This is a genomic window from Kitasatospora sp. NPDC032150 (assembly GCF_055579945.1).
The window spans coordinates 211358-309706 of the sequence record NZ_JBVIMH010000005.1 but is presented as its reverse complement, the minus strand read 5'-3'; the positions used below and the strand labels follow the sequence as shown (position 1 = coordinate 309706).

The 98349-nt window shown below is 71.5% G+C and carries 60 protein-coding genes and 3 pseudogenes; 29 read left to right on the top strand and 34 right to left on the bottom strand.

From position 1 onward, the window contains the following. Window positions 1-84: pseudogene (locus ACZ5ON_RS09335) on the top strand (transposase); the annotation flags it as partial. An 86-nt stretch (window positions 85-170) separates the two neighbouring features. Here the strand turns inward: ACZ5ON_RS09335 and ACZ5ON_RS09330 are convergent. Continuing rightward, the gene (locus ACZ5ON_RS09330; RefSeq protein ID WP_465587927.1) at window positions 171-545 is read right to left on the bottom strand and encodes a hypothetical protein; all 375 of its coding nucleotides are present in this window, start codon (window positions 543-545) and stop codon (window positions 171-173) included. 680 nt (window positions 546-1225) lie between these two features. Beyond that, window positions 1226-1414, bottom strand: coding sequence for a hypothetical protein (locus ACZ5ON_RS09325; protein ID WP_465587924.1), 189 nt, complete (start codon window positions 1412-1414; stop codon window positions 1226-1228). Window positions 1415-1760: 346 nt separating this feature from the next. Between ACZ5ON_RS09325 and ACZ5ON_RS09320 the strand changes: the two genes are divergently transcribed. After that, complete coding sequence (locus ACZ5ON_RS09320; RefSeq protein WP_465587921.1) at window positions 1761-1925, top strand: hypothetical protein; 165 nt, start codon at window positions 1761-1763, stop codon at window positions 1923-1925. Window positions 1926-2026: 101 nt separating this feature from the next. Here ACZ5ON_RS09320 and msrA read toward each other — a convergent pair whose 3' ends face one another. Both msrA and ACZ5ON_RS09310 read right to left on the bottom strand, forming a co-directional pair. Next, a complete protein-coding gene (gene msrA / locus ACZ5ON_RS09315) occupies window positions 2027-2533 on the bottom strand; it encodes a peptide-methionine (S)-S-oxide reductase MsrA (protein ID WP_465587918.1) in 507 nt (168 codons plus the stop codon). A 260-nt stretch (window positions 2534-2793) separates the two neighbouring features. Beyond that, window positions 2794-3129, bottom strand: a pseudogene (locus ACZ5ON_RS09310) (P-loop nucleotide/nucleoside kinase family protein); the annotation flags it as partial. Window positions 3130-3370: 241 nt separating this feature from the next. Between ACZ5ON_RS09310 and ACZ5ON_RS09305 the strand changes: the two are divergent. Then, on the top strand, window positions 3371-3748 hold the full coding sequence (locus ACZ5ON_RS09305; RefSeq protein WP_465587915.1) for a YrdB family protein: 378 nt from the start codon (window positions 3371-3373) through the stop codon (window positions 3746-3748). Window positions 3749-4083: 335 nt separating this feature from the next. Here ACZ5ON_RS09305 and ACZ5ON_RS09300 read toward each other — a convergent pair whose 3' ends face one another. From ACZ5ON_RS09300 to ACZ5ON_RS09280, 5 genes are read right to left on the bottom strand one after another with little or no spacing between them, the layout of a single operon-like run. Next, the gene (locus ACZ5ON_RS09300; RefSeq protein WP_465587912.1) at window positions 4084-5085 is read right to left on the bottom strand and encodes an ABC transporter ATP-binding protein; all 1002 of its coding nucleotides are present in this window, start codon (window positions 5083-5085) and stop codon (window positions 4084-4086) included. Beyond that, window positions 5082-6080 carry an ABC transporter ATP-binding protein gene (locus tag ACZ5ON_RS09295; protein WP_465587910.1) on the bottom strand — a complete coding sequence of 333 codons (999 nt, stop codon included), beginning with the start codon at window positions 6078-6080 and terminating at the stop codon, window positions 5082-5084. The genes ACZ5ON_RS09300 and ACZ5ON_RS09295 overlap by 4 nt, the downstream gene beginning before the upstream one ends. Further along, complete coding sequence (locus ACZ5ON_RS09290; RefSeq protein ID WP_465587907.1) at window positions 6080-7066, bottom strand: ABC transporter permease; 987 nt, start codon at window positions 7064-7066, stop codon at window positions 6080-6082. Before ACZ5ON_RS09290 ends, ACZ5ON_RS09295 begins: the two co-directional genes overlap by 1 nt. Next, on the bottom strand, window positions 7063-8205 hold the full coding sequence (locus tag ACZ5ON_RS09285; protein WP_465587904.1) for an ABC transporter permease: 1143 nt from the start codon (window positions 8203-8205) through the stop codon (window positions 7063-7065). Before ACZ5ON_RS09285 ends, ACZ5ON_RS09290 begins: the two co-directional genes overlap by 4 nt. Before the next feature lie 13 nt (window positions 8206-8218). Beyond that, window positions 8219-9973 (bottom strand): ABC transporter substrate-binding protein, encoded by a 1755-nt coding sequence (locus tag ACZ5ON_RS09280; RefSeq protein ID WP_465587901.1) that lies wholly within the window; start codon window positions 9971-9973, stop codon window positions 8219-8221. 499 nt (window positions 9974-10472) lie between these two features. Here ACZ5ON_RS09280 and ACZ5ON_RS09275 point away from each other — a divergent pair, with 499 nt between their 5' ends. After that, entirely contained in the window at window positions 10473-11633 is a 1161-nt protein-coding gene (locus tag ACZ5ON_RS09275; protein ID WP_465587898.1) for an alpha/beta fold hydrolase, read from the top strand. 84 nt (window positions 11634-11717) lie between these two features. Here ACZ5ON_RS09275 and ACZ5ON_RS09270 read toward each other — a convergent pair whose 3' ends face one another. The 5 genes from ACZ5ON_RS09270 to ACZ5ON_RS09250 form a co-directional block, all read right to left on the bottom strand. Then, complete coding sequence (locus tag ACZ5ON_RS09270) at window positions 11718-13049, bottom strand: NAD(P)/FAD-dependent oxidoreductase (protein ID WP_465587895.1); 1332 nt, start codon at window positions 13047-13049, stop codon at window positions 11718-11720. Next, window positions 13046-13840, bottom strand: coding sequence for an ABC transporter ATP-binding protein (locus ACZ5ON_RS09265; RefSeq protein WP_465587892.1), 795 nt, complete (start codon window positions 13838-13840; stop codon window positions 13046-13048). The genes ACZ5ON_RS09270 and ACZ5ON_RS09265 overlap by 4 nt, the downstream gene beginning before the upstream one ends. Then, the gene (locus ACZ5ON_RS09260; protein WP_465587888.1) at window positions 13837-15687 is read right to left on the bottom strand and encodes a dipeptide/oligopeptide/nickel ABC transporter permease/ATP-binding protein; all 1851 of its coding nucleotides are present in this window, start codon (window positions 15685-15687) and stop codon (window positions 13837-13839) included. The genes ACZ5ON_RS09265 and ACZ5ON_RS09260 overlap by 4 nt, the downstream gene beginning before the upstream one ends. Before the next feature lie 65 nt (window positions 15688-15752). Next, complete coding sequence (locus ACZ5ON_RS09255) at window positions 15753-16730, bottom strand: ABC transporter permease (protein ID WP_465587885.1); 978 nt, start codon at window positions 16728-16730, stop codon at window positions 15753-15755. Between the two features lie 14 nt (window positions 16731-16744). Next, window positions 16745-18328, bottom strand: coding sequence for an ABC transporter substrate-binding protein (locus ACZ5ON_RS09250; RefSeq protein ID WP_465587882.1), 1584 nt, complete (start codon window positions 18326-18328; stop codon window positions 16745-16747). A 132-nt stretch (window positions 18329-18460) separates the two neighbouring features. Between ACZ5ON_RS09250 and ACZ5ON_RS09245 the strand changes: the two genes are divergently transcribed. From ACZ5ON_RS09245 to ACZ5ON_RS09195, 11 genes are all read left to right on the top strand, one after another. Continuing rightward, complete coding sequence (locus ACZ5ON_RS09245; protein WP_465587878.1) at window positions 18461-20200, top strand: DUF885 domain-containing protein; 1740 nt, start codon at window positions 18461-18463, stop codon at window positions 20198-20200. A 149-nt stretch (window positions 20201-20349) separates the two neighbouring features. Continuing rightward, the gene (locus ACZ5ON_RS09240) at window positions 20350-20550 is read left to right on the top strand and encodes a DUF5132 domain-containing protein (protein ID WP_465587874.1); all 201 of its coding nucleotides are present in this window, start codon (window positions 20350-20352) and stop codon (window positions 20548-20550) included. A 531-nt stretch (window positions 20551-21081) separates the two neighbouring features. Beyond that, a complete protein-coding gene (locus ACZ5ON_RS09235) occupies window positions 21082-21444 on the top strand; it encodes a DUF5132 domain-containing protein (protein WP_465587871.1) in 363 nt (120 codons plus the stop codon). A 246-nt stretch (window positions 21445-21690) separates the two neighbouring features. Continuing rightward, window positions 21691-24009, top strand: a complete 2319-nt coding sequence (locus ACZ5ON_RS09230) for an ATP-binding cassette domain-containing protein (protein ID WP_465587868.1) — start codon at window positions 21691-21693, stop codon at window positions 24007-24009. Between the two features lie 107 nt (window positions 24010-24116). Beyond that, complete coding sequence (locus ACZ5ON_RS09225) at window positions 24117-48176, top strand: non-ribosomal peptide synthase/polyketide synthase (RefSeq protein WP_465587865.1); 24060 nt, start codon at window positions 24117-24119, stop codon at window positions 48174-48176. Window positions 48177-48179: 3 nt separating this feature from the next. Further along, window positions 48180-48395, top strand: coding sequence for an MbtH family protein (locus ACZ5ON_RS09220; RefSeq protein WP_465587862.1), 216 nt, complete (start codon window positions 48180-48182; stop codon window positions 48393-48395). 10 nt (window positions 48396-48405) lie between these two features. Next, window positions 48406-49731, top strand: a complete 1326-nt coding sequence (locus tag ACZ5ON_RS09215) for a cytochrome P450 (protein WP_465587859.1) — start codon at window positions 48406-48408, stop codon at window positions 49729-49731. Window positions 49732-49763: 32 nt separating this feature from the next. Further along, entirely contained in the window at window positions 49764-50507 is a 744-nt protein-coding gene (locus ACZ5ON_RS09210) for an SRPBCC family protein (protein WP_465587856.1), read from the top strand. 234 nt (window positions 50508-50741) lie between these two features. Next, entirely contained in the window at window positions 50742-50930 is a 189-nt protein-coding gene (locus tag ACZ5ON_RS09205; RefSeq protein WP_344637595.1) for a hypothetical protein, read from the top strand. A gap of 418 nt (window positions 50931-51348) precedes the next feature. Further along, entirely contained in the window at window positions 51349-51603 is a 255-nt protein-coding gene (locus ACZ5ON_RS09200) for a hypothetical protein (protein ID WP_465587853.1), read from the top strand. A 10-nt stretch (window positions 51604-51613) separates the two neighbouring features. After that, the gene (locus tag ACZ5ON_RS09195; RefSeq protein ID WP_465587850.1) at window positions 51614-51940 is read left to right on the top strand and encodes a hypothetical protein; all 327 of its coding nucleotides are present in this window, start codon (window positions 51614-51616) and stop codon (window positions 51938-51940) included. 169 nt (window positions 51941-52109) lie between these two features. On the opposite strand, the gene ACZ5ON_RS09190 is transcribed toward ACZ5ON_RS09195, so the two are convergent. The 7 genes from ACZ5ON_RS09190 to ACZ5ON_RS09160 form a co-directional block, all read right to left on the bottom strand. Beyond that, a complete protein-coding gene (locus ACZ5ON_RS09190) occupies window positions 52110-53240 on the bottom strand; it encodes a M24 family metallopeptidase (RefSeq protein WP_465587847.1) in 1131 nt (376 codons plus the stop codon). A gap of 318 nt (window positions 53241-53558) precedes the next feature. Next, entirely contained in the window at window positions 53559-54656 is a 1098-nt protein-coding gene (locus ACZ5ON_RS09185; protein WP_465587844.1) for a class I SAM-dependent methyltransferase, read from the bottom strand. After that, window positions 54653-56035, bottom strand: coding sequence for a glycosyltransferase (locus tag ACZ5ON_RS09180; protein WP_465587841.1), 1383 nt, complete (start codon window positions 56033-56035; stop codon window positions 54653-54655). The genes ACZ5ON_RS09185 and ACZ5ON_RS09180 overlap by 4 nt, the downstream gene beginning before the upstream one ends. Next, window positions 56032-56883, bottom strand: a complete 852-nt coding sequence (locus ACZ5ON_RS09175) for an alpha/beta fold hydrolase (RefSeq protein ID WP_465587838.1) — start codon at window positions 56881-56883, stop codon at window positions 56032-56034. The genes ACZ5ON_RS09180 and ACZ5ON_RS09175 overlap by 4 nt, the downstream gene beginning before the upstream one ends. A gap of 3 nt (window positions 56884-56886) precedes the next feature. After that, complete coding sequence (locus ACZ5ON_RS09170) at window positions 56887-57141, bottom strand: acyl carrier protein (protein WP_465587966.1); 255 nt, start codon at window positions 57139-57141, stop codon at window positions 56887-56889. A 68-nt stretch (window positions 57142-57209) separates the two neighbouring features. Further along, complete coding sequence (locus tag ACZ5ON_RS09165) at window positions 57210-61880, bottom strand: beta-ketoacyl synthase N-terminal-like domain-containing protein (RefSeq protein ID WP_465587835.1); 4671 nt, start codon at window positions 61878-61880, stop codon at window positions 57210-57212. Next, a complete protein-coding gene (locus tag ACZ5ON_RS09160; RefSeq protein ID WP_465587832.1) occupies window positions 61877-68749 on the bottom strand; it encodes an SDR family NAD(P)-dependent oxidoreductase in 6873 nt (2290 codons plus the stop codon). The genes ACZ5ON_RS09165 and ACZ5ON_RS09160 overlap by 4 nt, the downstream gene beginning before the upstream one ends. 565 nt (window positions 68750-69314) lie before the next feature. Between ACZ5ON_RS09160 and ACZ5ON_RS09155 the strand changes: the two genes are divergently transcribed. After that, on the top strand, window positions 69315-69710 hold the full coding sequence (locus tag ACZ5ON_RS09155) for a hypothetical protein (RefSeq protein ID WP_465587829.1): 396 nt from the start codon (window positions 69315-69317) through the stop codon (window positions 69708-69710). 128 nt (window positions 69711-69838) lie between these two features. Continuing rightward, complete coding sequence (locus tag ACZ5ON_RS09150; RefSeq protein WP_465587826.1) at window positions 69839-70510, top strand: FadR/GntR family transcriptional regulator; 672 nt, start codon at window positions 69839-69841, stop codon at window positions 70508-70510. A gap of 66 nt (window positions 70511-70576) precedes the next feature. Here ACZ5ON_RS09150 and ACZ5ON_RS09145 read toward each other — a convergent pair whose 3' ends face one another. The 9 genes from ACZ5ON_RS09145 to ACZ5ON_RS09105 are packed head-to-tail and all read right to left on the bottom strand — an operon-like array spanning window position 70577 to window position 78578. Next, window positions 70577-71434: an amidohydrolase family protein gene (locus ACZ5ON_RS09145; RefSeq protein WP_465587823.1), complete on the bottom strand. Its 858-nt coding sequence runs from the start codon at window positions 71432-71434 to the stop codon at window positions 70577-70579. After that, window positions 71431-71742, bottom strand: a complete 312-nt coding sequence (locus ACZ5ON_RS09140) for an L-rhamnose mutarotase (protein ID WP_465587820.1) — start codon at window positions 71740-71742, stop codon at window positions 71431-71433. The genes ACZ5ON_RS09145 and ACZ5ON_RS09140 overlap by 4 nt, the downstream gene beginning before the upstream one ends. Beyond that, entirely contained in the window at window positions 71739-72386 is a 648-nt protein-coding gene (locus tag ACZ5ON_RS09135) for a LutC/YkgG family protein (protein ID WP_465587817.1), read from the bottom strand. Before ACZ5ON_RS09135 ends, ACZ5ON_RS09140 begins: the two co-directional genes overlap by 4 nt. Continuing rightward, on the bottom strand, window positions 72383-73849 hold the full coding sequence (locus tag ACZ5ON_RS09130; protein ID WP_465587814.1) for a LutB/LldF family L-lactate oxidation iron-sulfur protein: 1467 nt from the start codon (window positions 73847-73849) through the stop codon (window positions 72383-72385). Before ACZ5ON_RS09130 ends, ACZ5ON_RS09135 begins: the two co-directional genes overlap by 4 nt. Further along, entirely contained in the window at window positions 73846-74610 is a 765-nt protein-coding gene (locus tag ACZ5ON_RS09125; protein ID WP_465587811.1) for a (Fe-S)-binding protein, read from the bottom strand. The genes ACZ5ON_RS09130 and ACZ5ON_RS09125 overlap by 4 nt, the downstream gene beginning before the upstream one ends. After that, window positions 74601-75605 (bottom strand): aldo/keto reductase, encoded by a 1005-nt coding sequence (locus tag ACZ5ON_RS09120; protein ID WP_465587808.1) that lies wholly within the window; start codon window positions 75603-75605, stop codon window positions 74601-74603. Before ACZ5ON_RS09120 ends, ACZ5ON_RS09125 begins: the two co-directional genes overlap by 10 nt. Window positions 75606-75616: 11 nt before the next feature. Further along, window positions 75617-76375 (bottom strand): SDR family NAD(P)-dependent oxidoreductase, encoded by a 759-nt coding sequence (locus tag ACZ5ON_RS09115; RefSeq protein ID WP_465587805.1) that lies wholly within the window; start codon window positions 76373-76375, stop codon window positions 75617-75619. Beyond that, complete coding sequence (locus tag ACZ5ON_RS09110) at window positions 76372-77715, bottom strand: L-fuconate dehydratase (protein WP_465587802.1); 1344 nt, start codon at window positions 77713-77715, stop codon at window positions 76372-76374. Before ACZ5ON_RS09110 ends, ACZ5ON_RS09115 begins: the two co-directional genes overlap by 4 nt. Before the next feature lie 11 nt (window positions 77716-77726). Further along, the gene (locus ACZ5ON_RS09105; RefSeq protein ID WP_465587798.1) at window positions 77727-78578 is read right to left on the bottom strand and encodes a fumarylacetoacetate hydrolase family protein; all 852 of its coding nucleotides are present in this window, start codon (window positions 78576-78578) and stop codon (window positions 77727-77729) included. A 508-nt stretch (window positions 78579-79086) separates the two neighbouring features. Between ACZ5ON_RS09105 and ACZ5ON_RS09100 the strand changes: the two genes are divergently transcribed. From ACZ5ON_RS09100 to ACZ5ON_RS09075, 6 genes are all read left to right on the top strand, one after another. Then, window positions 79087-80133 carry a sugar ABC transporter substrate-binding protein gene (locus ACZ5ON_RS09100; RefSeq protein WP_465587794.1) on the top strand — a complete coding sequence of 349 codons (1047 nt, stop codon included), beginning with the start codon at window positions 79087-79089 and terminating at the stop codon, window positions 80131-80133. Window positions 80134-80227: 94 nt separating this feature from the next. Next, window positions 80228-81781: a sugar ABC transporter ATP-binding protein gene (locus ACZ5ON_RS09095; protein WP_465587791.1), complete on the top strand. Its 1554-nt coding sequence runs from the start codon at window positions 80228-80230 to the stop codon at window positions 81779-81781. Beyond that, the gene (locus tag ACZ5ON_RS09090) at window positions 81768-82793 is read left to right on the top strand and encodes an ABC transporter permease (RefSeq protein WP_465587787.1); all 1026 of its coding nucleotides are present in this window, start codon (window positions 81768-81770) and stop codon (window positions 82791-82793) included. Before ACZ5ON_RS09095 ends, ACZ5ON_RS09090 begins: the two co-directional genes overlap by 14 nt. A 137-nt stretch (window positions 82794-82930) precedes the next feature. Further along, a complete protein-coding gene (locus tag ACZ5ON_RS09085; protein ID WP_465587784.1) occupies window positions 82931-83677 on the top strand; it encodes a FadR/GntR family transcriptional regulator in 747 nt (248 codons plus the stop codon). 15 nt (window positions 83678-83692) lie between these two features. Then, window positions 83693-84745, top strand: a complete 1053-nt coding sequence (locus ACZ5ON_RS09080) for a sugar ABC transporter substrate-binding protein (protein WP_465587781.1) — start codon at window positions 83693-83695, stop codon at window positions 84743-84745. 103 nt (window positions 84746-84848) lie between these two features. After that, window positions 84849-86153 carry an aminotransferase class I/II-fold pyridoxal phosphate-dependent enzyme gene (locus ACZ5ON_RS09075; RefSeq protein ID WP_465587778.1) on the top strand — a complete coding sequence of 435 codons (1305 nt, stop codon included), beginning with the start codon at window positions 84849-84851 and terminating at the stop codon, window positions 86151-86153. A 211-nt stretch (window positions 86154-86364) separates the two neighbouring features. Here ACZ5ON_RS09075 and ACZ5ON_RS09070 read toward each other — a convergent pair whose 3' ends face one another. The 4 genes from ACZ5ON_RS09070 to ACZ5ON_RS09055 form a co-directional block, all read right to left on the bottom strand. Further along, window positions 86365-87060, bottom strand: coding sequence for a maleylpyruvate isomerase family mycothiol-dependent enzyme (locus tag ACZ5ON_RS09070; protein ID WP_465587775.1), 696 nt, complete (start codon window positions 87058-87060; stop codon window positions 86365-86367). Window positions 87061-87229: 169 nt separating this feature from the next. Next, entirely contained in the window at window positions 87230-88996 is a 1767-nt protein-coding gene (locus tag ACZ5ON_RS09065) for a glycosyl hydrolase family 18 protein (protein ID WP_465587772.1), read from the bottom strand. Between the two features lie 344 nt (window positions 88997-89340). Beyond that, entirely contained in the window at window positions 89341-90237 is an 897-nt protein-coding gene (locus ACZ5ON_RS09060) for a diacylglycerol kinase (protein ID WP_465587768.1), read from the bottom strand. A gap of 102 nt (window positions 90238-90339) precedes the next feature. Beyond that, window positions 90340-91968, bottom strand: a complete 1629-nt coding sequence (locus ACZ5ON_RS09055; RefSeq protein WP_465587764.1) for an FAD-binding oxidoreductase — start codon at window positions 91966-91968, stop codon at window positions 90340-90342. A gap of 20 nt (window positions 91969-91988) precedes the next feature. Here ACZ5ON_RS09055 and ACZ5ON_RS09050 point away from each other — a divergent pair, with 20 nt between their 5' ends. The 6 genes and pseudogenes from ACZ5ON_RS09050 to ACZ5ON_RS09025 all read left to right on the top strand — a co-directional run. Then, window positions 91989-92567 (top strand): TetR/AcrR family transcriptional regulator, encoded by a 579-nt coding sequence (locus ACZ5ON_RS09050; RefSeq protein ID WP_465587761.1) that lies wholly within the window; start codon window positions 91989-91991, stop codon window positions 92565-92567. After that, window positions 92564-94102, top strand: coding sequence for a glycerol-3-phosphate dehydrogenase/oxidase (locus ACZ5ON_RS09045; protein WP_465587758.1), 1539 nt, complete (start codon window positions 92564-92566; stop codon window positions 94100-94102). The genes ACZ5ON_RS09050 and ACZ5ON_RS09045 overlap by 4 nt, the downstream gene beginning before the upstream one ends. Before the next feature lie 111 nt (window positions 94103-94213). Further along, window positions 94214-94426 (top strand): annotated as a pseudogene (locus ACZ5ON_RS09040) (transposase); the annotation flags it as partial. Between the two features lie 958 nt (window positions 94427-95384). After that, on the top strand, window positions 95385-96176 hold the full coding sequence (locus ACZ5ON_RS09035) for an IPT/TIG domain-containing protein (RefSeq protein WP_465587755.1): 792 nt from the start codon (window positions 95385-95387) through the stop codon (window positions 96174-96176). A gap of 138 nt (window positions 96177-96314) precedes the next feature. Further along, a complete protein-coding gene (locus ACZ5ON_RS09030; RefSeq protein WP_465587752.1) occupies window positions 96315-97313 on the top strand; it encodes an IPT/TIG domain-containing protein in 999 nt (332 codons plus the stop codon). Window positions 97314-98023: 710 nt separating this feature from the next. Then, window positions 98024-98349, top strand: a 326-nt coding sequence (locus tag ACZ5ON_RS09025) for a beta-propeller fold lactonase family protein (protein WP_465587749.1), incomplete at its 3' end; no start/stop codon positions are given.

Below are 98349 nucleotides of genomic sequence, written 5' to 3'. Positions count from 1 at the left end.
ATCCGCCGCTACATCATCTGGCGAAACAAGCACGCCCAGGACGAACGCCTACGCGAGGTCGTGAACAGGGCGAACGTTGCCTGATGCGGCACTAGATAGAAGGTCTACAGGACTGTAGACGATGAACGAGGGGGAGCCAACTCGCGAACACCGAGGATACGACGGGCGGCTCAGACATCGATGGCCTGCGGCAGGCGGCGGTCCTCGATGCGGTGCTGGCGTCCCGTCAGTGGCCGGGCAGAGCGCCGATCGAGGCGATGGCAGAGATCGCGCGCGGGACGCTTCAGATCGTCGGCCGGTGAGCGGACCGGAAGGGCGACCGCCACGCGAGCGGCCCAGACCCTCGCCTGCAGCACCACCTCCTCCAGGTGGGCTGCCAGCCCTGCCCACGCCGGATCAATCTGATATTCCGCCACCACCGCCCCCTTTGAGAACATGGGAGGTGGCGGAGCCTTGCGGGCTCCGGCGTGCTGGTCGGCGCGCACCACCGTGGAGTCCACCGAGACGTCCCAGTCGTTGGCGCCATCGGCATCCGAGGCGGCCATCACGTGGCTGAACGCGTACGGGTCCGTGAGACCGATTCGGGTTCGCCACCACACTGTCGCCGGCACAGCGGGGCCTGCCGGTGAGCACTCGCCCCGGGACTCGCAAGGTCTCGGAGGCCGTCGGCTTCTCCGTGCGTGACCGCTGTCGCTACCGTCGCCGCCCCCTGCCGCGCCAGGGCGCCCACGAGATCCGCACGTGTCCGATCACGGACGTGTGCGTCCGTGATCACCCTCCGGAGAGGTGCCTCCACCTGCGGGAGCCGGACGGAACGCCGATCGGCGAAGCTGCCGTCGGCGATCCGATCGACGGAGCCGGTTGGCTGGAGTGGGTCGGCATTGCCGTGGCGCACCGTGGCCGTGGTCTGGGCACCAGCCTGTCGAGCAGGGCTGCACCATCAGTCCATCACCGGCCTTTTGCGGGAGGCAGACGAGCTCCTCGGTCTGCCGGGATCACCACCGTGGTCAGCTCCTTCGTGGGTGCGCGGCGCGCGGCGGCCGGCGGCGCACTCCGACCTTGGAGTGCGCAGCCGGCCCGGTCGAGCGTCGCCGGAGGCAACCGATCCGGTCGGGCGACCGTTGGGACGTCACGGCCACTCGGCCCAACGGCCGTGGCCTGGTCGCCGACGGCGCTCAGGCGGTCCTCCGGCGAGGGTGCTCGGTGTCTGCGGTTTCGACGACTGTCATGCCTTCTCTATGTCGTCTTCCCCGAAGAAGAAGACGGGCCCAGAAGGATCCGCGTCGCGCTGAACCTCATAGTGGGTTCGCCCCTTGCGATCCTGTGTGACGTCGACGATGGTGCCCTCCGCGGTTCTCTCCTCTATGTCGGGCCGGGGTGCGAAACGCACGTGGTCTCCCTTGTTGAAAGGCATGGAGAATCCTTCCTCTGTCGTAGGCCGGCACGGCCGGTGTGCCCCTCGGAGCTCGATGCCATCGAATCCGAACGTGCGTTCTGCGGCGATCGGTGCGGCGCGAACGGGTGACATCAACTGTCAACCGTCTCCGCGCGAGCAGGCCGCATCAGGTTCGAGCCGCGCCAGGCTCCGCGAGGCCCTCGGCCTGGCCCAGCAGATCGAGCAGCCCGAATAGTCCAAGTGGCCGGACCGGGAAAGCGCGGTGTCCCGCAACGCATCTTCGTGGTGCGGCCATTGTGGTGACTGCGGGTCAGCGGACGACGTTGACGTAGCTCATCATGCCGGACGGTCCCTGACCTGGACCGTGATCAACAGGCACAGCCTGACCGCCAAACGGCCCACAGTCACCGATCACGCTCTCGCCGCTCGCCGTCGCGTGGACGAGCTGCGGAAGGAGGCCGACCGCGTCCAGGCGGAGCTGGCCGTGGCCGAACGCGCCTGCCGCCGCTCAGTGATCGTCTTCGGGTAGTCACGCATCGTTGCTCCCTCGGTGGGTCCGCGGCCGGCCTGCCGAACGTCGGCCGGTGGAGCGAGTCGGCGCGCGGATGTGCCGTCCGCGCGCCGCTGTGCTCAGCCCGCCGCCCGCTTGGGCAGCTTCCAGCCGGGCCGCGGGAAGTGGCAGGTGTAGCCATTGGGGAACTTCTGCAGGTAGTCCTGGTGCTCGGGCTCGGCCTCCCAGAAGTCGCCGGCGGGGCTGACCTCGGTGACAACCTTGCCCGGCCACAGCCCCGAGGCGTCCACGTCGGCGATGGTGTCCTCGGCAGTCTTCTTCTGCTCGTCGCTGGTGTAGAAGATGGCGGAGCGGTAGCTGGTGCCGATGTCGTTGCCCTGGCGGTCCTTCGTGCTGGGGTCGTGGATCTGGAAGAAGAACTCCAGCAGCGCCCGGTAGTCGGTTCGAGCAGGGTCGTACAGCACCTCGATGGCCTCGGCGTGGCTGCCGTGGTTGCGGTAGGTGGCACGGGGGACATCACCCCCGGTGTAGCCCACACGGGTGGACACGACACCGGGCTGACGGCGGAAGAGCTCCTCCATCCCCCAGAAACAGCCACCGGCGAGGACGGCCTTCTCGGTTGCCATCATTTCCCCCTCACGGGTACAGCGCCGCCTTCACGGTTCTTCGGCGCGGGTTTCGACATCAGGTGACAGCCATCGGCACCTGCTGGTACTGACAACCTACGAGGCTTCCCTATTCCGTCGCACAGCCCGGTGCGACCCGTCCGAATTCCGTAATGCCCGGCGCGCTCGTCTCGAACAGACATGGCCGGTGTTCCTGGTCAGCGCGCCACGACAGCTCGTCGACCACTTGAGCGGCCAGGACCTCACCCAACTCACGGCCCGCTCCAGCGTGTCGCGACCTTTGCTACCGGCAGGTAGACCATGCGGAAGCACGCGTGCTCGGCCTCCACCAGCCGGCGGATCGCGGACCGTTCGTCCCGGGCCCAACAGCCTTAGTGCACCACGACGTTGGTGCCCGGCTTGACCGCTTCCAAGGCGAGCCAGAGCATGCGCCCCTCCAGCAGGTCGCGCTTCCCGTCCGCCTTCGCCTCGCCGAACAGGGGAATCATCCAGTCGTCGGGCGTCAGGCGCAGTGCGCCGTGCTCCTCGGCGAGCTGCCGAGCCCCCGTGGTCTTCCCTGCCCCCGGCAGGCCGACCATCAGGAACAACGTGGTCACAGCCAGATCGTGTCAGGGAAGCAGGGCGGACGACCACCGTTTTATCTGCCTGGTCACGGCCTGAGCCAGAGGCGGATCGAGGCCACGGTGACGGTGTCGTGGAAACGAGGTCATGCAGGCCGAACTCGCCTTCCTCTGCTCCGATTTGGGGTGATCCATTGAGTTCTCCGGGCCGGGCTGCGACACTCCGCGTGGTCGCCGCCCGTCCCGGGCGGCGCGGCGAGACGGGGAGAGCGCACGGATGAGGATCGACGGACCCGGCCCGGTCGGGCAGCGGCAGTGGACGCCGCTGACCGTGGTCAACGCCGGACTCGCCTTCGGGCTGGAGCTGGCCATGCTGGCGGCGCTCTGCTACTGGGGGTTCAGGACCGGCTCCAACCTGGCGCTTCGGCTGCTGCTGGGGCTCGGCGCACCGGCCCTGGCGGCCACGCTCTGGGGCCTGTTCCTCGCCGCGGGCGGGCCGAGGTTCCGGCAGCCGCTCGCCGTGGAGATCGTACTCAAGCTGCTCGTTCTCGGCTCGGCCGCGCTCGCCCTGTACGGCACCGGGCGGACCACCCTCGCGGCGGTGTACGCGCTGCTGGTGGCGGTCAGCGTGGCGGTGGAGTACAGCACCCGCTGACGGGCCGTCGGACAGGGGCATCGCACCGGTGGTGCGGCGCCCTGTCGCTTGCGCCGGGCCCCTTCCAAGTGGCCTGTGACATACGAGATATCGCCTCGCGCTTCATTGAAGGCGTGCCCCGAAGGCGAGCACGGCCGATGCGCGAGCACGGCCGATGCGCGAGCACGGCCGGTGGGCGAGCACGGTCCGCAGGTGGGAACGGCTGGAACCCGGTCGGACGCGGCCCTCGTAGGGTTCCCCGCTGCGCCGACCGGGCGAGTGCGGCGAGGGGCGCGCCCCCCGCCCGCTGGGTGACGTACCGCCCGGCGTGGGGGAAGCGGGACAGTCCGGCGGCTCTACAGGCCCGGTCCTCGGGCCTCCGGGAAGTGGCAGGCCGCCTGCCGGCCCCCCGGGCCGACGATCTGCAGCAGTGGACGCTCCGTCCGGCAGCTCGCCTGCGCCTTCGGGCAACGCGGATGGAAGGTGCACCCTGCCGGCGGGTTCGCCGGGCTCGGCGGGTCGCCGAGCAGCACGATCCGCTCCCTCGCCCGCTCCGCCGCCGGGTCCGGCAGTGGCACGGCGGACAGCAGCGCCTTCGTGTACGGGTGTGCGGGATTGCCGTACACCTCGACCTTGTCGCCGATCTCGACGATCCGGCCCAGGTACATCACCGCGACCCGGTCGCAGACCCGCTTGACCACCGAGAGGTCGTGTGCGATGAACACGTACGCCAGGCCGAGCTCCTGCTGGAGGCGTTCCATCAGGTTGACCACCTGGGCCTGGACGGAGACGTCGAGCGCGGAGACCGGCTCGTCGGCGATGACCAGCTTCGGCGAGGTGGCCAGCGAGCGGGCGATGCCGATGCGCTGCGCCTGGCCGCCGGAGAACTCGTGCGGGTAGCGGTCGAGGTGCTCGGGGATCAGTCCGACCAGTTCCATCAGCTCGCCGGCCCGCTTGCGCGCGTCCGCCGCGCTCGCCCCCTGGATCAACAGCGGCTCGGAGACGATCCGGGCCACCGTCTGCCGGGGGTTGAGCGAGGAGTACGGGTCCTGGAAGACCATCTGCAGGTTCCGCCGGTGCGGCCGCAGCCGGGCCTGGGAGAGCCCGCCGATCTCGGTGCCCTCGAAGGTGACGGTGCCCGAGGTCGGGTCGAGCAGCCGGACGATCATCCGCCCCGTGGTGGACTTGCCGCAGCCGGACTCGCCGACCAGACCGAGCGTCTCGCCCTTGCCGACGTCGAAGCTGACCCCGTCCACGGCTCGGATCGGGGCACCGGGCCGGCCGGTGCGCCCGCGCCGGCCGGGGAAGGTCTTCACCAGGTCCCGTACGGACAGCAGGGTGTCGGTCGTGACCGTCATGGCCGCGCTCCTTCCGGCACCAGCGGCAGGTGGCAGGCGGCCTGGTGGCCGGGGGCGAGCGGGCCGAGCACGGGGCGTTCGGCCAGGCAGCGGGCGTGCTCCTCGGCGGACGCGGCGGTGGTGCGGGCGCAGCGCGGGGCGAAGGAGCAGCCGGGGGCGGGGGAGAGCAGCGACGGCGGGCTGCCGGGAATGACCCGCAGCGGGGCGTCGTCGGTGTCGTCCAGGCGGGGCAGCGAGTCCAGCAGGCCACGGGTGTACGGGTGCGCCGGGGCGGCGAACAGCTGGTCCACCGGGGACTGTTCGGCCGCCCGGCCGCCGTACATGACCAGCACCTCGTGGGCGACCCGGGCGATCACGCCCAGGTCGTGGGTGATCATGACGACGCCGAGGCCGCGCTCCTGCTGGAGGCGGGCGATCAGGTCGAGGATCTGCGCCTGGACGGTGACGTCGAGGGCCGTGGTGGGCTCGTCGGCGATCAGCAGGTCGGGTTCGCAGGCGAGCGCCATGGCGATCATCACGCGCTGGCGCATGCCGCCGGAGAACTGGTGCGGGTACTCGTCGACCCGGCGGGCCGGCTCCGGGATGCCGACCTCGGCCAGCATTTCGACCGCCCGTGCCCGGCCGGCCTTGCGGGAGGCCTTGAAGTGCACCCGATAGTGCTCGGCGATCTGCTCCCCGACGGTGTAGAAGGGGTGCAGGCTGGACAGCGGATCCTGGAAGATCATCGCGATCCGGCGGCCCCGGACGGTGCCCAGCTCCCGCTCCCCGAGCCCGTTGAGCTCCTGCCCGCTCAGCCGGATCGAACCGGTGACGGCGGCGCCTCGGTGCAGGCCCATGACGGCGAGTGAGGTGACCGACTTGCCGCTGCCTGACTCGCCGACCAGGCCGAGCGTGCGCCCGGCCTCGACGGCGAAGGAGATGCCGTCCACCGCCCGGACGGTGCCGCGCGGGGTGCCGAAGGAGACCTTGAGGTCCTCCACCTCCAAGAGGGACATCAGTACCTCACTCTCGGGTCGACGTACGCGTAGAGCAGATCGACCAGCAGGTTCGCGACGACGATGAAGGAGGCCGCGAGCAGGGTGACACCGAGGATGACGGGCTGGTCGGAGCGGACCAGCGCGTCGTAGAACAGCCGTCCGACACCGGGCAGGCCGAAGATCGACTCGGTGATGACGGCGCCGGCCAGCAGCCCGCCGAGGTCCATGCCGAAAATGGTGAGGATCGGCGTCATCCCCGAGCGCAGCCCGTGTTTGACGGCGACGGTGCCGGCCGGCAGGCCCTTGGCCCGGGCGGTGCGGATGTACGGCTCGGCCATCGCCTCGATCATCGAGTTGCGGCTCTGCCGGGCGTACATGGCCGCGTACAGCAGGGCCAGCGCGATCCACGGCAGCAGCAGGTTGGAGGCCCACTTGACCGGGTTCTCGGTGAACGGGTGGTACGCCGGGTACGGCAGCAGCCCGGCCGTCCGGACGATCCCCCAGATCAGCATGATCGAGGTGAAGTAGACCGGCAGCGACGCGGCGCCGACCGAGAGCACCATCAGCGTCTTGTCGGTGACCCCGCCTTTGCGCAGCGCCGAGGTGACGCCTGCGCCGAGGCCGAGGACCAGCCAGAGCACGGCCGCGCCGATGGCGAGCGAGACGGAGACCGGCAGGCGGTCGGTGAGCAGGTTCCAGACCGGCAGCGAGTACTCGTAGGAGTAGCCGAGGCAGGGGAAGCCGCAGTGGGTGGCGCTGGGCCCGCTGCCGTAGTCACGACCGGCGAAGATGCCGGTGATGTAGGTGGCGAACTGCTCCCGGACCGGCTTGTCCAGGCCCATCGCCGTCTTGACCTCGGCGACCCGCTCGGGGCTGCAGGTCTTGCCGCAGGCGGCCACCGCCGGGTCGGAGGGCAGCAGGTAGAAGATGGTGAAGGTGATCGCGCAGACGGCCAACAGGATGCCGGCCGCGGCGAGCAGTCGACGGCCGAGGTAGAGGATCACGACCGGCCTCCCCGGGGGTCGAGGATGTCACGCAGCGCGTCGCCGAGCAGGGTGAAGGCGAGCACGGCGAGGAACAGGAAGACCGTCGGGATCAGGAAGTACGTCGGGTCGGTGTCGTAGAAGCTGATGCTCTCGGCGATCATCTGGCCCCAGGACGGTGTCGGCGGTCGCACGCCCACGCCGAGGTAGCTGAGCGCAGCCTCGGTGGCGATCATGCCGGGGACGAGCAGCGTGGTGTAGGCGATGATCGGGCCGGAGACGTTCGGCAGGATCTCCCGGGTGAGGATCCGCCAGGAGCGTGCGCCGCCGACCTTGGCGGCCTCGACGTACTCGCGGTGCTTGAGCGAGAGGGTCTGGCCGCGCACCACGCGGGCGATGCCGGGCCAGCCGAACATGCCGATCACCAAGGTCATCAGCAGGACCCGGTTGACGTCCTCGGCCACCGACATCATCGAGATCATGAAGATCAGGGACGGGAAGGACAACGTGAGGTCCATCAGCCGGGAGAGGATGGTGTCGGTCCGGCCGCCGAAGTAGCCGGCCGTGATCCCGACCAGGGTGCCGGTGACCACGACCACGGCGGTGGCGGCGAACGCGATCAGCAGCGAGACCTGGCCACCGTGCAGGACCCGGGCGAACAGGTCGCGCCCGGTCCCGGGTTCGACGCCCAGCCAGTGCCGGGTCCCGATCCCGCCGAAGTCGCCGACCGGCAGGCCACCGAGGTACGGGTCGATCGCGCGTTTGTCGAACTCCTCGGGGGACCAGCCGCCGAGCGCGCTCAGCGGTCCGGCCAGTGCGGTCAGCAGGACCAGGAGGGCGACCGTGACCAGGCCGAACCGGGCTGAGCTCTTGACCCAGAGCTGGTCCCAGACCAGCCGCCACGGCCCACGGGCGGCGGCCTGCGCGGGTCGCGCCGCCGCGACCGGCGCGGCGACGGTCGCTGTGACTCCTCGTTCGCCTCCGGCCGCTCGTGATCCGGTGTCGACGCTCTCCCCCAGCCTGGGGGGTACCTCCCGGCCGGAGGCTGGGGGAGGGGCACCCCCTCCGCTCGCTTCTCGCTCGTCCCCGCGGCGGAGCCGCTGATGGGCACTGTAGACACCGGCGCGGTCTTCGGCTTCCGAAGGGGTGGTGTTACTCATCGCGGACGGCCCCTCAGCCCTTGCTCTTGGAGGGGTCCTTGAGACCGATGGTGGCGAAGTCCCACTGGCCGGTCCAGACCGGGTGGCCGAAGGCGCCTGCCACGTTGGTGCCGGCCAGCAGCGGGCGGCGCTGCCAGAGCAGCGGTACGGTGGGCGCCTTCTTCAGCAGGTCCTCGCTGAGCTGCATCCACGCCTTGTTGGCCTCGGTGACGTCGCTCATCGCGTTGATCTGGTCGATCCGGTCCGAGGTGGCCCGGTCGCGGAACTGCTCGACGTTGCCCTGGTTGCCCTTCTCCTTGATGTTGCGGCCGTCGAAGACCATGGGCAGGAAGGTGGCGCCCGACGGGTAGTCCGGGCACCAGCCGAGGATGGCGAGGTCGGGCGCGCTCTTGGTGTCACCGATGGTGTCGTAGTAGACCGATGGGTCGGCGGTGGTGATGGTGACCTGGATGCCGGCCTTGCCCAGTGACTGCTGGAGCGCCTCGGCCCGGGTCTTGTCACCGGAGGAGACGGTCAGCGAGACCTTGAGGCCGGTCTTGCCGGCCTCCTTGAGCAGCTGCTTGGCCTTCTCCGGGTCGCCGGTCGGGGCGATCTTCAGGGTGTCCTGTTTGGTGCCGCCGCTCAGTGCGGGCGGCAGGTAGGAGGTGGCCACGTCAGCCATCGCCGGGCCGCCGTACGCGGTGACCTGGGCGTCCCGGTCCACCGCGTACATCAGTGCCTCGCGCACCTTGGGGTCGTCGAACGGCGCCTTGGAGGTGTTGGGGTAGAGCATGTCGGTGCAGCCCTGCTGCTCGGCGATCAGCCGGGACTTCACGTCCGGCTTGGGTAACACCTTGGCGATCGACTCCGGGCGCAGGTTCATCCACTCGACGGCGGAGGCGTCCGCGCCCTCGCTCGCGATGATCCGGTCGTCGACCTGGCCGCCCTTGAGGCCCTGGACGACGACGATCTTGTCCGGGTATGCCTTGCGGACCGGGTCGGTGGACTGGTCCCAGTTGCTGTTGCGGACCAGGACCAACTGCTTGCCGCGGTCGTAGGTCTCGATCTTGTACGGGCCGGAGGAGAACGGTCGCAGGTCGTACTGGGTGCCCTTGTCCCGGGACTGCGGCACGGGCGCGAAGGTCGGCAGGGTCGCGGTGTAGGAGAACTCGGCGACCGGGCGCTTGAGGTGGAAGACGACGGTCTTGTCGTCCGGGGTGTCGATGCTGGCCAGGTGCTCGCCGTTCAGCGGGCCCTTGTAGTTCTCGCCGCCGGCCAGGTACTGCTGGGCGTAGTCGGGGCCGCCGGTGAGGTCCGGGGCGAAGGAGCGTTCGACGTTGTACTTGATGTCGGCGGACTTGATCGGCGTGCCGTCCTCGTACGTGACGCCGTCCTTGAGGGTGAAGGACCAGGTCTTCCCACCGTCCGAGGATCTGCCGAGGTCGGTGGCGAGGTCGGGGACGATCTCACTGCCGGCGGCGCCCGGCTCGGCCTTGAAGGTGACCAGGGTGCGGTAGAGCAGCCGGATGCCGAAGTCCATGTTCGGCATGGTCCAGTTGCGGGCCGGGTCGAGGTGGGCGAAGTCCTGGTTGGAGAGGACGGTCAGGGTGCCGCCCTTGACCGGGGTGCCGCCGACGATCGTCCCGGAGGCGGCGCCGGGGGCCTTGGTACTGCCGGCCGCCGAATCGTCGCCGCCGTTGTCGCTCTTGTCGTTCTTGCAGGCCCCGAGGCCGAGGGTGAGGGTCGCCGCGAGGGCTGCCGCGAGGGCGGCGTGGGTGCGCCTGGTCATGTAGCAACTCCGCTGTGGGGGGCCTGCCGTGAAGCCCGTGATCCGCCCCGGCGGGTGGTCCGAGGCCCGACCGGGAGGGCGACCGTCGAGGTCCGGCCGCTCCGCCGTGTGACCAGTAACATAATAATGTGAAATTGCACTGCACAAGAGGTGGCGCCGCCCGTTATCGAGCTGTGTCCGTGCCGCGCACCTCCCCGGCCCCGCGATGCGCCCGACGGCCCAGGAGCATTGAGCCCTGCCGGCAGAGTGGGAGCGCACCGACTCGCTCCGCCCGTTCGAACTGTCCGTCCTCGCCCGTGCGAGCGGCCGTCCTCGCAGCCGAGCGGCACGGCCTGCCGCGCGTGGCCGGAGGGGCACCGGGTGTGGCGGGCCCCTCCCCCGTATGCGCGTTCGCCTGGGTCAGCCCGCTTAGAAGTGTGTAAACCAGGAAAAGAGGTGATGGGCGGCAGCTGGGTCCGGCGGCTGAGACGGAGCGCGGATGAGGCAGGACGGGCGTGCCATGAACGGGCTGTTCACGGTGATCAGCCGGGACTGGGCCGGGTTGCCGATCGCCCTGCTGGTCGGCGGATCGGGTGCGTGGTGTCTCGGTCTGAGCGGGACCTGGGCCCGTGTGATCGGCGGGATCGTGGTCGCCGTCGCCGTACTGATGGTGCTGGGATCCGTCCGTCATCTGGTGTGCCTCGCCCGGGTGCGGGCGAAGTGCCCGCCGCCCGGTCAGCTGGTGGACGTCGGCGGATACCGGATGCACGTGCTGGTCGAGGGCGAGTCCGGGACGAAGCCGACTGTCGTCTGGGTGCCCGGCGGGCACGCGGCCGGCCACGAGTTCCACCGGCTGCACGCGGTGCTGCGGCAGACGACCCGGTCGGTCCTGGTCGACCGGCCCGGATCGGGGTGGAGTGATGTCGGCCCGTTCCCGCGGACGACGGCGACCGAAGCCGTGGAACTGTTCACGGCTCTGGAACGAGCCGGCCTGGACGGGCCGTTCGTCCTGGTGGGGCACTCCTTCGGCGGGCTGCTGGCCGCCAACGCCGCCCGGCGCCGGCCGGAGCTCGTGGCAGGGCTGGTCCTGCTCGACCCGACGCCTCCCGACGTCATCGTCTACGCGCTGCCGAACCGGTCCTTGACGCGGTCCCTGGCGACTCACCTGCGGGCCGCACTGTGCCATCTGTTCGGCATTCACCGTGGCCGTGGCCGTGGTACGGACGGGCCGCAGGGTGTCGTCGAGCCGGCCCGGACGCCGCCGGCCTGTACGACGCGCATCGATGCCTTCAGGACGGGGTCGGACTGCGCCGCGGCGTCCATCTACAGCGAGCTGTCGCCGATCGGGATGGCCCGGCGGGGGTGGCAGACCGTGGTCTATGACGGCGATCTGGGGGATCTGCGCCTCCTGCTGGTGACTCCTCGGGACCTCACCGGCGGCGAGGAGATACTTGATGCCGTCGGTGATCCCGTCCAGGCCGAGCGGCTGCGCCGCTTCTACCTCAACACCAGAAGCCGGTTCCTGGCCACCTCGACCAGGGCGCGGCGGATCTACACCCCGGAGGGCACCGGGCACAACTTCCCGCACGAGGTGCCGGAGTTCGTGACCGAGGTGGTGCGGAATCTGGTCGACGAGATCGCGGAGGAGCGGCGACCGCCGTCCAGCGAGCCAGCCGGCTGACCGACACCTGGCGGCCGGTGTACCGCGCGCCGCTCGCGTGTGACAACTCCCAGAGCACGCAGGTGATTTCCCTCCCCCGTTCCGTCAACCCATGACGGAGCGGGGGGAGTCCTTGTCGACGCGGCGCTTGCGGGAGAAGGCTCCCAGGTTGACGACGTTGCCGGTGTGTTCGCAGGTGTAGTGCACGGGGTCGCGGTCGTGGTCGTGCCCGGCCTCGACACGCTCGACCAGGGCGGCGAGGAACCGGCCGGCCAGCGGTGCGTTCTTGAACTGGTTGCCGCTGGTGCCCATGGCGACGTAGTAACCGCCGAGGTCGGTGCGGTCGTAGATCGGTGTCCAGTCGTCGGTGACGTCGTAGACACCGGCGGTGCCGCTGGGCCGGTTCGGAACGGCGAGTCCGGGGAAGCGGCGCGCCACCCGGGTCACCTGGGTCTGGAACCGGCCCACGGTCGGATACGGCTTCGCGGTGTCGGGGTCGTCGATCCACTCCCGGGTGTCGCAGTCCGGGTCGGTTCCGCCGATCAGCAGGTGTCCGCCGGCGGCCGGACGCAGATAGCTGCCGAGGTCTAGGTCTGCGATCACCGGCCCGAGGGTCTCCTCCGTGCCGTACCCGTGCGGCGCTGTGACCTGGTGGACCTCTTCGCGCAGCGGCCGTACCCTGACGGTGAACTCGGCTCCGACGCCCACCAGTTGGTTGAGTTCGCCGGACCACGGGCCGGCCGCATTGATCACCACGGGAGCCGCCACGGCGGTGCCGTCGGCGAGCCGGACGCCCGACACCCGGTCCGCCCGCCGGTCGATGCCGACCACGGTGCGGTGGAACAGGAATCGCACGCCCAGCTCGGCCGCGGCGTCCGCGAGGTTCTGCGCCGCGAGCTGCGGGTCGTCGACGAAGCCGGCGTCGGGCATGAACAGGGCACCGAGTTCACCGGTCGGTCCGGCGAAGAAGGCGTCGTCGCGGAGGGACTTCGGGGGCCAGTACCGTCCCGGGTCGATGCCGGGGATCCGGCTGCGCAGCGTCGCGGCGTCCCACAGTTCGTACGGGACGCCGAGCTCGTCGAAGAGTGGGACGAAGGCCGAGGTCGGGGGGAACGGCGCGTCGAGCGCCACGGCCCCGGTGCGGTGGAACCTGGCGAGGGGACGCCGGTCGGAGCGGTTCAGGTACGTCGCCCAGTCGGACCAGTGGTGCTGTGACTCCCAGGCAGTGGCGACGCCGTCCCGGGTGGAGTAGCTGAACCGGATGATCGCACTGGAAGAGCTGGTCGACCCGTGCCCGGCTCCGCCCGACTTGTCGAGGACGAGGACGCGCCGACCGGTGCGCGCCAGCTCGTAGGCGACGGCGGCGCCGATCACCCCGGCGCCGACCACCACCGCGTCCGCGCCGGTCGGCACGGTGTCGGACCGTTCAGGAGTCATCGTGAGGTGTCCGTCCTGCGAGGCGGTGTGTGCAGACGCGGGGCGTCGGCGAGCAGCGAGCGGGTGTACGGGTGCTGCGGGTCGGACAGCAGTTCCTCGGTCGGGGCGGTCTCGACGATCCGGCCGAGGTACATGACCGCGATGACGTCGGAGACGTACCGGACCGCGGCCAGGTCGTGCCCGATGAACAGCATGGACAGGCCCAGCCGGCGCTGCAGTTCACGGATCAGGTTGAGGACCGAAGCCTGGACCGAAACGTCGAGCGCCGAGGTGATCTCGTCGGCGATCAGGACACCGGGATCGACGGCGATGGCACGGGCGATGGCGACGCGCTGGCGCTGGCCGCCGGAGAGCTGACGTGGCAGCCGGTCCGCGACTCTCGGGTCGAGGCCGACCAGGTCGAGCAGTTCGGTGAGGCGCGGCTCGCGGGCACCGCGGTCGAGCCCGCGGAAAGCGGTCGCCGCCTCGATCAGGGTCTGCCGTACGGTCATCCGCGGGTCCAACGCGGTGTCCGGGTCCTGGAAGACGATCTGGACCTGCCGGCCCAGCCGACGCCGGTCGCGGACCGTGCGGGTGTGAGCCGGACGGCCGCCGACCAGGACCTCACCGCCGCTGGTGGGCGCGAGGCCGACGATCGCCCGGGCCAGGCTCGACTTCCCCGAGCCGGACTCGCCCACCAGTCCGACCGTTCTGCCCTCGGCGACCTCCAACCGGACGCGGTCCACGGCCGTGACCATGCCGGTCGGCCCGTGGTACCGGACGGTGACATCACGGAGCGTCAGACCGGTCATGTGAGCGCCGCCTTGATGTGCGGTACCGGCGGCGGCATCGGGTGCCAGCAGGCCACCCGATGGCCGACGCCGAGGTCGGACAGGGGCGGGTTCTCCTCCGCACACCGGGCCTGGCGGTTGGCGCAGCGCGGCTGGAACGGGCAACCGGGGCCCGGGGAGAGGGGATCCGGCGGCAAGCCGTCGATGGTCCGCAGTGGACGGTCGCGGTCGGCGGCCAGGTCGGGCGCCGATTCGACCAGTGCCCGGGTGTAGGGGTGCCGCGCGTCGGTGGCGAGGTGGGCGGCCGGGAGGCTCTCGACGATCAACCCGCCGTACATGACGAGGACTCGATCGCACAGGTCAGCGACGAGGGCGACGTCGTGGCTGATGAACAGGACCGCGGTGGCCGCTTCGCGCCTGATGCCGCGGAGCAGTTCCACGATCTGCCGCTGCACCCTGACGTCGAGCGCCGTCGTCGGTTCGTCGGCGATGATCAGCCGGGGTCGTGTCATCAGGCCCGTCGCGATCATCACCCGCTGGCGCTGGCCGCCCGAGAGCTGGTGGGGGCGGGAGCGCAGCAGCCGGTCCGGCGACGCCAGTGCCACCCGGGTGAGGGCGGTCCGGGCCTGTGCGAGGGCATCCGACCGGCTGAGGCCGAGGTGGGTGCGCGCTGCCTCGGTGAGTTGTGTCCGGATCCGGAGCGACGGGTTGAGGGCCGAGGCCGGGTTCTGGAACACCATCGCCAGTCCGGTCGCGAGCTGCCTGTCGCGCGCCCCGGGGGGCATGGTGTCGACGTCGGTGCCCAGCAAGCGGTTGGTCCGCCAGGCCGCCCGCGCCTGCTCGGGCAGCAGGTCGGCGAGGGCGAGCGCGGTCAGTGACTTGCCGGAGCCGGATTCGCCGACCAGGCCGACGATCTCCCCGGGGCGCAGGGCGAGGCTGATGCCGCGGACCGGGTGGCTCACCCCGTCGGGGGTGGGGATGCGAACCGTGAGGTCCTCGACCTCCAGGACGTGGTCGTCGGTGGCCGGGGCCGCCGGGGAGGCGGGGCGCGCTGCCTGCCCGGGCATGCGTGGCAGGCCGCCGTGGCGTCGGGCGGCAGCCCGGGCCAGCACCTCGCCGAGCAGTTGGAAGGTCAAGGCGGTGTAGACGATGGCCAGGCCCGGCGCGATCGCCGGCAGCGGTTCGGCGTAGATGCGGTCCAGTCCCTGGCTGAGCAACTGCCCCCAGTCGTAACCGGGTGCCTGTACGCCCAGCCCGAGGAAGCTCAGCCCGGAGAGCGCGACGAGTGCGGAGCCCGCCGAGATCGTGGTGTTGAGCAGCAACGGCTCGGCGATGTTCGGCAGGACGTGACGCCACAGGAGGCGGTGGCGACGCAGGCCCAGGACACGTGCCGCCGCCATGAAGTCGGTGTCCGCCACGCGGGCGGCGAGGGTCTGGGTGAGGCGCGCGAAGCCCGGGGTGGAGCCGATGGCGAGCGCCAGCACCGCACCGGCCGCTCCGGCACCGAAGAGCACCGCGAAGAACATCGCGACCAGCAGGCCGGGGAAGGCCAGCAGGAGGTTGATCAACGAGCCCAACAGCCGGCGGCTGCGGCCTCCCACGACGGCGGTGAGCGAACCGAACGCCACCCCCGCCACCGCACCCAGTAGCGTCGCCGCGAGCGCGAGCACCAGCGAGAGCCGGGTGGCCGTCAGCACCCGGGCGAACAGGTCGCGTCCGAGATTGTCCGTCCCGACCGGGTGCGCTGCGGACGGCCCCTGCAACACCGCGGACAGATCCAGGCGTTCGGCCGCAGGCCCCCAGATGACCGGCCCGGCGACGGCCAGGAAGAGCAGCGAGCCGGCCATGGCCACGGCCACGACGGCCATCGGCGGGAGCACGGAGGGACGTGAGCCGACCCGTGGCGCCCGGGGAAGCAGCGAGGCAGTCAAGGTCACATCTCCCGGATCGTCGAGCGGGGGTCGAGCAGCCCGAGGAGCAGATCGACCAGGAAGTTCGCGACGAGGACCGCCGTTCCCAGCACCAGTGCCATCGCCTGCACCACCGGGTAGTCGTGCGCGACCACGGACTGCGCGAGAGCCGAGCCGACACCCGGCCAGGCGAAGACCTTCTCGACGAGCACCGTCCCCGCGATCAGCGCGGGCAACAGGTTGCCCGCGATCGTCAGCGACCCGACCAGCATGTTCGGTGCCACGTGCCGCAGGTAGAGGACGACGGCCGGCAGCCGCTTCGCCCGGGCGGTGCGGACGTAGTCCTCGGCGAGCACCTTGAGTGCCTCCACCCGAACGATCCGGGCCAGTACGGCAGTTGGCGCGAGTGCGAGCGCGAGCACGGGGAGCCCGAGTGAGCTCACACCCGCCCCACCCGCGATCGGGAACAGCTCGAGACCGACCGCCAGCCCCGCCGTCAGGCCCGCGGCGAGCACGAAGTCCGGCAGACCCGTCAGCGCGGCCGTCGCGGCAGTGAACACCAGCTCGCTGCGCGGGTGCCGTCCGCCGCGGGTGCGGATCGCGGCGAGCAGTCCCGCCGGGAAGGCGACGAGGACCGTGCAGAGGAAGGCCAGTGTCGCGATCTCCAGGGTGGCCGGCAGTCGCGTCCTGAGCAGCTCCGCTACGGGGAGGCCGGTCACCAGCGACACGCCCAGGTCCCCGTGGGCGAGACCGGACAGGTAGTGCCGGAACTGCGCCATGAGCGGTTGGTCGAGGCCGAGTTGGTGCCTCCTCGCGGCGACGAGTCCAGGTGCGGCATCGATGCCCAGCGCGGCGCGGACCGGGTCGCCGGGGATCAGGTGGATCATCGCGAACGACCCGGTGAGTACGGCGCCCAGCGACACGGTCAGCCGTACCGCGCGCCGGCAGCAGAAGGCCGACCACGGGTGACGCCGGGCCAGGACGGCGAGGCGGGCGGTCATGCCGCCCATCCCGGTCATCCGTGCAGCCGGATGCTGGTCGGGACGACCGCGCCGCCGAAGCCGACGGCGAAGGTCGTGCGGTACCCGTAGACCGTGCTCGCACCGTCCGCGATGGGCAGGGCGTCGGCCGAGCGGAACAGCGCGGTGGCCGCTCCGTTCCAGGTCGCGCACCCGGCCGTGTCGGGCTCCTGGAGGGCGCGGGCGACCAGCCGGGAGTACTCCGGGTTGTCGATGCCGGCGAAGTTCAGCCCCTCGGCGGGGGACGGGCCGGAGAAGAACGGGACGAAGGCGGCGGGAAGCAGGAATCCCGGGGTGCTGCCGACCACGACGTCGAAGTTCGCCTCCTGGTACATGGCGTTCACCAGCGCGTTGAGGTTCTCGCTGACGAGTTGGACCTGCGCGCCGAGCGCGGTCCAGCTGCGCGCCATCAGCTCCGCGACCGACGGCAGCGTGGAGCCGACGTCGGGACTGGTGATCAGGCGCAGGTGGAGGACGCGGCCGTCCTTGGCCAGTCGGCCGTCCGTAGTCCTCGTCCAACCCGCGGACCGCAGCGCCTGTTCGGCGTCGCCGGCGGGCAGGTTCGCCGCAGCCAGGTCCGCGTGGCAGACGGCGTCGGTCGCCGTGAAGTGGGTGGCCGGTGTCCCGGTGCCCCCGGCCGCGACGTTGGCGAGCCCCGCGCGGTCCAGGGCGGCGACCAGGGCGCGGCGCAGGGCCCGGTCGCCCAGCGGCCGGCCGCGGCGCTCGTTGAAGAAGGTCAGACCGACGACGGTCGGTACCTCGACCGCGCCCAGGCCGCGCCCGGTGAGCCGGGAGCGGTCCGGTCCGTTCACCGTCCCGATGTTCACACCGCCCGTGAGCAGGAGGTTCGCCACCGTGGAGGCCTGCGGTACCACCGAGACGACGATCCTCGCGGGCTGGCCCGGCGCCGCGTTGGTCGCTCCGCCCGGACCCCACGCGTAACCCTCGCGCACGGTGAAGACGTAGGGCCCCCCGGGGGTGTAACCGCTCAGTACGTACGGGCCGGTGCCCGAACTGGCTCGCGCCAGCGACTTCGGGTCCCTCAGACCGGCCGGGCAGACGATGGGGAGCAGGCCGAGAGTCCGGGTGAGGAAGCTGTACGGAGCCGCCGTCGTCACCGACACCGTGCCGGCCGGGTCGTCGGCCGTCGCGGTGAACGGGACGCTGGGCAGCGTCGTCTGGGCACCGGCCAACTGGTGCTCCGGATCGCTCGCATACGTCAGGGCGTCGGCCACGTCGGACGCCTTGAGCACCGTCCCGTCCGAGCAGGTCACGCCCGGACGGAGGGTGAAGGTGGCCGAGGTGGCACTGGCCTGCCAGCTCGTCGCGAGGCCGGACACCACGGCCCCGTCTGCAGCCACGTTGATCAGTGAGTCGTAGGCGTAGCGGGCCGTCCCGGTACCGAACGTGGAGTAGGGGTCGAAGCTGGCGATCTCGGAAGCCGTCGCCACCCTGACCGTCCCGCCGATCACCACCGGGGAACTCGCGGACGGCGAGGGGAGGTTACCGCTGCACCCGGCCGAAGCGGCGATGGCGGCGGCCAAGACCGCGATCCGGCCCGGGAGGGTTCGACGGTGCATGGCGGCTATCGTGCCACCGAGCGGCCGTCGGGCCGGAGTCGGAACGACTCGTTTCGTCCTTTCGGAGGACTTCGCTCAACGACGATGCCGCGGTGGCGGGTTGCCGGACCGCCGCGCGACGACACTTGCTCCGTGACGACGCACCAGTCAGTTCAGAGCGCCCGGGAAGGCAGCCGAGAGATTGCCGAACTCGTGGTCAGATACTGGGACTTCCTGCTCGCGCGGGACCCCTTGTTGCGGGTCCGACGCGGGCTGCCCGTCGAGTCGTTGCCCGGCGGGTCCGCCGAGGAGGCCGAGGAGCGAGCCCGATTCGCACTCGACGTCCTGGAACGGGTCGGCGCGCTGGAGGCGGCCGGCCTGTCCGGGCCCGACGCCGACTCCGCCGGTTTCCTCGCGGCGCTGGCCGAACAGGACGTGGAGACGGGCCGGTTCCATTGGCTGACCCCGACCGCCACGCCGTACCAGTTGTTCAACCTCTCGCTGTACGGCGATGCGGTGTTCCGCCCCTTCGCCTTCGGCGATCACAACGATGTCGACCGGTACTTGGCGGTCCTGCACGATCTCGCGGCATCCGTCGGCACCGTCGGTGACAAGGTGGCGGGACAGGCGGCGCGGGGCTTCCGGATCCCCGCCCCCGCCCTGCCCGGTGCCCAGGCCACGATCACCGCGCTGCGCTCCTCGACCGCGCGCTTCGTCGAGGTGGAGGACGGGCGGCTCGCCGTACTCGACCGGGCGAGCCGTGGCCGGCTGCGCGACGGGGTGGCGCGGTCGGTGGCCGCGGAGCTGGAGCCGGCGTTCGACCGGTTGCTCGCCGTCATCGGGGACCCGGCCTACCTGGAGCGCGCCCCCGAGAGAGTCGGGTGGGCCCAGTACGAGGGCGGCGAGGAGGCGTACCGGTCCTTCGTCCGGACCGGTACCACGAGCGACACCCCGCCCGAGCGTCTTCACGAACTCGGTCTGGAACACTGCCGTGAGCTCGCCGAGCGGATGCGTTCGGTCCGCTCCGCGCTCGGTTACTTCGGGACCGAGTCCGAGTTCCACCAGCGGCTCGCCGGGCAGTCCCGCCTCCACGCGCGGACCCCCGAGGACGTCGAAGCCTGCTACCGGAGCCACCTCGACCGGCTTGCGCCCCAGCTGCCGCGCTGGTTCGCGACCCTGCCCAGCGCTCCGTACGGCCTGGCACGCCTCGATCCGGCACTGGAGGCGGGCATGACGTACGGCTACTACGAGCAGCCCACCGCCGGCCAGCCCGTCGGGCGGTACCGGTACAACGGGTCGGACCTGTCGAACCGTTCACTGCTCGGCGCAGCCTCGCTGATCTACCATGAGCTCGCGCCCGGACACCACTTCCACCTGGCCCGTCAGGCCGAGAACGGGACCCTGCCCGACCTGCGGCGGGAAGTGGCCGCGTTCAACGCTTTCAACGAGGGCTGGGCCGAGTACGCGGCCGGACTCGGCTGGGAGATGGGCCTATACGACGACCCGTGGGAGGCGTACGGGCGGCTCACCCAGGAACGGTTCACCGCCGCGCGTCTGGTCGTCGACACCGGGCTCAACCTCGGGATGATGACGCTCGACCAGGCGCGGGCGTTGATGCGGGAGCATTCGACGCAGTCCGATGTCCAGACCGCGACGGACCTGCTGCGCTACTCGAGCGACCTGCCGGGACAGGCACTGGCCTACCGCGCCGGGTACGTGGAGTTCCGCGCATTGCGTGCGGATGCCGAGGCGCGTGCGGGCGCCGGATTCGACGTTCGGGTCTTCCATGACGCGGTACTGGACGGCGGTGCGCTTCCGTGGCCTGCCCTGCGTCGCCGGGTGGCACGTGAGCTGGGGACGGACGGGAGGGACCGAACGGGTGAACTAATGTGAACCGATTGGAACGCTCCGTAAGGCGCCGGCTTCGTTGCGTGAACGAATAAGTACGATCCCTCGGTCGAACGTTGCAGGTTCCAGTCCAGTCTCCTTCTGTGAGGTAACCGATGGTCGTGCCACCTGTTCTCCCTCCCTTTCTGGTCGGGATGATCGCGTCTCCGCTGGCGAAGAGGGTCGTCAAGCCACTGGCGCGAGGAGTAGTCAAGGCGTCCGTGTGGGTGGTCATGGATGTGAAGAAGTGCGCCCAGGAGGCGCGCCACGGCATCCATGACCTTGCCGCCGAGGTGAGTGCCGACATGAGGGGCGGCGGGCAGTCGGTGGGCGAGGTCGTGCCCGAGAAGGCGTAGGCGGGCGACGGCGAGCGGATGGTGGACGACGGCTTCCCCGGCCGCGACTTACGCTTCCCGCAGCCCTGCCATGGTGGGGCTGCGGGAAGCAAAGACGTCGCAGCCATGGCAATGGCTAATGGTCTCGGAAAATACCATGAGATGGTTGTGGCGGGATGAGTGTCACTGTTGGTGAGGTCCGTTCCTCCTGGCGGGTCGAAGAGCACTCGCATGGGTGAAACGGGCGGATGCGGTTTGGTCCCGACCGACATGAATCGACTACCGTGTCGATCAGCGGGCGCTGGGTCTCGCAATGCGGGAGCATCGGATGTGTGGACCCTCCGGATATGTGAACCGTCCGTCGAGTGGTTCGGGAATATTTCCCGGGGAGCGAAATTCTCGGCTCTTCACGGGAAGTGCCCCGGTCTGTTCGGCGTGACGCGGATCGTGAATTCCGGAGTGGGTACTTCCGTCCGCCTAGCTGTGCGCTGTTCCGGTGTCCCCAGTGGCCGGAGCGCCTGTCGTACGTATGTGTTGAGAGGATGGAGAACCATGCCGCCCGTCGTACCGCCCTTCCTGGTCGGCCTGATCGTCGCACCACTGGCCAAACGTCTCCTCAAGCCGCTGATGCGAGGCGTCGTCAAGACGTCCGTGGGGCTCGCCCTTGAGGTGAAGAAGGCGGCCCACGAGGCCGGAGAGAACATTCACGACCTCGCGGCCGAGGTGGCCGCCGAGATGGTGGCGGCTCAGATCGCCGCAGGAGACATGGCGCCCCATGGGGCCGACAGTGCGAGGAGCGCTACCGGCGTCGCCTCCGACAGCGGGAAGGATGAGTCCGCCGCCGGCCGGTCCGAGAGCGATGTCCGGGCGGCTGCAAAGATCCGCGCGACCGCGGGTTCCGGAAAGACGCTCTGAGGCAGGCCGGGGCGACAGTCCGGACCGTCTCCGTGCCGGCTGTTGTGCGAATTTCCCGGATCCTGTCGACCGGTTGAGGGTTCTCCGTGTGGGTGCGCATTCCTTTCATGGGAAATGCGCCCACGCGGTGGCCGGCAGTGCGCTAGAAAAACAAGTAGTCCCGACCTTGAGAATTTCCGATCTGTCGCAGCGCTCCGTCGTGCCCGTGGCGGGATTTGCGACCTCCGCAAACAGGTGATCGTACACATGCCATCTCTGCTGGGTGCCGCAGCCGGGTATCGCGCCGTGGATGTGGAAGTGCGTCCGCGCTCGGTCATTCCGGGCCGGCAGCGCTGGGACGTCAAGCTGGTACTCGGACGGCCGCAGGTCGCCGAGGTCCTCGCCGCGGCCCTGCGGCGCATCCCCGGCATCACGGAGGCACAGGCCAGCCCGATCACCGGAGGGGTTCTCGTCCGCCACGACGCGAGGGTGAGGGCCAACGACGTCGGCCGGATCGTCCGTAGCGCGGTCGCACTGCTCGCGGAGAACGCCGCCCGAATTGCCCGTCCGGCACCGGCACAGCCCACCAAGGCGCCTGCTCCACGCTCGGAGCGCAGCGGTACCGGCTCCGTCCTCGCCGTCGCGGGCGGGGTGGCGGCCGGTATCGCCCTCGTCCGCCGGTCGGCGTTCAGCAAGCACCTGGCGGCACTGGGCGCCGTAGCGGCGGGGACCACGGTCGTCGTCCGGCGGGCATGGCGCAGGACCGTCGACGAATCCGGAGCCTCGTCCGCCGAGATCCGGGAGGCGTCCGGGGTCGGGGTGAGCCGGCATCCCCTGCTGGAGATCGTCGGACCGCATCGCCGACAGCTCTACCGTGCCTCCGGGCTGTCGGTCGCCTGCCAGGTCATGGAGATGGCGCTCGGTACGTTCCTCGGCTGGACCGGGCTGGTGCTCATCAAGGGTGAGGCCGCGCCGCTGGTCCGGCTCGGGCTGTCGACCGCGTCCGCTCAGCTCTGGGCCCTGGCCGGGTCGGTGGTCGGTGCCTGTGTCGCGGTGGCGGGCCTCGCCTACGCCTCGGGCGTGCAGTGGCGCAAGTTGGGCCAGGACGTCCAGCACGATTGGCGGAGCCGGACGTATGCGCAGGTGCAGCACCTGGAGCTGCGGCACCTGGAGGGTGAGCGGACGACGAGGATCGCTGGCGTGCTGACCGAGGACGTCGGCCAGTTGGGTGACTTCTTCGCGACTTCGGCGAATGATGCGCTGCAGTTGGGCACCAGTCTGCTCGTTCTGGTGCCGCTCTTCCTGCTGCTGGCGCCGGAGATCGCCTGGATCGCCTTCCTGCCGGTTCCGGTCATCGCCTGGTTGTCGCTGCGCTATCAGGACCGGGCCGCTGCTGACTATGCCGCCTCGAGCGAGCAGCGGGCCAGGCTGCACAGCCAGTTGGTGAACAATCTGGAGGCGAGTGCCACGGTCAAGAGTTTCTGTACCGAGGACTACGAGGCGGGGCGCATCGATCGTCTCGATCAGGTGGCGCAGGAGAGCAGTCGGCAGACCGACCGCAGCACGATTCGGCATTCGGAGACCGTTCGGATCTGCACGACCGCCTCGATGGCCGGCACGCTGTTGATCGGGGGCCGTTCGGTGTTGCAGGGCACTTTGCCGTTTGAGGTGTTCAGCCCGCTGATCGGCCTGCCCCAGATGGTGCTGCTGCGGATGAGCCGGCTCGGCGGCATCGTTGACCAGTACCAGCGGACGCTGGCCGCGTACGACCGTGTGCGGCGGCTGCGCGAGCTGCCCCTCGAGAGCAATGGCACCGGTGGTTCGCTCGCCGTTGCGCATGTGCAGGGGGAGATCGTCCTCGATGAGGTGACTTTCGCCTACCCCGGCCGGCCGCCGGTGCTGGAGGACGTTTCGTTGAAGATCTCCTCCGGGCAGACCACCGCGATCGTCGGTGCCACCGGGTCCGGGAAGACGACGATTGCGAAGTTGCTGATGCGTTTCCAGGACGCGGAGTCGGGCAGTGTGCTGCTCGATGGGCAGGACCTGCGCGATCTGCCGCGGCGGGACGTGCGCAACGCGATCGGTTTCGTCGCCCAGGACCCGTTCCTGTTCGACGGCACCATCGTCGAGAACATCCGGTACGGCACTTTCGGGGCTTCGGATGACGCGGTGGAGGAGGCTGCTCGGATGGCCGAGGCGCACGGCTTCATCTCGAAGCTGCCGGACGGCTACCACACGGTGGTCGGCGAGCGCGGTGCCGCACTGTCGGGGGGCCAGCGGCAGCGGATCGCTCTGGCGAGAGCTGTCCTGAAGAACTCGCCGGTCGTGATCCTCGACGAGGCCACCTCCGCGGTGGACAACGAGACCGAGGCTGCCATCCAGCGGGCGCTCAGGGGCTTCGCTGCGGACCGAACCATGATCATCATCGCCCATCGGCTGTCCACGGTCCGCCACGCCGACCGGATCTACGTCATGGACAAGGGCGGTGTCGTGGCGGAGCAGGGCACCCACGACGAACTGCTCGCGCAGCACGGGCTCTACGCATCCCTCTGGCAGCTCCAGGCCGGCGACCTCGTCGCCTCCTGACCGCAGTACAGCGCGCCACCAGCCCGCCGACCGCGTGACGTCACCGCGGTCGGCGCGCTCCCGTGCGCCCTGCCACCAAGCCTGCCCACATCTCTGGAGGAACCCCCATGTCTCGTCGCGACGGCGACGCCCTTCCCCTGACAGCGGCTCAGCGTGAGATCTGGCTCGCCGAACAGCGGTCACGGATGGTCATTCCGGGCTATCGGATCGGCGAGTGTCTGGAGATCCACGGTCCGGTCGATGCAGAGCTGTTCGACACCGCGCTGCGCCGGGTGGTCGGTGAGGTCGACGCGCTGCACGTGAGCTTCGTCGACGACGACGGGGATCCGCGCCAGCTCGTCCACGAGACAGTGACCTGGGCGCCGACGCACCTCGATCTCAGTGGCGAGCCGGCGCCGCGCGCGGCGGCTCTGGAGTGGATGGCCCGGGACCAGACGCGCCCGCTGGACCTCGCTCGGGATCCGCTGTTCAGCTACGCGCTGATCAAGCTGTCGCCGAGTCACTTCCTCTGGTACCAGAGCTACCACCACCTCGTGATGGACGGATTCGGCTACACCCTGGTCAGGCAGCGGCTCGCGGAGACGTACACGGCGCTGGCCGAGGGCCACCCGGTGCCGCCGTCGGCCTTCGGCTCACTGCACGACCTGGTGGAGCGGGACGCCGCCTACCAGTCCTCCGCGCAGTACACCGCCGACCGTTCGTACTGGATGGAGCGGTTCGCCGACCGGCCGGCGCCGACGCGGGTCACCCACCGGGCTCCGGGCGACCCGGCCAGTGCCCTCCGCATGACCGGGGAGTCGGCGCTGCTCCGCCCGGAGGTGCTTCGGGCGGCGGCCGAGCGGGCCGGCGTCCGGTGGTCCCGCCTGCTGATCGCCGCCACGGCTCTCTACGCTCACCGGCTGACCGGGGACCGGGACGTGGTGATCGGCCTTCCCGTCACCGGACGCGGGCCGGCCGAACCCGTCCTGATGTCCGTGCCCGGCGCGGTGTCGAACGTGGTACTGCTGCGGCTGTCGGTGCGGCCGGACATGCGGTGGCACGACCTCGTCGCTCAGGCGGCACGGGAGGTCGACGCCGCCCTCGTACACCAGCGCTATCGCAGCGAGGACCTGCTCCGGGACCTCGGCCTGCCCGGGATCATCGGGTCGGCGTTCCCCCTGGTCGTCAACATCATGGTCTTCGACTCCCGGCCGAGTTTCGCGGGGCATCCCGCCACGGTGCGCCACCTGGCCGCCGGAGCCACCACCGACCTGGCGATCTGGGTGCTGGGACACCGGGACGGCAGCTCTCTGCAGCTCAAACTCCACGGTTCGCCTCAGACCCACGGCGACGACGAACTCACCGCCCACCTGCAGCGCCTGCTCGCACTGCTGGACACCGTGGCGGACTGCGCCCCGCAGGAGCCGGTCGGCCGGATCGGCCTGCTCGCGGCGGGCGAGGAGCGCGAACTGCTGGCCGTTGGCGCGGGTGCGGTGGCGGAGGTCCCGGCCGAGACTTTGCCGGAGCTGTTCGCTGCGCAGGCCCAGGCGATGCCGGACGCGGTCGCGGTGGTGGGGCCGGACGCGTCGTTCACGTATGCGGAGCTGGACGTGCGGGCGAACCGGTTGGCGCATGCCCTTATCGGCCGGGGTGTGGGGCCGGAGCGGCTGGTGGCGGTGGCTTTGCCGCGGTCGGCGGAACTGGTGGTGGCGATCCTGGCGGTGCTGAAGGCGGGGGCGGCGTATGTTCCGGTCGATCCGGAGTACCCGGCCGCGCGGATCGCGTACATGTTCGGCGACGCGCGGCCGGCGGTGCTGGTGACCGATGCCCGTACCCGGGAGCGGCTGGGCGATGTCGGTCCGGCTGGGTGTTTGGTGCTGGATGACCCGGACACGGCGGCACTGTTGGCGGGTTGCCCGCAGGTGGATCCGGTGGTGGCCGTCGAGCCGGAGCATCCGGCGCAGGTCATCTACACCTCCGGGTCCACCGGGCGGCCGAAGGGCGTGGTGACGACGTACGGCGGTTTGCGGAACCTGTTCGCGAACCAGCGGCAGGTGCTGTTCCCGTCGCAGAAGCGTCTTCGGGTGGGACTGACCACGTCGGTGTCGTTCGACGCTGCCTGGGACCAGTTGTTCGGCTTGTTCGCGGGTCATGAGCTGCATGTGCTGGACAATGCGACCTGGACGGACCCGGATGCCTTTGTCGAGTATGCCGCGCGCTGCGGGCTCGAGTACATCGGTGCGACCCCGTCGTATCTCCAAGTTCTGGTTTCGCGAGGGTTGTTGAGCGATCCGCGGTGGCGTCCGGCGATGGTCGCGGCGGGTGGTGAGGCTGTCCCGGAGCAGTTGTGGGAGCAGTTGCGGTCGGCCGACGGGGTGTCCTGCCTCAACCTGTACGGGCCGTCCGAGTGCACGGTCAACTCGGTGATCGCACCGCTGGATTCGAGTCCGCGTCCGGTGATCGGCCGGCCGGTCGCCAACACCCGGTTGTATGTGCTCGACGGCGCGCTGCAGCCACTGCCGGCCGGTGCGCGGGGTGAGCTGTACGTCGCGGGGGCGGGGCTGGCGCGGGGCTACCTGAACCGGCCGGGTTTGACGGCCGGGCGGTTCGTGGCGGATCCGTTCGGGCCGGCGGGTGGGCCCCTCCTGCCCGATGGCGGGCAAGGAGGGCGGATGTACCGCACCGGTGACCTGGTGCGGTGGGGCGCGGATGGGAATCTGGAGTTCCTCGGCCGTACCGACGACCAGGTCAAGGTCCGCGGTTTCCGGGTGGAGCTCGGCGAGATCGAGGCCGTGCTGCTTGAGCATCCGCAGGTCACGCAGGCCGTGGTAGCGGTCCGTACCGGGGAGGATGCCCGGCTGGTCGGCTATGTCGTGCCGACGCCCGGTGCCACGGTGGCGGTTGGCGAGCTTCGCGAGCATCTGCGGGAGCGGCTGCCGGAGTACATGGTGCCGGCCGTGTTCGTGACGTTGGACGAACTGCCGCTGACTCCGAGCGGGAAGCTCGACCGACGGGCCCTTCCCGAGCCCGAGCTGACGCCGTCTTCTGCCCCGGGCCGGGCCCCGCGCACCGCAACCGAGCACCTGCTCGCCGGCTTGTTCGCCGAGGTGCTCGGCGTCCTGGAGGTCGGGCTGGACGACAGCTTCTTCGACCTCGGCGGACACTCGCTGTTGGCCACCCGGCTGGTCGCCCGGGCACGGTCGGTCCTGGGCGTGGAGCTGAGGCTGGCCGACCTGTTCGACGCGCCGACGGTGGCCGGCCTGGCAGCAGCGGTGGCAGCGGTCGACGGTGCAGACCGGACGCGGCCGGCGCTTGGACGGTGCGAGCGGCCCGAGACGGTACCGCTGTCCTTCGCGCAGCGCCGGCTGTGGTTCCTGCACCGCATGGAGGGCCCGAGCGCCACCTACAACATCCCGCTGACACTGCGGCTTTCGGGGCACCTGGACCAGCGGGCGCTGGAAGCAGCGCTGGCGGACGTGGTCGAGCGGCACGAGAGCCTGCGCACCGTCTTCCCGACGGTGGACGGTGTGCCGTACCAGCGAGTGCTGGACCTCGACGAGGCACGCCCCCGGGTGCGGGTGACCGAAGTCGGCGAGACGGAGCTGGTGGAGCGGCTGGCGGAGGCAGCCCGATACGGCATCGACCTGGCGGTGGAGCCGCCGCTGCGGGCCGAGTTGTTCGAGCTGGGAGCCGAGGAGCATGTGCTGCTGCTGGTGGTGCATCACATCGCCGGTGATGGCTGGTCGATGGGGCCGCTCTCGCGGGACCTGACCACCGCATACGCGGCCCGGGCCGAAGGAGCCAAGCCCGAATGGACGCCGCTGCCGGTCCAGTACGTCCACTACACCCTCTGGCAACGAGAGCTGCTCGGCGACGGCTCGGATCCGGACAGTCTACAGAACAGCCAACTCGCCTACTGGAAAGAGCAGTTGGCCGACCTGCCTGAGCAGGTCGAGCTGCCGTTCGACCGGCCCCGACCAACCGCAATGTCCTACCAGGGCGCCCACCTACCGATGCGGATCGACGCCGAGCTCCACCAAGGCCTGCGCAAGCTCGCCCGCAACGGTGGAGCCAGCCTCTTCATGGTGCTGCAAGCCAGCCTGGCCACCCTGCTGAGCAAACTCGGCGCCGGCACCGACATCCCCATCGGCACCCCGATCGCCGGACGCACCGACGAGGCCGTGGACGAGTTGGTCGGCTTCTTCGTCAACACCCTGGTGCTGCGCACAGACCTCTCCGGCGATCCGTCGTTCGCTGAACTGCTGGGCCGGGTGCGTGCCAGCGCGCTGGCTGCGTATGCGCACCAGGACGTGCCGTTCGAGCACCTGGTGGAGGCATTGAACCCGACCCGGTCGCTGGCGCACCACCCGCTGTTCCAGACCATGCTCGCGTTGCAGAACGCGCCGTTCGCCACGTTCGACCTGCCGCGGCTGCGCGTGGCGACCGACCTGGTCCACACCGGGACGGCCAAGTGCGACCTGACCTTCATCCTGGCCGATCAGCCTGGCGAGGACGGCCTGTCGGGTGTGGTGGAGTACAGCACCGACCTGTTCGACGAGGCCACCGTGGCGGGGATCGTCGAGCGGTGGCTGCGGCTGCTGCGGGCTGTGGTCGCCGACCCCGGCCGGCGGATCGGCCAGGTGGACGTGCTGTCCGCCGAGGAGCTCCGCGCGCTGCTCCCGGCTCGTACCGACCAGGGTGAGGAGCTGCGGGAGAGCGGCCTGACCGCGCTGTTCGAGCGGCAGGTGCGGGCGAACCCGGCCGCTGCCGCCCTTACGGACGGCGAAGTCACCTTGACCTACGGCGAGTTGAACGCCCGGGCGAACCGGCTGGCGCACGCCCTGATCGCCCGGGGCATGGGTCCGGAACAGTTGGTGGCGCTGGCCTTGCCGCGCTCGGCCGAACTGGTGGTCGCGGTCCTCGCGGTGCTCAAGGCGGGTGCCGCCTATGTTCCGGTGGACCCGCAGTACCCGGCCGCCCGGATCGCCTACCTGCTCCAGGACTCCCGACCCGCTCTTCTTCTGACGACCAGTCAAATCGGTGAACTGCCGGGTGCGGACCCGGTGGACCGTCTGCTGCTGGACGACCCGGCGACCGCCGCGCTGGTGGCAGCCTGCCCGGACGGCGACCCCGGCATCGCCGTCGATCCGCGGCACCCGGCATATGTCATCTACACCTCCGGCTCCACCGGGAAGCCCAAGGGTGTCGTGGTGCCGCACCGGAACGTGGTGCGGCTGTTCGACGCCACCCGGGAGCTGTTCGGGTTCTCCGCGGACGACGTGTGGACGCTGTTCCACTCCTACGCCTTCGACTTCTCGGTGTGGGAGCTGTGGGGCCCGCTGCTGTACGGCGGCCGTTTGGTGGTCGTGGACCACGAGACCAGCCGCTCGCCCGGCCGGTTCCTGGAGCTCCTCGCCCGTGAGCGGGTTACGGTGCTCAACCAGACGCCGTCCGCCTTCTACCAGCTGATGCAGGCGGACGCGGAGGAACCGGAGACCGGCCGTGAACTCGCCCTGCGCACGGTGGTGTTCGGCGGCGAAGCGCTGGAGCCCGGTCGGCTCGCCGACTGGTACGAGCGGCACCCGGACGACGCGCCGCGGCTGGTCAACATGTACGGCATCACCGAGACCACGGTGCACGTCACCCACGCGGCGCTCGACCGGGCCGGTACCCCGGTCGGCCAGATCGGCACAGCCATCCCGGACCTGCGGACGTACGTGCTGGACAACGGCCTGCGCCCGGTCGCCCCGGGCGTCGCGGGCGAGCTGTACGTCGCGGGGCCGGGCCTCGCGCGCGGCTACCTGAATCGGCCGGGCCTGACCGCCGGGCGGTTCGTGGCGGACCCGTTCGGTCCGGCCGGTGCGCGCATGTACCGTAGCGGCGACGTGGCGCGCCGGGGTGCGGACGGCAGCCTGCGGTTCGTCGGCCGGGCCGACCAGCAGGTGAAGGTACGCGGTTTTCGGATCGAACTCGGTGAGATCGAGGCGGTGATCGCTGAGTACCCGGGCGTCGCCCAGGTTGCCGTCCTGGCGCGGCAGGACCGGGTGGACGACACCCGACTGGTCGCCTACCTGGTGCCGGCCCCGGGCGCCGCACCGCGCTCGGCCGAACTGCGCGAGCACCTGCGGGAGCGGCTGCCGGAGTACATGGTGCCGGCCGCGTTCGTGGAGTTGGACGCGCTGCCGCTGACCGTCAACGGCAAGCTGGACCAACGGGCGCTGCCCGTACCCGAGTTCGCCCTGACGAGCACTTGCCGGGCGCCGCGCACGCCGCAGGAGCAGATCCTGTGCGAGCTGTTCGCCGAGGTCCTCGGGGTGGCCGAGGCCGGTGTCGAGGACAGCTTCTTCGACCTGGGCGGGCACTCGCTGCTGGCGACCCGCCTAGCCGCCCGAGTCCGCGCGACCCTCGGGGTGGAACTGGAGCTGCGCACCCTGTTCGAGGCGCCGACCCCGGCTGGCGTGGCCTCCGCCCTGGTGGGGGCCCGCCAGGCGCAGCTGGCACTGATGCCCCACCCGCGGCCGGGGAGGATCCCGCTGTCGTTCGCGCAGCGGCGGTTGTGGTTCTTGCACCAGCTGGAGGGTGCTGGCGCGAACTACCACATCTCCCTGGCGTGGCGACTGTCCGGCCCGCTCGACCGGCCGGCGATGCAGGCCGCCCTGGCGGACGTGGTGGCCCGGCACGAAAGCCTGCGCACGGTCTTCCCGGCGGTGGACGGTGTGCCGTACCAGAAGGTGCTGGACGTCGCCCTGGCCCGCCCGCGGTTGAACGTGAGCCGGACCACCGAGGCCGAGCTCGCCGGTGTGCTGGCGGCGGCGAAGGCCGGTCCGTTCGACCTGGCGGTAGACCTGCCGTTGCGCGTTGAGCTGTTCGAGCTGGCGCCGGACGAGCACGTGCTGCAGGTGGTGCTCCACCACATCGCGGCTGACGGCTGGTCGCTGGGCCCGTTCGCGCAGGACCTGACCGCCGCGTACGCGGCGCGTTGTCGCGGTGAGGAGCCGCAGTGGGTGGCGCTGCCGGTCCAGTATGCCGACTACACCCTGTGGCAGCACGAGCTGCTCGGCGATGCCACCGACCGGGACAGCTCGTTCGCCCGCCAAGCTGACTATTGGACCCGGCAGCTGGCCGATCTGCCGGAGCAGCTACAGCTGCCCACCGACCGGCCCCGCCCGGCGGTCGCCTCGCACCGGGGCGGACTCGTGCGCGCCGGACTGGACGCCGAGCTGCACCGCGGCCTGCGCGAGCTCGCCCGCGCCAACGGGACCAGTCTGTTCATGGTGCTGCAGGCTGGACTGGCGGCGCTGCTGAGCAAGCTCGGCGCGGGCGAGGACATTCCGATCGGCAGCCCGGTCGCCGGGCGGACCGACCAGGCGCTGGACGAACTGGTCGGCTACTTCGTCAACACCCTGGTGTTCCGTACCGACACCTCGGGCGACCCGACGTTCGCCGAACTGCTGGGCCGGGTCCGGGACACCGCGCTGGCCGGTTACGCGCACCAGGACCTGCCGTTCGAGTACCTGGTCGAGGCCCTCAATCCGGTGCGGTCGCTGGCGCACCACCCGCTGTTCCAGGTCATGCTGGTGCTGCAGAACAACTCCCGGGCCGACTTCGTCCCGCCCGGCCTGCGGGTTGGCGGCGTGCCGCTGGCCACCAGCACGTCCAAGCTCGACCTGGTCTTCTCGATGTCCGAGCGACACGCGGAGGACGGCGCCCTGGAGGGGATCGAAGCCTTCGTCGAGTACACCAGCGACCTGTACGACCCGGCCACCGTCGAAACGATGATCGCGCGGTGGGAGCGGCTGCTCGGCGCGGCGGTCGCCGACCCACAGCGGCGGCTCAGCCGATTCGACTTGCTCTCCGCCGAGGAACGCCGCCAACTGCTGTCCGAGCAGAGCGCGGTGACCGCCCCGGCCGCGCCCGCGGGTCTGCCCGCCTTGTTCGAGGCCCGGGTGACGGCAGGGCCGGACGAGGCGGCCCTGGTGTCCGGCAAGACCGTGCTGACGTACGGGGAGCTGAACGCGTGGGCCAACCGGCTGGCCCACACGCTGATCCGGCGCGGCGTGGGCCCGGAGCGGCTGGTGGCGCTGGTCCTGCCGCGCTCGGTCGAGCAGGTGGTCGCCCTCCTGGCGGTGCTCAAGACCGGGGCCGCGTACCTGCCGATCGACCCGGACTACCCGGCCGCCCGCATCGAATTCATGCTCACGGACGCCCGTCCCGCACTGCTGGTCACCACCGGCGCGCTCGACGCAGGTCTGCCCGGCGTGCCCGGGCTCGACCGGCTGGTGCTCGATGCACCGGACATTGCCGCCGAGTTGGGGCTGCGGCCGGAGACCGACCCCGATGTCGTCGTCGAGCCCGAGAACGCCGCGTACGTGATCTACACCTCCGGTTCCACCGGCCGGCCCAAGGGTGTGGTGGTCAGCCACGTGGGTGTGCCGAGTCTGGTGGCCGCCCAGGTCGAGCGGTTCGCGATCGAGCCGGGCAGCCGGGTGCTCCAGTTCTCCTCGCCGAGCTTCGACGCCTCGGTGTCGGAGGTTCACACGGCCCTGTTGAGCGGCGCGGCGCTGGTGCTGCCGTCGGCGGCTGATCCGGTTTCGGCACTGAGCGACCGGAGCCTCGCGGTCACCCATGCGACGGTTCCGCCGTCCGTGCTGGCGGCACTGGTGGAGGACGCGGTGACCGTGTCGACACTGGTGGTGGGGGGTGAAGCGTGTTCGCCGGAGCTGGTGGCGCGGTGGGCGCCGGGGCGGCGGATGATCAACGCGTACGGTCCGACGGAGACCACGGTGTGCGCGACGATGAGCGATCCGTTGTCGCCGTCCTCCGGTGTGCCGCCGATCGGTCGTGCGATCGCCGGACTGCGGGTGTACGTGCTGGACGAGTGGCTGTGCCCGGTGCCGCCGGGTGTGCCGGGTGAGCTGTATGTGGCGGGTGTGGGGCTGGCCCGGGGGTATCTGAACCGGCCGGGTTTGACGGCCGGGCGGTTCGTGGCGGATCCGTTCGGGTCGGCGGGTGGGCCCCTCCTGCCCGATGGCGGGCCGGGAGGGCGGATGTACCGTACCGGTGACCTGGTGCGGTGGGGTGCGGATGGGAATCTGGAGTTCCTCGGCCGGGCCGATGACCAGGTGAAGGTGCGTGGTTTCCGGATCGAGCTCGGTGAGATCGAGGCGGTGCTGGCGGGGCACTCGCAGGTCGCGCAGGTCGCGGTGATCGTCCGGCAGGATCGGGTGGATGACAGGCGGCTGGTCGCCTATCTGGTGCCTGTTGGCGGGGCGGAGCTCCAGCCGGATGTGTTGCGGACGTACTTGCGCGAGCGGCTGCCGGAATTCATGGTGCCGGCCGCGTTCGTGTCCATGGATGCGTTGCCGCTGATGGTCAATGGCAAGCTGGATCGGCGTGCCTTGCCCGAGCCCGAGTTCACCGGGTCACGGGTGGGCCGGGCGCCGCGTACTCCCCAGGAGCACGTCCTTGCCGAGTTGTTCGCTGAGGTGCTTGGCGTGGCCGGGGTCGGGGTCGATGACGACTTCTTCGAGCTGGGCGGGCACTCGCTGCTGGCGACTCGGCTGGTGGCCCGGGTGCGTGCGACGCTGGGTGTGGAGCTGGAGTTGCGCAGCTTGTTCGAGACGCCGACGGTGGCGGGTGTGGCCGCCGTGCTGGGTGGGGCCGGCCGGGCGCGGCTCGCGCTGAGCTGCGTGGAGCGGCCCGGTCGGGTCCCGCTGTCGTCGGCGCAGCGCCGGCTGTGGTTCCTGCACCAGTTGGAGGGTGCCGGTTCGGTCTACAACATGCCGCTGGCGTGGCGGCTGTCGGGGCTGCTGGACCGGGTGGCCCTGGAGGCAGCGCTCGGGGATGTGATCGACCGGCACGAGAGCCTGCGCACGGTCTACCCTGCGGTGGATGGTGTGCCGTACCAGCAGGTGTTGGATGCCGGGACGGTCCGGCCGCGGCTGCTGGTCACCCGGGTCGGTGAGAGGGACCTGGCACAGCTGCTGGTCTGTGCCGCCGGGCGCGGTTTCGACCTCGCGGCCGAACCTCCGTTGCGTGCCGAGGTGTTGGAGCTTTCGGCAGACGAGCATGTGCTGTTGGTGGTGGTGCACCACATTGCTGGTGACGGCTGGTCGCTGGGCCCGTTGGCCGCCGATCTGGCTGGCGCGTATGCGGCGCGCTGCCAGGGTGAGGAGCCGCGGTGGGCGCCGCTGCCGGTGCAGTACGCCGACTACACCCTGTGGCAGGACCGGCTGCTCGGCGAGGTCACCGATCCGGGCAGCCTGTTCTCCCGTCAGCTGTCCTACTGGACCGAGCAGTTGGCTGGGCTGCCGGAGCAGATCCGGTTGCCTGCCGACCGGCATCGTCCCGCGGTCCCCTCCTACCGTGGCGGCCACTTGGTGGTCGAGCTGGATGCCGAGCTGCATGCCGGGCTGGTGCGCCTGGGTCGGGAGCATGGGGCGAGCGTCTACATGGTGTTGCAGGCTGCTTTGGCGACGCTGCTGAGCAAGCTGGGTGCGGGGGAGGACATTCCGGTCGGCAGTCTGATCGCCGGCCGGACCGATGAGGCGCTGGATGACCTCGTCGGGTTCTTCGTCAACACTCTGGTGCTCCGCACCGACACCTCGGGTGATCCGTCCTTCGCTGAACTGTTGGGCCGGGTTCGGGAGGGTGCGTTGGCTGCGTACGCGCACCAGGACCTGCCGTTCGAGCACGTGGTCGAGGCCCTCAATCCGGCCCGTTCGCTCGCCCGTCAGCCGCTGTTCCAGGTGTTGTTGGCGTTGCAGAACGTGCCCCGTACCGAGTTTGTGTTGAGCGGTCTGCGCGCCGAGATCGTGCCGGTGTGGACGCCTACGGCGATGTTTGACCTCTCCTTCCACTTGCTGGAGCAAGGTGGCGGCGGGGGGCCGGCCGAGGGCATCGTCGGGCGGGTCGAGTACGCCACCGACCTGTTCGACCACGCCACGGTGGAGGCCCTGGTCGCCCGGTGGCTGCGGGTGTTGGCGGCGGTGGTCGCTGAGCCGGACCGGCCGCTGAGCCGGATCGACGTCCTCACCGTCGAGGAGCGGCACGAGCTGCTGGTCGGGCGCAACGACACCGCCCGCCCGGCCCCCGCCGTCATCGGTCTGGCGGCGCTGTTCGAGGCGCAGGTCCGGGCGATCCCGCAGGCCGCAGCGGTGGTGTTCGAGGACACCGTGCTGACGTACGGGGAGCTGAACCGCCGGGCCAACCGGCTGGCGCACGCGCTGATCGGGCGGGGGGTGGGGCCGGAGCAGGTCGTCGCCGTGCAGTTGCCGCGGTCGGTGGAGCTGGTGGTCGCCGTCCTCGCGGTGCTCAAGACGGGTGCGGCGTACCTGCCGGTCGACCCGGAGTACCCGGCCGCCCGTATCGCGTACATGCTGGAGGATGCGCGGCCCCTCGTGGTGCTCGACGACCTGGCGGCCGTCACGCCGGCCGAGGAGCAGTTGGAGAGCGACCCGTCCGTCGCCGTGGATGTGCGGCATTTGGCCTACGTCATCTACACCTCCGGCTCCACCGGCCGGCCCAAGGCCGTGGTGATGCCCGTGGCCGGGCTGGTGAACCTGTTGCAGTGGCACCACCGGGCCGTTGGTGGTGAACCGGGTACCAGGACCGCGCAGTTCACCGCGATCAGCTTCGACGTCTCGGTGCAGGAGATGCTCTCCGCCCTGCTGTTCGGCAAGACCTTGGTGGTGCCGACCGATGAGCAGCGCCGCAGCGCCGAGTTGTTCGCGCACTGGCTGGACCGGCACCAGGTCGAGGAGTTGTTCGCGCCCAACCTGGTGATCGAGGCGCTGGCGGAGGCCGCCGAGGAGGCCGGGCTGGAGCTGCCGAGCCTGCGGGTGATCGCGCAGGCCGGTGAGGCGATGCGGCTGGGCGGTGCGCTGCGCGGCTTCCACTCCCGCCGGTCGGGTCGGGAGTTGCACAACCACTACGGGCCCGCCGAGACCCATGTGGTCACTGCCTACCCGCTGCCGGCCGACCCCGCCGACTGCCCGCTGCCGGTGCCGATCGGCCGTCCGATCGCCAACTGCCAGGTGTACGTGCTGGATTCCTCCCTGCGACCGGTCGCTCCCGGCGTGACGGGCGAGCTGTACCTGGCTGGGACGGCGCTGGCCCGCGGCTACCTGAACCGACCCGGACCGAGTGCGCAGCGGTTCGTGGCGTGCCCGTTCGGCCCGGCAGGTGCGCGGATGTACCGCACGGGTGACCTGGTTCGCTGGCGCGCCGACAGCGAGTTGGAGTTCGCAGGCCGGGTGGATGACCAGGTCAAGGTCCGCGGCTTCCGGATCGAACCCGGCGAGATCGAGGCCGAGCTGGCCGCGCACCCCGGCGTGGCGCAGGTCGCCGTGCTCGCCCGTGAGGACCGGCCGGGTGAGATTCGGATCGTCGCGTACGTGGTGCCGTCGGCCGAGAACGGCGCAACGACGGCGGCGCTGGCGGCACACCTACGCGACCGGGTGCCGGACTACCTGGTGCCGTCAGCGTTCGTACTACTGGACGTGCTCCCGCTGACCCCGAACGGGAAGCTGGACCGCGCGGCACTGCCCGCGCCCGAGCCGGGCACCCCCGGGAGCCGCCGCGCACCGCGCACACCGCAAGAGCAGATCCTGTGCGAACTATTCGCCGAGGTGCTCGGCGTGTCCGGGGTCGGGGTCGACGACAACTTCTTCGACCTGGGCGGACACTCCCTACTGGCAACCCGGCTGCTCTCGCGGGTCCGGGCAACCCTCAGCGTCGAGCTGGAACTGCGCAGCCTGTTCCAAACACCCACGCCCGCCGGACTCGCAGCCAAGCTACACGACGCCGACACCGCACGACAGGCCCTGATGCCAAGGCCCCGCCGCGAGCCCATGCCCCTGTCGTTCGCCCAGCGCCGCCTGTGGTTCCTCCAGCAGTTCGGAACGCCCAGCGCCACCTACCACATGCCACTCGCCCTACGACTGTCCGGCAACCTCGACCAGACCGCGCTGAGCGCCGCCCTCGCCGACGTAGTGGCCCGACACGAAACCCTACGCACAGTCTTCCCGCACACCGCCGGCGTCCCACACCAGCGGGTACTGGACGCCACCGAAGCCGCCATCGAGCTGACGGTACGCCACGCCAATGAAGCGCAGCTACCAGCAGCACTGCGAGAGGCAGCAGTGCGCGGCTTCGACCTGGAGACCGAACTGCCGCTGCGCGCCGAGCTGTTCACACTCACCCCGAACGAGCACGTGCTGCTGGTCGTCCTACACCACATCGCCGGTGACGGCTGGTCCATGGGCCCACTGGCCCGCGACCTCGCCACCGCCTACGCCACCCGGCACAGCGGCGAAGCACCCAAATGGCCACCGCTACCGGTGACCTACAGCGACTACACACTCTGGCAGCACGAGATCCTCGGCGACGAGCACGACGCCAACAGCGCATTCGCCCACCAACTCGCCTACTGGACCCAGACACTGGCCGGACTACCCGACCAACTCCAACTCCCAACCGACCGGCCCCGCCCAGCCGCCGCGTCCTACCACGGCGACCTACTGGACATCCAAATCAACGCCGAACTACACACAGCACTGCTGAAGCTGGCACGTCACACCGGCACCAGTCTCTTCATGGTCCTCCAGGCCGGCCTCGCCGCACTGTACACACGACTGGGCGCGGGAACAGACATCCCAATCGGAAGCCCAATCGCAGGCCGCACCGACGAAGCACTGGACGACCTGGTCGGATTCTTCGTCAACACACTGGTGCTGCGCACGGACACGAGCGGTGATCCGAGTTTCGCCGAGCTGTTGGGGCGGGTGCGGGAGACGGCGCTGTCCGCCTTCGCGCACCAGGACGTGCCGTTCGAACACCTGGTGGAGGTGCTGAACCCGTCCCGGTCGCTGTCGTACCACCCGCTGTTCCAGACCGGGTTGGTCGTGCAGAACGCGCCGGGCGGCGAGTTCGACCTCCCCGGCCTCCGGGTCTCCGGGGTGACCGTGCCCACCGGGACCTCACGGCTCGACCTGACCTTCGGCCTCGCGGAGAACCACGGGCCCGACGGCGTGCCGGCCGGCCTGAGCGGTGCGGTCGAGTACAACACCGACCTGTTCGACCGCCGAACCGTCGAGACCCTCGTCGCCCGCTGGACCAGGCTGCTGGCCGTAGTCGCGGCCGAGCCCGACCGACCGATCGGCCTGGTCGGCGTGCTGGCGGAGGAAGAGCGCCGCGACCTGGTGGACGGGTTCAACGACACCTCGGTGGCGGTGGGCGAATACCACCTCCCCGCCGTGTTCGCCGCCCGGGTGGCGGCGACTCCGGACGCTGTTGCTCTGGTCGGTCCTGGTGGGGAGTTGACGTACAGTCAGCTCAATGCTCGGGCGAACCGGCTCGCGCATGCGCTGATCGCTCGGGGTGCGGGTCCTGAGCAGGTCGTGGCGGTGGCGTTGCCGCGGTCGGTGGAGTCGGTAGTGGCGATCCTGGGTGTGTTGAAGGCCGGGGCCGCGTACCTTCCGGTGGATCCGGCGTACCCGGAGTCGCGGATCGCGTACATGCTTCAGGATGCTCGTCCTGCGGTGGTGGTCGACGATCCGGCCATGGTTTCCGATGTGGCGGAGTGGCCGGAGACGGATCCGGTGGTGGCGTTGGATGTCCGGCATCCGGCGTACGTGATCTACACCTCGGGTTCGACCGGGCGGCCCAAGGGCGTAGTGGTCAGCCACGCGGGCGTGCCGAGTCTGGTGGCGGCGCAGGTCGAGCGGCTCGGCATCGAGGCCGGCAGCCGGGTGCTCCAGTTCGCCTCGCCCAGCTTCGACGCGTCCTTCTGGGACCTGTGCAGCGCCCTCCTGACCGGCGCCGCCCTCGTCCTGGCCCCGGCCGAGGCGCCGTTGGAGGCGCTGACGGACCACGGGCTCGGCGTCACCCACGTGACGCTGCCACCCTCGGCCCTGGCCGCGCTGGACTGCGCCGAACTCACGGCCACCACGCTGGTGGTGGCGGGTGAGGCGTGTTCGCCGGAGCTGGTGGCGCGGTGGGCGCCCGGGCGGCGGATGATCAATGCGTACGGCCCGACGGAGACGACGGTGTGCGCGACGATGAGCGAGCCGCTGTCGCCGGGCCTGGGTGTGCCGCCGATCGGTCGTCCGATCGCCAATGCGCGGGTGTACGTGCTGGACGAGCGGTTGTGTCCGGTGCCGCCGGGTGTGGCCGGGGAGTTGTACGTCGCCGGCCCCGGTCTGGCGCGCGGGTACCTGAATCGGCCGGGGCTGAGTGCGCAGCGGTTCGTGGCGTGCCCGTTCGGCCCGGCGGGTGGGCCCCTCCTGCCCGATGGCGGGCAAGGAGGGCGGATGTACCGCACGGGCGATCTGGTCCGGATGCGGGCCGACGGCGAGTTGGAGTTCGCAGGCCGGGCCGACGACCAGGTGAAGGTGCGCGGCTTCCGGATCGAGCCCGGCGAGGTCGAGACCGCCCTCGTCGCGCACCCGGCCGTCGCTCAGGCCGCCGCCCTCGCCCAGGACGACCGGCTCATCGGCTATGTGGTGCCGCACCCGGGCGCCTCGGTCAGGCCGGCGGAGCTGCGCGCACACCTGCTCGGCCGCCTGCCGGACTACCTCGTCCCGGCCGTCTTCGTGGTGCTGGACGCGTTGCCGCTGACCCCGAACGGGAAGCTGGACCGGGCGGCGCTGCCCGCGCCTGAGCCTGCGACCAGGGGGAGCGGCCGGGCTCCGCGCACGCCGCAGGAGCAGATCCTGTGCGAGCTGTTCGCCGAGGTGCTCGGCCGGTCGCAGGTCGGGGTCGACGACGGCTTCTTCGACCTGGGCGGGCACTCCCTGCTCGCCACCCGCCTGGTCGCACGGGTGCGTTCGGCACTCGGCGTCGAGGTCGGGCTGCGCACGCTCTTCGAGGCGCCGACGGTGGCCGGGCTGGCGGCGAAGCTCGCCGAGGCCGGCCGGGCCCGGCCCGCGCTGGTCGCCTGCGAGCGGCCGGAGGTGGTACCGCTGTCGTTCGCGCAGCGGCGGCTGTGGTTCCTGCACCGGATGGATGAGGCTGCCGCGACTTACCACATCCCGCTGGCACTCCAGTTGACCGGAACACTGGACGAGAAGGCGCTGTCCGAGGCGCTGGCCGATGTGGTGGTCCGGCACGAGAGCCTGCGGACGGTGTTCCCGGAGGTCGACGGCGTGCCGTGCCAGCGGGTCCTCGACCCGGAGGCGGCACGCCCGCAGGTGCGGGTGACCGAGGTCGCCGAGGCCGAGCTGCCGCAGCAGCTCGCCGAAGTGGCACGGCACCCGTTCGACCTGGCGGCGGAACCGCCGCTGCGGGCGGAGCTGTTCGCGCTCGCGCCGGACGAGCACGTGCTGCTGCTGGTCATGCACCACATCGCGGGCGACGGTTGGTCCACGGGCCCACTGGCCCGCGACCTGGCCGAGGCGTACGCCGCCAGGTGCGAGGGTCGCGCATCGGACCTGGCTGCTCTGCCCGTGCAGTACGCCGACTACACGCTGTGGCAGCGCGAGCTGCTCGGCGAGGTGGCCGATGAGGACAGTCTGTTCGCCGAGCAACTTGGCTACTGGGCTCGGAAGTTGGCCGATCTCCCGGAGCTGCTGCAACTGCCGGCCGACCGGCCTCGCCCGGCTGTCGCCAGCTACCGGGGGGACCACTTCGGCCTTGAGTTGACCCCCGAACTGCACGCTGCCCTGGCGGAGTTGGCGCGTCGTTCCGGTACCAGTCTGTTCATGGTGCTCCAGGCCGGCCTGGCGGCGTTGTACACCCGGTTGGGTGCGGGGACGGACATTCCGATCGGCAGCCCGATCGCGGGGCGTACCGACGAGGCGCTGGACGATCTGGTCGGGTTCTTCGTCAACACGTTGGTGCTGCGCACGGACACGAGCGGTGATCCGAGTTTCGCCGAGCTGTTGGGGCGGGTGCGGGAGACGGCGCTGTCGGCGTACGCGCACCAGGACGTGCCGTTCGAGCACCTGGTGGAGGTACTGAACCCGAACCGGTCACTGTCCCACCACCCGCTGTTCCAGACGGTCCTGGCCCTGCAGAACGCGCCGATGGGCGAGTTCGGGCTGCCCGGCCTCCGGGCCTCCTTGTCCGCCGTGCCGACCGGGACCGCCAAGTTCGACCTGGGCTTCAACCTGATCGAGCGGCACGGCCCGGACGGCAACCCGGCCGGAATCGTCGGCGCGGTCGACTACGCCACCGACCTGTTCGACCGTTCGACGGTCGCCGCCCTCGCCAGGCGCTGGACGCTCCTGCTGGAGGCTGTCGTCGCCGAGCCGGACCAGCCGATCGGCCGGATCGACCTCCTCGACGCCGACGAGCGCCGCCGGCTGCTGGAGGAGAACAACGCCACCGCCCTGCCCGTCAGCGCCGGCACTCTGCCGGAAGCCTTCGCCGCTCAGGTGCGGGCGACTCCGGGTGCTATTGCTCTGGTCGGTTCTGGCGAGGAGCTGACGTACCGTCAGTTGAATGCTCGCGCGAACCGGTTCGCGCATGCGCTGATCGCTCGGGGTGTGGCTCCGGAGCAGGTCGTGGCGGTGGCGTTGCCGCGGTCGGTGGAGTCGGTGGTGGCCGTCCTGGGTGTGTTGAAGGCCGGGGCCGCGTACCTTCCGGTGGATCCGGCGTATCCGCAGGCGCGGATCGCGTTCATGCTGGAGGACGCCCGGCCGTCGGTGGTGGTCGACGATCCGGCGCTGGTAGGCGAGGGTGACTGGCCGGACGCCGATCCGGAGATCGCGCTCGATGTCCGGCATCCGGCGTATGTGATCTACACCTCGGGTTCGACCGGGCGGCCCAAGGGCGTGGTGGTCGGCCATGGTGGCGTGGCGAGTCTGGTCGCCGCCCAGATCGAGCGGTTCGCGATCGAGGCCGGCAGCCGGGTGCTCCAGTTCGCTTCGCCGAGCTTCGACGCCTCGGTGTCGGAGATCTTCACGGCCCTGTTGTGCGGCGCGACGTTGGTACTGCCGCCGGCGGCGGAGCCGGTGGCCGCGTTGACCGACCCGGACCTTGCGGTCACCCATGTGACGGCGCCGCCGTCGGTGTTGGCGGCACTGCCGGAGGATGCGGTGAGCGTGTCGACGCTGGTGGTGGCGGGTGAGGCGTGCTCGCCGGAGCTGGTGGAACGCTGGGCGCCGGGCCGACGGATGATCAACGCGTACGGTCCGACGGAGACCACGGTGTGCGCGACGATGAGTGACCCGCTGTCCCCGGGGGCGGGCGTGCCGCCCATCGGCCGGCCGATCGCCAATGCCCGGGTGTACGTGCTGGACGAGCGGCTGCGACCGGTGCCCTCGGGCGTGCCGGGTGAGCTCTACGTCGCGGGCGTCGGTCTGGCGCGCGGGTACCTGAACCGGCCTGGTCTGACGGCCGGGCGGTTCGTCGCCTGCCCGTTCGGTGACGGCGGTGACCGCATGTACCGCACCGGCGACCTGGTGCGCTTCCGTACCGACGGCCGGCTGGAGTACGTCGGTCGCGCCGACGACCAGGTGAAGGTGCGCGGCTTCCGGATCGAACTCGGCGAGGTCGAGGCGGCCCTGGCCGAGCACCCCTCCGTCGCCCAGACCGCCGCCCTCGCCCAGGAGGACCGGCTCATCGGCTACGTCGTCCCGCGCCAGGACACCGCTCGGGACGACAGGCTCGAGGCGGACCACGTGGGTGAGTGGCGGGACATCTACGACTCGCTGCCCATTACCCCCCGCGAGGCCGCTTTCGGGCAGAACTTCGTCGGTTGGAACAGCAGTTACGACGCGAGCCCGATCCCGGTCGAGCAGATGCGCGAGTGGCGCGACGCCACCGTGGAACGCATCCTCGCCCTGCGCCCCCGCCGGGTGCTGGAGGTCGGCGTCGGCACCGGTCTGCTGCTCTCGCAGATCGCGCCGCACTGCGAGAGCTACTGGGCGACCGACTTCTCCGCCACCGCGATCGACGCGCTCACCGCCCAGGTCGCTCAGCAGGACGACCTGGCCGAACGCGTGGTGCTGCAGACCCGCCCGGCGCACGACACCGACGGGCTGCCCACCGGGCAGTTCGACACCATCGTGATCAACTCGGTGATCCAGTACTTCCCGTCCGCCGACTACCTGGCGGAGGTGATCGACCATCTGATGAGCCTGCTCGCCCCCGGCGGCGCGCTCTTCGTCGGCGACGTACGCAACCTGCGGCTGCTGCGCCCGCTGGCCACCGCCGTCCAGCTGCACCGGGCCACCGGCGGCACCGACCTGCCGGCGGTGCGCCGCGCGGTGGAGCAGGCCCTCCTGGTGGAGAAGGAGTTCCTGGTCGACCCGGACTTCTTCACCGTCCTGCGCGAGCGCGGCACCGACATCGGCGCGGTGGCCGTGGAGGTCAAGCGAGGCCGACACCACAACGAGCTGACCCGCTACCGCTACGACGTCACCCTGCACAAGCAGCCCGCCGTCCCGACGGCATCAACCGCGCCGCAGGAATTGACGTGGGGCCAAGAGGTCGCCGACCTCGCGGAACTGCGCGAGCTGCTCGCGCGGCGCGGCGCGGACCGGGTGCGGATCACCGAGGTGCCGAACCGGCGCCTCGCCCGCGAGGCCGCGCTGGCCCACGCGGTGCAGACCGGGGAGGGCTCGCTCGCGGAGCTGTTGGACCGGCTGCACGGCCCGGACGACGACGGCCTGCCCGACCCGGAGGACTTCCACGCCCTCGGCGACGAATTCGGACGCCGGGTGTACGTCACCTGGTCGCCCACCGCGTCCGACGCCCTGGACGTGCTCTTCGCCGGCGCGTCGGCACCGCAGGACGCCCCCGTCGAGGCCTACCGGCCGCTGCGGCCGCTGCGGCCGCTCCGCTCGTCCGGCACGGCGCTGTCGTCGCTGACCAACCGCCCGACCGGGAGCCGGGGCACCACTGCCCTCATCGGTGAACTCCGGGACTGGCTGCGCGACCGCCTGCCCGAATACCTCGTGCCGTCGGCCTTCGTGGTCCTGGACGCGCTGCCACTGACGGCCAGCGGCAAGCTCGACCGCCGCGCCCTGCCCGCCCCCGACCTCGGCTCGGCCGGAGCCGGGCGGGCACCGCGCACCCCGCAGGAACAGCTACTCGCCGAGCTGTTCGCCGATGTGCTCGGGCTGGCCCAGGTCGGCGTCGAGGACAGCTTCTTCGACCTCGGCGGGCACTCGCTGCTGGCGACCCGCCTGGCCTCCCGGGTCCGGGCGACCCTCGGCGCCGAGCTGGAGGTCCGTACGCTGTTCGAGCACCCGACCGTGTCCGCGCTGGCGGCCCGCCTCGACGGCTCCGGAGCACAGCGGCCCGCGCTGACCGCCCGCCCGCGCCCCGACCGGATCCCGCTGTCCTTCGCCCAGCGTCGCCTGTGGTTCCTGCACCAGATGGACGGGCCGAGCGCCACGTACAACATGCCGCTGGCGCTGCGCCTGGACGGCGAGCTCGACCGCGCGGCGCTGCGAGCCGCGCTCGGCGACGTGATCGCCCGGCACGAGAGCCTGCGGACGGTACTCCGCGAGACGGACGGCATCCCGTACCAGCTCGTGCTGAGCGCGGCCCAGGCCCCGTCCCCGGCGCTGAAGGTGGTCGGGCTCGACGAGAGCCGGCTGGCCGAGCGGCTGGCGGAGGCGGCCCGGCGCGGGTTCGACCTGGCCACCGAGCCGCCGATCCGGGCGGAGCTCTTCGCGCTCGCCCCCGACCGGCACGTACTGCTGGTCGTGGTGCACCACATCGCGGGCGACGGCTGGTCGATGGGCCCGCTCTCCCGCGACCTCGCAGCGGCCTACACGGCCCGCTGCCGGGGCGAGGAACCACAGTGGTCCCCGCTGCCGGTGCAATACGCCGACTACACCCTGTGGCAACGCGACCTGCTCGGCGACAACGCCGACCGGGACAGCCTGTTCGCCCGGCAACTCACCTACTGGGAAGATGAGTTGGCGGGACTTCCGGAGCTGGTCCAGGTGCCCGCCGACCGCCCCCGGCCAGCCGAAGCCTCCCAACGGGGCGGCCAGGTCGCGGTCCGGCTGGACGCCGAACTGCACCAGGACCTGCGGACCCTGGCCACCACACACGGTGCCAGCATGTTCATGGTGCTCCAGGCCGGCCTCGCCACCCTCCTCACCCGGCTCGGCGCCGGTACGGACATCCCGATCGGCAGCCCGATCGCCGGCCGCACCGACCAGGCGCTGGACGAACTCGTCGGCTTCTTCGTCAACACCCTGGTGCTGCGCACCGACACCAGCGGCGACCCCGGCTTCGCCGAACTGCTCGGCCGGGTACGGCAGAAGGCGCTCACCGCCTACGCCCACCAGGACGTGCCGTTCGAGTACCTGGTCGAGGTGGTCAACCCCGCCCGATCGCTGGCCCACCACCCGCTGTTCCAGATCATGCTGGCCCTGCAGAACGCGCCGGCGGGCGAGTTCACCCTGCCGGGACTGGAGACCAGCTACCTGGCGGCGCCCACCGGGACCGCACGGGTCGACCTAACCTTCAGCCTGGCCGAGCAGTACCGCCCGGACGGCAGCCTCGACGGCCTGGTCGGTGCGGTGGAGTTCGCCACCGACCTGTTCGACCCGGACACCGTGGAGCTGCTGTTCGCCCGCTGGGTGCGGCTGCTGCGTGCGGTGGTTGCCGACCCCGACCGGCCGATCAGCCGGATCGACATCCTGTCGGGCGAGGAACGCCACCGGCTGCTCGGCGAGTTCAACGACACCGCCGCCGAGCTGCCCGAGACCGCGCTGCCGGAGCTGTTCGCCCGCCAGGTCCGGGCCACCCCGGGCGCGGTGGCCGTCGTGGCGGCTGGCACCGAACTCACCTACCGGGAGCTCGACCTGCGGGCCAACCGCCTCGCGCGGGCACTGATCGGCCAAGGCGTGCGACCGGAGACCCCGGTGGCGGTGCTACTGGAGCGCTCGGCGGAGCTGGTCGTGGCGATCCTGGCGATCATCAAGGCGGGCGGCGCCTACGTCCCGCTCGACTCGCGCTTCCCCTCCTCCCGCATCGACCTGATCCTCCGGGAAACCGGTGCCGCGCTGGTACTCACCGAGGACGTGCTAACCGCACTGATCCAGGCCGAGCCCGATCCATCCGACGCTGAAGTCCCGTGCGATCCACAGCAGTTGGCGTACGTGATGTACACCTCCGGCTCGACCGGGCGGCCGAAGGGGGTGAGCGTCACCCACCGCGACGTGGCGGCCCTCGCGCTGGCCCCATGCTGGTCCGGTGGCGCCCACGACCGGGTGCTGCTGCACTCGCCAATCGCCTTCGACGCCGCGACGTACGAGCTGTGGACGCCACTGCTCAGCGGAGGCCGGGTCGTCGTCGCGCCACCCGACCGGCTCGATGTCGACCAGCTACACCGGACCATCACCGAACACCAGGTGACCGGACTGTGGCTGACGGCCGGTCTCTTCCACCTGGTAGCCGAAGAACGACCAACACTACTCACCGGAGTACGCGAGGTCTGGACCGGCGGTGACGTGGTCTCGCCGGCAGCCGTCACCCGGGTGCTGGCAGCCTGCCCCGGCATCACGGTGGTCAACGGCTACGGACCGACCGAGACCACGACCTTCGCCACCCACCACCAGGTACGCGCCCTCCCCACACACGCCACCACCGTCCCGATCGGCCGGCCGATGCCGAACATGCGGGCATACGTACTGGACGCCACACTGCGACCGGTACCGCCAGGAGTCGCCGGTGAGCTCTACCTCGCCGGCACAGGCACCACCCGAGGCTACCTGGACCGGCCCAGCCCCACCGCAGAACGCTTCACCGCCGACCCCTACGGGCCAGCCGGTCAGCGGATGTACCGCACAGGGGACCTAGCCCGATGGCTGGCCGACGGCACACTGGAGTTCGCCGGCCGCACGGACAACCAGATCAAGCTGCGCGGCTTCCGGATCGAACCCGGTGAAATCGAAGCCGTCCTCACCACAGCCCCAGGCATCGCCCAGGCCACCGTCGTCGCCCGCGAAGACCAACCAGGCGACCAGCGACTAGTCGCCTACCTGGTACCAACACCCGAAGGTGCGCCCGGGACGGGCGAGCTGCCCGACCGGCTGCGCCGCGAACTGCCCGAGTACATGGTGCCGTCGGCGTTCGTCACCCTGGATGTGCTGCCGTTGACCGCCAACGGCAAGCTGGACCGGGCCGCCCTGCCAGCCCCCGAGTACGGCACGACGGGCACCGGCCGCGGCCCCCGGACCCCACAGGAACAGCTGCTGTGCGCCCTGTTCGCCGAGATCCTCGGCCGCGAACAGATCCACATCGACGACAACTTCTTCGACCTGGGCGGACACTCGCTACTCGCCGCCCGCCTCGTCACCCGCATCCGCCAGACCCTCGGCCTCCAGATCAGCCTACGCACACTGTTCGAAGCACCGACCGTGGCCGGCCTCACCAACCGCTTGGCCATGAACGATCCCGACGACTCCTTCGAGGTGCTGCTGCCGCTGCGCCCGACCGGCAGCCGTCCGCCGCTGTTCTGCATCCACCCCGGCGGCGGCATCAGTTGGTCGTACAGCGGGCTGCTGAACCACGTCGGCCCGGAGTACCCGGTCTACGCGATCCAGGCGCGCGGCCTCGCCCGGCCGGAGGAACTTCCGAAGTCCTACGAGGAGATGGCGGCCGACTACGCCGACCAGATCCGCAAGGTCCAGTCCGACGGCCCGTACCGGCTGCTCGGCTGGTCCGCCGGCGGGCTGATCGCCCACGCGATCGCCTGCGAGCTGCAGGCCCGCGGCGAACGCACCGAGCTGCTGGCGATCCTCGACGCCTACCCGGTGAAGGACGTGGAGTTCGACGAGGCGCCCGTCCCGACCGAGCGGGACGTGCTCGTCGGGATCCTCGACTGCGACCCCGCCGAACTGGACGAAGGGCCGCTGTCCTACACCGAGGTCGCCGAGATCCTGCGCCGACGGGGCAGCGCCCTGGCGGACCTGGACGAGCGGCGTATCGAAGCCGTCGTCCAGATCATGATCAATAACGCCCAGCTGGCGCTCGACCACGACCCGGCCCGGTTCGACGGGGACCTGCTGCTGTTCAACTCCACCATCGACCGCACCGACGACTCGACCGGAGCCGGGATCTGGCAGCCGTACATCGCCGGCCGGATCGACTCGCACGACATCACCACCCGTCATGACCGGATGACCCAGCCCGGCTCGCTGGCCCAGATCGGACCGATCCTGGCCGCCAAGCTCGCCGAGGCCACCGCTGACACCTCGACCCCCAACCTGGAGGACTGACTCATGACCAACCCGTTCGACGACCAGAACGGCACCTTCCTCGTGCTCGTCAACGAGGAGAACCAGCACTCGCTCTGGCCCCAGTTCGCCGACGTCCCCGCGGGGTGGACCGTCGCCCACGGCCCCGACACCCACGCCGCCTGCCTGGAGTTCGTCGAGCAGAGCTGGACCGACATGCGACCCAAGAGCCTCGTCGACGCCATGAACGCCCGGCGGTAGAGCGGCCGACGTGACTTCTACCGACACCGCCCTCGGAACCGACACGCTCGGCACCGATGCCCCCGGTACCGGCACGATCGGCACCGGCACGATCGGCACCGGCACCCCTGACGAGGCCCGCACCACCGCGGGCCCGTCCGGGCCCGGCGACCTGGCCGCGGCGCTGCACACGCCCGCGGCCCGCCGGGACCCGTACCCGTTCTACGCCCGGATGCGCCGCGAACGCCCGGTGTACCGCAGCCCGCAGGGCATCTGGTACCTCACCCGGTACGCCGACGTCGAGACGGCGCTGGGCGACCTGAGGCTGTCCAACGACCGGGACCGGATGACCCGGGCCCTCGGTGCGCTGGACGGCAACCTCAAGGGCCTGAGCCGGCTCACCGACCGGCTCGGCCGGGTGATGACCAACACCGATCCGCCGGACCACGCCCGGCTGCGCAAGCTGGTGAACAAGGCGTTCACCGCCCGACGGGTCGAGGCCCTCAGGGACGGCATCCAGACGATCGTCGACGGCCTGATCGACCGAGCCGTGGCCCAGGGGTCGACCATGGACCTCATCGAGGCGGTCGCCTCCCCGCTGCCGCTCGCGGTCGTCTGCGAGCTGTTCGGCATCCCGCCCGAGGACCGTCCGAAGGTCAACGGCTGGTTCCGCCGGCTCGGCAATCTGACCGAGGACATCGAGCAGTCCGCCCTGGCCATCGACCAGCACGAGGAGTACCTCACCGAGCTCATCCGCCGACGCCGCGCCGACCCGGGAACCGACCTGATCAGCGCCCTGGTCACCGCCCAGGCGCGTGGCGACCGGCTCACCGACGGGGAACTGCTGTCGACCTGCTTCGTCCTCATCACCGCCGGCGACGAGACGACCACCCATCTGATCGGCAACGGCACCCTCGCCCTGCTGCGCCACCCCGAACAGCTGGCGCGCCTGCGCGAGGACCCGGGGTTGATCCGGAGCGCCGTCGAGGAACTGTCCCGGTACGACACACCGACCCAGGCGATCGTTCGGGTCGTCGCCGAGGACGTTCCGATCGGCGGGGAGACGCTGCGCGAGGGCGAGTTGGTGTACCTGTTCCTAGCCGCGACCAACCGTGACCCCGAGCGCTTCGAGGATCCCGACCGGCTCGACCTGGCACGCCCCGGCAACCGGCACCTGAGCTTCGGCAACGGCCCCCACTTCTGCCTGGGCGGACCGCTGGCCAAGCTCGAGGCCGAGGTGGCCATCGGCACGCTGGTCCGCCGGCTCCCACAGCTACGGCTGGCCGAAGAGGCGGCCCTCGAGTGGAAGCCCAACCCGTTGCAGCGCCGGCTGAGTGCCCTTCCGCTCTGCTACTGAACAAGTCATCGGCTATCGAAGGAGTTCTGATCATGGCCCAGGAGTTCCGGGTCCGCCGCGAGCAGGAGCTGGCCGCCGCGCCCGACCAGGTCTGGCACGCGGTCGCCACCGCCGCCGGCAACCTCGGCTGGCTCTACCCCATGGAGATCGAGCCGCACGTCGGCGGGAAGGTCTCCCGCGGCGACGGGACCGTCGTGGCGTGGGAGCCGCCGCACCACTTCGCCGTCCGGGTGACCAGGGACGACGGATTCTCCAACACGCTCAGCTACCAGATCGAGCCGGCCGACGGCGTAACCAGCCGACTTCGCATGGGAATTCACTGGGTCCACGAGGGCGTCGTCGACGACGGCTGGGACACCAGGGCGGACGCGGCCGAGAAGCACGTCGACTTCTACCAGCACAGCCTGGCCGAGTACCTGACGCACTTCGCCGGCCGTCCCGCCGTCTACGTCAAGGCCGACCGGCCCGAACCGACCGCCGATCCCGCCGAGTTCGCCGCCCTGCGCCGACGCCTCGGCCTGGCCAACGGCAAGACCGTCGGCGACCGGCTGTCGCTCACGCTGCCGGGCCGGGACGGCGGCCCGGAGGACGTGATCGTGGACTACCTCACCCGCGACTTCATCGGCCTGCGCGGTCCGGACGCGCTGTACCGGTTCTTCGACGGGAGCTCCTGGAACTGGCCGATCTGGCTGGGCCACCACCTGTTCGCCAAGGACACCGACGAGGAGCAGACCGTGCAGGCGTGGACCGCCTGGCTGAACGACGTGGCCTCCTAACCCGGGGCCGGGGAACGGGAGGCGGCGGAACCACGCCTTTCTGCCGCCGCCTCCCGCGACCCGGGATCCGCCTCCCGCGACCCGGGATCCGCCTCCCGCGACCCGGGATCCGCCTCCCGCGACCCGGGATCCGCCTCCCGCGACCCGGGATCCACCTCCCGCGACCCGGGATCCGCCTCCCGCGACCCGAGATCCGACCGACCGACCGGACGACGGAGAACCGAAGGACCTCTGATGGAAACACTGCTCTATACCGCCGAACTCATCCAGGAGGGCGGTACCTACAAGCTCGTGGTGCAGGACAAGCTGCGGGACACGGTGCAGACCACCCAAGTCCCCAGGGCCGCGGTGGACAAGCTGCCGACCTTCCTGTCCATGCTCAGCGCCAAGCTCAACTCGGGGCTACCGCACGGCCGGCGGTAGACAGTGGGCGGCGGAGCGTGCGATGGCCACGTGTCTCCCTACACGTTGGTGCGGCTTCCCGCCGTCCGCCGGCCCTGGCTGCGCAGGATCCACGACCGCGTGAAGGGCGGCCGGTGCGCTTGTGGGTTCTTGGCTTCGATTCCGGGTCCCGGGGTACAGCGTCCGATCGGCCGGGAGGCAGGTCAGGGCAGGAGCCGGCGGGTCTCGGTCCATTGCCGAAGGTGATCTCGTGTCGGGCCGGGCCGCAGGTGGTTGATGAGCCTTCCCAGGTGGGCTGTCAGGATGCCGAGGATGGCGGCGGGAAGCTACCGGCTCGCACCGGTGGTCTGGTGAGTCACGTGATCAGCCCACCGTACGTCCGGGGAAGATCACCGCCCTCGGGCTGCACGCCCGGCCGGCCAGACCTACCGTGAGGGACATGAGCGAGCTCCCTCAAACCGCCCGGCAAGCCGCCGACGCCTACGCCCATGCCGTCGTCCTCCTCGGCCGCTGCGGCGAGGCCACCCACCAGGCCGACTGGGCCGCGCTCGCCGAGCACGCCGGCGCCCTCAGTGTCGCCGCGGGCGAGCTGTCCGTCGCCGCCGGTGCCGTAACCCGCGAGGAGACACCTGTCAGCCCCGCCGAGTTCCACGCCGCAGCACAGCAGGCCATTCGCAGACGGCAGCCGGAGTGATGTACTGCACATGATCGACGTGATCTACAAGACGTCACGGGAGGACGTACGGCCCGGAACGCGCAGTTCTCGGTACCACTACGAGCGGACCTTCATGTCGGTCATGCAGGGCATACTGGTCTCGGTGGCGGAGATGATGGTCGCCGTCCAGGTCACACACCTTCCGCAGCCCGTCGTGGTCCATGCCGGCCCCACCTTCGAGTTCCACGAGCTGCCCGCGACCGGGAAGAAGCAGTACCTCGCGCAGCTGTGCGATGCCGCCATGGCCCACTTCCCGAAGCTCGGCGGCGACAACAGCGTGCGCTGGTTGATCGGCAAGCTGCGGGACACCGTGTGACGACGCCGTGGCCGGGCCCGCTCGTCCGCGCGGCGGGCCCGGCCAGGGCACGGGCGTACTGAACCCGTCCTTCGCTGGTCCTGGGGCCTGGGCCCTGAACTGCGGGAGCGGTGGACGGGACACGGTGACGGGTGCTGCCGAGGCGACTGCCAGGGCGTGGGGCGTCCGGTCAGCTCGGGATGACGGTGAGTTCGCGGGTGGTCCGGTTGAGCCGTTCGGCGCCGTCCGGAGTGCAGACCACGATGTCCTCGATCCTGGCGCCGTAGCGTCCGGCCAGGTAGATGCCCGGTTCGACCGAGAACGCCATCCCCGGCTCCAGCGGCCGTGACGAGCCAGCCACGATGTAGGGCTCCTCGTGGGTCTCCAGACCGATCCCGTGACCGGTGCGGTGCAGGAACTGCTCGCCGTACCCGGCGGCCGTGATGACGTCCCGTCCGACGGCGTCCAGTTCCTCAGCCGTGATGCCCGGCCGCGCGGCGTCGGTCTGTGCCCGCTGGGCGCGCAACAGCACCTCGTGCAGGCGGCGGTACTCGGCCGGAGGCTCGCCGAGCGCGTAGCAGCGGGTGGAGTCGGAGCAGTAGCCGGCCGCGGTGGTTCCGCCGATGTCGACGACCACCGGGTCCCCCGCGCGAAGTACCCGGTCCGACAGCTCGTGGTGGGGGCTCGCGCTGTTCGGCCCCGAACCGACGATCACGAAGTCGACCTGGACGTGCCCCTCGGCGGTGATGGCCTCCGCGATGTCCCGTCCGACCTCGCGCTCCGTGCGTCCCGTCCGCAGCCATTCGGCCATCCGGGCGTGTACCCGGTCGATGGCCGCCGCGGCCTGCCGGAGCGCCAGCACCTCCTGTGAGCTCTTGCGCATGCGCAGTTCGCCCAGTACGGGCCCGGCGAGGACCTGCCGGCTGCCGGGCAGGGCGGCCTGGAAGGCCATCGCCTTCTCGGCCCACATCCGGTTGTCGACGCCGATCGTCGCGCGTGCGGGCAGCCGAGCGGCGGCGATCGCGTACGGGTCCTGCGTCTCCTGCCAGCTGATGATCTCCAGGTCGAGACCTGCGGCGGGGGAGGCCTGCGCGGCGGGCTCCTCCAGGGCCGGTACGAGCAGGAAGGGATCGCCCTCGACGGGCAGCACCAGGCAGGTGAGCCGCTCGAGCGGCAAGGCGTGATAGCCCGTCAGATATCGCAGATCGGCACCTGGCGAGATCAGGAGGGCGTCGATGCCGGTGCGGCCGGCGGCTTCACGGGCCTGCCGCAGGCGGTCCGAGGTGACCGTGAGCGGGAGCAGGCGGTCCGGGGCGGGCATTCGGAATCTCCTTCGGGTCTGGCGGCAGGGCCGGATCGGCCCCCACGGGCAGGGCCGGATCGTGAGGACGCCGTCGAGTGCGCCATCGCGACCGGGGCGCCCGCAGCCTCGCCGTCGGGGCTCAGGCTGCTGACCGTCCCGAACGCCAAGGAGCGGGCGACCCCTGCCGGTCCGTCGTGCCGGATGGGTTCCGTGACGTTGTCGCTGACCACCCCACGACCGGCAATCTGCGGACACTCTACCTACCAAACGTTTGTTATGCATCTGTCTTGCGGACTTGCTGACGGAGCGGCAGATGGCGCTGCCGTCGGCGATCCGCTACGGCACGTCGAGGCGGGCGAGCAGGCGGTAGGCGTTGGCGAGGCGGGCGCGGCCCGCGACGGGGGCGAGCAGGCGGTCGAAGGCGGCCGCCGCCAGCAGGACCGGCGCGGCGGCCAGGAAGAGTGTGCCGCGCAGCAGTCGCCGCCATCGCCCGGGGGAGCCCGGCAGCCAGGGGGCGTCCTCGCGCGGGGCGACCGCATCGAGCAGCAGCCAGCAGGCGGCGAGCAGGTCCACCGGGTCGTGCGGCTCGCCGTGCTGTTCCAGTAGGACGGTGAAGCCCAGCTCGGACAGCCGTCGGCGCAGGTTGACCGCGGGCAGTAGGTGGAGGTGTTGCGGCTGGAGCCAGGGCAGCCACCACCGGCCCAGCAGACGGGCGTAGCGCGACCGCGGATCGGGGACCTCGATCAGCAGTAGCCCGCCGGGGCCCAGCGCCTGCCGTGCGGCGGCCAACTCCCGGTGCGGGTCGGTGCTGTGCTCCAGGTAGTGGAACATGCTCACCGCGTCGTACTGCCCGGCCAGGGTGGGTGCCAGCTCCGGGAACGGGCCGCGGAAGGCCCGGGCCACCCGGCCCTCCCGGCGGGCGAGTTCGACACCCTCGGTGAGGTCCAGGCCATCGAAGGCGGTATCCGGGAAGAGCTCACGGGCGCTTTCGCAGAAGTGCCCGTGGCCGGTGCCGACGTCGAGCCACCGGGCGAGTCTTCCGGCGGCGTGCGGAAGGACGGATTCGGCGCGCCGGCGGTAGACCCGGGACCGGGTGCCGAAGACTCCACCGAGCCGCTGCTCGCCCAGCCCGTCGTAGAAGTCGCGGTAGTAGAACTCCAGCCCGGCGGACGTCAGTTGCGGGTTCTGGAAGATGTGTTCGCAGCTGCGGCACTCGTCCAGGGCGAACCGTCCCGGCTTGTGCTGCAGCAGGTCCGAGGTGCGCAGTCGGGCTCGCAGGTCGGTGGCGCCGCACCACGGGCAGTCGGTGCGGCGGGCCGCGAAGAACCGGTCGGCGCCCTCCGCGAGGTCGGCCCGGTAGCCGGGGCGCAGGGCGGCGATCAGGGCGGTGCGGGTCGCGGCCTTGGTGGTGGTCGGCCTCGCAGTGGTGGTCACTGGCTGCTCCCGGGTGTCAACGGCCGGTCCACTGCCAGCCGTTCGAGGTGATCGGCGGCCGTGGTGGCGCCGCCGGCGGCTCGGAAGGAGGCGCCGACGCGCTGCGCGGCGGCGCGGTGCGCGGGGTCGTCGAGGACGGCGTCCAGTGCTTGGCCGAGCCGTTCCGCGGTGGTCCGGCCGAACCGCAGCCGCACGCCCGCACCGGCCGCCACCACCTGTGCGGCCACCACGGGCTGGTCGTCCCGGATCGGGGCGACCACCAGCGGCACTCCGTGCCACAGCGCCTCGCAGACCGTGTTGTGCCCGGCATGGCAGACGACGGCCACCGCGCGGGCCAGCAGGTCAAGCTGCGGGACGTGCGGGAGTACCAGGACGTCCGGGTCCGGCGCGGGTGCTCCCAGCAGGCCGCCTGGGTCGACGATCACGGCCTGGAGGCGTTTCGAGCGCGTGCGCAGGGACGTCTGGCTGTGTGACAGAAAAGCTGCTCCGGCGTCGGAGTTGGCGGTTCCCAGGGTTACCAGGACCAGTGCGCGGTCCGGGTCCAGCCACTCCCAGGGGAAGGCGGTTTCGCTCGGGCGTGCAGCCAGCGACGGGCCGACGAAGCGGATCGGTCCACCGGCTGACGTGGCGGATGAGGCCAGCTCCGGTGTGGTGAAGGCGAGTACCAGATACGGGGAGAAGCGCGGGTCCGTGTTGGTCGCCCGCTCGCCTCCGGGCGCTCCGACCCGGTGCCGACACTCTTCCCCAGCCTTGGCGGCCGGGAGGTGCCCCCTGCTCCCGCGCTCCCTCCTTCGTCGGTCGTTTCCTCGCTCCTCACTTTCGGCACCGGCGCGCCCTTTGGCTCGGGGCGGGTTGGTCGCCCGCTCGTTCAGCGGCGGGCTGTCCGGGCCGTTGAGTCGGGTGCGCAGTTCCGTGAGCCGGTCGCGGACCCAGTCCTCGACCAGTGGCATGCCGTGCAGAGCGCCGGTGAGCTCCGCCGAGGTGGTCGCCGAGGTGGCCCAGGGCAGGCCCGCGCGTTCGGCGACCAGCGCGCCGGCCACCGCCTGCTGGTCGACCACCAGCACGTCGGGGCGGAAGCGCTCGATGGCCTCGGCCACGCCGGGGGCCATCGCGTCGGCGAGCGGGACCAGGAAGTCCTCCCAGAGGAACTTCAGCGCCGCCGGGCCGCGCAGCTCCGGCGGGCGTTCGGGAGCGGCGTCCGGATCCAGGGCGACGGCGCAGCGGAACACCTCCGCCTCGGCGCCGGCGAGCCGGCCGATCAGCTCGGGTACCCCGGCCCAGGCCGTGGCGTGCCCGCGCGCCGCCAGCTCGGCCGCCACGCCCACCATCGGGTTGACGTGCCCGACCAGCGGCGGGACCACGAACAGGTAGCGGCTCATCGGGCGCTGTCCTCCAGTTCCCGTCCAGTGGGCAGCGGAGCGTCGGCCGGCTCGCGGAGGTGGACGCCGCACTCGTGCAGCCAGCTGAGAGTCAACTTCCGTACGGTGTGGGGGGCTTCGACCAGGACCGAGTGTTCCTGCCCGGGCACGAAGGTGGTGCGGCAGTCGGGCAGCAGGCCGTCCAGCCAGGCCGCCTGGTCGGCCAGATCCGAACCGGTCCCGTAGACGGCGAGCACCGGGCAGGAGATCGAGCGCAGTTCGGCCCCGCCGGGCAGCTGGCTGGCCGGGATCTCCCGGGCCAGCGAGGTCTGTGCGAGCAGCCGGCCGGCCGATCGGGCCAGCCGTGCGGTGTGTGCGCCGCGCTGCTCGGCGACCCAGGTCAGGGTGGTCTCCCGGACCAGCTCGTGCTCGGCGCGGCGCAGGATGCCGTCCAGCTTGGCCGCCCAGGAGCGGGAGGCCGGTTCGGACTCGATCGCCAGGATGCTCGCCACCTGCGCGGGACGGCGGGCGGCAAGGCCGAACGCCACGGTGCCGCCGAAGGAGTTGCCCACCAGATGCACCGGACCGGTCAGGGAGAGCCCGTCCAGCAGCGCCGCCAAGTCGTCGACGAAGTGCTCCAGGCGGTAGCCGGTGGCCGGCCGCGCGGTGCGACCGTGGCCGCGCTGGTCGTACATCAGCACGTCGAGTCCGGCAGCGGCCAGTGCCGGGCCCAGGGTGAAGTAGTAGCTGGCGAGGCTGTCGGTGAGCAGGCCGTGCACCAGCACGACGGTGGCCGCGGGCGGGCCGCCGTCCTGTGGAGCGAGCCGTTGTACGTGCCGGCGCAGCCCGTCGAGGTCGAGGAAGGCCATCGGTCAGCCTCGCGCGGCGTTCTGCAGCCGGTTCACCACATAGTCGACCAGCCGGCCGACGGTGAGGCCGATGATCTCGTCCAGCTCCATGCCGGCGATGAACTCGGCGAAGTTGATGTGGTCGCCCCAGCGTTCCTGGAGCCGGCCGCTGAGGGTCACCAGGTCGATGCTCTCCAGTTCGAGGTCCTCGGTGAACCGGGTCGCCATGGTGACCTCGGTGTCCGCGAGGCCGTACTCGTCGAGTACGGCGGCCAGCATGCCGGTGATCTCGCGCAGGACCTCCTGATCGGTGGGCGGGCGGTGGTTCACCGCGTGCTGACTGGTCGTCACGTCGGTAACTCCCCTGAGAGGTTGTCGGTGCCGGTGGTGGCCGCGGTCCAGGCGACCACGTACCGGCGCTCGGGCAGGCCGGGTGGGCTGCCGGTATCGGTGTAGTGGATGCGGTGGGAGCGCGGCCCCCTCCCAGCCTCCGGCCGGGGGCACCCTGCTGGCCCGGCGAGCCGGACCAGCAGGGTGCCCGGTTCGGCGGCGACGATCGCGAACTCCCGTGGCCGGCCGCGCAGTCCGGTGCCCTCCGCCTTGGCCGCCGCTTCCTTGGCGGCCCAGAACCGGGTGAGCCAGAGTGCCTCGGAGCCGCCGTCCGGGTCGGCGGCGCGGCAATCGGCGAGCAGGTCGAGTTCGGCCGGGCCGAAGGCGACGCGCAGGTCCTGCGGCGCGCTGTCGACGACCGTCTCCAGGTCGATGCCCACGCCGCCCGATCCGGCCGGCCGCACGAGTGCGACGGCCGCTTCGGCCCGGTGGGCCAGCGAGGCGTGGAGGGCCGGGAGCGTGCGGCCGTGCGCGCCGGCGACGTAGGGGCGACCGCTCGCGTCGTTCCACACCTGGATCTCGGCGGGGAACACCGGTCCTTCACCGCGGTCCCAGAGCCACCGCCGGACGGCGTCCTTGACGGCGATCCGGCCCAACAACCAGCCGCGTCGCCCGCGCGGCGGCTGATCGTGGTACCGGTCCCGCTCGGCGGAGCCCAGGTGGTTGCGCATGATCAGGTCGCGGGATGCCAGGTCCGGCCAGCGCTCGTGCAGCAGTGTCCAGCCGCCGGGCTGCACGGTGGAGAGGGTGTTGTGTTCGGGGCGGCGTTCCACCGGGCGGGTGACGGGGTCGCTGTCGAAGCGGCGGTCCTGCCAACCGTTCACCTCCGCCCGGACCTCGCCGCCGATGAGCAACTGGGCGTCGGCTTCGAGGGTGGTGTCGTCGAGGGTGGTGATCCGGATGTGACAGTCCACTTCGGTGCCGGGAGGCGGCAGTGGTCCGTACCACCGCAACCGGCGCATGCCGACGGGGAAGACCACGGTGCGCTCGGCGCGGGTGGCCATGATCCAGTAGCCGAGCAGCTGGCCGACGTTGTCCAGCAGCGCGCCGGGGGCGCCGGGTGCGGTGATCACTCCGCGGACGTGGGTGTCGCCGATCGCGGTCAGTTCGGTCAGGCCCTGGAAGGCCGGGCCGTGGAACATCCATCGCTCGTAGTAGAGCCCGGCGGCGGTCAGCTCCGGTGTCCGCTCGCCCACCGGGTCGATCGGCCATGGTTCCGGCGGCGTGATGTGACGATCAGTCAGTTCCACCGTGCCGCGGGCGTAGTCGCCGAAGGCCGCGGCGAGCCGGTCCGATCCCAGCTCCTGGAGGGTGATCTCCACGTCCAGTGGTTCCGCGGCCGGCACCCACTGCCCGAACCGCAGGTCGTGGACGGTGCCGGCGACCCGGCCCGGCAGCGCCCGCTCGGCCGCGTCCATCAGGTGCTGCACGATCGTGGTGGCCGGGACGACCGGCCAGCGGTCGGCCGGGTCGGGCCAGCCGGGGCGCTGGCGGAAGAAGCAGTGGTCGAGCAGGTACGGCATGGAGGTGGCGCAGATGCGCAGCCGGCTGGTGTGGCGACGGTCGGCGGGACGGGCGGGCGCGGCTGCGGACGCACGGGACGGTGGCGTCGGCGGTGGCGTCGGCGGCGCGGCCCGTCCGGCGTGCCGGCCGGCGGTGATCAGGTCGGCGGCGGTGCGGGCGGTGTCCCGCAGCAGGGCGTCGAGTTCGGCCGCGAGCGGTTGGCCTTCGGCGAGCGCCGCGAGGTCCGAGGCGGGGCCTGCGGGCACGGGGGCGGGTGTGGGCCCGGGCGTGCCGGCCGGCGCCGGGGCGGCCGTGTGGGACCGGGCGAGTTCGGACCGGAGCGAGGTCAGCGTGGCCTCGTCCAGCGAGACCAGGGCGCCGCTGAGGTCCAGCGGGACGGCGGGGTGCGGCCGGGCCGCCGCCGTCGAGGCGCCGGCCCGCGATTTCGCGGTCAGTGCCGCCAGGTCGGGCTCCGCGCCGATGCTCCACAACGCCGCTGCTGCGCAACGCAGTTGGGATATCCCCGGGCGGTGCGGCGCGTTGGCGGCGACCACCAGGTGGTCCCGGCCGTGCAGCGTGTCGCCGACCAGCGAGCCCAACTGCCCGGTGCCCACCTGGACGAAGGCCCGGAAGCCGTCCGCGTACAGCGCCTCCACCAGCGGCCGGAAACGCACCGGCTCCAGCAGATGGCGGACGAACAGTGCCCGGATCTCGTCCTGCCGCGTCGGGAACGGCGCGGCCGTGGTGCCGGACCAGACCGGCACGGTCGGCCGGTGCAGGGTGAAGCGCTCCGCGGACTGCCGGATCGGCTCCAGATAGGGGCTCAGCATCGGTGTGTGGAATCCGGACCGGAACGGCAGCACCTGGCCGAGCACACCGCGCGTCCGGAACCACCGGACCAGCCGCTCGACCGGTTCCTCGGGACCGCAGACGATCGACTGCTGCGGCGCGTTGTCGTGCGACAGCACGACCTCCGACAGGCCGTCCACGCTCTCCAGCGCCCCGAGCACCCGCTCCGCCGAGGCGCCGAGCGCGGCGAAGGCCAGCCCGGGAACGCGCAGCGCGTCGGGGTCGAAGGAGGACAGGAAGGAGTCCACCTCCGCGCCGGCGAAGAGGCCGCCCGCGATCATGGCGGTCCACTCGCCGACACTGTGCCCCGCGACGGCGTCCGGTGTGACGCCCAGGCGGCGCAGCGCGGTGTCGAGCAGTCGTCCGACGCCGACCACGCCCACGCCGTGCCGCCCGATGTCGCCCACCCGGTCCGTGCGGCCGGCGCCGCCGGCCGTCAGGTCGGGGCGGGGCAGCGCGAAGTGCTCGGCGACGTCGTCCACCCGCGGCGCGAACTCGCCCTCCAGGCCCGGGAAGAGGAACGCCACCCGGCCCCGTGCGGCCGCGCCCTCGCCGAGCAGCGGCTCGGGCGCGAACCACACGTCGTTGCGCCCGCGCCAGGCCCGTTCCCGGGCCACCGCGCGACGGGCCAGCGCCAGGCGCTTCGGTGTCGGGTCCACGATCGCCAGCCGGCAGCGCGGTGCGGGCACCGCGCGCTCCGGCAGGCCGGCCGCCAGTACGGCTGGGTCGTCCGCCGCCAGCATGGCGGCCAGTAGCCCGGGCCCGTCGGCGGCCAGTCTCAGCACCCGCTCGGGTTCGGTGACGGTGGCGGAAGGTCGCGGCGGGGCGGGGCTCGGGGCCGGTCCGCCGCCGGGCGCCTGTTCCAGCACCACATGGGCGTTGATCCCGCCGAAGCCGAAGGCGTTGACGGCTGCCCGGCGCGGCCGCCCCGCAGTCTCCCACGGCCGGGCGGTGGCCACGGTACGGAACCGGGTGGCCGCAAGCCGGGGATGCGGGTCCTCGCAGTGCAGGGTGGGCAGCAGCATCCCGTGGTGGACGGCCAGTGCGGCCTTGACCAGCCCGGCCACACCCGCCGCGGGCATGGTGTGCCCGATCATCGACTTGACCGAGCCGAGCACCGCCCGTTCGCCGCCCGCCGGGACCGGGCCGAACACCTCGGCCAGGGTGGCCAGTTCGGCCGCGTCACCGGCCGGGGTCGCGGTCCCGTGCGCCTCCAGCAGACCGATCGCGCCGGGTGCCGCGGGATCGAGGCCGGCCGCCTGCCAGGCGGCCCGGACCGCGCGGCTCTGGCCGCCGGGGTCGGGGTTGGCGAGGCCGGCCGTGCGGCCGTCGCTCGCCACGCCGGCGCCTCGGATCACCGCGTAGACCCGGTCACCGTCGCGCTCGGCGTCGGTGAGCCGCTTGAGCACCACCACGCCGGTGCCCTCGCCGATCAGGATGCCGTCGGCGCCCCGGTGGAAGGGCCGGATCCGCTGGCTCGGCGAGAGCGCCCGCAACTGAGCGAAGACGCTCCACAGCGTGACGTCGTGGCAGTGGTGCACGCCGCCGGCCAGCACCAGATCGCAGCGGCCGGAGGCCAGTTCACCGACCGCCTGGTCCACCGCGACCAGCGAGGAGGCGCAGGCGGCGTCCACGGTGTACGCGGGGCCGCGCAGGTCCAGCCGGTTGGCCAGCCGGGAGGCGGCGAGGTTGGGCACCAGACCGATCGCTGACTCAGGGCTTTCGGGCCCCAGCCGGTCGGTGAACGCGGTACGGACCCGATCGAGCTGACTGCGCGTCAACTCTGGTAGCAGCTCGCCGAGGGTGCGCACCAGCTGGTGTGCGCTGCGCACTCGTTGGTCGAGCCGGACCAGGCCCGGCGTGAGATAGCCGCCGCGGCCCAGCACCACGCCGACCCGGTCGCGGTCGGGCAGCCGGTCCGCACCGCCGGCGTCCTCGATCGCGGCGGCCGCGACCTGCAGCGCGATCAGCTGGTCGGGCTCGGTGCCCGGCACCGAGCTGGGCATCAGACCGAACCTGGTCGGCTGCACCTGCGCCAGTCCGTCCACGAAGCCGCCGCGCCTGCAGTAGAGCCGGTCCGCCGAGGCTCCTGCGCCGGACGCCGCGGGATCGTAGAAGTCCGCGTCCCAGCGTCCCTCGGGGACGTCCGTGATCGCGTCCACCCCCTCGACCAGGTTCCGCCAGTAGGCGGCCAGGTCCGGTGCGCCGGGCAGCAGCACCGCCATGCCCACCACGGCCGCCGGCGTCCGTCCGTCCGTCCGCACGGCGGCCCTCACCAGCCCGAGGCGGTGTAGACCACGGACCGTACCGATGGATCGCCCCAGGCGAGTTCCCGCAGCAGGGCCCGGGTGCCGGCGTCCGGGTCGATCAGCCTGACGCCGCGCCGGGCGTAGTCCGCGGCCAGTTCGGGCGAGACCATCCCGCCGTGCGGGCCGGACGGCGCCCAGGGCCCCCAGTGCACGGTCAGCGCCCGCAGGCCGGTACGGTCCCCCCAGCGGGCACCGAGCTCCTCCAGCGCGTCGTTGGCCGCCGCGTAGTCCGCCTGCCCGCGGTTGCCCAGAGCGGCGGCGATGCTGCCGAACAGGACGGTGAACCGCGGCCCGCCGGGCAGGTCGGCCAGCGCCTCCAGCAGCGCCCGCGCGCCGTCGGCCTTGGTGGCGAAGACCCGGCGGAAGGACTCGGGGTCCTTCTCGGCGAGGACCTTGTCCTCGATCACTCCGGCCGCGAACACCACACCGTCCAGCCGGCCGTACTCGGTGTAGGTCTCCTTGACCGCCTGGCGCAGTGCGGCCGGGTCGGCCGCGTCCACCGAGCGGTACCGGGCCTGGGCGCCGAGCGCGGACAACTCCGCTAGGGTGGCGGTGACTTCACGTGCGGCGAGCAGGCCGGCGGCGGTGCGGTCGATCTGCGCCAGCGGAACGCCCTGCCGGGCCAGCACGGCGCGCAGCGCCGTCCGGTCCGGGGCGGCGGCCGTCGCCGGGTCCTCCGGGCCCTCGGGCGCCGCGGTGCGGCCGATCAGCTCCAGGTGGCAGCGGGCGGCAGAGGCGAGCGTCGCCGCGAACCGCGCGGTGATGCCCCGCGCGCCGCCGACCAGCAGTACCACGGCGTCCCGGTCGAGCCCGAGCGCCGCCGCCTCCGCCGCGCCCTCCCCGGCCGGGCCAGCGCCGGTGCTGCCCAGCACGCCGAGGCCGGACTCGGTCAGGATCGGAGCCGCCCGGCCGGCCGTGCGCAGCACCACGGGCTCGTGGTCGTCCGCCCGCAGCTCGGCGAGCAGCAGGTCCGCGGCCTCCTCGGCGGACCGGTCCTCGCCGAGCTCCACCAGTCGGGTGACGCACCGCGGGTACTCGCGGGCCAGGGTGCGGAAGAGCCCGCGCAGCCCGGCGGCCCGGGAGGTGTCCGCCTCGGGCGAGGTCCGGGCGGCGAGCAGCCGGCCCGGGGCGGCGGCCAGCGCGGCCTGCAGCACGGGCACCAGCTCGGGCAGCACCGCCGCGCCGCGGTGGGAGAGCGGGTCGAGTAGCAGGACTCCGTCCAACGGCCCGTCCGCGTCGGAGAGTTCGTGTCCGGCATCGAAGGTCAGCGGCTCGGCCCCGACCGAGAGGAGCCGGGCCGCCAGGGCGTCGCGGACCCCGGTGCCGTCCTCGCCGAGAAGTGCGAAGCGGCGGCCGGCCAGCGTGCCGGGTGCCTCGTCGGGCTCGGGCAGCGGGCTGGCGGTGAAGAGCAGCCGGACCGGTTCGTGGCCCACGACGACGGCGGGCGGCAGGTTCTCGACCGGTGGATCCTCGGCCGGCAGTTCCTCCGTCGGCAGTTCCTCCGTCGGCAGTTCCTCGGCCGGCGCCGGCGCGGGGCCGGCGAGCCGGGCGGTGAGCCACTCGGTGATGGCGGCGGTGGTGCGGGCCCGGGAGAGCTCCTCCAGCTCGTCGTCGGTGAGGCCGGCGAGGTTGCCGTCCGCCCCGGCGAGATGGCGGGCCAGTCGGCCGATGATCTCGGTGCGCTTGATGGAGTCGATCGAGAGGTCGGCCTCCAGGTCGAGGTCGGGTTCGATCATGTCGGCCGGGTAGCCGGTGCGTTCGCTGATCACGGCCACCACGGCGGCCATCAGGTCCACCGGTTCCCGCCCGGCCGGCTCGGGGGCCGCCGGCGGCTGCGGGACGGTGCTCGCGGGCTCGGGCCGCGCGGGCGCGGCCAGAGCCGCCGGCGCCGCCGGCACCGCGTACGCCGGTGTGGCCGGGACCGGCTGCGCGCGTACGGACGGCTCGGCACCGGGCCCGCCGAAGTAGCTGAGCAGTACGTCCCGCTGGGCTGCGATCAGCTCGCGGCTGCTGCGCAGGAAGTCGGCGACGAGCGCGTCCGCGCCGTTGGGTTGCGGTACCTGCGTGGTCACCAGGGTCTCCGGTACGAGTCGGGCCGGTGCGAGCGCACCGGGCAGCAGTTCTCCGGCAGCGGTCCGCACCAGCTGCCCGTCCACCGTCCAGCCGGGCCGGCGCGGCTCCCGCGCCCGGCCCGCGTCCACCGCGTCCCGGCCGCGCAGCAGCCGGCCGGTCCGCACCGGCACGCCCGCGACGGCCAATTCGGCCAGGGCGTCCAGGAATCCGGACAGTCCACGGCGGCGGCCCTCGAGCGCGACCGCCCGGTGCGGCCGGTCCCCGAGGACGGCCGTCACCAGCCGGGTCAGCACCGACCCCGGCCCGGCCTCGACGAAGACCCGGGCGCCCGCCAGGTACATCGCCTCGACCTGCTCCGCGAACCGCACGGGCGCGCCGATCTGCGCGGCGAGTCCGGCCCGCACCGCGGCCGCGTCCGCCGGGTAGGCGCTCGCCGTGCGGTTCGACCAGACCGGGAACTCCGGGGCCCGTACGGCGCGGTGCGCCAGTGCCTCTGCGAACCGCTCGCCGGCACCCGCCACCAGCGGACTGTGGAAGGCGCAGGCCACCGGCAGGCGTTTGGCGCCGTACCCGGCCGCGCGCAACTCCTCGACGGCGGCGACCAGTTCCCCGGTTGGACCGGAGACGACCGTCTGTCGGGGCGCGTTGCGGTTGGCCGCCACCACCCGGCCGGCCAGCCCCGCCGCCCGCAGCACGTGCTCCACCTCCTCGGCGCTCGCCGTGACCGCGGCCATCGCCCCGGGATCGGCATCCACGCCGATGGCGTCCACGATCGCCCGCGCTCGCTCGGCGCTGAGCGCCGGCAGGTCCTCGGCCGCCAGCGCCCCTGCCGCGCACAGCGCGACCAGTTCGCCGTAGCTGTGGCCGCCGGCCAGCTGCGGGCGCACTCCGGCCAGCCCCAGCAGCTCGCAGGCGGCCAGCCCGGCCATGCCCAGCACCGGCTGCGCGACCGCGGTGTCGGTGACGGCCTCGCGTCGCCGATCGCGTGCCTCGGGAGTGAAAGCCGTCGGAGGGTAGAGGATCCGCGCGTAGTCCGGGTGCAAATGGTGCTGCACACCCGGGAAGGCCGTGAAGAGCTCCGCGAACATCCCCGGCCGCTGACTGCCCTGCCCGGGGAAGAGGAACGCCACCGCGCCCTGCTCCACCTCGTCCAGCCCGGCCAGGTGCAGCCCGACCGCCGGATCGTGCTCGCCGGCCAGCGCGCGGCGCAGCAGCCCGGCCAGCTCCGCCCGGTCCGCGGCGACCACCGCCACCTGCACCGGCCCGTGGGCCGACTCCGCCCGGCGGGCGGCGGCCAGCGCGAGGTCGCGCATCCGCCAGGGCGTCTCTGCCGCCTCGGCCAGGCGGAGCAGTTCGGCCACCCCGCGCAGTGCGCGCTCGCGGTCGGTGCCGCGGAAGGTGAACAGCTCGGCCGGCCACTCCTGCAGGCCGTGCACCGGCGGTGGTCCGGCGTAACCGCTCAGCACCGCATGGAAGTTGGTGCCGCCGAAGCCGAACGCGCTCACCCCGGCTACCCGTTCGGCCGGCGGTGCGGCCCACGGGCTGGCCTCGGTGTGGAAGCCGAACGGCGTCTTGTCCTCCTGCCAGGCGGAGTTGGGCTGCGAAAGGTGCAGGGTGGGCGGCTTGACCCCGGTGTGCAGGGCGAGCGCGGCCTTGATCATCCCGGCCAGACCGGCGGCGCACTTGGTGTGGCCGATCTGCGACTTCACCGACCCGAGCGCGCAGCTCTCCGGCGCCGCTCCCGCCTCGGTGAACACCTCGACCAGGGTGGTCAGTTCGGTGCGGTCGCCGACCACCGTGCCGGTGCCGTGCGCCTCCAGCAGCCCGACCTCGGCCGGGCTGATCCCGGCGCCGCGGTAGGCGCGTTCCAGTGCCGCCCGCTGGCCCTCCGGACGCGGTGCGGTGAGTCCCAGCGAACGGCCGTCGCTGGCGCTGCCGACGCCCTTGACCACGGCGTAGATCCGGTCGCCGTCCCGTTCAGCGTCCGCCAGCCGCTTCAGCACCAGCGCGGCCACGCCCTCACCGAGCGCGATGCCGTCCGCCGAGGCGTCGAAGGGCCGGGAACGGCCGGTCGGCGAGAGCGCGTGCACCGAGGAGAACAGCAGGAAGTCGTTGATGCCGTTGTGCAGGTCGGCGCCGCCGCACAGGACCAGGTCGGCGCTGCCCTGGACCAGTTCCTTGCAGGCCACGTCCAGCGCGGCCAACGAGGAGGCGCAGGCCGCGTCCACCGTGAAGTTGGCGCCGCCGAGGTCCAGGCGGTTGGCGATCCGGCCCGAGATGACGTTGGCCAGCATGCCGGGGAAGGAGTCCTCGGTGAGGGTGGGCAGCTGGCCGGCCAGCGCTTCGGGCACCGTGCCCAGGTAGGACGGCAGCACCGCCGCGAGCACCCCGGCGTTGGACAGGTCGCTGCCGGCCTCCGCACCGAACACCACGCCCGTCCGGGACCTGTCGAAGGGCCGGCCGCCCTCGCCCGCGTCGTACCCGGCGTCCGTCAGGGCCCGGCGCGCCGCCTCCAGCGCCAGCAACTGCACCGGCTCGATGCTGCCGAGCGCGGACGGCGGGATGCCGTAGCTCAGCGGGTCGAAGGGGATCGGCGGCAGGAACCCGCCCCACTTGGACGGTGTGGTGCCGGGCGCGCCGTCCGGTGAGTGGTACAACGCCGGGTCCCAGCGCTCGACGGGGACCTCGGTCACCGCGTCCACCCCGGCCAGGATGTTGGCCCAGAACGATGGCAGGTCGGGCGCCTGCGGGAACATCCCGGCCATCCCGATCACCGCGATGTCCAGCGGCTTCGGCTCCGTCGCCGGGCGGGGCCGCGGGTCGAGCCGTGCGCTCAACTCCTCGGCCCGTTCGGCGAGGAAGGCGGCGGCGCCGGTGCTCACCGCGGCGTGCAGCCCGGCCAGCGTCGTGGTGGCCGAACGCAGCACGGCCACCTGGCCGGCCATGAACATCCCCCGGGTCAGCTGCTCCTGCTCGTCCACCTCGACCAGCGCGCCCGCGACCCGGTCCACGCCCTTGCCGGCGATCCGCAGCCGCCCGACGTTCAGCCGCTCCAGCCGCTCCCAGACCTCCCGGTCCGGCACGCCCAGGGCCCGCAGCCGCTCCCGCTCCCGGGCGAACTCGGCGGTGAACGGGCTCGGCACGCACCGGGTGGCGTGTCCGGGCGCGGTCTGCAGCACCTCGGTCCCGCGCGCCGCCAGCACCTGCCGCTGGAACTGCGGCCGCACCGCCCCGCAGCCCACCGCCTCCTCGGTGAACAGGTAGGCCGTGCCCATCAGGACGCCGGTGGCCACCCCGCGTTCGGCCAGCGGCGCGGCCATCGCGGCCACCATGGCCGCCGAACGCTCGTCGTGCACCCCGCCGGCGAACAGGACCTCAAGTCCCGGCCGGGCATCGGGAGCCGCGCCGTCCAGGAACTCCGCCAGCACCGCCAGCTGCGCCTCCCACAGTGGAAAGCTGTGCCGCGGGCCGACGTGGCCGCCGCACTCGGCGCCCTCGAAGACGAACCGGCGTGCGCCGTCCTCCAGGAACTGGCGCAGCAGGCCGGGGGAGGGGACGTGCAGGAAGGTGCGGATACCCGCCTCCTCCAGCGCCCGGGCCTGGGAGGGGCGTCCGCCGGCGATCACCGCGTGACTGGGCCGCGCCGCCAGCACCTCGGCCAGCTGGGCGCCTCGTACCTCCTCCGGTACGAAACCCAACACCCCGACACCCCAAGGGCGTTCACCGACCGCCTCGGCGGTTCGGGCGAGCAGCTCGCGGGTCTGCTCCGGGCCGGACAGGGCGAGCGCGACGAACGGCAGCGCACCGGCTCCGGCCACCGCGGCCGCGAAGCCCGGCTGGTCGCTGACCCTGGTCATCGGGCCCTGGGTCACCGGCAGTTCGGTGCCGAGGGTGGCGCTCATCGGCGTGTCCGGTCCGAGCAGCGCCGTCGTGGCACCCGGTGTCGCCAGCGCCCGCAACCCGTCGAGTATCGCGTCCCGCACGGCGGGCACGGCGCGTCTCGCGGTGCCCCATCTCTCGGCGAAGTCAACGGCGAGGAAGCCGTCCTGACCAGCCGTCAGTTCGAGGGCCGGTTCGGATGGACCCGGCCGTCGGCGGCGCAGCACGCGGTGCCCGTCGGCCAGGATGGTCTCGGAACCGTCCATGCCGCGCACGGCCGCCGTGGTCTGCTCGCCGAGCGATGACTCGGCGAGCAGCGCGAGCTGGCTGTCCAGCACCACGCCGGCCGCACCGCCGGCCACCGCCGCCACCGCGGTGTGGACGCCGATGCCGCCACAGGCCCAGACCGGCAGCCCGACATCGGGCGCGGCCAGTAACTGCTGGAGCAGCACGAAGGTGCTCAACTCGCTGACCCGTCCGCCGCTCTCACCGCCACGCGCGATCAGCCCGGAGGCCCCTGCCCGGGTGGCCTCGCGAGCCTGCTCCAGGTCGGTCACCTCGACCAGAACCCGGTGGCCGCGGGCCGGCAGCACGGACAGCCACTGGGGAGGCGCGGCGGCCAGCACGACGGTGTGCGGTAGACCGTCGGCGAGGCCCAGTTCCTCGGGTGTGATCCTGCAGTCCCGGCCCACCCGGATGCCGAATGGGCCCGGCGCCCACTCGCGCAGGCGGGTGAGCTCCTCCCGGGACCGGCGGTCGCCGGCCCCGAGGTCCAGGACCCCCGACCCGCCCGCGCGGCACACCGCCGCGGCGAGCCGGGCGTCCGGTTCCTGGAAGGGGGTGATCCCGATGACGAGATCGGCAAGCTGCGAGGTGGGCCGCATGGACTCTCCGGTGGGGGTCGCGGAGCAACAGAGGACGTGCGAGGACGATCCGTACTCCGGACGGGGCGCTCCGGAGCTGCTGAGCTGCGGACTGCTGCGAAGTGCTGCGAAGTGCTTCGAAGTCTTGCGAAGTGTTGCGAAGTGCTGAGCTGCGGGACGGCTCCCGAGGATGCAGGGGCATGCCGATGCGTACTTGCGGCGTTCCTGCTCACTGGCGACGATAGCCGGTGTCACTGCGTGCCAGGTTAAGCTCACGTTTCGCGTTCATGCCAATGTAGCGCACACCAGGTTGCCTCCGTCACCCCTCCAACCGCACCGCAAGGAACATGACGCCGAGTCGGGTATTCCTGACCGCCGGGCAGCAACTCGGCGAACCCCTGATTCAGACCGACCGGCAATAGGGCCCGCGGCGTCGCGTGCCGATAGCTCTCGCCTGGGCGCACATCCCTCGTCGCGCGCAGCGCCGCTGCGCTCTCCTCACGATGCACGCCCAGACTCGGCTCTCGACCCGCTCCTTGATCCACGCTCCCTATTGCCGGTCGGTCTCAGCGACGGGATTTCCGCGATGGCGGCGACGGCGGCCGTACTCGACGGCCGCCCGGTCGCCATCGCGGGCGCAAGGACGCTGCGGGTCCGGGACCTGGCCACCAGGCAGGAGCTGGGCCACCCGCTCGTCGGCCACACCAAGTCGGTGTCGAAGCCGAGCACCCTGGAGCTGGCCGGCCGGCCGGCCGTGGTCAGCGGCAGCGAGGACATCACCGTGCGGGTGTCGGACCTGGCCACCGGCGAGGCGATCGGCGAACCGCTGGCCGCCTGCATGTCGGAGCTGCTGGCGGTGGCCGCGGTGGTGGTGGACGGACATCCGTCGCTCGTGCCGAAGCTCTGGGGCGGTTGGCCGCATATCGAGCAGGCGCCGGTCCAGGTGGCCGGGAGGGCCTGGAGTTCGCGGAGGACCGCGTAGCGGGTCAGACCCGTGTTTCTGCTGCTCAGAGGTCCACCTCCGGGCTTCTCCCGGCACCTGAGGGCGCTGTCCGGCGCGACCAGGTGCATACTTGCTCGTCAAACATCGGACCAGTGGAAGGCACTGACGTGGCTGTCACCGACGAGGCCATCGAGAAGATCAAAGCGATGATCCTCTCGGGTGCCCTCAAGCCGGGGGATCGGCTGCCCAAGGAGCCCGATCTGGCGGCGGAGCTGGGGCTCTCGCGGAACTCGCTGCGCGAGGCGGTGAAGGCGCTGTCACTGCTGAACGTGCTCGACGTGCGGCAGGGCGACGGTACCTACGTGAGCAGCCTGGAGCCCCCGCATCTGCTGGAAGCACTCACCTTCATCCTGGACCTGCACCGGGACGAGTCCGTGCTGGAGCTGTTCCAGGTGCGGGCCATCCTGGAGCCGGCCGCCGCCGCGCTGGCGGCCCAGCGGATGACCGACGAGCAGCTCGTCGAGCTGCGCGAGATCCTCGACCGGCTCGGCGAGAACCCGACGGTGGAGGCCCTGGTCGCCAACGACCTGGAGTTCCACGGCCGGATCGCTGCGGCGGTGGGCAACAGCGTCCTGTGCTCGCTCCTCGACTCCCTCTCCAGCCGGACGGCCCGCGCCAGGATGTGGCGCGGGCTGACCCAGGAGGACGCCGTCCAGCGGACCATCGCCGAGCACCGGGCGATCGTCGAGGCACTGGCCACCCGTGACGTGGAGACCACCCGTGCCCTGGCGACGGTGCACATCACCGGTGTCGCGGAGTGGCTCCGCCGGGCGCTCTGACGGGCGAGCCCTGACGGGTGCCGCGACGGGCGAGCTCGGACCTCCGACCGGCGCTGTGACCGGCGGTCACGGCGCCAGGCGGTACACGCGAGAAGCGTTCCCCCGGAACACGGCCTCCTTCTCCGCCGGGCCCAGCATGTCGGTGAGCCGGTCGGCCACCTCGACGGTCGTGCCGTAGGCGGCCTCAAGCGTCGAGACCGGCCAGTCGGAGCCGAACAGCACGCGCTGCGGGCCGAAGGCGTCCAGGACCGTGTCGGCGTAGGGCCGGAGGTCAGCGACCTCCCAGGCACCGGGCGTCGCCTCGGTGACCAGACCGGACAGCTTGCACACGGTGTTGGGCAGCGCGGCGAGCCGACGGACCTCGGCCGCCCACGGGTCGAGCGCCCCGGAGGCGATCGGCGGCTTGCCGAGATGGTCGAGTACGAAAGTCAGCCCGGTGAGCCGGGCGGCCACGGCGACGGCCGCGGGCAACTGGTGCGGCCTGACCACCAGGTCGTAGGCCAGGCCGGCGTCGGCGACGGCGGCCAGACCCCGCCGTACGTCCTGGCGCAGCAGCCAGTCGGGGTCCGGCTCGTCCTGGACCTGGTGCCGGATGCCCACCAGCCGGTCGCCACCCGGTCCCTCGCGCAGCGCGGCGAGGGCGTCGGCCGCGCCGGGGGCGGTCAGGTCGGTCCAGCCGACCACTCCGGCGACCAGCCGGCTCCCGGCCGCGAGGGCCAGCAGCTCCGGGGTCTCCTCGGGGACGCAGACGGTCTGCACCACCACGGTGGCGGTGACCTCGGCCGCGCGGGCCTGGGGCGCCAGATCCTCGACGGAGAAGGAGCGGTTGAGCGGTGCGAGCGCCTCGCCGGCGATCCAGCTCTGCGGCCGGACGGTCAGGTCCCAGACGTGGTGGTGGGCGTCGATGATCCGGCGGTCGGTCACAGCTCCCACACCTTGGGAAGGCCCGCGGAGGCGCCGTCGGCGGAGTAGTCGTGGACGACCTCCAGCAGCTCCGCCATCCGGGCCTGCCAGGCGATGTTGACCGGGAGCTGCTCCAGTTCGGCGAGCAGCCGGGCGTAGTCCTCGCACTCCAGCAGGTGGAAGAGCTCGGCGCCGCTGCGCCAGATGGTCCAGGAGGACACGCCGGCCGACCGGATGGCGTCGGTCAGCTCGGTGGGGACCTCGCGGTGGGCGGCCTCGTACTCGGCGATCCGGTCGGCGCGGACGCGGGTGTGCAGGGCGACTCTCACGGCTCCTCCGTGGTGACGATGATGATGTCCAGGGTGCGCGGGCCGTGCACGCCCTCGACGCGGTCGAGTTCGATGTCGCTGGTGGCGGACGGTCCGGAGACGAAGGTCAGCGGTCGCGCCGGATCCAGCCGGGAGAGCGCCTCTGGGACGTCGTCGCAGATCTGCTCCGCGCGGATGACGCACAGGTGGTAGTCGGGGACGAGGGTGAGGGCGCGCCTGCCCTGACCGGGCCCGGCGTCCAGGACGACGGTGCCGGTGACGGCGATGCCGACCGCGGCGAGGGTGAGCGTGCCGTCCAGGGCGTCGAGCTCGGCGAGGTCCAGTGCGGGGGTGTCGTGCCGCCACTGCCAGGGGCCGGCGGGGAGCTGCTCGGCCGGGAAGGCGGCCGGGAGCCCGATGGTCCGGGCACCCCGCGCGGTCAGGGCGCGGGCGATGGCGGCGGGCAGGCCGTCCGGGGTCGTGCGGGTGACGCTCGCCCGGTAGTCGGTGACGCGCTCGGCGAAGAGCGCCGTGAGGTCCTCGCCGGGCGTGGCGTGGCTGCGGCGGTAGTCGCGGGGTACCGGGACGTCGGCGGGTTCCTCGGCCGCGGGGACGTCGGCTAGGGCGGCGCGGATGCGGCTCAGGACGGTGTCGCGGGTGCTCATTCGGCGTTCTCCCGGTTCTTGCGCCACCAGCTCCGGAAGGACTCGGGCGGGGGAGCCGGGGTGTCACGGGAGTCCGACCAGCCGCTCAGCGGGCCGGGCAGACGGCGGATCCGGCCGTGCCGGGCGAGCGGCCTGGCACCGAGCGCGGCGGTCTTCTGGGCCGCGGCGAGCATCGCGGGTGAGTCGAGGACTTTCGCGGCCGCCTCCATCGCCAGGGCCTCGGGTGTGGGGATCCGGCTCCTGCGCCGCCTGGCCTGGACGACCTCGGCCCGCAGGTGGACCAGCAGCGCGGGGATGTCGATCTTCACGGGGCAGGCGTCGTAGCAGGCGCCGCACAGGGTGGAGGCGAACGGCAGGGAGGCGGCGTGCTCGACACCGACGAGCTGCGGGGTAAGTACGGCGCCGATCGGACCGGGGTAGACCGAGCCGTAGGCGTGGCCGCCGGTGCGCTCGTACACCGGGCACACGTTGAGGCAGGCCGAGCAGCGGATGCAGGCCAGTGCCTGGCGGCCGACGGTGTCGGCGAGGGTGTCGGTGCGGCCGTTGTCGAGCAGCACGAGGTGGAACTCCTGCGGCCCGTCACCGGGGGTGGTACCGGTCCAGGTGGAGGTGTAGGGGTTCATCCGCTCACCGGTGGAGGAGCGGGGCAGCAGCTGGAGGAACACCTCCAGGTCGGACCAGGTGGGCAGGACCTTCTCGATGCCCATGACGGTGATCAGGGTCTGTGGGAGGGTCAGGCACATCCGGCCGTTGCCCTCGGACTCGACCACGCCGACGGTGCCGGTGTCGGCGACGGCGAAGTTCGCTCCGGAGACGGCGACCTTGGCGGTCAGGAACTTGTCCCGCAGGTGCAGCCGGGCGGCTTCGGCGAGGTCGCGCGGCTCGTCGGTCAGGTCCTCGGGCGCGGGGCGGCCCCAATCGGCCATGGCGGCGGCGAAGACCTCGCGGATCTCGGAGCGGTTCAGGTGGATCGCGGGCACCAGGATGTGGGAGGGGCGGTCGTCGCCGAGCTGGACGATGAGCTCGGCCAGGTCGGTCTCGTAGGCGGTGATCCCGGCGTCGGCGAGGTGCTCGTTCAGGCCGATCTCCTGGGTGGCCATCGACTTGACCTTGACGACCTCGCGCTCGCCGGTGGCCCGCACCAGCTCGGTGACGATGCGGTTGGCCTCGGCGGCGTCCGCCGCCCAGTGCACGGTTCCACCCGCGGCGGTGACGGAGCGTTCCAGTTCCAGGAGGTAGCGGTCCAGGTGGCGGGCGGTACGGCGCTTGACGGCGGCGGCGGCCTCGCGCAGCTCCTCCCAGTCGTCCAGCTCGCCGGCCGCCCGGATCCGCTTGTCCCGGATCGTCGTGGTGGCCCGCTTCAGGTTGCCGCGCAGCCGGGTGTCCTTCAGGGCGCTACGGGCCGCGTCGGGGAAGGACGGAGAGCCGAGCCACACCACGCCGCGGCCATCGGAGGTGCTCATCGGGAATCTCCTCGGGAATCTCCTCGGGCGGCGCCTTCCGTGGCGGCGAGGATCTCTGCCAGGTGCATGACCCGCACCCCGCTGTCCTGGCGGGACAGGCCGCCGCCGATGTGCAACAGGCAGGAGTTGTCGGCGGCGCACAGCACCTCGGCGCCGGTGGCGAGCACGCCGGCCGCCTTGTCGGCGAGCATCGCGCCGGAGGTCTCGGCGTTCTTCAGCGCGAAGGTGCCGCCGAAGCCGCAGCAGGAGTCGGCGGCGGGCAGGTCGACCAACTCGATGCCCCGTACGGCGCGCAGCAGCCGCAGCGGCCGGTCGCCGAGCCGAAGGCCCCGCAGCGAGTGGCAGGTCGGGTGGTAGGTGACGCGGTGCGGGAAGTACGCGCCCACGTCGGTGACGTCCAGCACGTCGGTCAGGAACTCGGTGAACTCGTGCACCCGCGGGGCCAGTTCGGCGACTTCGCGGCGGAGCCAGTCGTGCCCGTACCGCTCCGCCAGCAGCGAGTGGTTCTCCCGCACCATGCCGGCGCACGAGGCTGACGGCGTGACGACGGCGTCGTACTCCCGGAAGGTCCGGGCGAAGCGGACGACCAGCGGTACGGCGTCCGGACGGTAGCCGGTGTTGAAGTGCATCTGGCCGCAGCAGGTCTGCTCCGGTGGGAACTCCACGGTGTGGCCGAGCCGTTCCAGCAGGCTGACGACGGCTCGGCCGGTGCCGGGGAAGAAGGTGTCGTTGAAGCAGGTGATGAAGAGCGCTACACGCATGGGGGCCGGCTTCTCCTCGGGAGGGGCAGGTGGTCGGGCAGCAGGCCGGTGGCCACCAGGTGCTGCCAGAGCGCATCCGGGATGTCCAGATCCAGCAGCCGGGCGGCGTCGATGATCTCCTCGGCCGAGCGGGCTCCGATCAGCGCGCTCGCGACGGCCTGCGGGGCCAGCGCGAAACGGACCGCGGCGGCCCGCAGCGGCACGCCGTACCGCTCGCAGACGGCCTGCATCCGCAGCGCCCGCTGGAGCAGTTCCGGAGGGGCGGCGGCGTAGTCGAAGGTGGCTCCGGACTTAGGGTCAGCCAGTACACCGGAGTTGAAGACGCCGCCGACGATGACACAGACGCCGCGCCGGGCGGCTTCCGGCAGCAGCTCGGCCGTCGCACCCTGGTCGAGCAGGGTGTACCGCCCGGCCAGCAGCACGGCGTCGACGTCCGTGTCGCGCACGAAGCGGGTCAGCATCCCGGCCTGGTTCATCCCGACGCCGATCGCACCCACCACGCCTTCGGCGCGCAGCCGTTCCAGGGCCGGGTAGGCCTGGCCGATGGCCTCGGCGAAGTGGTCGTCGGGGTCGTGCAGATGGACGATGTCCACCCGGTCCAGTCCCAGCCGCTCCAGGCTGGCCTCCAGGCTGCGCCGGACGCCGTCGGCGGTGAAGTCCCACACCCGGCGGTGGGTCGCGGGTACGGCGAAGCCGTTGGCGAGGTCGTCGCCCACCGGGTCGCGGAGGGGTTCGAGCAGCCTGCCGACCTTGGTGGCGACGGTGTACTCCGCGCGCGGGCGGCCGCGCAGGGCGGCGCCCAGACGGCGCTCGGAGAGGCCGAGACCGTAGTGGGGAGCGGTGTCGAAGGAGCGGATGCCGGCCGCCCAGGCGGCGTTCACCGCCCGGGCGGCAGCCTCGTCCGTCACCGGGGTGAAGAGGTTGCCGATCCCGGCCGCGCCGAAGGACAGCCGGGTGACGGCCGCGGTGCTGCGGCCGAGCCTGACTCGGTGCACGGCGGCGCTCCTCACCGGGCGGCCGGCCGCAGCCGCAGGCCGGCCATGCCGCCGTCCACCGCGAGTGCGGTGCCGGTGACCGAGGACGCGGCGGGCGAGGCCAGGTAGGCGATGGCGGCGGCCACCTCCTCGGCGGTGACCAGGCGGCCGTGCGGCTGCCGGGCTTCGAGTGCGGCGCGTTCGGCCCGCGGGTCGTCCGCGGCGTCGAGCAGGCGGCCGACCCAGGGGGTGTCCACCGTACCGGGGTTGACGCAGTTGACCCGGATGCCCTCGCGGATGTGGTCGGCCGCCATGGCGAGGGTCAGGGACAGCACGGCGCCCTTGCTCGCCGAGTACAGTGCGCGCTGCGGCAGGCCGGCGGTGGCGGCGATCGAGCAGGTGTTGACCACCGAGGCGTGGGCCGATCGCCGTAGGTGCGGCAGGGCGGCGCGGGTGGTCCGGACGATGCCGAGCACATTGACGTCCAGGACGCGGTGCCACTGGTCGTCGGGGTTGTCCTCGACCGTTCCGGCGGCGCCGACACCGGCGTTGTTGACCAGGATGTCGATGCCGCCCAGGTCCGCTGCCGCCCGCTCGACGGCCGTGCGGACCGAGGTGTCGTCGCTGACGTCGGCGAAGTAGCCGGCCAGCGGCTCGTTCACGGCCTTCGGGTCGAGGTCGAGCACGGCGACCCGGGCACCGCGCCCGGCGAGCAGTCGCGCGGTGGCCAGTCCGATGCCGGAGGCACCGCCGGTGACCAGTGCGGCAAGCCCGTCGAGTTCGTCTCTCATGCCGGAACCTCCGAGTTCTGATGCTGTGCCAGGTCGGCTACCCAGAAGTCTCCCTGCGGATAGCGGTAGGTGTCGATCGAGGCGCGGTGCATGGCCGCGGAGAACCCCGGTGCGGCGGGGGCCCGGTAGTGGCCGTCGTCGATCACCACCGGGTCCAGGAAGTGCTGGTGGAGGTGGTCGACGAACTCGATGACACGGTCCTCGGTGGTGCCGGAGAGCGCCACGTAATCGAACATCGAGAGGTGCTGGACGAGTTCGCAGAGTCCCACGCCGCCCGCGTGGGGGCAGACCGGGACGCCGTACTTGGCCGCGAGCAGCAGGATGGCGAGGTTCTCGTTCACACCGCCGACCCGCGCCGCGTCCAACTGCAGCACGTCGATGGCGCCGGCCTGCAGCAACTGCTTGAAGATGATGCGGTTCTGCACGTGCTCGCCGGTGGCCACCCGGATCGGGGCGACCCGCTCGCGGACGGTCGCATGGCCCAGCACGTCGTCCGGGCTGGTGGGTTCCTCGATCCAGTAGGGGTCGAACTCCGCCAGGGCGTTGGTCCAGCTGATCGCCTCGGCCACGTTCCAGCGCTGGTTGGCGTCGATCGCCATCCGGATGTCAGGACCGATGGCGGCACGGGCGACCCGGCAGCGGCGGATGTCGTCCGCCAGGTCGGCGCCGACCTTCAGCTTGATCTGCCGGAAGCCGTCCGCGACCGCTTCGCGGGCGAGCCGGGTGAGCTTCTCGTCGGAGTAGCCGAGCCAGCCCGGCGACGTGGTGTAGGCCGGGTATCCGCGCCGCAGCAGCTCGGCCGCCCGGTCGGCGGAACCCTCCTTGCCGCGCCGCAGCAGGTGGAGGGCCTCGTCCGGGCTGAGCGCGTCGACGATGTAGCGGAAGTCGACCTGGGAGAGCAGCCATTCGGGTGCGGCGTCGGCGAGCAGTTGCCACAGCGGCTTGCCCTCGCGCTTGGCCGCGAGGTCCCACACCGCGTTGACCACGGCGCCGATCGCCATGTGCATCACGCCCTTCTCCGGGCCGAGCCAGCGCAGTTGGCTGTCACCGACCAGATCGCGGTGCAGCGAGGCCGGATCCGCGCAGACCTCGGCGACCGAGCGCCCGACGACGTGCTCGCGCAGTGCCTCGGCGGCGGCCACCTGGACGTCGTTGCCGCGGCCGATGGTGAAGGTGAAGCCGTGGCCCTCCGGGCCGTCGGCCGACGTACGCAGTACAAGGTAGGCGGCGGAGTAGTCGGGATCGGGGTTCATCGCGTCGGAGCCGTCCAGCTCACGCGAGGTGGGGAAGCGGATGTCGTAGGTGTCCATTGCGACGATCCGCGCGGTGTCTGCGGACAACTCGGTTCCTCTCACGCGTTGCTGAGGGTCTGTCGCTGCGTGCCGAGGCGGTCGATCGACAACTCGACGGTGTCGCCCGCGCGCAGGTAGGGGGTGTCCGGAAGTCCCAGGGCCACCCCGGCCGGAGTGCCCGTGTTGATGACGTCGCCCGGGTTCAGCACCATGTACCGGCTCAGGTACTGGATCAGAAAAGCCACCTCGAAGACCATGTCCTTGGTGTTGCCGTCCTGGCGCCGCACTCCGTTGACGTCCAGCCGCAGGCCGAGCGCCTGGGGATCACCGACCTCATCCGGCGTCACCAGCCACGGGCCGAGCGGGTTGAAGGTCTCGCAGGACTTGCCGAGGTCCCACTGGCTCGAGTACTCCAGCTGGAACTCGCGCTCCGAGACGTCGTTGCTGATCGCGTAGCCCGCGATGCACTCCGCCGCCCGGGCCGGATCCGTCAGGTAGCGGGCGGTGCGGCCGATGACGACGGCCAGTTCGACCTCCCAGTCGGTCTTCACCGAGCCGCGGGGGATCAGCACGCCGTCGTCGGGGCCGACCACCGTGGACGGGTCCTTCATGAAGACCACCGGACGCTCGGGGACGGGCGCGCCCGTCTCCTCGGCGTGGTCGCGGTAGTTCAGGCCGATGCAGACCACCTTGCCGGGACGGGCGATCGGGGCCCCGATCCGTCGGCCCCCGGGCTCGATCGCCGGCAGCCCGCCCTCGGCGAGGGCCCGGCGTACCCGTGTGACGCCGCCGCCGGCGAGAAAGGCCCCGTCGATGTCGTCGGTGACGGTCGAGAGGGCGAAGGTCCGGCCGTCCCCGTCCTGGACGGCTGGCACCTCCTCGCCCGGGGCACCGATGCGCAGCAGCTTCATGGTCAGGCCTCTCGGTCAGGAGGGAGTGGAACCCCACGTCATACATCGGATGACTTGAAGGTGGCTTGAACCATATGAGTGGGTAGGTCCGAGTGCAACAAGTCCTCCGACGATTCCTGGACGCACGTCGAAGTCGGAACGGGAAGGTGCACTTCAGTGCTGAACGCCTGGAGACTAGCGAAGAGTTGGATAGCCGCGAAATCCAAATGTCACGGTTTGGAATCACCCGAGGTCTGTACTTGTCGAGCGATCATCAGGACTCGTAGTCTCCTCGTGCCCGCACCCATCCGACGATTCTCGAAGAGTCGGAGAGGCTGGGACTCGCGGTCCGGGCTCCCCTGACCCGGACCGCCGAGCAGGTGCCGGCCTCCCCGGGATGAGGGCCCCTCGGAGGCGGCCGGCACCTGCGTGCCCTCCGGCGGGTGGGGCCGAGCGCCCCTTTTCACCGTGCCGAACGCTTCGATCTCGCCCCCGCCGGCGTCTCGGCCACACCCAAGGAGACCTCACGATGAAGCTTCGCACCTCCCAGACCGTGGCAGCGGCCGTCTCGGTGCTCCTGCTGGCGGCATCCGCCACCGCCTGCAACCGCGGGTCGTCGTCCGACGCCGCCTCAGGTGGCAAGCCGGCCATCGGCATCGACCTCCCGCGCGCGGACTCCGACTTCTGGAACTCCTACGCCCAGTACGTGAAGCAGGGCACCGCCGCACAGGGCCTCAACACCCTTCCGGTCAGCAACTCGCAGAACGACGTGACCAAGCTGGTCGCCAACGTCCAGGTCTTCGAGAACACCGGTGCCAAGGCCGTGGTCATGGCCCCCCAGGACACCGGCGCCATCGCCTCCACCCTGGACACCCTCGCGGCGAAGAAGATCCCGGTGATCAGCGTCGACACCCGCCCCGACACCGGCAAGGTCTACATGGTGGTCCGCGCGGACAACAAGGCGTACGGCACCAAGGCGTGCGAGTTCCTGGGCAAGCAGCTCGGCGGCAAGGGGAAGGTCGCCGAACTCCAGGGCGCGCTCGACTCGATCAATGGCCGCGACCGCTCCGAGGCCTTCGCCGCCTGCATGAAGAGCGAGTTCCCCGACATCCAGGTGATCGAGCTCGCCACCGACTGGAAGGGCGACGTGGCCTCGGCCAAGCTGCAGAGCACGCTCGCCGCCAACCCGGACCTGAACGGCGTCTACATGCAGGCCGGCGGTGTCTTCCTGCAGCCCACGCTCGCCCTCCTCCAGCAGAAGGGCCTGCTCAAGCCGGCCGGAGAGAGCGGCCACATCGCCATCGTCTCCAACGACGGCATCCCGCAGGAGTACGACGCGATCCGCAAGGGCGACATCGACGCCACCGTCTCCCAGCCCGCCGACCTGTACGCCAAGTACGCCCTCTCCTACGCCCAGGCCGCCACCGAGGGCAAGACGTTCCAGGCCGGTCCCACAGACCACGGCTCGACCATCATCTCGCTGCCCAACGGCCTGGAGGACCAGCTCCCGGCGCCCCTGGTCACCAAGGACAACGTCGACGACAAGGCCCTGTGGGGCAACAACGTCGGCAAGTGACCCAGGACCACCGGTGAACGGCGGACCCGTCCGGCCGACGCCCACCCGGCCCGTACCGCCGCCCGCCGAACCACCCAGCGGAAAGGACCCCGCCATGGCGGACTCAAGTCCTCCCAAGAGCCCTGTCGTCGAGGCCGATGGAATCAGCAAGCGCTTCGGCGCCACCGTCGCGCTGAGCGACGCCCGCATCGCGGTCACCCCCGGCGAGTCGCACGCCCTGGTCGGCCGCAACGGTGCGGGCAAGTCCACCCTCGTCTCCATCCTCACCGGCCTGCAGACCGCCGACAGCGGCACCCTGCGCTTCGACGGCGAACCGGCCCCCGCCCACGGCGACACCGATGCCTGGCGTGCCAAAGTCGCCTGCGTCTACCAGCGCTCCACCATCATCCCCGCGCTGACCGTCGCCGAGAACCTCTTCCTCGACCGCCAGAGCAGCGGCAGCCTCCGCCCCATCAGCTGGCGGCGGCTGCGCCGCAGCGCCACCGAACTGCTCACCGAGTACGGTGTCGAGGTCGACCCGACGGCGCGCGCCGAGGATCTGACGGTCGAACAGCGGCAGTTCGTCGAGATCGCCCGGGCGCTGTCCTTCGGCGCCCGGTTCATCATCCTGGACGAGCCCACCGCGAAACTCGACGCCCGGGGCATCGAGCGGCTGTTCACCAAGCTCAGGGAGCTCCAGGACCAAGGCGTCGCCTTCCTGTTCATCTCGCACCACCTCAAGGAGATCTACGATCTCTGCGGCACGATCACCGTCTACCGCGACGCCCGGCACATCGTCACCGCGCCGGTCTCCGAACTCGACCAGCACGCCCTGGTCGAGGCGATGACGGGCGAGCGGACCCGCACGTCCGCGGCTGACCGGGACGTCACCGAATCGGTGTCCACCGACGCACCGGTGCTGCTGGAGATCGAGAACCTGACCCTGCCCGGCTTCTACCGGGACGTCGAGCTGACCGCCCGGGCCGGTGAGGTCGTCGGCCTCGCCGGGGCCACGGCCAGCGGCAGCGTCCAGCTCGGTGAGACCGTCGCCGGCCTGCACCGCCCGCGCGGCGGCCGGATCACCGTGGCCGGCCGGCCCGTCCGCACCGGCAAGGTCCCCGCCGCGCTCGCCGCCGGCGTCGGCTTCGTGCCCGAGGACAGGCACGTCCAGGGCCTGGTCCCGCAGCGCAGCGTCGCCGAGAACGCCACGCTCACTGTCACCGACCAGCTCGGCCCGTGCGGCACGGTGCTGCCCTCACGCACCCTGGCCTTCGCCCAGCGCATGATCGCCGACCTCGACATCAAGACCCCCGGACCGGCCACCCCGGTGTCGGCGCTGTCCGGCGGCAACCAGCAGAAGGTGGTCATCGCCCGCGCCCTGGCGACCCGACCGCACGTCCTGGTCGCCATCCGACCGACCAACGGCGTCGACATCAAGTCCAAGGAATCCCTGCTCGGCACCGTCCGTCAGGTCGCCGACGAGGGGAAGACGGCCCTGATCGTCTCCGACGAGCTCGACGACCTGCGGGTCTGTGACCGCGTCGTGGCCATGTTCCACGGCCGGGTCGTCGCGGAGTTCGACCGCGGCTGGAGTGACGAACAGTTGGTCGCCGCGATGGAAGGCGTGGCCGACCTACCCGACACGAAGGAAGGCCATGGCCACCACTGACCTCACCGAGCACAGCGCGGCCACCGCGGGGCCGGACGGCCGCCGGTTCGACCTCGCCCGCTATCGCGACCTGTCCCTGCTGCCGGTCCTCGTGGTGCTCGGCATCATCGGCTTCGCCGTCTCCCCGGCCTTCCTCACCGCCGACAACCTCCTGGGTGTCGGCCAGCAGGCCACCGAGCTCAGCCTGCTGGTCCTCGCCGAGGCGATGATCCTGATCACCGGTCGGATGGACCTCTCCCTGGAGTCCACCATCGGTGTGGCGCCGGTCATCGCGGTCTGGCTCGTGCTGCCGGATCACGGTGCCCGGTTCAACGGACTCGGGCTCTTCCCCGGATGGGCCGCCATCCCGCTCTGTCTGCTCGTCGGGGCCCTGATCGGCGCCGTCAACGGCTTCCTGATCCTCAAACTGCGGCTCAACGGCTTCATCGTCACCCTCGGCGGGCTCACCCTGCTGCGAGGTCTTCAGGTCGCCGTCTCCCAGGGGCAGTCGATCGTCAACGTCCCCGGCTCGTTCCGGTACCTGGGCAGCGCCTCCTGGCTGGGCGTTCCCGCGGCCATCTGGATCTGCGCCGTGCTCTTCCTGCTGGCAGGCTCCGCGCTGGCCTGGCTGCGGCCCGGCCGGGCACTGTACGCGATCGGCGGCAACGCCGAGGCGGCGCGCGCCGCCGGGATCCAGGTGGACAAGATCACCTGGGCCGTCCTCATCCTCGGCAGTCTGCTCGCGGCGTTCGCCGGCATCCTCTACACCGGGCACTACGGTTCCATCTCCGCCGACCAGGGCAACGGCTGGATCTTCCAGGTCTTCGCCGCCACGGTCATCGGCGGCGTCAGCCTCAACGGGGGGCGCGGCACTCTCTTCGGTGCGCTCACCGGCGTGCTGACCCTCCAGCTGGTGGTCAACGTCATGACCCTGGCCGGTGTGCCGCCGCTGTGGAACCAGTTCCTCAACGGCGTGATCATCATCCTCGCGCTGATCGTCTCCCGGTTCGCCTCCGGTGAGAAGCAGGAGTAGCGCTCTCAGCCGAGGTCCGGTGTCCGGATTCCCAGGCCGCGCGGCGCGGCCGCCCGAGGCCCTCACAGGGGGCGGCGCGCCGCCGGGCTGTCCGTGCCCGTACGTCGTCCGACCCCCGCCGACCAGGAGTTCCAGCCATGAGCGGATATCCAAGCCCCGGTGCCCGGAGAACGGTCCCGACCGCGGTGACCGATCTGGCGATCGAAAAGATCAAGAAGATGATCGTCTCCGGCACGCTCGCCCCCGGCTCCCGGCTGCCGAACGAGGCCGACTTCGCCGAGCAGCTGGGCCTGTCACGCAACTCCCTCCGCGAGGCGGTCCGAGCGCTGACCGCCATGCGCATCCTGGTCCCGAAGCAGGGTGCCGGCACCTACGTCTCCAGTCTGGAGCCACATCTGCTGATGGAAGCGATGGCCTTCGCCGCCGACGTCTCGAACGGCGACAGTGCCCGGCAACTCCTCCAGGTGAGACGGCTGTTGGAACCACAGGCGGTGGCCCGGGCGGCAGGCTGCCTGACGCCGGAGCAACTGGCCTGCCTCGAGGGGATCCTCGAACGCTCGGCGGGGGAGATCAGTGTCGAGCGGTTCGTCGAGCTGGACATCGAGTTCCACCGCATCATCGTGGACTCCGTCGGCAACCCGGTGCTGTCCACGCTGCTGGGGATCCTGTCCACCCACACCCAGCGGTTGCGCATCGCGCGGGGAACCCACGACGCCCCCGCCCGCGCCCGGGCGCACCGGGAGCACCAGGCCATCCTGGGTGCGCTCGCCGCCCGCGACGCCCAACTGGCCGCCTGCGTGGCGGCCGTGCACGTCGCAGCTGTGGAGGAGTGGCTGGACCGCAGCACTGCCACCGCTCCTCCCACGACACCACCTCATTCGTAACGAAGGGTCAGAACAATGCACTACCGCAAGCCCCGGGCCACGGTCGCAGGTGCGGCAGCCGGAGCTGTCCTGGTCGCCGGGACGCTGACCGGCTGCTCGGACGACTCCTCCCACGCCGGAGCCCGGGACACGGGAGCGGCCATCGGTATCGACCTCCCCCGGGACGACTCCGACTTCTGGAAGTCGTACGCCCAGTACCTGAAGGCGGGTATCGCCGAACAGGGGATGAACAGCGTCCAGATCGCCGAGTCCCACAACGACGACGAACAACTGAGGTCCAACCTCAAGAAGTTCGAGAAGGACCAGGTGAAGTCCGTGGTGATCGCGCCGCAGTCGACGCAGAACACCGAGGCGATCTTCTTCGACCTGTTCTCCCACCGGATCAACGCGGTCAGCGTCGACACCGAACCCGAGCACGGCGAGGTGTACATGGTGGTCCGGGCGGACAACGTCGCGTACGGCACCAAGGCCTGTGAGTTCCTGGGCAAGCAGCTCGGCGGCAAGGGGAAGGTCGCCGAACTCCAGGGGGCGCTCAGTTCGATCAACGGGTATGAACGGAGCCGAGGCTTCGCCACCTGCATGAAGAAGCAGTTCCCCGGCATACAGGTGATCGAGCTCGCCACCGACTGGAAGGGCGACGTGGCCTCGGCCAAGCTGCAGAGCACGCTCGCCGCCAACCCGGACCTGAAGGGCATCTACATGCAGGCCGGCGGCGTCTTCCTGCAGCCGACCCTCGCCCTCCTCCAGCAGAAGGGCCTGCTCAAGCCGGCCGGGCAGAGCGGCCACATCGCCATCGTCTCCAACGACGGCATCTCGCAGGAGCTCGACGCGATCCGCAAGGGCGACATCGACGCCACCGTCTCCCAGCCCGCCGACCTGTACGCCAAGTACGCCCTGTACTACGCGCAGGCGGCCGCCGAGAACAAGCCCTTCCACACCGGGCCCACCGACCACGACTCCACCATCATCTCCCTGCCCAACGGCATGGAGGACCGCCTTCCGGCACCCCTGGTCACCAAGGACAACGTCGACGACAAGACGCTGTGGGGCAACCACATCGTCAAGTGATCCGGCAGGTGCGAGGCCGGCTCCGGCGATGACGCGTAACCTCTGCGGAGGTGCGGCGGTTGTCCCATAGTCCGACCGACTTATGGTCTGAGGGGAAGCCGTCATGGCCCGTGTGCCGTACCAGAGTTCCGCCGACACCACGGAGAAGCTGATCGCCGAGGCGATGCGCCAGGGCACCAGCCATCTGACGACCGGGCTCGACGCGCCACCGGGCAGGTACCTGCGGATCGGGGGCAGGGATCTGGTCAACTTCGGTACCTGCGGCTACCTCTCCCTGGAGCAGGACGAGCGGATCCGGCGCGGCGCCGTCGAGGCGGTCGAGCGCTTCGGTGTTCAGTTCTCGATCTCCCGGTCGTACGTTGCCTCCGGGCTGAACCTCGAACTCGAGGCGCTGCTCCGGGAGATCTACGCGGATCACCCCGTGCTGGTGTACTCCTCGACGTCGCTGTGCCACATCTCCGTGCTGCCTGCGCTGCTCGAGGCCGGCGACCGCGCCGTGCTGGACCAGCAGGTCCACTTCAGTGTCCAGACGGCCGCCCAACTCGTCCGGCAGCAGGGGGTCGGGCTCGCGATGGTGCGGCACGGCGACCTGGACGCGCTCGAGCGGCGACTGCGGCGGGAGCAGGCCGCCGGTGAGCGGGTCTGGTACCTGATCGACGGCGTGTACTCGATGTTCGGCGACGTCGCACCGATCGAGGACCTCGCCCGGCTGATGGAGGTGTACCCCTCGCTCCACCTCTACATCGACGATGCGCACGGCATGAGCTGGTACGGTCGGCACGGTGCGGGCTACGTCTTCGAGAAGCTCGGCCGGCGGCTGAGCGAGCGCGTGGTGCTGATCACGACGCTCGCCAAGGGGTTCGGGACGATCGGCGGCGTTGCGGTGTTCCCCACCGAGCAACTGTCCGGCAGGATCCGGATCAACGGGGGACCGCTGATGTACTCGCACCCGCTGCCGCCCCCGATGCTGGGCGCGGCGATCGCCTCGGCGCGGATCCATCTCTCCGATCGCATCGAGGACTTGCAGGCGGAACTGGCTGAGCGCCGGGACTACTGCAACGAACTCCTCGCCGCCGCCGGCCTGCCCGTCGTCTCCGACCCCCGGACCCCGGTCTACTTCATCGGACTCGGTGAGCCCGAGGTGAGTTACGGCATGGTGCGGCGCATGCTCGACGCGGGTTTCTACGTGAACCAGTCGTCCTTCCCCGTCGTTCCCCTCAAGAAGTCGGGCCTGCGCTTCACCCTCACCCGGCATGTCGACCGTGATCACATCCGGGGACTGGTCGAGGCCGTGGCAGACCACTTCCCGCAGGCACTCCGGGAGGCCGGCCGCACGATGACCGACGTCCGGGCCGCCTTCGGGTGCATGTTGCCGGAGGCCGGTGCGGCACCGGCCCGGACGGGTTGACCTGCGGTCAGGGAACCGGGACCGGTCGAGCCCGCCTTCGTACCGGACCGCAGGTACCCGCGCAGGCGCCACGGCCTGCGCGGGTGGGGGCACGCGGCAGGACCTCGGACTACCCGGCGGCAGCAGGATCACCGGTGGGGTGAGCGTCTGCTCAACTCGCCGTCCTGGCAACGGACCGCCGAGGGCGTCGTCGGAACTCCGTTCGCGGGGGTCAGGGGGTCAGCGTCTGCTCCAGGATCCGCCGCCCGGCTTGCTGGTCTCCTTCCCAGACGAAGGTCTCGCCGTCGACCGGCATCCGGTTCCACAGCAGGAGCAGGAGGTGTTCCGCCGGCGCGGCGAGCGTGGCCACCGGCGCTCCGGGCCCGTAGGTCCACGAGGCACCGCTGTCCGTAGCCTCGAGCCGCAGGGCACTCTCGGGTGCGAGCGCACGGCCCCGGGACACCAGCAGGGGCGCCATCGTGTCGAAGACCTCGGCGACACCGTCGCCCGCCAGCTCGACGTCCATCGGCCGCGGAGTGCCCACCGCGTGCTCGGCGTCCCAGCGGTGGACGAGCGTCTCCTGGCAGCGGCGCCGCTGCCAGAAACCGACCGTGTGCGGCGGATAGAACGTCCAGGCGGCGGTGTCGGGGTCGGTGTCCAGCGCCTTCAGCAAGGTCGCGGACGAGGCCTCGAACCATTCCACCAGCGCGGACCGCTCCCGCGGCGCCGCCGGCGGCTTGAAGTCCCCGCGCCCCTCGGTGGCAGCGGTGGCCGCCCACAGGTTCGACCCGCCCATGTGCTCGGCCAGGTCGTGCAACGTCCAGTCGCCGCAGTGCTCGACCGGCGCCGACAGCTCGCCGTCGACGAGGGTGTTCTGAAAGTCAGTCAGTTCCCGACGCAGGTGCAGAAGAAGAGATTTGGGTTCCATGCCACGAATCTACTCGGGGCCACTGACAGCCGGGAGGGTGCGGTGCCCGGGGCGGCCACGCGCACGGACCGGGCCGCCGGAACGACCAAGCGCCCTGCGCCCGGTGGTGCGAGCCGGGCCCGGGGCGCTCCGCTCCCAGGTACGGGAACCGGTGTGTGGTGAACGCCCGTCAGTCATCCGCCGTCACGTACTTGCCGTGCGGTTGCCAGGTGTTGACGTCCGTGCCCGGCGTGATGGCCTGGTCGGGCCTGATGTTGAAGGCCGCCGTGTAGAGCTCGCCCTGGTGGGTGACCATGGTGCCGGTCTCGTACGCGAGGCCCTCCTGCCAGGGCTGCGCGCCGTTGGTGTGGAGCCCGACCGGCAGGTTGCAGGAGTGGAGTTCGCGCCACGGGGATCCGCCACCGCCGTCCTCGCTGCCCGGCGGGGTTCCCTTGGTCCAGTACCGCCCCTGCCACATCCTGCCGGCGTAGCTGACCACGCTGGGCTTGCCGTAGACGTAGTCGGCTCTCCACTCGGGAACGGAGCAGGTGTCCTTCAGCGGCGGCGGGGTCGGCGGCTGCAGTCCGTCGAGCGCGGCGCGGATGTGCTCGGAGAGGATGCCGGTGCTCCTGTCGTCCCCGTCCAGCGAGTAGGACGTCGCGCCGGCGAGACCCAGCTCCTTGGCGAACTCGGCCTTCCGGTAGACGGCCATCGGGTCGTCGAAGGTCCAGAGGATCCTCTTGTCCGCGTTGAACAGCCACGCCACGCCGTTGGCGTCGTCCCGGTGGACCTGGTACCCCTGCTGCGCCAGCGGGGCGAGGGCGCGGTAGTCGTTGACGCCCGCCTCGTACTCCGCCCCGTGGGCCTTGGACACCGCTCCGCTCGCCTGCTGGAACAGGCCGTTCTTCGCGGTGCTCCGCACGCCCTCCCAGCCGCGGCCGTAGAACGGCACGCCCACGAGGAGCTTCTTCTTCGGCGCGCCCGCGTCGGTCCAGGCCCTGACGGCCGCCTCCACGGAGAGCCTCCGCGGGCTCGGGTCCTCGGGGATGGTGTGCAGGGCCGACTGGTGGTTGGTCACGCAGACGCCGGGGCAGTCGAAGGGGCCGTGCAGGTCGTATCCCTGCAGGTTGCCGTGGTCGAGGTGCTTCATGATCTCCGGCACGTCCCAGCCGGCCTTGAGGATCTCCGGATCGGCCGGGAGGAACGCGGTCAGCAGGTACCTGCCCCCGCGCGGCTTGTCCGGCAGGTCGAGCCGGTCGAGCTGGTCGCGGAACTCCTTGAGGAGCAGCGGCAGGTTCTTCCGGTCCTCCGGGCTGTGGATGTTGCCCTGCAGGCCGGCGGCACTGCCCGGCCACTCCCAGTCGATGTCGAAGCCGTCGAAGATTCCCGCGGCCAGCCCGTCGCCGCCGTGGACGTCGCGCCACTGCTCGGGGAAGTCCGCGGTGTCGTTCCAGACCCTCTTCGGCAGGTTGCCCCGGATGTAGAAGTCGATGAAGGACTTCACGAAGTCCCTGCGCAGCTCGGGGCTGCCGGCGGCCCGGGAGAAGTTCCTGGAGTACGTCCAGCCGCCGATGGAGACCAGGACCTTCAGGTCCGGGTACTTCGCCCTGAGCTTCCTCAGCTGGTTGAAGTTGCCCTTGAGGTGCTTCTCGTCGTTCCACCCGGGATCGGCCACCCCGTCCACGGACTCGGCGGCGCTGAACGGCCTGATCCAGTCGGCGTCGGCGTCCCCGACGTCGATGGCGCCGTCGGCGTGGCCGGGGTCGGTGTTCGGCACGGCCGCCGCGAAGCATCGGTAGCCGGGATACCGTTCGGTGTCCGACGAGATGTTCGCGAAGGCGTAGTTGAGGATCGTCAACTTCTTCGCCGTGCCGTTGACGTCCAGGTCCTTGAGGAAGAACCTCCGGTCGTGGATCGACCACTGCGGGAAGTAACCGACGTATTCGAGTCCGGCCAACGTGCAACCTCCAGCTTCCGGGCGCCCCGCACTCGGACGGGCACGTAGGAAGTCGAGCACGGAGGGTGCGGGGATCGCAACTTGTCATCACTGTGCGTGACGTGAGAGCCGGTCTGTGGCGCTGCGTGAGCCGCTTCGGGCTTCCGTCGGGGACGAATGACGATCGGCAGGTGGGCCGCAGTGCGCCGCGATCGGGTCCCGGGAGCACCGGCAGGTGTCAGACGGTCGCGGCAGTCGTCAGGGCCGCGCGAGCGGTACGTGTGCCGGCACGGTCCGCCGAGCGAAGGGGCGGCGGAGCTGCGTCCGGGCCTCGACGGCCGTCGGCCGGTGGAGCGTGGTCGGGATCAGGCGGGGACGATGACCCGGAGTGTGCGCGGGGCGATGCTCACCTCGACGGGCAGGCGGGCGATGAACTCCCCGTCGGCGTACGCACTGATCCCGGGGCACTCGATCCGCAGCGTGGCACTCCGCGCGGTGTGCACCTCCCCGTGCTCGACGTGGGTGCCCTTGAACACGGTCGGGAAGAACCGCACCAGTTTCAGCCGCGGCATCGCGCCCACCATGGTGACGTCGAACAGGCCGTCGGTGTGGTCCGCGCCCGGGCAGATCAGCATGCCGCCGCCGTAGCTGCGGGTGTTGCCGACGGCGGCGAGGGTGAGCGGGCGCTCGATCACCGTGCCGTCGTCCAGGGTGATCCGGAACGGCAGTGGCCGCAGGTTCGCCAACTCGGCCGCCATGGCCAGGTTGTAGCGGCTCCGGCCACGCGGCCACGCCATCCGGTTGGCCCGGTCGGTGACCAGCGAGTCGAAGCCGGCGGCGAGCACCGAGCCGAAGTAGCGGCTGGTGCCGTCCTCGGCGTCGATCCGGCCGAGGTCGACGGTGGCGACGCGCCCGGCGGCTATCACGTCGGCCGCCGACTCCGGGTCGCCGATCGGCACGCCGTACTCGCGGGCCTGGTCGTTGCCCGTGCCGGCCGGGAGCATGCCGAGCGGTACGCCACTGCCGGCCAGCGCCTGCAGCGCCAGGTGGATCATGCCGTCGCCACCGACCGCCACCAGCGCGTCCACGCCACGGGCGACCGTCTCGCGGGCGAGGCGGAGCGCGTCCGCCGGGTCGGCACCGGTGATGTTCAGCACCTCGATGCCGTGGTCCCGGAGCCGGGCGGCGGCCCGTGCCGCCGCCCGCTCGGCATGGCCGCCGCCGGCGGCCGGGTTGGACAGCAGTACCACCTGGCGGCTCATGCCCCCGCCTCTCGCTTCGCTCGGCGGGGGTTTCGCCGTGTGCCCCCGTTTCCGCTTCGCTCGCTCATGTGCACCCCCAAGTCGCGGGCCGACAGCCCGGGTTCAAGGAATCAGCTTGCCGGGGTTGAGGATCCCGGCCGGGTCGACGGCGTCCTTGACGGCCCGCAGGATGCGCACGCCCACCTCGCCGATCTCCTGGTCCAGCCACGGGCGGTGATCGGCGCCGACCGCGTGGTGGTGGGTGATGGTGCCGCCGTTCGCGATGATCGCGTCGCAGGCGGCCCGCTTGACACCGGTCCACTGGTCGATCGCGTCGCCCCGCTGGGCGGCGACGACGGTGAAGTACAGCGAGGCGCCGGTCGGGTAGACGTGCGAGATGTGGCACATCACCATCGACTCGGTGCCGCTCGCCCGCAGCGCGCTCTGCAGGGACTCGGTCACCGCGGACTTGAGCCGGCCGAGGTCGGCCCAGCTGGTCGCCGTCTCCAGCGTCTCGCACAGCGCACCGGCGGCGAGCAGCGAGTCGCGCAGGTACGGTGCGTCGAACCGGCCGTGCTCCCATGCCTCGGCGGGCTCGGCGCCGAGCGAGGTGCCGCCGGCGGCGAGCAGCGCGGTACGGGTCGCCTCGTGCCGGGCGGCGACCTGCTCGGCGGTGCCCTCGAAGACAGTGACGGCCAGGCAGCCGCCGGTTACCTGGTTGCCGCCGATCTTGTCCGTCATGGCCAGGTTGACGAAGGTCTCGGACTCGTCGGAGAGTCGGATCACGGTCGGTCCGGTGCCCTGCTGCTCGACGGCGCGCAGCGCGGCCGCGCCGGTGGCGAAGTCCGGGAAGCTCCATGCTTCGTGGGCCTTGGCGGTGGGCAGCGGGTGGACCCGCAGACGGACGGCGGTGATCACGCCGAAGGCGCCCTCGGAGCCGAGGAACAGCTCGCGCAGGTCCGGCCCGGCCGCGGACGCGGGCGCGCGGCCGAGGTCCACGGTGCCGGCCGGGGTGACCGCGCGCAGGCCGCTGACCATCTCGTCGAACCGACCGTAGCCGGCGGAGTCCTGGCCGGAGGAGCGGGTGGCGGCGAAGCCTCCGATGGTCGCGTAGCGGAAGCTCTGCGGGTAGTGGCCGAGCTCGAAGCCGCGGGCGGCGAGCAGCTCCTCGGCCTGCGGGCCGGTCAGGCCGGCGCCGAGCACGGCCTCGCCGGAGACCTCGTCCAGCTCGTGCAGCCGGTCGAAGCGGCGCAGGTCGAGCGAGATCACGGCGGTGAAGCCGCCGCGCTCCGGGTCGACGCCGCCGACCACGCTGGTGCCGCCGCCGAACGGGACGACCGCGATCCGGCGCTCGGTGCACAGCGCCAGGACGGCTGCGATCTCCTCCTCGCTGCCGGGCAGGACCACGGCGTCCGGCGCGTCCTGCGGCTCACGGCTCTTGCGGCGCAGCAGGTCCAGGGTGGACTTGCCGCCGGAGCGCGGCAGCCGGTCGGCATCCGCCGTGCTCAGCCACGACTCCCCGACGATCGCGGCCAGTTCCCTCTGGTCGTCCTCAGTCAACTCCGATGGCCGGAGCACAGTCTGATCCAGCGTCAGCTCGGCGGTGCGCTCGGCGGAGACGCCGAGCGCGGCGGCCAACAGCCCCTTGATGTCGTCCGGCAGCGGCTTGGCGCGGGCCGGGTCACCCCAGGCATCCCACTTCATCGGGGGGAGCGGCAGGGCCGCGGGATTCGGCTGCGTTTCAGGTGCCATGCGTTACAGTATTACGTATAATGTCAAGTCGTAACGATGAGCCCCGCAGCACCGACGACGCGATCCTGGACGCCGCCGCCGACCTGATCGTCCAACTCGGCGTCCAGCGCGCCCAGCTCGCCGAGATCGCCCGCCGCGCCGGAGTCAGCCGTCCCACCGTGTACCGGCGCTGGGCCGACGTGCGCGCGGTGATCGGTGCACTGCTGACCCGCGAGATCGCCGCCACCTACCGCCAGGTCGTGCCCGCCGGGGACGACCGGGAGTCCTTCGTGGCCGGGGTGGTCGAGGTCGCCGTCCGGCTGCGCGACCACCCGGTGCTCGGCGCGCTGCTGCACTCCGACTCGGACACGCTGTTCGAGTACGTCTTCGACCGCCTCGGCACCAGCCAGTACCGGCTGCTCGACGCCCTGTGCACCGGGATCGAGGCCGGCCAGCGGCACGGCTCGATCCGGGCCGGCGAGCCGACCGAGCTGGCCGCGATGGTGCTGCTCATCGCCCAGTCCACCGTCCAGTCCCACCGCATGGTCGCCCAGCTGCTCCCCGAGCACGCCTGGCGCCGTGAACTGGCCACCGCCCTGAACGGATACCTCGTGCCTTGACCACACCCAGCACCATCCTCGACCCGCGGCGCCGTGCCGCGGACCTGGCCGCGCTCGCCGACGGCGCCCACGTCGACGTACTCGTCATCGGCGGCGGCGTCACCGGCGCGGGCGTCGCGCTCGACGCCGCCTCCCGGGGCCTGAAGACCGTCCTGGTCGAGGCACACGACCTCGCCTTCGGCACCAGCCGCTGGAGCTCCAAGCTGGTGCACGGCGGCCTGCGCTACCTGGCCTCCGGCCGGGTCGGGGTGGCCCGGGAGAGTGCCGTCGAGCGCGGCATCCTGATGACCCGGACGGCACCCCACCTGATCCGGGCGCTGCCCCAACTGGTGCCGCTGCTGCCCTCGGTGAGCCGGGCCCAGGCCGCACTGGTGCACGTCGGGTTCCTGGCCGGCGACGCGCTGCGCCTCAGCGCCGGCACGCCCTCCCGGCTGCTGCCGCGGGTGCGCCGGATCGGCGCGGCCGAGACCGCCCGGCTGGTGCCATCGGTCCGCACCGAGGGCCTCGGCGGCGCGCTGGTCGCACACGACGGACAGCTGATCGACGACGCCCGCCTGGTGCTCGCCATCGCCCGTACCGCCGCCCAGTACGGCGCCCGGGTGCTCACCCGGGTACGCGCCGAGGACGTCACCGGGACGTCGGCCCGGCTCACCGAGACGCTCGGCGGCGAGTCCTTCACCGTCTCCGCCCGCGCGGTGGTCAACGCCACCGGCGTCTGGGCCGGCGAGGTGGACTCCTCGATCCGGCTGCGGCCCAGCCGCGGCACCCACCTGGTCTTCGACGCCGCGGCGTTCGGCCACCCGACCGCCGCGCTGACCGTCCCGGTGCCCGGCTCCACCAGCCGGTTCGTCTTCGCGCTGCCGCAGCAGCTGGGCCGGGTGGTGCTCGGACTGACCGACGAGGACGCGCCCGGCCCGATCCCGGACGAGCCCCGCCCGACCGAGGACGAGATCGACTTCCTGCTGCGGACCGTCAACGCGGCCCTGGACGCCGAGCTGACCCGGGCCGACGTCCGCGGCGCCTTCGCCGGGCTGCGACCGCTGATCGACACCGGTGGCGGCAACACCGCCGACATCTCCCGCCGGCACGCCGTCCTGGAGGCGCCGTCCGGGGTGATCACCGTCGTCGGCGGCAAGCTCACCACCTATCGGCGGATGGCCCAGGACACCATGGACAAGGCGGTGCGCGTCCGCGGCCTGGTCGCCGGTCCGTGCCGCACCGACCGGCTGCCGCTGGTCGGTGCCCCCGCGCACCGGGAGAGCCAGTCGACCACCGGTCTGCCCGCCTCCCTGGTGGCCCGGCACGGTGGCGCGGCCCGGGTCGTCGTCGACTCCGCGAGCGTCGACCGCCCGATGGAGCCGATCGCCGAGGGCATCGACGTCACCCGCGCGGAGATCGAGTACGCCATCACCCACGAGGGAGCGCTCGACCTGGCGGACGTCCTCGACCGCCGCACCCGCATCGGCCTCGTCCCGGCGGACGCGGGCCGCGCACGTGAGGCCGTCGAGGAGATCCTCATGGCGCACGAGCTCTGAGCGGGGTGTTCGACAGGGGACCCCCCAACTGTCCGGCTTTGATTGATGCGGCACGGACTCGGTTCCGTGATCTCGTAGCGATCGGGTCCGTGTCCGCGGTATTGAGCAACCGTGACGGAACGACGCCGGTACCCCTCGGACCTGAAGGACGATCAGTGGCAGCTCATCGAGCCGATGCTGCAGCGATGGCGGGCAGCCAGCCCCGAGGGCCGGGGGCCGATCACCGAACTGCGTGAGGTGGTCAACGCGATCCTGTACGTCGCGCGAACCGGGACCGCCTGGCGCTATCTGCCGCACGACTTCCCACCCCACACCACGGTCTACTCGGCGGACCTATGCGGTCACGGCACTATTCCATATAGGACGTGCACGGTGCGCCCCGGCAGCTGAGAGCGAAACGGGCAACCTGGTGCCAGGCGCGAGGAATGGTCGCAGCTTCCCGCTTTTGCAGTGACTCCGACTGCCGCGAAGCGTTGTTAGTATCATAAACCGGCATTGCTCGGAGCGGGGTCCAGTGCGGCTGTTTGCGCAGGTGAATGACATTGAAGGGGTGGGCGGAAACTCCGAGCGCTCCGCCGAATGAATGAATCGGTTTGCCGTTCCCTTGTGGCGCGGCCGCTCGAATGGGTTACTGATTGTGCAGGAACCGATTGAGTGTGTTGGCCTTTGCGGTCGAGAGCTGTCGGCGGTTTCCACCCGCTGCTGATCTTCAGTTATGGACCAGCTGTCAGGTGTGATCTGGTGAACAGTTGACGTCCATCGGGTGAGGAATTCTTCGATGGCTTCGCGGCGGCTGTATTCATCACCTGCACGTCGACGTTCACGCCGCCACACCGGCTTGGGGCGAGCCGGCGAGGCTGTTGGACGTCACGGACTGCGGTCACCGAATCGGACCGGACGTCATCCGGGTCGTGTGCACCCGTAGCTGCTGGACCTTCAAGTCGATGGCGCAAGAGGCTCTTCCCTTTCCCATCCCGCGGGCAGGTTTTCGGTCCCGCACGACCCGCGTGCCCTGCACCTACCCGAGACACACGCCACTCGGGCGGTGTGGTGCACGATCCGCAACGGCCCCACCCTGACGCGCAGAAACCTCGCTCGTTCTCGCCGCAGCCGGACGCTCATCGCCTCCGCCTGTCCGGAGGCAGCCCGAGCGGCGACCAGAGCGTGGTGCCACACTGCGCCGCCCCGGACAGGCTGTGCCGTCTCCTCCTCAACCTCCAGGCCCCGTCAACCCACGCGTTCTCCGGGCACATACCCGGACATCAGTGAAAGGCGACACGTCATGGCGAGCATCACCTCGTTCACCACCGGCAACCCCGGCTCGGCCGGGCAGACCCTGACGATCAACGGCAGCGGCCTGTCGAGCGCCAGCAAGGTGAACTTCGGGAACAAGTCGGTCACCGCGACCGTCGTCTCCAGCAGCCAGATCACCTGCCTCATCCCGTCGCTGTGCGCCGGGCAGTACAACGTCAACGTGACGGTCGGCACGGCGACCACCAACTCCCTGCCCTTCTTCTACGCCGCCAGCCCGGCCGTCGCGTTGGTGAACCCGGACACCGGACCGGCCGCCCCCGGCGCCATCACCCTCAACGGCAGCGGCTTCCTCAACGCCACCGCCGTCACCTTCGGCACCATCGGCACGGGCACCGCCCTGACCGTCGTCAACGACACCCAGATCACCATCACCCCTCCCGCGCACGGCACCTTCACGGGCAGCCTGGACACCGTCGACGTCACCGTCACCGGCCCCGGCGGCACCAGCGCCGTGACCGTCAACGACCAGTTCACCTACTACGCCGCCCCCACCGTCACCGGCATCAGCCCTGTCACCGGGCCGGCCGGCACCAGCGTCACCGTCACGGGCACCAACCTCGCCAGCGTCAGCGACGTGACCTTCACCCTGACCACCGGAGGCACCCCGGTCTCGGCCAGCAGCATCACCCCCGTCAGCGACACCCAGGTGCTCGCCGTCGTCCCCTCCGGCCTGACCGCGGGTCTGACCTACGACACCCAGGCCGTGACGCCCGGCGGCACCAGCGCGACCAGCGCGGCCGACGTGTTCACCGCTGCCTGACCCTCCACCACCCGGGGGCTGCGTACCGGCTCTTCATCGGTACGCAGCCCCCGAGTACGCACGGACCGCACTGTGTCCTGGCGCCGCGCAGCGCCAGGACACAGCACGCTCGCCCCGTCACGTGGAAAGGATCACGTCATGGCGCCGGTCATCACCAGCATCAGCCCCAACCAGGGCCCGGCCGCCGGGGGTACGGCCTGCACGCTCACCGGCATCGGCTTTACGGGCGCAACGTCGGTGAGGTTCGGAACCACGCCGGCTCAGTTCACCACGGTCAGCGACACCAAGATCAGCTGCACCGCCCCCGCGGGCTCGGGCCCGGTCGGCGCCACCGTCACCACGTCCGGTGGCACCAGCAACAGCGCCACCTACACCTATCTCCCAGCCCCCGCCATCAGCTCGATCACGTCGAGTCAGGGCCCCACCGCCGGCGGCAACACCGTCACCCTCACCGGCACCAACCTCTCCGGCGCCACCGCCGTGACGTTCGGCAGCCGCAACGCCACCATCACCGGCAACACCACCACTCAGATCACCGTCACGGCCCCCGCCGGGGCGGCCGCACCGGTCACCGTCTCGGTCACCACCTCCGGAGGCACCACCACCGGGCCGTCGTACTACTACATCCCCCTGCCGGCCGTCACCAGCGTCTACCCCACACTGGGCCCCACCGCCGGCGGCAACACCGTCACCCTCATCGGCACCAACCTCACCCTCACCAGCGCCGTGTCCTTCGGATCCGGCGCCGCCACCGGCATCACCGTCGTCTCCGACGGCCAGGTCACCGCCCAGGCCCCCGCAGGTTCCGCAACCGTCACCGTCACCGCCACCACCCCGGGCGGCACTAGCCTCCCCGGGGTCGGCAACCCCTTCTACACCTATGTGGCACCCCCGGTCATCACCACCCTCAGCCCCAACCAGGGACCGGCCGCAGGCGGGAACAGCGTCACGATCAACGGCAGCAACCTGACCTTCACCGACAGCGTCACCATCGGCGGAACCCCGGCCCTCTTCATCATCGTCTCCGACACCAGGATCGTGGCCACCGCCCCGGCAGGCGCCCTCGGCACCGCCACCGTCCTCGTCCACACCCCCGGCGGCACCAGCAACACCAGCAGCTACCAGTACACACCGTGACCTCGCACCGGCGCCGTCGGCCGCGATAGGGGACACAGCCGGGCACGCCCCACGCCCGGTCACCCCGCAGGCGCGGACGTAACCGGACGCGCCCGGCGGCCCTGATCCGAACAGGTCCCGCCCGAACCGCGCCTCCTGCACCGTGGAGGGCACGTGGTCCTGCTCGAGCGGCGCGGCTGGGCGCAGCGGCGGCCCGCGGGGCCCGGCATGTTTTCGAGGACGAAGCCGGGCAGTCGATGAGGCCGCCGCGTGCCAGGACCTGGGGCCGAGTGGGCTGCACGCCCGGTGGCGCGGGTACACGGCTGAGGGGCCCGCCGGGTCTCCTCCTGCAGGACCGCAGGGTCCGTTCGCCGGCCGCCAATTGCCTTGCGTGACTCGACGGTCTCGGCAAGTACTGGTGGCATCCGCCTTGCTGCCTATCGGTAGTGCGGCCCTCGGTACCGCGCGGCGCCATGTCTCCGCGCGAGCTGACCATCGATTTCAGGAGATGTGATGGCGCGTCATCTCGGCGTGTCCGTTGACGGGCCGGGTGCTCCTGGCATCAGGTGAAGTGATCACTCAATGGCCGGCGAGGTCGCCGTGGGCGAGTCCCGTTCTTTGGAACGTGATCAGCGTGACTGAACTGGCCTGACTTTGAGGAGGGTTTCATGCCAGGTGGGCGTATGTCGGTCCGAAGGTCGTGGGCGCGGTGGCGCCCAAGGAGAGTCCCCGTGGCCGGCGTGTGGTGGAGACAAACCCGGCTCCGGATGGCACTGGCAGTGTCCCTGGCCGTCCTGGGCGTGCCGTTTGCCACGGCGGGGCCCGCAGCCGCGGCGAGCGGAACGTTCGCCTACGTCACCAACGAGGCCTCGAACACCGTGTCGGTGATCAATGCGTCCACCAACACCGTCGCCGCCACCGTCCCCGTCGACAGCAACCCTGTTGGGGTGGCGGTCAGCCCGGACGGTACCCGTGTCTACGTCACCAATGACGGCTCGAACACGGTGTCGGTGATCGACACGTCCAGCAACACGGTCACCGCCACCGTCCCCGTCGG

What these genes read in the sequence shown, in the direction of transcription:
- ACZ5ON_RS09250 (WP_465587882.1), bottom strand. Translation starts at nt 18,328, where the DNA reads ATGCACCGTCGAACCCTCCCGGGCCGGATCGCGGTCTTGGCCGCCGCC.
- ACZ5ON_RS09080 (WP_465587781.1), top strand. Translation starts at nt 83,693, where the DNA reads ATGCACTACCGCAAGCCCCGGGCCACGGTCGCAGGTGCGGCAGCCGGA.
- ACZ5ON_RS09285 (WP_465587904.1), bottom strand. Translation starts at nt 8,205, where the DNA reads ATGAGTAACACCACCCCTTCGGAAGCCGAAGACCGCGCCGGTGTCTAC.
- ACZ5ON_RS09030 (WP_465587752.1), top strand. Translation starts at nt 96,315, where the DNA reads ATGGCGCCGGTCATCACCAGCATCAGCCCCAACCAGGGCCCGGCCGCC.
- ACZ5ON_RS09075 (WP_465587778.1), top strand. Translation starts at nt 84,849, where the DNA reads ATGGCCCGTGTGCCGTACCAGAGTTCCGCCGACACCACGGAGAAGCTG.
- ACZ5ON_RS09160 (WP_465587832.1), bottom strand. Translation starts at nt 68,749, where the DNA reads ATGCGGCCCACCTCGCAGCTTGCCGATCTCGTCATCGGGATCACCCCC.
- ACZ5ON_RS09050 (WP_465587761.1), top strand. Translation starts at nt 91,989, where the DNA reads ATGTCAAGTCGTAACGATGAGCCCCGCAGCACCGACGACGCGATCCTG.
- ACZ5ON_RS09105 (WP_465587798.1), bottom strand. Translation starts at nt 78,578, where the DNA reads ATGAAGCTGCTGCGCATCGGTGCCCCGGGCGAGGAGGTGCCAGCCGTC.
- ACZ5ON_RS09255 (WP_465587885.1), bottom strand. Translation starts at nt 16,730, where the DNA reads ATGACCGCCCGCCTCGCCGTCCTGGCCCGGCGTCACCCGTGGTCGGCC.
- ACZ5ON_RS09220 (WP_465587862.1), top strand. Translation starts at nt 48,180, where the DNA reads ATGACCAACCCGTTCGACGACCAGAACGGCACCTTCCTCGTGCTCGTC.
- ACZ5ON_RS09280 (WP_465587901.1), bottom strand. Translation starts at nt 9,973, where the DNA reads ATGACCAGGCGCACCCACGCCGCCCTCGCGGCAGCCCTCGCGGCGACC.
- ACZ5ON_RS09330 (WP_465587927.1), bottom strand. Translation starts at nt 545, where the DNA reads ATGGCCGCCTCGGATGCCGATGGCGCCAACGACTGGGACGTCTCGGTG.
- ACZ5ON_RS09085 (WP_465587784.1), top strand. Translation starts at nt 82,931, where the DNA reads ATGAGCGGATATCCAAGCCCCGGTGCCCGGAGAACGGTCCCGACCGCG.
- ACZ5ON_RS09055 (WP_465587764.1), bottom strand. Translation starts at nt 91,968, where the DNA reads ATGGCACCTGAAACGCAGCCGAATCCCGCGGCCCTGCCGCTCCCCCCG.
- ACZ5ON_RS09240 (WP_465587874.1), top strand. Translation starts at nt 20,350, where the DNA reads ATGATCGCGTCTCCGCTGGCGAAGAGGGTCGTCAAGCCACTGGCGCGA.
- ACZ5ON_RS09210 (WP_465587856.1), top strand. Translation starts at nt 49,764, where the DNA reads ATGGCCCAGGAGTTCCGGGTCCGCCGCGAGCAGGAGCTGGCCGCCGCG.
- ACZ5ON_RS09325 (WP_465587924.1), bottom strand. Translation starts at nt 1,414, where the DNA reads ATGCCTTTCAACAAGGGAGACCACGTGCGTTTCGCACCCCGGCCCGAC.
- ACZ5ON_RS09155 (WP_465587829.1), top strand. Translation starts at nt 69,315, where the DNA reads ATGGCGGCGACGGCGGCCGTACTCGACGGCCGCCCGGTCGCCATCGCG.
- ACZ5ON_RS09095 (WP_465587791.1), top strand. Translation starts at nt 80,228, where the DNA reads ATGGCGGACTCAAGTCCTCCCAAGAGCCCTGTCGTCGAGGCCGATGGA.
- ACZ5ON_RS09115 (WP_465587805.1), bottom strand. Translation starts at nt 76,375, where the DNA reads ATGAGAGACGAACTCGACGGGCTTGCCGCACTGGTCACCGGCGGTGCC.
- ACZ5ON_RS09135 (WP_465587817.1), bottom strand. Translation starts at nt 72,386, where the DNA reads ATGAGCACCCGCGACACCGTCCTGAGCCGCATCCGCGCCGCCCTAGCC.
- ACZ5ON_RS09270 (WP_465587895.1), bottom strand. Translation starts at nt 13,049, where the DNA reads ATGACTCCTGAACGGTCCGACACCGTGCCGACCGGCGCGGACGCGGTG.
- ACZ5ON_RS09125 (WP_465587811.1), bottom strand. Translation starts at nt 74,610, where the DNA reads ATGCGTGTAGCGCTCTTCATCACCTGCTTCAACGACACCTTCTTCCCC.
- ACZ5ON_RS09180 (WP_465587841.1), bottom strand. Translation starts at nt 56,035, where the DNA reads ATGAGCCGCTACCTGTTCGTGGTCCCGCCGCTGGTCGGGCACGTCAAC.
- ACZ5ON_RS09090 (WP_465587787.1), top strand. Translation starts at nt 81,768, where the DNA reads ATGGCCACCACTGACCTCACCGAGCACAGCGCGGCCACCGCGGGGCCG.
- ACZ5ON_RS09130 (WP_465587814.1), bottom strand. Translation starts at nt 73,849, where the DNA reads ATGAGCACCTCCGATGGCCGCGGCGTGGTGTGGCTCGGCTCTCCGTCC.
- ACZ5ON_RS09205 (WP_344637595.1), top strand. Translation starts at nt 50,742, where the DNA reads ATGGAAACACTGCTCTATACCGCCGAACTCATCCAGGAGGGCGGTACC.
- ACZ5ON_RS09190 (WP_465587847.1), bottom strand. Translation starts at nt 53,240, where the DNA reads ATGCCCGCCCCGGACCGCCTGCTCCCGCTCACGGTCACCTCGGACCGC.
- ACZ5ON_RS09275 (WP_465587898.1), top strand. Translation starts at nt 10,473, where the DNA reads ATGAACGGGCTGTTCACGGTGATCAGCCGGGACTGGGCCGGGTTGCCG.
- ACZ5ON_RS09300 (WP_465587912.1), bottom strand. Translation starts at nt 5,085, where the DNA reads ATGACGGTCACGACCGACACCCTGCTGTCCGTACGGGACCTGGTGAAG.
- msrA (WP_465587918.1), bottom strand. Translation starts at nt 2,533, where the DNA reads ATGGCAACCGAGAAGGCCGTCCTCGCCGGTGGCTGTTTCTGGGGGATG.
- ACZ5ON_RS09060 (WP_465587768.1), bottom strand. Translation starts at nt 90,237, where the DNA reads ATGAGCCGCCAGGTGGTACTGCTGTCCAACCCGGCCGCCGGCGGCGGC.
- ACZ5ON_RS09260 (WP_465587888.1), bottom strand. Translation starts at nt 15,687, where the DNA reads ATGGCCGTCGTGGCCGTGGCCATGGCCGGCTCGCTGCTCTTCCTGGCC.
- ACZ5ON_RS09225 (WP_465587865.1), top strand. Translation starts at nt 24,117, where the DNA reads ATGTCTCGTCGCGACGGCGACGCCCTTCCCCTGACAGCGGCTCAGCGT.
- ACZ5ON_RS09265 (WP_465587892.1), bottom strand. Translation starts at nt 13,840, where the DNA reads ATGACCGGTCTGACGCTCCGTGATGTCACCGTCCGGTACCACGGGCCG.
- ACZ5ON_RS09235 (WP_465587871.1), top strand. Translation starts at nt 21,082, where the DNA reads ATGCCGCCCGTCGTACCGCCCTTCCTGGTCGGCCTGATCGTCGCACCA.
- ACZ5ON_RS09295 (WP_465587910.1), bottom strand. Translation starts at nt 6,080, where the DNA reads ATGTCCCTCTTGGAGGTGGAGGACCTCAAGGTCTCCTTCGGCACCCCG.
- ACZ5ON_RS09100 (WP_465587794.1), top strand. Translation starts at nt 79,087, where the DNA reads ATGAAGCTTCGCACCTCCCAGACCGTGGCAGCGGCCGTCTCGGTGCTC.
- ACZ5ON_RS09230 (WP_465587868.1), top strand. Translation starts at nt 21,691, where the DNA reads ATGCCATCTCTGCTGGGTGCCGCAGCCGGGTATCGCGCCGTGGATGTG.
- ACZ5ON_RS09305 (WP_465587915.1), top strand. Translation starts at nt 3,371, where the DNA reads ATGAGGATCGACGGACCCGGCCCGGTCGGGCAGCGGCAGTGGACGCCG.
- ACZ5ON_RS09200 (WP_465587853.1), top strand. Translation starts at nt 51,349, where the DNA reads ATGAGCGAGCTCCCTCAAACCGCCCGGCAAGCCGCCGACGCCTACGCC.
- ACZ5ON_RS09175 (WP_465587838.1), bottom strand. Translation starts at nt 56,883, where the DNA reads ATGGCCTTCCTCGACCTCGACGGGCTGCGCCGGCACGTACAACGGCTC.
- ACZ5ON_RS09035 (WP_465587755.1), top strand. Translation starts at nt 95,385, where the DNA reads ATGGCGAGCATCACCTCGTTCACCACCGGCAACCCCGGCTCGGCCGGG.
- ACZ5ON_RS09170 (WP_465587966.1), bottom strand. Translation starts at nt 57,141, where the DNA reads ATGCTGGCCGCCGTACTCGACGAGTACGGCCTCGCGGACACCGAGGTC.
- ACZ5ON_RS09195 (WP_465587850.1), top strand. Translation starts at nt 51,614, where the DNA reads ATGATCGACGTGATCTACAAGACGTCACGGGAGGACGTACGGCCCGGA.
- ACZ5ON_RS09070 (WP_465587775.1), bottom strand. Translation starts at nt 87,060, where the DNA reads ATGGAACCCAAATCTCTTCTTCTGCACCTGCGTCGGGAACTGACTGAC.